General features: G+C 74.2%; 98 protein-coding genes and 2 pseudogenes. 62 read left to right on the top strand and 38 right to left on the bottom strand.

The window, feature by feature from the left end:
- Both ABZ312_RS22085 and ABZ312_RS22080 read left to right on the top strand, forming a co-directional pair.
- Window positions 1-392, top strand: a 392-nt coding sequence (locus tag ABZ312_RS22085) for an LLM class flavin-dependent oxidoreductase (protein ID WP_500438555.1), incomplete at its 5' end; no start/stop codon positions are given.
- A 69-nt stretch (window positions 393-461) separates the two neighbouring features.
- A complete protein-coding gene (locus tag ABZ312_RS22080) occupies window positions 462-1,994 on the top strand; it encodes an NCS1 family nucleobase:cation symporter-1 (RefSeq protein WP_500438553.1) in 1,533 nt (510 codons plus the stop codon).
- Window positions 1,995-2,031: 37 nt separating this feature from the next.
- Here ABZ312_RS22080 and ABZ312_RS22075 read toward each other — a convergent pair whose 3' ends face one another.
- The 6 genes from ABZ312_RS22075 to ABZ312_RS22050 form a co-directional block, all read right to left on the bottom strand.
- Window positions 2,032-3,675, bottom strand: coding sequence for a PucR family transcriptional regulator (locus ABZ312_RS22075; protein ID WP_500324315.1), 1,644 nt, complete (start codon window positions 3,673-3,675; stop codon window positions 2,032-2,034).
- A gap of 82 nt (window positions 3,676-3,757) precedes the next feature.
- Window positions 3,758-4,612: an amidohydrolase family protein gene (locus ABZ312_RS22070; protein ID WP_500359032.1), complete on the bottom strand. Its 855-nt coding sequence runs from the start codon at window positions 4,610-4,612 to the stop codon at window positions 3,758-3,760.
- Window positions 4,609-4,920, bottom strand: coding sequence for an L-rhamnose mutarotase (locus tag ABZ312_RS22065; protein ID WP_500324313.1), 312 nt, complete (start codon window positions 4,918-4,920; stop codon window positions 4,609-4,611). The genes ABZ312_RS22070 and ABZ312_RS22065 overlap by 4 nt, the downstream gene beginning before the upstream one ends.
- Window positions 4,917-5,909, bottom strand: a complete 993-nt coding sequence (locus ABZ312_RS22060) for an aldo/keto reductase (RefSeq protein WP_500324312.1) — start codon at window positions 5,907-5,909, stop codon at window positions 4,917-4,919. The genes ABZ312_RS22065 and ABZ312_RS22060 overlap by 4 nt, the downstream gene beginning before the upstream one ends.
- A 14-nt stretch (window positions 5,910-5,923) precedes the next feature.
- Complete coding sequence (locus ABZ312_RS22055) at window positions 5,924-6,691, bottom strand: SDR family NAD(P)-dependent oxidoreductase (protein ID WP_500324311.1); 768 nt, start codon at window positions 6,689-6,691, stop codon at window positions 5,924-5,926.
- Entirely contained in the window at window positions 6,688-8,028 is a 1,341-nt protein-coding gene (locus ABZ312_RS22050; RefSeq protein ID WP_500438551.1) for an enolase C-terminal domain-like protein, read from the bottom strand. Before ABZ312_RS22050 ends, ABZ312_RS22055 begins: the two co-directional genes overlap by 4 nt.
- A 232-nt stretch (window positions 8,029-8,260) precedes the next feature.
- On the opposite strand from ABZ312_RS22050, the gene ABZ312_RS22045 reads away from it, so the two are divergent.
- The 3 genes from ABZ312_RS22045 to ABZ312_RS22035 are packed head-to-tail and all read left to right on the top strand — an operon-like array spanning window position 8,261 to window position 11,968.
- Window positions 8,261-9,313: a sugar ABC transporter substrate-binding protein gene (locus tag ABZ312_RS22045; protein WP_499510657.1), complete on the top strand. Its 1,053-nt coding sequence runs from the start codon at window positions 8,261-8,263 to the stop codon at window positions 9,311-9,313.
- 34 nt (window positions 9,314-9,347) lie between these two features.
- Window positions 9,348-10,919 (top strand): sugar ABC transporter ATP-binding protein, encoded by a 1,572-nt coding sequence (locus ABZ312_RS22040; RefSeq protein WP_500438549.1) that lies wholly within the window; start codon window positions 9,348-9,350, stop codon window positions 10,917-10,919.
- A gap of 2 nt (window positions 10,920-10,921) precedes the next feature.
- The gene (locus ABZ312_RS22035; RefSeq protein WP_500324308.1) at window positions 10,922-11,968 is read left to right on the top strand and encodes an ABC transporter permease; all 1,047 of its coding nucleotides are present in this window, start codon (window positions 10,922-10,924) and stop codon (window positions 11,966-11,968) included.
- 25 nt (window positions 11,969-11,993) lie between these two features.
- Here the strand turns inward: ABZ312_RS22035 and ABZ312_RS22030 are convergent, their stop codons facing one another.
- Together ABZ312_RS22030 and ABZ312_RS22025 are read right to left on the bottom strand one after the other, a co-directional pair.
- Window positions 11,994-12,428 (bottom strand): nucleoside deaminase, encoded by a 435-nt coding sequence (locus ABZ312_RS22030; protein ID WP_499510654.1) that lies wholly within the window; start codon window positions 12,426-12,428, stop codon window positions 11,994-11,996.
- Between the two features lie 2 nt (window positions 12,429-12,430).
- Window positions 12,431-13,276 carry a TIGR03619 family F420-dependent LLM class oxidoreductase gene (locus tag ABZ312_RS22025; protein WP_500324307.1) on the bottom strand — a complete coding sequence of 282 codons (846 nt, stop codon included), beginning with the start codon at window positions 13,274-13,276 and terminating at the stop codon, window positions 12,431-12,433.
- Window positions 13,277-13,369: 93 nt separating this feature from the next.
- On the opposite strand from ABZ312_RS22025, the gene ABZ312_RS22020 reads away from it, so the two are divergent.
- Together ABZ312_RS22020 and ABZ312_RS22015 are read left to right on the top strand one after the other, a co-directional pair.
- Entirely contained in the window at window positions 13,370-13,831 is a 462-nt protein-coding gene (locus ABZ312_RS22020) for an Lrp/AsnC family transcriptional regulator (RefSeq protein ID WP_500324306.1), read from the top strand.
- A gap of 2 nt (window positions 13,832-13,833) precedes the next feature.
- Window positions 13,834-14,211 (top strand): nuclear transport factor 2 family protein, encoded by a 378-nt coding sequence (locus ABZ312_RS22015; RefSeq protein WP_500324305.1) that lies wholly within the window; start codon window positions 13,834-13,836, stop codon window positions 14,209-14,211.
- A 31-nt stretch (window positions 14,212-14,242) separates the two neighbouring features.
- On the opposite strand, the gene ABZ312_RS22010 is transcribed toward ABZ312_RS22015, so the two are convergent.
- The gene (locus ABZ312_RS22010) at window positions 14,243-16,300 is read right to left on the bottom strand and encodes a phosphocholine-specific phospholipase C (RefSeq protein WP_500359038.1); all 2,058 of its coding nucleotides are present in this window, start codon (window positions 16,298-16,300) and stop codon (window positions 14,243-14,245) included.
- 196 nt (window positions 16,301-16,496) lie between these two features.
- On the opposite strand from ABZ312_RS22010, the gene ABZ312_RS22005 reads away from it, so the two are divergent.
- From ABZ312_RS22005 to meaB, 4 genes are all read left to right on the top strand, one after another.
- Window positions 16,497-17,279, top strand: coding sequence for a potassium channel family protein (locus ABZ312_RS22005; protein ID WP_500324303.1), 783 nt, complete (start codon window positions 16,497-16,499; stop codon window positions 17,277-17,279).
- Between the two features lie 97 nt (window positions 17,280-17,376).
- Complete coding sequence (mutA, locus tag ABZ312_RS22000) at window positions 17,377-19,269, top strand: methylmalonyl-CoA mutase small subunit (RefSeq protein ID WP_500438547.1); 1,893 nt, start codon at window positions 17,377-17,379, stop codon at window positions 19,267-19,269.
- A complete protein-coding gene (gene scpA, locus ABZ312_RS21995; RefSeq protein ID WP_500438545.1) occupies window positions 19,269-21,470 on the top strand; it encodes a methylmalonyl-CoA mutase in 2,202 nt (733 codons plus the stop codon). Before mutA ends, scpA begins: the two co-directional genes overlap by 1 nt.
- Before the next feature lie 4 nt (window positions 21,471-21,474).
- The gene (gene meaB, locus ABZ312_RS21990; protein ID WP_500438543.1) at window positions 21,475-22,458 is read left to right on the top strand and encodes a methylmalonyl Co-A mutase-associated GTPase MeaB; all 984 of its coding nucleotides are present in this window, start codon (window positions 21,475-21,477) and stop codon (window positions 22,456-22,458) included.
- An 18-nt stretch (window positions 22,459-22,476) separates the two neighbouring features.
- Here the strand turns inward: meaB and ABZ312_RS21985 are convergent, their stop codons facing one another.
- Entirely contained in the window at window positions 22,477-22,764 is a 288-nt protein-coding gene (locus ABZ312_RS21985; RefSeq protein ID WP_500324299.1) for a hypothetical protein, read from the bottom strand.
- A 177-nt stretch (window positions 22,765-22,941) separates the two neighbouring features.
- Between ABZ312_RS21985 and ABZ312_RS21980 the strand changes: the two genes are divergently transcribed.
- On the top strand, window positions 22,942-23,397 hold the full coding sequence (locus tag ABZ312_RS21980) for a hypothetical protein (protein WP_500324298.1): 456 nt from the start codon (window positions 22,942-22,944) through the stop codon (window positions 23,395-23,397).
- 369 nt (window positions 23,398-23,766) lie between these two features.
- Here the strand turns inward: ABZ312_RS21980 and ABZ312_RS21975 are convergent, their stop codons facing one another.
- On the bottom strand, window positions 23,767-24,576 hold the full coding sequence (locus ABZ312_RS21975) for a DUF6597 domain-containing transcriptional factor (RefSeq protein WP_500324297.1): 810 nt from the start codon (window positions 24,574-24,576) through the stop codon (window positions 23,767-23,769).
- Window positions 24,577-24,651: 75 nt separating this feature from the next.
- On the opposite strand from ABZ312_RS21975, the gene ABZ312_RS21970 reads away from it, so the two are divergent.
- The 3 genes from ABZ312_RS21970 to ABZ312_RS21960 all read left to right on the top strand — a co-directional run bounded on the left by ABZ312_RS21970 (window position 24,652) and on the right by ABZ312_RS21960 (window position 27,942).
- Entirely contained in the window at window positions 24,652-25,236 is a 585-nt protein-coding gene (locus tag ABZ312_RS21970) for a TIGR03086 family metal-binding protein (RefSeq protein WP_500324296.1), read from the top strand.
- A gap of 115 nt (window positions 25,237-25,351) precedes the next feature.
- Window positions 25,352-27,373 (top strand): FAD-dependent oxidoreductase, encoded by a 2,022-nt coding sequence (locus ABZ312_RS21965; protein ID WP_500438541.1) that lies wholly within the window; start codon window positions 25,352-25,354, stop codon window positions 27,371-27,373.
- Between the two features lie 26 nt (window positions 27,374-27,399).
- Complete coding sequence (locus ABZ312_RS21960; RefSeq protein ID WP_499510640.1) at window positions 27,400-27,942, top strand: PadR family transcriptional regulator; 543 nt, start codon at window positions 27,400-27,402, stop codon at window positions 27,940-27,942.
- A 13-nt stretch (window positions 27,943-27,955) separates the two neighbouring features.
- On the opposite strand, the pseudogene ABZ312_RS21955 reads toward ABZ312_RS21960, so the two are convergent.
- Together ABZ312_RS21955 and ABZ312_RS21950 are read right to left on the bottom strand one after the other, a co-directional pair.
- Window positions 27,956-28,196: pseudogene (locus ABZ312_RS21955) on the bottom strand (FAD-binding protein); the annotation flags it as partial.
- 27 nt (window positions 28,197-28,223) lie between these two features.
- On the bottom strand, window positions 28,224-29,315 hold the full coding sequence (locus ABZ312_RS21950; protein WP_500438539.1) for a PP2C family protein-serine/threonine phosphatase: 1,092 nt from the start codon (window positions 29,313-29,315) through the stop codon (window positions 28,224-28,226).
- Between the two features lie 149 nt (window positions 29,316-29,464).
- Between ABZ312_RS21950 and rpmG the strand changes: the two genes are divergently transcribed.
- Together rpmG and ABZ312_RS21940 are read left to right on the top strand one after the other, a co-directional pair.
- The gene (rpmG, locus tag ABZ312_RS21945) at window positions 29,465-29,629 is read left to right on the top strand and encodes a 50S ribosomal protein L33 (RefSeq protein WP_500324293.1); all 165 of its coding nucleotides are present in this window, start codon (window positions 29,465-29,467) and stop codon (window positions 29,627-29,629) included.
- 50 nt (window positions 29,630-29,679) lie between these two features.
- Window positions 29,680-29,937, top strand: a complete 258-nt coding sequence (locus tag ABZ312_RS21940) for a 50S ribosomal protein L31 (RefSeq protein WP_499510636.1) — start codon at window positions 29,680-29,682, stop codon at window positions 29,935-29,937.
- A gap of 22 nt (window positions 29,938-29,959) precedes the next feature.
- Here ABZ312_RS21940 and ABZ312_RS21935 read toward each other — a convergent pair whose 3' ends face one another.
- The 4 genes from ABZ312_RS21935 to ABZ312_RS21920 all read right to left on the bottom strand — a co-directional run bounded on the left by ABZ312_RS21935 (window position 29,960) and on the right by ABZ312_RS21920 (window position 32,877).
- A complete protein-coding gene (locus ABZ312_RS21935; RefSeq protein WP_500324292.1) occupies window positions 29,960-30,358 on the bottom strand; it encodes a PTS sugar transporter subunit IIA domain-containing protein in 399 nt (132 codons plus the stop codon).
- On the bottom strand, window positions 30,355-31,026 hold the full coding sequence (dhaL, locus tag ABZ312_RS21930) for a dihydroxyacetone kinase subunit DhaL (RefSeq protein ID WP_500324291.1): 672 nt from the start codon (window positions 31,024-31,026) through the stop codon (window positions 30,355-30,357). Before dhaL ends, ABZ312_RS21935 begins: the two co-directional genes overlap by 4 nt.
- A 24-nt stretch (window positions 31,027-31,050) precedes the next feature.
- Window positions 31,051-32,043 (bottom strand): dihydroxyacetone kinase subunit DhaK, encoded by a 993-nt coding sequence (gene dhaK / locus ABZ312_RS21925; protein WP_500324290.1) that lies wholly within the window; start codon window positions 32,041-32,043, stop codon window positions 31,051-31,053.
- 123 nt (window positions 32,044-32,166) lie between these two features.
- Entirely contained in the window at window positions 32,167-32,877 is a 711-nt protein-coding gene (locus tag ABZ312_RS21920) for a GntR family transcriptional regulator (RefSeq protein ID WP_500438537.1), read from the bottom strand.
- A gap of 195 nt (window positions 32,878-33,072) precedes the next feature.
- Here ABZ312_RS21920 and ABZ312_RS21915 point away from each other — a divergent pair, with 195 nt between their 5' ends.
- The 5 genes from ABZ312_RS21915 (at window position 33,073) to ABZ312_RS21895 (ending at window position 37,099) form a co-directional block, all read left to right on the top strand.
- Window positions 33,073-33,837, top strand: a complete 765-nt coding sequence (locus ABZ312_RS21915) for a LamB/YcsF family protein (RefSeq protein WP_500324288.1) — start codon at window positions 33,073-33,075, stop codon at window positions 33,835-33,837.
- Window positions 33,834-34,463 carry a 5-oxoprolinase subunit B family protein gene (locus ABZ312_RS21910; RefSeq protein WP_500324287.1) on the top strand — a complete coding sequence of 210 codons (630 nt, stop codon included), beginning with the start codon at window positions 33,834-33,836 and terminating at the stop codon, window positions 34,461-34,463. The genes ABZ312_RS21915 and ABZ312_RS21910 overlap by 4 nt, the downstream gene beginning before the upstream one ends.
- Window positions 34,460-35,323 (top strand): 5-oxoprolinase subunit C family protein, encoded by an 864-nt coding sequence (locus ABZ312_RS21905; RefSeq protein ID WP_500357413.1) that lies wholly within the window; start codon window positions 34,460-34,462, stop codon window positions 35,321-35,323. The genes ABZ312_RS21910 and ABZ312_RS21905 overlap by 4 nt, the downstream gene beginning before the upstream one ends.
- Window positions 35,324-35,412: 89 nt before the next feature.
- Window positions 35,413-36,591 (top strand): acyl-CoA dehydrogenase family protein, encoded by a 1,179-nt coding sequence (locus tag ABZ312_RS21900; RefSeq protein WP_500324285.1) that lies wholly within the window; start codon window positions 35,413-35,415, stop codon window positions 36,589-36,591.
- A gap of 109 nt (window positions 36,592-36,700) precedes the next feature.
- Window positions 36,701-37,099 carry a VOC family protein gene (locus ABZ312_RS21895; RefSeq protein WP_500324284.1) on the top strand — a complete coding sequence of 133 codons (399 nt, stop codon included), beginning with the start codon at window positions 36,701-36,703 and terminating at the stop codon, window positions 37,097-37,099.
- Between the two features lie 5 nt (window positions 37,100-37,104).
- Here the strand turns inward: ABZ312_RS21895 and ABZ312_RS21890 are convergent, their stop codons facing one another.
- Window positions 37,105-37,596, bottom strand: a complete 492-nt coding sequence (locus ABZ312_RS21890) for a nucleotidyltransferase domain-containing protein (RefSeq protein WP_500324485.1) — start codon at window positions 37,594-37,596, stop codon at window positions 37,105-37,107.
- A 223-nt stretch (window positions 37,597-37,819) separates the two neighbouring features.
- On the opposite strand from ABZ312_RS21890, the gene ABZ312_RS21885 reads away from it, so the two are divergent.
- The 6 genes from ABZ312_RS21885 to ABZ312_RS21860 all read left to right on the top strand — a co-directional run bounded on the left by ABZ312_RS21885 (window position 37,820) and on the right by ABZ312_RS21860 (window position 42,781).
- Window positions 37,820-38,308, top strand: a complete 489-nt coding sequence (locus tag ABZ312_RS21885; protein WP_500324283.1) for a fluoride efflux transporter FluC — start codon at window positions 37,820-37,822, stop codon at window positions 38,306-38,308.
- Window positions 38,305-38,652, top strand: coding sequence for a DUF190 domain-containing protein (locus tag ABZ312_RS21880; protein ID WP_500324282.1), 348 nt, complete (start codon window positions 38,305-38,307; stop codon window positions 38,650-38,652). Before ABZ312_RS21885 ends, ABZ312_RS21880 begins: the two co-directional genes overlap by 4 nt.
- Window positions 38,649-39,023, top strand: a complete 375-nt coding sequence (gene crcB, locus ABZ312_RS21875) for a fluoride efflux transporter CrcB (RefSeq protein ID WP_500324281.1) — start codon at window positions 38,649-38,651, stop codon at window positions 39,021-39,023. The genes ABZ312_RS21880 and crcB overlap by 4 nt, the downstream gene beginning before the upstream one ends.
- A gap of 178 nt (window positions 39,024-39,201) precedes the next feature.
- Entirely contained in the window at window positions 39,202-39,657 is a 456-nt protein-coding gene (locus ABZ312_RS21870; protein WP_500324280.1) for an SPW repeat domain-containing protein, read from the top strand.
- A gap of 141 nt (window positions 39,658-39,798) precedes the next feature.
- Window positions 39,799-40,665 carry an oxygenase MpaB family protein gene (locus tag ABZ312_RS21865; RefSeq protein ID WP_500324279.1) on the top strand — a complete coding sequence of 289 codons (867 nt, stop codon included), beginning with the start codon at window positions 39,799-39,801 and terminating at the stop codon, window positions 40,663-40,665.
- A gap of 76 nt (window positions 40,666-40,741) precedes the next feature.
- Window positions 40,742-42,781, top strand: a complete 2,040-nt coding sequence (locus tag ABZ312_RS21860) for a serine/threonine-protein kinase (protein ID WP_500438535.1) — start codon at window positions 40,742-40,744, stop codon at window positions 42,779-42,781.
- Between the two features lie 491 nt (window positions 42,782-43,272).
- Here ABZ312_RS21860 and ABZ312_RS21855 read toward each other — a convergent pair whose 3' ends face one another.
- Entirely contained in the window at window positions 43,273-44,169 is an 897-nt protein-coding gene (locus tag ABZ312_RS21855; protein ID WP_500438533.1) for a LysR family transcriptional regulator, read from the bottom strand.
- Window positions 44,170-44,351: 182 nt separating this feature from the next.
- Here ABZ312_RS21855 and ABZ312_RS21850 point away from each other — a divergent pair, with 182 nt between their 5' ends.
- The 6 genes from ABZ312_RS21850 to ABZ312_RS21825 all read left to right on the top strand — a co-directional run bounded on the left by ABZ312_RS21850 (window position 44,352) and on the right by ABZ312_RS21825 (window position 50,395).
- Complete coding sequence (locus ABZ312_RS21850) at window positions 44,352-45,260, top strand: SDR family oxidoreductase (RefSeq protein WP_500438531.1); 909 nt, start codon at window positions 44,352-44,354, stop codon at window positions 45,258-45,260.
- A 33-nt stretch (window positions 45,261-45,293) separates the two neighbouring features.
- Entirely contained in the window at window positions 45,294-45,941 is a 648-nt protein-coding gene (locus tag ABZ312_RS21845) for a hypothetical protein (protein WP_500438530.1), read from the top strand.
- A gap of 54 nt (window positions 45,942-45,995) precedes the next feature.
- The gene (locus tag ABZ312_RS21840) at window positions 45,996-47,099 is read left to right on the top strand and encodes an NAD(P)H-dependent flavin oxidoreductase (protein ID WP_500324274.1); all 1,104 of its coding nucleotides are present in this window, start codon (window positions 45,996-45,998) and stop codon (window positions 47,097-47,099) included.
- 13 nt (window positions 47,100-47,112) lie between these two features.
- Entirely contained in the window at window positions 47,113-48,681 is a 1,569-nt protein-coding gene (locus ABZ312_RS21835) for an acyl-CoA synthetase (RefSeq protein ID WP_500438528.1), read from the top strand.
- A 100-nt stretch (window positions 48,682-48,781) separates the two neighbouring features.
- Window positions 48,782-49,603 carry a universal stress protein gene (locus ABZ312_RS21830; RefSeq protein ID WP_500324272.1) on the top strand — a complete coding sequence of 274 codons (822 nt, stop codon included), beginning with the start codon at window positions 48,782-48,784 and terminating at the stop codon, window positions 49,601-49,603.
- A 93-nt stretch (window positions 49,604-49,696) separates the two neighbouring features.
- Window positions 49,697-50,395, top strand: a complete 699-nt coding sequence (locus ABZ312_RS21825; RefSeq protein ID WP_500324271.1) for an alpha/beta fold hydrolase — start codon at window positions 49,697-49,699, stop codon at window positions 50,393-50,395.
- Here ABZ312_RS21825 and ABZ312_RS21820 read toward each other — a convergent pair.
- The 6 genes from ABZ312_RS21820 to ABZ312_RS21795 all read right to left on the bottom strand — a co-directional run bounded on the left by ABZ312_RS21820 (window position 50,364) and on the right by ABZ312_RS21795 (window position 55,069).
- Entirely contained in the window at window positions 50,364-50,786 is a 423-nt protein-coding gene (locus ABZ312_RS21820; protein ID WP_500324270.1) for a rhodanese-like domain-containing protein, read from the bottom strand. The two genes, ABZ312_RS21825 and ABZ312_RS21820, sit on opposite strands and share 32 nt — an antisense overlap.
- The gene (locus tag ABZ312_RS21815; protein WP_500438526.1) at window positions 50,783-51,370 is read right to left on the bottom strand and encodes a cysteine dioxygenase; all 588 of its coding nucleotides are present in this window, start codon (window positions 51,368-51,370) and stop codon (window positions 50,783-50,785) included. The genes ABZ312_RS21820 and ABZ312_RS21815 overlap by 4 nt, the downstream gene beginning before the upstream one ends.
- 221 nt (window positions 51,371-51,591) lie before the next feature.
- Complete coding sequence (gene cpt, locus ABZ312_RS21810) at window positions 51,592-52,140, bottom strand: chloramphenicol phosphotransferase CPT (protein WP_500357407.1); 549 nt, start codon at window positions 52,138-52,140, stop codon at window positions 51,592-51,594.
- Between the two features lie 37 nt (window positions 52,141-52,177).
- The gene (locus ABZ312_RS21805; RefSeq protein ID WP_500324267.1) at window positions 52,178-52,843 is read right to left on the bottom strand and encodes a phosphotransferase; all 666 of its coding nucleotides are present in this window, start codon (window positions 52,841-52,843) and stop codon (window positions 52,178-52,180) included.
- A complete protein-coding gene (locus ABZ312_RS21800; protein ID WP_500324266.1) occupies window positions 52,834-53,355 on the bottom strand; it encodes an isochorismatase family protein in 522 nt (173 codons plus the stop codon). Before ABZ312_RS21800 ends, ABZ312_RS21805 begins: the two co-directional genes overlap by 10 nt.
- 82 nt (window positions 53,356-53,437) lie before the next feature.
- Entirely contained in the window at window positions 53,438-55,069 is a 1,632-nt protein-coding gene (locus ABZ312_RS21795; RefSeq protein WP_500324265.1) for an acyl-CoA synthetase, read from the bottom strand.
- A 188-nt stretch (window positions 55,070-55,257) separates the two neighbouring features.
- Here ABZ312_RS21795 and ABZ312_RS21790 point away from each other — a divergent pair, with 188 nt between their 5' ends.
- The 7 genes from ABZ312_RS21790 to ABZ312_RS21760 all read left to right on the top strand — a co-directional run bounded on the left by ABZ312_RS21790 (window position 55,258) and on the right by ABZ312_RS21760 (window position 63,412).
- Window positions 55,258-56,061, top strand: a complete 804-nt coding sequence (locus tag ABZ312_RS21790; RefSeq protein WP_500324264.1) for a crotonase/enoyl-CoA hydratase family protein — start codon at window positions 55,258-55,260, stop codon at window positions 56,059-56,061.
- A 20-nt stretch (window positions 56,062-56,081) separates the two neighbouring features.
- Window positions 56,082-57,035, top strand: a complete 954-nt coding sequence (locus ABZ312_RS21785) for an OB-fold nucleic acid binding domain-containing protein (RefSeq protein ID WP_500324263.1) — start codon at window positions 56,082-56,084, stop codon at window positions 57,033-57,035.
- Window positions 57,032-58,105 (top strand): thiolase family protein, encoded by a 1,074-nt coding sequence (locus tag ABZ312_RS21780; RefSeq protein WP_500324262.1) that lies wholly within the window; start codon window positions 57,032-57,034, stop codon window positions 58,103-58,105. Before ABZ312_RS21785 ends, ABZ312_RS21780 begins: the two co-directional genes overlap by 4 nt.
- Window positions 58,102-59,280: a thiolase family protein gene (locus tag ABZ312_RS21775; RefSeq protein WP_500324261.1), complete on the top strand. Its 1,179-nt coding sequence runs from the start codon at window positions 58,102-58,104 to the stop codon at window positions 59,278-59,280. Before ABZ312_RS21780 ends, ABZ312_RS21775 begins: the two co-directional genes overlap by 4 nt.
- Before the next feature lie 108 nt (window positions 59,281-59,388).
- Window positions 59,389-59,628: a DUF397 domain-containing protein gene (locus tag ABZ312_RS21770; RefSeq protein WP_018561140.1), complete on the top strand. Its 240-nt coding sequence runs from the start codon at window positions 59,389-59,391 to the stop codon at window positions 59,626-59,628.
- Between the two features lie 381 nt (window positions 59,629-60,009).
- Entirely contained in the window at window positions 60,010-62,862 is a 2,853-nt protein-coding gene (locus ABZ312_RS21765) for an ATP-binding protein (protein WP_500438525.1), read from the top strand.
- Window positions 62,863-62,911: 49 nt separating this feature from the next.
- Window positions 62,912-63,412, top strand: coding sequence for a hypothetical protein (locus tag ABZ312_RS21760; protein WP_361791587.1), 501 nt, complete (start codon window positions 62,912-62,914; stop codon window positions 63,410-63,412).
- Here ABZ312_RS21760 and ABZ312_RS21755 read toward each other — a convergent pair.
- Both ABZ312_RS21755 and ABZ312_RS21750 read right to left on the bottom strand, forming a co-directional pair.
- A complete protein-coding gene (locus ABZ312_RS21755; protein ID WP_500357403.1) occupies window positions 63,375-65,384 on the bottom strand; it encodes an N-acetylmuramoyl-L-alanine amidase in 2,010 nt (669 codons plus the stop codon). The two genes, ABZ312_RS21760 and ABZ312_RS21755, sit on opposite strands and share 38 nt — an antisense overlap.
- Before the next feature lie 318 nt (window positions 65,385-65,702).
- The gene (locus ABZ312_RS21750) at window positions 65,703-66,797 is read right to left on the bottom strand and encodes an aminoglycoside phosphotransferase family protein (protein WP_500324259.1); all 1,095 of its coding nucleotides are present in this window, start codon (window positions 66,795-66,797) and stop codon (window positions 65,703-65,705) included.
- Window positions 66,798-67,192: 395 nt separating this feature from the next.
- Between ABZ312_RS21750 and ABZ312_RS21745 the strand changes: the two genes are divergently transcribed.
- Window positions 67,193-68,668: a DNA-binding protein NsdB gene (locus ABZ312_RS21745; RefSeq protein WP_500324258.1), complete on the top strand. Its 1,476-nt coding sequence runs from the start codon at window positions 67,193-67,195 to the stop codon at window positions 68,666-68,668.
- Between the two features lie 161 nt (window positions 68,669-68,829).
- Here ABZ312_RS21745 and ABZ312_RS21740 read toward each other — a convergent pair whose 3' ends face one another.
- Window positions 68,830-70,317: a PP2C family protein-serine/threonine phosphatase gene (locus ABZ312_RS21740; protein ID WP_500324257.1), complete on the bottom strand. Its 1,488-nt coding sequence runs from the start codon at window positions 70,315-70,317 to the stop codon at window positions 68,830-68,832.
- A gap of 347 nt (window positions 70,318-70,664) precedes the next feature.
- Here ABZ312_RS21740 and ABZ312_RS21735 point away from each other — a divergent pair, with 347 nt between their 5' ends.
- The 8 genes from ABZ312_RS21735 (at window position 70,665) to ABZ312_RS21700 (ending at window position 86,998) form a co-directional block, all read left to right on the top strand.
- Window positions 70,665-72,089, top strand: a complete 1,425-nt coding sequence (locus ABZ312_RS21735) for a HEAT repeat domain-containing protein (RefSeq protein ID WP_500438523.1) — start codon at window positions 70,665-70,667, stop codon at window positions 72,087-72,089.
- Between the two features lie 683 nt (window positions 72,090-72,772).
- Entirely contained in the window at window positions 72,773-73,894 is a 1,122-nt protein-coding gene (locus ABZ312_RS21730; protein WP_500324255.1) for a glycosyltransferase family 4 protein, read from the top strand.
- Entirely contained in the window at window positions 73,891-75,045 is a 1,155-nt protein-coding gene (locus ABZ312_RS21725; protein ID WP_500324254.1) for a glycosyltransferase, read from the top strand. Before ABZ312_RS21730 ends, ABZ312_RS21725 begins: the two co-directional genes overlap by 4 nt.
- Entirely contained in the window at window positions 75,042-76,067 is a 1,026-nt protein-coding gene (locus tag ABZ312_RS21720) for an SGNH/GDSL hydrolase family protein (RefSeq protein ID WP_500324253.1), read from the top strand. Before ABZ312_RS21725 ends, ABZ312_RS21720 begins: the two co-directional genes overlap by 4 nt.
- Before the next feature lie 4 nt (window positions 76,068-76,071).
- Window positions 76,072-79,674, top strand: coding sequence for a hydantoinase B/oxoprolinase family protein (locus ABZ312_RS21715; protein WP_500324252.1), 3,603 nt, complete (start codon window positions 76,072-76,074; stop codon window positions 79,672-79,674).
- Window positions 79,675-79,718: 44 nt separating this feature from the next.
- Window positions 79,719-81,269, top strand: coding sequence for a hypothetical protein (locus tag ABZ312_RS21710; RefSeq protein WP_500324483.1), 1,551 nt, complete (start codon window positions 79,719-79,721; stop codon window positions 81,267-81,269).
- 40 nt (window positions 81,270-81,309) lie between these two features.
- A complete protein-coding gene (locus ABZ312_RS21705; RefSeq protein WP_500438521.1) occupies window positions 81,310-82,191 on the top strand; it encodes a hypothetical protein in 882 nt (293 codons plus the stop codon).
- A gap of 85 nt (window positions 82,192-82,276) precedes the next feature.
- Window positions 82,277-86,998 carry a hypothetical protein gene (locus tag ABZ312_RS21700; RefSeq protein ID WP_500438519.1) on the top strand — a complete coding sequence of 1,574 codons (4,722 nt, stop codon included), beginning with the start codon at window positions 82,277-82,279 and terminating at the stop codon, window positions 86,996-86,998.
- A 55-nt stretch (window positions 86,999-87,053) separates the two neighbouring features.
- Here ABZ312_RS21700 and ABZ312_RS21695 read toward each other — a convergent pair whose 3' ends face one another.
- Complete coding sequence (locus tag ABZ312_RS21695) at window positions 87,054-87,494, bottom strand: hypothetical protein (protein ID WP_500332192.1); 441 nt, start codon at window positions 87,492-87,494, stop codon at window positions 87,054-87,056.
- A gap of 324 nt (window positions 87,495-87,818) precedes the next feature.
- Here ABZ312_RS21695 and ABZ312_RS21690 point away from each other — a divergent pair, with 324 nt between their 5' ends.
- From ABZ312_RS21690 to ABZ312_RS21675, 4 genes are all read left to right on the top strand, one after another.
- On the top strand, window positions 87,819-90,407 hold the full coding sequence (locus ABZ312_RS21690; protein ID WP_500332191.1) for a sensor histidine kinase: 2,589 nt from the start codon (window positions 87,819-87,821) through the stop codon (window positions 90,405-90,407).
- Complete coding sequence (locus ABZ312_RS21685) at window positions 90,404-90,829, top strand: roadblock/LC7 domain-containing protein (RefSeq protein WP_500359627.1); 426 nt, start codon at window positions 90,404-90,406, stop codon at window positions 90,827-90,829. The genes ABZ312_RS21690 and ABZ312_RS21685 overlap by 4 nt, the downstream gene beginning before the upstream one ends.
- 10 nt (window positions 90,830-90,839) lie before the next feature.
- Window positions 90,840-91,232, top strand: coding sequence for a DUF742 domain-containing protein (locus tag ABZ312_RS21680; RefSeq protein WP_499510588.1), 393 nt, complete (start codon window positions 90,840-90,842; stop codon window positions 91,230-91,232).
- A gap of 251 nt (window positions 91,233-91,483) precedes the next feature.
- On the top strand, window positions 91,484-92,089 hold the full coding sequence (locus tag ABZ312_RS21675) for a GTP-binding protein (protein WP_499510587.1): 606 nt from the start codon (window positions 91,484-91,486) through the stop codon (window positions 92,087-92,089).
- A gap of 33 nt (window positions 92,090-92,122) precedes the next feature.
- Here the strand turns inward: ABZ312_RS21675 and glpK are convergent, their stop codons facing one another.
- The 4 genes from glpK to ABZ312_RS21655 all read right to left on the bottom strand — a co-directional run bounded on the left by glpK (window position 92,123) and on the right by ABZ312_RS21655 (window position 96,226).
- A complete protein-coding gene (gene glpK, locus ABZ312_RS21670; protein ID WP_500332188.1) occupies window positions 92,123-93,679 on the bottom strand; it encodes a glycerol kinase GlpK in 1,557 nt (518 codons plus the stop codon).
- Window positions 93,680-93,686: 7 nt separating this feature from the next.
- A complete protein-coding gene (locus tag ABZ312_RS21665) occupies window positions 93,687-94,418 on the bottom strand; it encodes an MIP/aquaporin family protein (protein WP_500332187.1) in 732 nt (243 codons plus the stop codon).
- 153 nt (window positions 94,419-94,571) lie between these two features.
- Complete coding sequence (locus tag ABZ312_RS21660; RefSeq protein ID WP_500359624.1) at window positions 94,572-95,768, bottom strand: lipid-transfer protein; 1,197 nt, start codon at window positions 95,766-95,768, stop codon at window positions 94,572-94,574.
- The gene (locus ABZ312_RS21655; RefSeq protein ID WP_500332185.1) at window positions 95,765-96,226 is read right to left on the bottom strand and encodes a Zn-ribbon domain-containing OB-fold protein; all 462 of its coding nucleotides are present in this window, start codon (window positions 96,224-96,226) and stop codon (window positions 95,765-95,767) included. Before ABZ312_RS21655 ends, ABZ312_RS21660 begins: the two co-directional genes overlap by 4 nt.
- 157 nt (window positions 96,227-96,383) lie before the next feature.
- On the opposite strand from ABZ312_RS21655, the gene ABZ312_RS21650 reads away from it, so the two are divergent.
- The 4 genes from ABZ312_RS21650 to ABZ312_RS21635 are packed head-to-tail and all read left to right on the top strand — an operon-like array spanning window position 96,384 to window position 100,664.
- A complete protein-coding gene (locus ABZ312_RS21650) occupies window positions 96,384-97,262 on the top strand; it encodes an NUDIX hydrolase (protein WP_500332184.1) in 879 nt (292 codons plus the stop codon).
- Window positions 97,259-98,284 (top strand): molecular chaperone DnaJ, encoded by a 1,026-nt coding sequence (locus ABZ312_RS21645; RefSeq protein ID WP_500438517.1) that lies wholly within the window; start codon window positions 97,259-97,261, stop codon window positions 98,282-98,284. The genes ABZ312_RS21650 and ABZ312_RS21645 overlap by 4 nt, the downstream gene beginning before the upstream one ends.
- 38 nt (window positions 98,285-98,322) lie before the next feature.
- A complete protein-coding gene (locus ABZ312_RS21640; RefSeq protein WP_500332182.1) occupies window positions 98,323-99,327 on the top strand; it encodes a hypothetical protein in 1,005 nt (334 codons plus the stop codon).
- 29 nt (window positions 99,328-99,356) lie between these two features.
- Window positions 99,357-100,664, top strand: coding sequence for an adenylosuccinate synthetase (locus ABZ312_RS21635; RefSeq protein ID WP_500332181.1), 1,308 nt, complete (start codon window positions 99,357-99,359; stop codon window positions 100,662-100,664).
- Here the strand turns inward: ABZ312_RS21635 and ABZ312_RS21630 are convergent.
- Window positions 100,595-102,031: a VWA domain-containing protein gene (locus tag ABZ312_RS21630; protein WP_500438515.1), complete on the bottom strand. Its 1,437-nt coding sequence runs from the start codon at window positions 102,029-102,031 to the stop codon at window positions 100,595-100,597. The genes ABZ312_RS21635 and ABZ312_RS21630 overlap by 70 nt on opposite strands.
- 118 nt (window positions 102,032-102,149) lie before the next feature.
- On the opposite strand from ABZ312_RS21630, the gene ABZ312_RS21625 reads away from it, so the two are divergent.
- Window positions 102,150-102,659, top strand: coding sequence for an NUDIX domain-containing protein (locus tag ABZ312_RS21625; protein ID WP_500332179.1), 510 nt, complete (start codon window positions 102,150-102,152; stop codon window positions 102,657-102,659).
- Window positions 102,660-102,680: 21 nt separating this feature from the next.
- Here the strand turns inward: ABZ312_RS21625 and ABZ312_RS21620 are convergent, their stop codons facing one another.
- Entirely contained in the window at window positions 102,681-105,035 is a 2,355-nt protein-coding gene (locus ABZ312_RS21620) for a glycoside hydrolase family 31 protein (RefSeq protein ID WP_500438513.1), read from the bottom strand.
- Between the two features lie 220 nt (window positions 105,036-105,255).
- Between ABZ312_RS21620 and ABZ312_RS21615 the strand changes: the two genes are divergently transcribed.
- The gene (locus tag ABZ312_RS21615) at window positions 105,256-107,271 is read left to right on the top strand and encodes an acetoacetate--CoA ligase (RefSeq protein ID WP_500332177.1); all 2,016 of its coding nucleotides are present in this window, start codon (window positions 105,256-105,258) and stop codon (window positions 107,269-107,271) included.
- A 35-nt stretch (window positions 107,272-107,306) separates the two neighbouring features.
- Here ABZ312_RS21615 and ABZ312_RS21610 read toward each other — a convergent pair whose 3' ends face one another.
- On the bottom strand, window positions 107,307-108,626 hold the full coding sequence (locus ABZ312_RS21610; RefSeq protein WP_500332176.1) for an aminotransferase class I/II-fold pyridoxal phosphate-dependent enzyme: 1,320 nt from the start codon (window positions 108,624-108,626) through the stop codon (window positions 107,307-107,309).
- A 47-nt stretch (window positions 108,627-108,673) separates the two neighbouring features.
- Between ABZ312_RS21610 and ABZ312_RS21605 the strand changes: the two genes are divergently transcribed.
- Both ABZ312_RS21605 and ABZ312_RS21600 read left to right on the top strand, forming a co-directional pair.
- Entirely contained in the window at window positions 108,674-110,023 is a 1,350-nt protein-coding gene (locus ABZ312_RS21605) for an MFS transporter (protein ID WP_500332175.1), read from the top strand.
- 31 nt (window positions 110,024-110,054) lie between these two features.
- A pseudogene (locus ABZ312_RS21600) lies at window positions 110,055-110,985 on the top strand (DUF8829 domain-containing protein).
- A 73-nt stretch (window positions 110,986-111,058) separates the two neighbouring features.
- Here ABZ312_RS21600 and ptsP read toward each other — a convergent pair.
- On the bottom strand, window positions 111,059-112,729 hold the full coding sequence (gene ptsP, locus ABZ312_RS21595) for a phosphoenolpyruvate--protein phosphotransferase (protein ID WP_500332173.1): 1,671 nt from the start codon (window positions 112,727-112,729) through the stop codon (window positions 111,059-111,061).
- A gap of 80 nt (window positions 112,730-112,809) precedes the next feature.
- Window positions 112,810-113,259, bottom strand: a complete 450-nt coding sequence (locus ABZ312_RS21590) for a PTS sugar transporter subunit IIA (RefSeq protein WP_500438511.1) — start codon at window positions 113,257-113,259, stop codon at window positions 112,810-112,812.
- Between the last annotated feature and the right edge of the window lie 388 nt (window positions 113,260-113,647).

Here is a 113,647-nt window from a genome sequence, read left to right as displayed (position 1 = left end):
TCACCGAGGACGACTCCCCGCAGGCGCTGGCCCACGCCCGCGAGCAGTGCCGCTGGTTCGGCGGCATGGTCGGCAACCACGTCGCCGACCTGGTGACCCGGTACGGCGAGGTGTCGAGCGCGGTCCCCCAGGAGCTCACGGATTACATCAAGGCCCGTGAGGGGTACGACTACTCGCACCACGGCCGCACCGGCAACCCCGACACCGCGTTCGTCCCCGACGAGATCGTCGACCGCTTCTGCCTCATCGGCACCGCCGAGCAGCACATCGAGAAGCTGCGCGCCCTGAAGGCCCTCGGTGTCGACCAGTTCGCCCTGTACGACATGCAGGACGCCAAGGAGTCCACCATCGACGTCTACGGCTCCACCGTCATCCCCGCGCTCCGCGGCTGATCCCGGGCCCGCCATCCCCCCGCACGGCACGTTCGATCCCCGTTCCCCGCCTCGAACGAAGGGGCTGCCATGACAGCCACCGCTCCACCCCCTGCCGGAAGAACCGGGGCCGACGGCCGCGTCGAGCTCCCGCCCGACGCCGTCCCGTCCGGCCCCTACGCCAACGAGGACCTGCTCCCCGTTCCGCTCGCCAAGCGGAAGTGGACCACGTACAACTTCACCGCGCTGTGGATCGGGATGGCGCACAACGTCGCCTCCTGGACCCTCGCCTCGGGCCTGGTCGCCCTCGGCATGGACTGGAAGCAGGCGGTGCTCACCATCGCCCTCGCCAACCTCATCGTGCTCGTGCCGATGCTGCTCACCGGCCACGCCGGTCCCAAGTACGGCATCCCGTTCCCGGTCTTCGCCCGCGCGTCGTTCGGGGTGCGCGGGGCCAACCTGCCCGCCCTGGTCCGGGCGGCGGTCGCCTGCGTGTGGTTCGGCATCCAGACCTGGATCGGCGGCTCCGGCATCTTCCTGCTCGCGGGGAAGCTCTTCGGCGACTCCTGGGCGACCGCCGGGACGATCGGCGGCTACCCGTGGACGCAGTGGCTCTCCTTCGTCGTCTTCTGGACCATCCAGGTCGCGATCATCGTGCGCGGCATGGAGATGGTGCGGCGGTTCGAGAACTGGGCGGCCCCCTTCGTCATCGTCGGCGCGATCGCGCTGCTGATCTGGATGAGCGTGAAGGCCGGCGGCTTCGGCCCGCTGCTCGACCAGCCCTCCGCCCTCGGCTGGGGCGGTGACTTCTGGAAGGTCTTCTTCCCCGCCCTCATGGGCATGATCGGCTTCTGGTCGACCCTCTCCCTCAACATCCCCGACTTCACCCGCTACGCCGCCGGCCAGCGCGCCCAGCTGTGGGGCCAGTCCCTCGGACTGCCCACCACGATGACGCTGTTCGCGCTGCTGTCGGTGCTGGTGACCTCCGGCTCGCAGGCGGTGTACGGCGAGCCGATCTGGGACCCGGTGGCGCTGGCCGCCAAGCTCGACAACTGGGCCGCGGTGCTCTTCGCGTTGATCACGGTCCTGGTGGCCACCCTGTCGGTGAACATAGCGGCCAACGTGGTCTCGCCCGCCTTCGACCTCTCGAACATCGCGCCGCGCAGGATCAGCTTCCGCACCGGTGCGCTGATCACCGCGGTCGTGGGCGTCGTCATCTTCCCCTGGAAGCTGCTGGCCAGCCCGCAGGCGTACATCTTCACCTGGCTCGGCACCGTCGGCGGTCTGCTCGGCACGGTGGCCGGCATCCTCATCGCCGACTACTGGATCCTGCGCCGCACCCGGCTGGAGCTGGCCGACCTGTACCGGACGGAGGGCCGCTACTGGTACGACGGCGGGTGGAACTGGCGGGCGCTGGCGGCGTTCGCGGTCGGCGGTGTCCTGGCCATCGGCGGCTCGCACTCCGGGCTCGACGCCAAGGGCGTCAAGCAGGGGCCGTTCCCCGTCGACGGGATGATCCCCTTCCTGAAGCCGCTCGCGGACTACGGGTGGGCCGTCGGCCTCGCCGCCTCCCTCCTCGTCTACCTCCTGCTCAGCCGTCTCGCGCCCGACCACAGGAGCTGACCCCGCCGGTTCGTACAGGGGCCCGGGTCCGGTCCGCTCAGCGGCCGGACCCGGGCCCCGCGGCGCGCTGCGCCTCGTGCGCGAGCAGCGCCACGTACAGCGAGGTGAGCTGCTCCCAGTCGTCCAGGTCGATGCCGAGCAGCGACTCGATGCTCTGCAGCCGCCGATACAGGGCGGGCCGGCTGACGTGGTGCACCTGGGCGGCCGCCGACTTGTTGCGGCCCGTGGCCAGGTAGGTGCGCAGCACCTCCAGCAGCGCCGGGTTCCCCAGCAGGGGCCCCAGCTCCCGCCCGATGAAGGCCTGCAGCTCCGGCTCGTCGCGCAGCAGGCGGACCAGGCCGCGCAACCGCACGTCGCGCAGCCGGGCCACCGGTGCCCCGGGCGGGCCGGCGACCGCCGCGTCCGCCACGTGCACCGCCTCGACGAAGGAACGGCGGACCTCGTCCAGCTCCCGGCAGCCGAAACCCGCGCCGGCCACCGCGGTACGGTGCCGCCCGGCGAGCTCCTCGTGCACCCGCACCGCCACCTTGTGCACGGCGGCATCGGCGTCCTGACCGTACGGGATGCTCAGCAGGACCGCCGTGCCGGCGGAGCCGATCCGCGCCACCAGCCCGGCGACGCCGGGGTGTTCGGCCAGTACGTGCTCGATCAGCTCCGGCATGTCGTCCCGGCCCTCCGGCACCGCCCCGAGGGGGCGGACGACGACGGGCACGAAGGTGCGCCGGTTGACCGGGAGCCCCGCGGCGCGCACCCGGGTGACCAGCTGCTCGGGGCGGGCCGTGCCCGTCGCCAGGTCGTGCAGCAGCGACTCGGCGGCCTGGTCCTCCCAGCCCCGGTCCTGGTCACCGAGGAGGCGGTGCATGGCGAGCGCCTCGGAGGCACGGGCGCCCAGCACCCGGCCGAACTCCTCCGGGCCGTGGTAGCCGAAGAGCACCAGGCGCCCCCACTGCCGGCCCCGTGCCTCCAGCGGGGCGACGACCCAGCCGTCCGGGCCGACCGTCACCGCGCCGCTGCCGGCCAGTTCGGCGACCTGACCGGAGACCCGCTCCCAGTCGCGCAGCAGGTCGTTGAGCGAGCCCTTGTCCCCGGCCGAGGCCAGCACGCGCTGCGCGAGGTTGACGACGACGGCCGGGCAGCCGCTGTGCGCCGCTATCTCGTCCAGGACCTGCTGGAGGCTGGCGCCGGAGAGGTTGAGCGCGGTCAGCGAGGAGCGGACCCGGTCGGAGAGGTCGAGCGCGGCGAACCGGCCGTGCACCAGCCGCGCGTGCACCTCCTCGGTGAGCCGCGCGAACGGTGCCGGCCGGTGCAGCACGATCAGCGGCACCCCGCAGCGCTCGGCGGCCCGGCGCATCGGCTCGGGCGTGGTGCGGAACGCCCGGCCGAGGCCCAGGACGACCGCCGCGACGTCGGCGCGCTGCATCGACTCGACGTACTCGCGCTGCGCCCGCTCGTCGCCCGCCAGCAGCAGTCCGGTGGTCAGCACCATCTCCCCGCCGCTGAGCATGACCCCGACGTCCAGCGCCTCGGCCACGTGCAGCCAGCGCACCGCGCGGTGCAGATGGGCGGAACCGGCCACGACCTCCGGCACCCAGGGCGTCACGAGGTCGAGGTCGAGGACGTCGCGCACGGTGAGCCGCCCCGCCGCGCCCGCCGGGGGTGTGTCCGGTCTGCCGTCGCTCACGCGCCCACGCCCGTCCCTCGTGCTGCCAGGGGTGGGAGTCTAGTCACCCGCACCCCGCCCGGGGCCGGTCCGCGCGGGGGGATCAGAGGCCGTAGACGCGCCGGGCCGTGCCGGAGAAGACCTCCCGCCGCTCGCCGTCGTCCAGTCCGCCGGTCAGGGCGCGGGCGGCGTCGACCACCTCGGCGTAGGAGGCGGCGAGCCGGCACACCGGCCAGTCGGAGCCGAACATCAGGCGGCCGGGCCCGAAGGCGTCGAGGACGGTGGCGGCGTAGGGGGCGAGGTCGGCCGTGGTCCAGGTGTCCCAGTCGGCCTCGGTGACCATGCCGGAGAGCTTGCACACGGTGTTGGGCCGTGCGGCCAGCGACCGCAGGTCGTCGCTCCAGGGCCGCGTCCCGCCCTCGGAGATGGGCGGCTTGCCCAGGTGGTCGAGGACGAACACCAGCTCGGGCACGAGGCCGGCGGCGCGGGTCGCCGCCGGGAGCTGGCGGGCGAGCACCACCAGGTCGTAGACGAGCCCCGCGTCGGCCACCGCGCGCAGTCCGCGCAGCACGTCGGGACGGAGCAGCCACTCGGGGTCGGCTTCGCCCTGCACCTGGTGGCGGATCCCCACCAGGTGCTCGCCGCCCGGCAGTTCGCGCAGGGCCGCGAGCCGGTCCGCGACCGCGGGGTCCGTCAGGTCGGTCCAGCCGACCACCCCGGCCACCAGGTCGCTGCCCGCGGCCAGCGCCAGGAACTCCGGGGTCTCCGCGGCCACCGTGACGGTCTGGACGAGGACGGTCGCGGTGACCCCGGCGGCCTTCGCCTCCGGTTCCAGGTCGGCGAGGGAGAAGTCGCGGCGCAGCGGGGCCAGCCGCTCCCCGGTGATCCAGTCCTGGTCGCGCACCGACAGGTCCCACAGGTGGTGGTGCGCGTCGATGATGCCTTCCACCGCGGTCACAGCTGCCACACCACCGGCAGCGGCGCCCCGGCGCCCTCGGCGGAGTAGTCGTGGGCGACCTCCTGCAGCTCCGCCATCCGCGCCTGCCAGGCGATGTTGACGGGCAGCCGTTCCAGCGCGGCGAGCATCGCCGGGTAGTCGCCGACGTCCAGCAGGTGGAAGAGGTCGCCGCCGCTGCGCCAGATCGTCCACTCGCGCACGCCCGCGCCGCGGATGGCGGCGGTCAGCTCAGCGGGCACCTCTCGGTGCGCCGCCTCGTAGGCGGCGATCCGGTCCGCTCGCACCTTCGTGTGCAGGGCGACCCTCATGACACCTCCTCGTCCGGTACGGGTACGTCCGCGCGGAGCAGGCCCTCGGCGCGCAGGTCGGCCCACATCGGGGCCGGGAGCGGCAGCCGCAGCATCGCCGCGGTGTCCCGCGCCTCGTCGGCGGAGCGCAGCCCCACCAGCGTGCTCGCCACGGCGGGATGGGCCGCGGGGAAGCGCAGGGCGGCCGCGCGCAGCGGCACGCCGTGCCGGCCGGTCACCGACCGCAGGCGGCGGGCGCGGGCGAGCACGGGCCCGGGGGCGGGGGCGTAGTCGTACGTGGCGTCCTCGCCCGGGTCGATCAGCAGGCCCGAGTTGAAGGCGCCGCCCACGACCACGCTCGCGCCGCGGGCCGCGGCCAGCGGCAGCACCTCGGCCAGGCCCTCCTGCTCCAGCAGTGTGTAGCGGCCGGCCATCAGCACCACGTCGACGTCGGTGTCCCGCAGGAAGCGGGCGAGCATGGCGGTCTGGTTCATGCCCGCGCCGATCGCCCCGACCACGCCCTGCGCGCGCAGTTCCTCCAGCGCCGGGTACGCCTGGCCGAAGGCCTCCTCGGCGTGGTCGTCGGGGTCGTGGAGGTACACCACGTCGACGCGGTCCAGGCCGAGGCGCTCCAGACTCGCCTCGACGCAGCGCCGTACGCCGTCGGCGCTGAAGTCCCAGACGCGGCGCAGCCCGGCGGGCACGGCGAAGCCGTTCGCCAGGTCGTCCCCGCCCGGTCCGCCGGGCTCCAGCAGCCGCCCGACCTTGGTGGAGACGGTGTACTCGGCCCGCGGCCGGTCGCGCAGGGCGGCGCCGAGCCGGCGTTCGGACAGGCCGAGCCCGTAGTGGGGCGCGGTGTCGAAGTAGCGGACGCCTGCGTCCCAGGCGGCGTCCACGGCCGCGCGGGCGGCGTCGTCGGCGACCGGGGTGAAGAGGTTGCCGATCGGGGCGGCGCCGAAGCCCACCTCGGTGACGGCGACTTGGCTGCGGCCCAGGGTGGTGGTGCGCATCGCGGTCCGGGCCCTCACTTCCCGGCCGGGCGCAGCCGCAGCCCGGCCATGCCGCCGTCCACGGCGAGCGCGGTGCCGGTGACGGAGGCCGCGGCGGGGCTCGCCAGGTAGACGATGGCGGCGGCGACCTCGTCGGCGGTCACCAGGCGGCCCATCGGCTGCCGGGCGTCGAGGGCGGCGCGTTCCGCCTCGGGGTCGTCGGCGGCGTCCAGCAGCCGGGCCACCCACGGGGTGTCGGCGGTACCGGGGTTGACGCAGTTGACCCGGATGCCCTCGCGGACGTGGTCGGCGGCCATCGCCAGGGTCAGCGAGAGCACGGCGCCCTTGCTGGCGCTGTACAGCGCGCGCTGCGGCAGCCCGGCGGTGGCGGCGATGGAGCAGGTGTTGACGATCGCGGGACGGGCCGAGCGCCGCAGGTGCGGGAGCGCGGCGCGGGTGGTGCGCACGATTCCGAGCACGTTGACGTCGAGCACGCGGTGCCACTGCTCGTCGGGGTTGTCCTCGACGGTGCCCGCCGCCCCGATGCCCGCGTTGTTGACGAGGACGTCGAGGCCGCCGAGGGCTTCCGCCGCGCAGTCCACGGCGGCGCGGGTGGAGGCGTCGTCGCTGACGTCGGCCTTGAAACCCGTCAGGTGCGCCGGCAGTCCGTCCGGCGCCAGGTCCAGTACGGCGACGCGGGCGCCGCGCGCGGCCAGCAGCCGCGCGGTCGCCAGCCCGATCCCGGAGGCGCCGCCCGTGACCAGGGCCCCGAGGCCCTCCAGGTCGCGCAACTCCTCGCTCATGCCGTCCCACCTTCCTGCCGTGCCCGGTCGGCCACCCAGAACGTACCGTCGGGGTAGCGGTACGCGTCGATCGATTCCGGCCTCATCTGCGCGGAGAAGCCGGGCGCCACCGGAGCGGTGTAGTGGCCGCGGCGCATGACGACCGGCGTGGTGAAGTGTTCGTGGAGGTGGTCCACGTACTCGATGGAGCGGTCCTCGGTCGTGCCGGCCAGTGCCACGAAGTCGAACATCGACAGGTGCTGCACCAGTTCGCACAGTCCGACGCCGCCGGCGTGCGGGCACACCGGGACGCCGAAGGCGGCGGCCAGCAGCAGGATGGCCAGGTTCTCGTTGACCCCGCCGACCCGCGCCGCGTCGATCTGCAGCACGTCGATCGCGCCGGCCTGCAGCAGCTGCTTGAACACGATCCGGTTCTGCACGTGCTCGCCGGTGGCGACCCGGACCGGCGCGACCGCCTTGCGGATCGCGGCGTGGCCGAGGACGTCGTCGGGGGAGGTGGGTTCCTCGATCCAGTACGGGTCGAACTCGCCCAGCGCGGTGACCCATGCCACGGCCTCGGCGACGCCCCACCGCTGGTTGGCGTCGATCGCGATGCGCACGTCCGGGCCCACGGCGGCGCGGGCCGTGCGCATGCGCCGTACGTCGTCGCCCAGGTCGGCGCCGACCTTCAGTTTGATCTGGGTGAAGCCGTCGGCCACGGCCTGCTCGGCGAGGCGGGTCAGCTTCTCGTCGGAGTAGCCGAGCCAGCCGGGCGAGGTGGTGTAGCCGGGGTAGCCGTGCTCCAGCAGTTCGGCGGTGCGCGCGGCGGCGCCCTTCCGGCCCGCGCGCAACAGTTCCAGCGCGCGTTCGGGGGTGAGGGCGTCGGCGATGTAGCGGAAGTCGACCTGGGAGACGAGCCATTCGGGCTCGGCCTCGGCCAGCAGCCGCCACAGCGGAAGGCCCCGGCGCTTGGCGGCCAGGTCCCACACGGCGTTGACGACGGCTCCGATCGCCATGTGCATCACGCCCTTCTCGGGCCCCAGCCAGCGCAGTTGGCTGTCGCCGGTCAGGTCGCGGGCCACGGAGCCGGGGTCGGCGCACAGCTCCTCGACCGGCCGGCCGACGAGATGGGGGCGGAGTGCCTCGATCGCCGCGACCTGGACGTCGTTGCCCCGGCCGATGGTGAAGACGAAGCCGTGTCCTTCGTGGCCGTCGTCGGCATCGGTCCGCAGCACCACGTACGCGGCGGAGTAGTCGGGGTCCGGATTCATCGCGTCCGAACCGTCGAGCTCCCGTGAGGTGGGGAAGCGGATGTCGTGGGTGTCGATCGCGGTGATGCGGGCGGAGGTTGCGGACAAGTGGCTGCCTTTCACGCTCGGCCTGGCCAAGACATCGGAGGTCTCGCGCCACGGTGACTCTAGGCCTCCGGGACGGGGCTGGCAATCCATTCCTCGGATGTCTCGCCCCTCGAACTCCATTCGATCGTGTCCGTATAAGGGGTTGTCAGGGTCGCGGGACGGACTTACCTTCCTTTCGTCCGGGATACCTCGGATGAATCGCCCCGGCTTACCCGGACAGGGAGAACACGGCATGAAGCCCGCCCGCACGCGCTCCACCGCCGCGATCGCCGCGGCCGTTCTCGTCACGGCCGCGCTCGCCACCGCCTGCAACCGCGGCAGCACCGGCACCGCCGCCGGCTCCGGCGACGACAAGCCCGCCATCGGCATCGACCTGCCGCGCTCGGACTCCGACTTCTGGAACTCCTACGCGCAGTACGTCGAGAAGGGCATCGAGGACGACGGCCTGAACGCGCTGCCGCGGAGCAACTCGCAGAACGACATCACCAAGCTCGTCGCCAACGTCCAGGTCTTCCAGAACACCGGGGCCAAGGCCGTCGTGATGGCGCCGCAGGACACCGGCGCCATCGCCTCCACCCTCGACACCCTCGCCGGCAAGAAGATCCCCGTGGTCAGCGTGGACACCCGCCCCGACAAGGGCGACGTCTACATGGTCGTCCGCGCCGACAACAAGGCGTACGGCACCAAGGCCTGCGAGTTCCTGGGCGAGCAACTGGGCGGCAAGGGCAAGGTGGCCGAGTTCCAGGGCGCCCTGGACTCCATCAACGGCCGCGACCGCTCCGAGGCGTTCGCGGCGTGCATGAAGGAGAAGTTCCCCGGCATCACGGTCTTCGAGCTGCCCACCGACTGGAAGGGCGACGTCGCCTCCGCCAAGCTGCAGAGCCTGCTCGCCCAGCACCCCGACCTGAACGGCATCTACATGCAGGCGGGCGGTGTCTTCCTGCAGCCGACGCTGGCCCTGCTCAAGCAGAAGGGCCTGCTCAAGCCGGCCGGGCAGAAGGGCCACATCAGCATCGTCTCCAACGACGGCATCCCGCAGGAGCTGGACGCCATCCGCAAGGGCGAGATCGACGCCACCGTCTCCCAGCCCGCCGACCTCTACGCCAAGTACGCGCTGTACTACGCCAAGGCCGCCGCGGAGGGGAAGACCTTCAAGGCGGGCCCCACCGACCACGACTCGACGATCATCAGCATCCCCAACGGCCTGGAGGACCAGCTCCCCGCGCCGCTGGTGACCAAGGAAAACGTCGACGACAAGGCCCTGTGGGGCAACAACATCGGCTGACCGTCCGTCCGCACCCGAAGAACGGAAGACCACCATGGCGGACCCCGCCACCGCGCCGCCGGCCGTGGCCGAGGCGACCGGGATCAGCAAGCGGTTCGGCGCCACCGTGGCGCTGCGCGACGCGGGCATCTCGGTCGCCCCGGGCGAGTCGCACGCCCTCGTGGGCCGCAACGGCGCCGGCAAGTCCACCCTCGTCGGCATCCTCACCGGCCTCCAGCAGCCCGACGACGGCACCCTGCGCTTCTCGGGCGAACCGGCGCCCTCCTTCGGCGACACCGACGCCTGGCGCTCCAGGGTCGCCTGCGTCTACCAGCGCTCCACCGTCATCGGCGACCTCTCCGTGGCCGAGAACCTCTTCCTCAACCGGCAGAGCCCCGGCGCGCTGCGCCCCATCCGGTGGACGGCACTGCGCCGCCGGGCGGCCGAACTGCTCGGCGAGTACGAGGTCGACATCGACCCCGCCGCACGCGCCCGCGACCTCACGGTCGAGCAGCGGCAGTTCGTGGAGATCGCACGCGCCCTGTCCTTCGGCGCCCGCTTCATCATCCTCGACGAGCCCACCGCCCGGCTCGACGCCCGCGGTATCACCCGGCTCTTCGACAAGCTCCGCGACCTGCAACGGCAGGGCGTGGCCTTCCTCTTCATCTCGCACCACCTGCAGGAGGTCTACGACCTCTGCACCACCGTCACCGTCTACCGGGACGCCCGGCACATCGTCACCGCCCCGGTGGCCGAACTGGACCACGACGCCCTGGTCGAGGCGATGACCGGGGAGAGGGCCGCCGCGCCCGCGGCCGGCGCCCCGGCGGGCGGCCGGGCGGCGGACACCGGCGGCGCGCCGCTGCTGGACGTGACCGGCCTGACCCTGCGCGGCGCCTACGCGGACGTCCGCCTGGAGGTCCGCGCCGGCGAGGTCGTCGGCCTCGCCGGGGCCACCGCCAGCGGAAACGTCCGGCTGGGGGAGACCCTCGCCGGACTGCACCGCGCCGACGCCGGGCGGATCACCGTCGCGGGCCGGGAGGTGCGCGGCTCCGGCGTCCCCGCCGCCCTGGCCGCGGGGGTGGGCCTGGTCCCCGAGGACCGCCACCACCAGGGCCTGGTCGGCACGCGCAGCGTGGCCGAGAACGCCACCCTCACGGTCACGGACCAGCTCGGGCCGTTCGGCACCGTACTGCCCTCGCGGACCCGCGAGTTCGCCGAGCGCATGATCAAGGACCTGGACATCAGGACGCCGGGCGCGGCGACCTCCGTCTCCGCGCTCTCCGGCGGCAACCAGCAGAAGGTCGTGGTCGCCCGCGCCCTGGCCACCGACCCCCATGTGCTGGTCGCGGTACGGCCCACCAACGGGGTGGACGTGCGGTCCAAGGAGTTCCTGCTGGGCAGGATCCGCAAGGTCGCCGACGACGGCCGGGCCGCGCTGGTCGTCTCCGACGAGCTGGACGACCTCAGGGCGTGCGACCGGATCGTGGCGATGTTCCACGGCCGGGTGGTCGCGGAGTTCGGCCGGGGCTGGCGTGACGAGGAACTGGTCGCCGCCATGGAGGGCGTGGCCGCACGTCCCGCGCAGGAGCGGGACACCGAGCAGGGAGAGGAAGAGGAAGGGTAGCCATGTCCACCACCACTGACGTCACCGAGCCGCCGGCGCCCACCGCCGAGGCGGCCGCGGCCGGGACGCCGCGCCGCGTACCGGGCGGGCTCGCCCGCTTCCGCGAACTGTCCCTCGTCCCCGCCATCCTGGTGCTGGGCGTCATCGGCTTCATCGTCTCGCCGGCGTTCCTCACCTCCGACAACCTCATCGGGGTCGCCCAGCAGTCCACCGAGCTCAGCCTGCTCGTGCTGGCCCAGGCGCTGATCCTCATCGCGGGCCGGATGGACCTGTCGCTGGAGTCCACCATCGGCGTCGCGCCGGTCATCGCCGTCTGGCTCGTCCTGCCCTCGGCGGGCGGCCGCTTCAACGGACTGGAACTGCTGCCGGTCTGGACGGCGATACCGGTGTGCCTGCTGGTCGGCGCGGTCATCGGTGCCGTCAACGGCTTCTTCATCCTCAAGCTGCGGCTGAACGGCTTCATCGTCACCCTCGGCGCGCTCACCATGCTGCGCGGGCTGCAGATCGCCATCTCCGAGGGCCGTTCCATCGTGGAGCTCCCCGGTTCCTTCACCTACCTCGGCCACGCCTCCTGGGCCGGGGTGCCCGCCGCGATCTGGGTCTGCGCCCTGCTCTTCGCGGTCGGCGGCTGCGCGCTCGCCTGGCTGCGGCACGGCCGGGCGCTGTACGCGATCGGCGGCAACCCCGAGGCCGCGCGCACCGCGGGCATCCGGGTGGACCGGATCACCTGGGTGGTGCTCATCGTGGGCGGCGTGCTCGCGGCCTTCGCGGGCGTGCTCTACAGCGGGCACTACGGCTCGATCTCCGCTGACCAGGGCAGCGGCTGGATCTTCCAGGTCTTCGCCGCGACCGTCATCGGCGGGGTCAGCCTCAACGGCGGCCGCGGCACGCTCTTCGGGGCGCTGACCGGTGTCCTCACCCTGCAGCTGGTCGTGAACGTGATGACCCTGGCGGGCGTGCCCCCGCTGTGGAACCAGTTCCTCAACGGGGCCATCATCATCGTCGCCCTGATCATCTCCCGCTTCGCCTCGGGCGAGAAGCAGGAGTGAGGCCGCGGGGCGGGGGCCGGCGGGATCAGTAGTAGCCCTCGACCGGGACCCGGGCCTCGTCGTACAGGGCCGGGCCGTCCTGCGGCACGTGCGGGAAACCGGCCTTGGCGGCGGGCGACTTGAGCCCGGTGAGCTGGTCGGTGGACAGGGCGTAGACGACCCGGCCCAGGCCCGAGCGCTCGATGGCGCCCGCGCACATCCCGCAGGGCTGGCAGCTGGTGTACAGGGTGGTGGCGGCCGCGGTGGCCGGATCGAGCTCCCGGGCCGCCCACCGCGCCAGCTTCAGCTCGGGGTGGGCGGTGATGTCGTCGTCGCTCAGGCTGCTGTTGCGGTCCTCGGCGAGCACGGCGCCGTCCGGCCCCGCCAGCAGCGAGCCGAAGGGCGGGTTGCCGGACGCACGGGCCTCCGCGGCCAGTTCGACCGCCCGGCGCAGCAGCCGGGTCGTCATCTCGTCGGTCATCGTCACTCCGTTCGTGAGCGGTGGGCGGCGACGGCCGCGAGCGCCTGCCACGCCGTCTGCGGGCGCAGGATCTCGTGGGGGTCGCCGTTGAAGGGGTCCAGGACGACGGTGTCCGCGCCGAGCGCCCGCAGTCCGTCGAGGTCGGCGGTGATCTGGTCGAGGGTGCCCTCGCCGGCGAGCCGGTCCGGCCCGGTCACCGGTCCCGGCGTGAGCCGCAGCGCGATGCGCGGCGCGAGTGCGGGTACGGGCCGTCCCTGCTCGCGGGCCTGAGAGGCGAGGTCGCCGACGGCCTCGCGCAGCCAGGGCAGGTTGAACCGCAGCGGATGCCACGCGTCGCCGACGCGGACCGCCCGCCGTCGTCCCGCCGTGCTGTTGCCCCCGATCCAGAGCGGCACGGGGCCGCCGGCGTAGTCCGCCTCGTCCTTCCAGGCCTCGCGCAGTGCCGCCAGGTACTCGTCCGTCAGCGCGCCGCGCCGCTCGTGGGGGACGCCGAGCGCCGCGAACTCCTGCCGCGCCCAGCCGACGCCCACGCCGAGCACCAGCCGCCCGCCGCTGAGCGCGTTGAGGTTCGCGGCCATCCGGGCGGTCAGCAGCGGATGCCGGTACGGCAGGATCAGCACCGTCGTCCCCAGCCGGATCTTGTCGGTGACGCCCGCGAGCCAGGACAGGGTGGTGAAGGGCTCGTAGAAGGGTGCCGGGTACTGCTCCGCCACGTCCGGCGTCACCACGACGTGGTCGGAGACCATCAGCAGGTCGAAGCCGAGACCCTCCACCGTCCGCGCCCAGTCGCGCAGCACGCCGGGGTCGGTTCCGGGCCCGAAATTGGGGACGTTCACACCGATTCGCACTCCGTCAGGCTATCCAGCCGGAGGTCCCGCCTGGAAGGCATTCCTCGCGGTGTGGGCGACGCCCGGCCGTGGATCCGCCGGTATCTTCGCCGCATGGCCGAGAATCTCGACGCGACCGACTGGACGATCCTCACCGAGCTGCAGCGCGACGGCCGGGTGCCCTTCACCGAACTGGCCCGCCGGGTGAGCCTCAGCGCCTCCGCGACCACCGAGCGGGTCCGCCGGCTGGAGAGCCTGGGCGTCATCACGGGCTACCGCGCGGAGGTCGACCTCGGCAAGGCCGGCTACCCGGTCCTCGCGGTCGTCCGCCTGAAGTACCCCGGCAGCCGGCACGAGCCCCTGCACCGGCTGCTCGCGGAGCGTGCGGAGATCCTGGAGTGCCTGCGCACCACCGGGGAGGAGTGCTACGTGCTGAAGGTCGCCGCCGCGTCCATGGGCCACCTGGAGGAAGTCATGGACGAGCTGGCGCAGTTCGGGAGCGCGACGACCAGCGTCGTCTATCGGCAGACCCTGCCGTACCGGGGTCCCGGCGGCGCTCCTTCGGGCATGCTGTGAGCGTGGAGTCTGCGAAGGTCGTCGAAGAGCTGTGGCAGCGGATCCAGGCGCGCGACTGGGCCGGTGCCGGTGAACTGATCGCCGAGGACGCCGTGGTGGAGTGGCCCGTGAGCGGCGAGCGCATCGTCGGCAGGGCCAACTTCCTCGCCGTCAACAGCGAGTACCCGGAAGGCTGGTCGATCCGCGTCCTGCGGGTCGTGGGCGACGGCGACCAGGCCGTCTCGGAGGTCGAGGTGCCGCACGTGGACCTCGGGCTCTTCCACGCGGCGTCGTTCTGGACCGTCCGCGACGGGCGGATCGTCGCCGGACGGGAGTACTGGACGAGCCCGGGCGCCGACCCCCGCCCGGAGTGGCGCGCCCGCTACGTCGAGCCGATGTAGCGGGCGCGCGCCCTCGTACCGTGCGGGACGGTCAGCCGCCGATCGCCGGGTCGCTGGTGCTCTCCCGGCCCGTCTCGACGTGGCCGGCCAGCCGGCGCCGGAAGGTGCCGTCGTGGTCGGAGGTCACCGACAGGTCGTACCAGCCGTGGCTGCGGTGCGTCTCGGCCACGTGCACGACACGGGCGCCCGGACGCAGCCGGTGGGACGCCGGCTTGTGCTCGCCGTAGCCGTCCTTGACCGTGAGTGTGACCGTCGAGTGGCCCTGGTTGGTCAGGACCAGGCGCACGGCGCCGCTCCCGCCGTCGTGGCGGGCGCCGACCTCGGCACCCGCCGCCGCGGCCCGGCCGGCGAACCGGCGCAGGAAGCCGTTGGGGCCGTGCACGGTGAGGTCGTAGTCGCCGTGGGCGCCCGCGGCGACGTTCCAGGCGCCGGTGAGCGAGTGCCCCGACCCGACGGTGTACGTCCACGGACCGGAGGCGTCCGTCGTGGAGGTGACCAGGAAACCGGCGCCGGCCTCGCCGTGGGAGGCGAACTCGATCCGCAGCGAGCCCGCGGCGCTGACCGCGCCGTCGGCGGCGAGGTCGTACGGGACGGGCCGTGCGGGGCGCAGACCGCGCTCCTGACGGGGCAGCGAGCCCTTCGCGGGAGGGACCGGGGAGTAGTCGGGGTGACGGTCGCCGTCCGGCGGGAGGTAGCCGTCGGTGTCGGGCAGCCGCGGGGTGCGGCTGTCCTTGTGCCGGAAGTCGAAGGCCGTCGTCAGATCGCCGCAGACGGCGCGGCGCCAGGGGGAGATGTTGGGCTCGGTCACGCCGAAGCGGCGCTCCATGAACCGGATGATGGAGGTGTGGTCGAAGGTCTGCGAGCAGACGTAGCCGCCCTTGCTCCAGGGGGAGACGACGAACATCGGGACGCGCTGACCCAGCCCGTACGGACCCGCCGGGTGCCCGCTGTCGCCGGCGTACACGTCGCGGGTGACGTCGACGGTGGACGCGCCCTGTGCGGACGAGCCGGCCGGGAACGGCGGCACGACGTGGTCGAAGAACCCGTCGTTCTCGTCGTAGGTGATGAACAGCGCGGTCCTGCTCCACACCTCCGGGTCGGAGGTGAGCGCGTCGAGGACCTGCGAGATGTACCAGGCGCCGTAGTTGGCGGGCCAGTTGGGGTGCTCGGTGAAGGCCTCGGGGGCCACGACCCAGGAGACCTCCGGCAGCTTCCCTGCCTTGACGTCGGCGCGCAGGAGGTCGAAGAAGCCCTCGCCCTTGCGGGCGTCGGTGCCGGTGCGGGCCTTGTCGTACAGCGGGTCGCCGGGCTTGGCGTTGCGGTACTGGTCGAAGTACAGCAGCGAGTTGTCGCCGTAGTTGCCGCGGTAGGCGTCCTCGATCCAGCCCCAGCCGCCGGCGGCGTCCAGGCCGTCGCCGACGTCCTGGTAGATCTTCCAGGAGACCCCGGCCTTCTCCAGCCGCTCGGGATAGGTCGTCCAGGAGTAGCCCAGTTCGTCGTTGCCGAGGACCGGGCCGCCGCCCTTGCCGTCGTTGCCGGTGTGGCCCGTCCACAGGTAGTAGCGGTTGGGGTCGGTGGATCCCATGAAGGAGCAGTGGTAGGCGTCGCAGATGGTGAAGGCGTCGGCGAGCGCGTGGTGGAACGGGATGTCCTCACGGGTCAGGTGCGCCATCGTCGTGGCGGACTTGGCCGGGATCCACTGGTCGTACCGGCCCTTGTTGAAGGCGGCCTGGGTGTCCTTCCACCCGTGCGGCAGGTCCTCAAGGAAGGCCAGACCGAGGTCGTCGGCGTCCGGGTGGAAGGGCAGCACCTCCTTCGTGCCGTCCGACTGGTGCCAGACCGGCTTGCCGCTCGGCAGCGTCACGGGGTGCGGGTCCCCGAACCCCCTGACGCCGCGCAAGGTGCCGAGGTAGTGGTCGAAGGAGCGGTTCTCCTGCATCAGGACCACGATGTGCTCGACGTCCTTGAGGGAACCGGTGGTCCTGTGCGCGGGTATCTCCGCCGCGCGGGCGATGCTGGTGGACAGCGCGGTCAGGGCGGCCGTACCGCCCGCCAGTTGCATGAACCTTCTGCGGTCAAGGGCGTTCATGAAGGGCCTGTCTCCCGGAAGATGCGATGGGCCGTCGATGTGTGGAGCCGTCAGCTTCCTCAACTTGTCCGAACAAGTGGGGGCCAGTACGCGAACCGTTCGGGAAACCTGCCCCAACCGGGCCACGGTCGGCGGCGCCGTGACCTGGCCTGCCGTGCCGCTGAGGGCGTGCGGGGAGAGCGTGCACACTGAGCCCATGAACCGTCTCGAACGCTGGGAGCAGCAGACCAGGGCGCCGCTGCTCGCCCTGGCCGTGGTGTTCGGCGCCGCCTACGCCCTGCCGATCCTGGTGCCGGCCGCCGACCCCTCGCTCATCACCACCGCGCACTGGACGGAGCGCACGGTCTGGGCCCTGTTCGCCGCCGACTACGTGGTCCGGCTGGGGCTGAGCGAGCGTCGCTGGGAGTTCGTCAAGCGCCAGCCGCTCAGCCTGGCGGTGGTCGTCCTCCCGCTGCTCCAGCCGCTGCGCCTGCTGCGGCTGGTCTCCGCGCTCTTCCTGGTCGGCCAGCGGGTGCGGATGGCGGCTCAGGTGCGCCTGACGACGTACGTCGTCGGTGCCGTGCTCGGGCTGCTGGCGTTCGGATCGGTCGCCGTCCTCGAGGTCGAGCGCAACTCCCCGCACGGCAACATCCGCACCATCGGCGACGCCCTGTGGTGGTCCTTCACCACGATGACGACCGTGGGCTACGGGGACCACGCCCCCACCACCGGCGTCGGCCGGCTGATCGCCGTCGGGCTGATGCTCTCGGGCATCGCCCTGCTCGGTGTGGTCACCGCCAACATCGCCGCCTGGTTCCTGGCCCGCTTCCAGGAGGACGAGGAGGAGAACCGGCGGGTCCAGGAGGTCACGGAGGAGCTGCTGCGGGAGGTCCGTGAGCTGCGCCGCCAGGTGGCCGACCTCACGCAGGCCACGGCCGCCGCCCGCGCCGGGGCGTCCGGGCACCTCGCGAACAGCGCGGTCGAACAGGGCGTCGAATAGGGCATCGCGTCCGAACGGATCAAGGGCGCACGGGAATGGGCTAGGTCACAGGTGTGCCCCCTGCTGCTCACCTGCTCACGGGCACTAACCTCTGAGCATGACGGTCCTGCCTGATGACGGGCTTTCTCTGGCCGCCGAATTCCCGGATGCGACCCACGAGCAGTGGCGGCGCCTCGTAGAGGGCGTCCTGCGCAAGGCGGGCAAGGACGTCTCGGGTCAGGCGGCGGAGGACGCTCTGTCCACCACCCTCGAAGACGGGCTGACCACGCGCCCGCTGTACACCGCGCCCGACGCGCCCGACGCCTTCGGCGACCGCGTCGGCCTCCCCGGCTTCGCGCCCTTCACCCGGGGCGGCGCCCCGGCGGGCGGCGTCCTCGGCGGCTGGGACGTGCGCCAGCGCCACGCCCGGCCCGACGCGGCCCGCGCGAACGAGGCGGTGCTCGCCGACCTGGAGAACGGCGTCACCTCCCTCTGGCTCGTGCTCGGCGACGCCGGGCTCCCGGTGTCCGCGCTCGGCGCGGCCCTGGACGGCGTCTACCTCGACCTCGCCCCGGTCGTGCTCGAGGCGGGTGCGGACTTCGAGGCCGCCGGGCAGGCGCTGCTCGCGCTGTACGACGAACGCGGCGTGGCCCGTCGGGCCGCGCGCGGCAACCTCGGCGCCGACCCCCTCGGCCACGTCGCCCGCACCGGTGACGCCGACGCGCTCGCCGCGCACACCGCCGCCGCCGCGGGGCTGGCCCGCCGGGCCCACGAGCAGTACCCGGGGCTGCGCGCGCTGACCGTGGACGCCCTGCCGTACCACGAGGCGGGCGGCTCGGCCGCCGAGGAACTCGGCGCCTCCCTGGCCACCGGTGTGGCCTACCTGCGGGCGCTCACCGAGGCCGGACTGCCGGTCGACGCGGCCTGCGGTCAGCTGGAGTTCCGCTACGCCGCCACCGCCGACCAGTTCCTGACGATCGCCAAGCTGCGCGCGGCGCGCCGGCTGTGGGCCCGCGTCGCGCAGGTGTGCGGCGCGACCGCGGCGGCGGGGCAGCGCCAGCACGTCGTCACCTCGCCGGTGATGATGACCCGCCGTGACCCGTGGGTGAACATGCTGCGCACCACCGTCGCCACGCTGGGCGCCGGTGTCGGCGGCGCGGACTCGGTCACGGTGCTGCCGTTCGACCACGCGCTGGGCCTGCCCGACGCCTTCGCGCGCCGCATCGCCCGCAACACCTCCACCATCCTCCTGGAGGAGTCCCACCTGGCCCGGGTCGTCGACCCCGCCGGCGGCTCCTGGTACGTGGAGCGCCTCACCGACGAGCTCGCCGGGGCCGCCTGGGCCTGGTTCCAGGAGCTGGAGCGCGCCGGCGGACAGGCCGCCGCCCTCGCCTCCGGCCTGGTCGCCGACCGCCTGGCCGCGACCTGGGCCAAGCGGGCCCAGGCGCTGGCGAAGCGCCGCGAACCGATCACCGGCGTCAGCGAGTTCCCGTTGCTGTCCGAGGCACCCGTCGAGCGCGACCCGGCCCCGGCCGCGCCCTCCGGAGGGCTGCCGAAGGTCCGCCGCGACGAGGCCTACGAGAACCTGCGCGCCCGCTCGGACGCCCACCTGGCCGCGACCGGGTCCCGCCCGAAGGTCTTCCTGGCCGCCCTCGGTCCCGCCGCCGCGCACACCGGCCGCGTCACCTTCGCCGCCAACCTCTTCCAGGCCGGCGGCGTCGAGCCCGTCCACGACCCGGTGACGGTCGACGCCGCGACCGTGGCCGAGGCCTTCGCCCGCAGTGGTGCGCAGATCGCGTGCCTGTGCTCCAGCGACGCGCTGTACGAGGAGCGTGCCGCGGACGTCGCCGCGGCGCTGAAGGCCGCGGGCGCGGGCCGGGTGTTCCTGGCCGGGCGTCCGGGCGGGCACGAACAGGCCTACACGGCGGCCGGCGTCGACGGCTTCGTCTTCGCGGGCGGCGACGCGGTCGCCGTCCTGACCTCCGTACTCGACCGGATGGGAGTGGCGTGATGCGGATCCCGGACTTCTCGGAGATCGAGCTGGGACCGGGCGCCGGGAACGGCGCCACCGAGGAGCAGTGGCGCGCCGCGGTCAAGGAGACCACCGGCCGCGGCGCCGAGGACCTGGTGTGGGAGACGCCCGAGGGCATCGGCGTCCAGCCGCTCTACACCGGTCGCGACCTGGAGGGCCTGGACTTCCTGGGCACCTACCCGGGCATCGCGCCGTACCTGCGCGGCCCGTACCCGACGATGTACGTCAACCAGCCCTGGACGATCCGGCAGTACGCGGGCTTCTCCACCGCCGAGGAGTCCAACGCCTTCTACCGGCGCAACCTCGCCGCCGGCCAGAAGGGCCTGTCGGTCGCCTTCGACCTGCCCACCCACCGCGGCTACGACAGCGACCACCCGCGCGTCACCGGCGACGTCGGCATGGCGGGCGTCGCCATCGACTCGATCTACGACATGCGGCAGCTCTTCGACGGCATTCCGCTGGACCGGATGACCGTGTCGATGACGATGAACGGCGCCGTGCTGCCGGTGCTGGCGCTCTACATCCTGGCCGCGGAGGAGCAGGGCGTACCGCCCGAGAAGCTGGCGGGGACCATCCAGAACGACATCCTCAAGGAGTTCATGGTCCGCAACACCTACATCTACCCGCCGAAGCCCTCGATGCGGATCATCTCCGACATCTTCGCGTACACCTCGCAGAAGATGCCGCGCTACAACTCGATCTCCATCTCCGGCTACCACATCCAGGAGGCCGGGGCCACGGCCGACCTGGAGCTCGCCTACACCCTCGCCGACGGCGTGGAGTACCTGCGCGCCGGGCTCGGCGCGGGCCTGGACGTCGACGCCTTCGCGCCGCGGCTGTCGTTCTTCTGGGCGATCGGCATGAACTTCTTCATGGAGGTCGCCAAGCTGCGCGCGGCCCGACTGCTGTGGGCCAAGCTGGTCAGGCAGTTCGAGCCGGCGAACGTGAAGTCCCTTTCGCTACGCACCCATTCGCAGACCTCCGGCTGGTCGCTGACGGCGCAGGACGTCTTCAACAACGTCACGCGCACCTGCGTGGAGGCGATGGCCGCCACCCAGGGCCACACCCAGTCGCTGCACACCAACGCCCTCGACGAGGCGCTGGCGCTGCCCACGGACTTCTCCGCGCGCATCGCCCGCAACACCCAGCTGCTGCTGCAGCAGGAGTCGGGCACCAACCGGGTCATCGACCCCTGGGGCGGCTCCGCGTACGTGGAGAAGCTGACGTACGACCTGGCGCGGCGCGCGTGGCAGCACATCCAGGAGGTCGAGGCCGCCGGCGGTATGGCGCAGGCCATCGACGCGGGCATCCCCAAGATGCGCGTCGAGGAGGCCGCGGCCCGCACCCAGGCGCGCATCGACTCCGGCCGGCAGCCCGTCATCGGCGTCAACAAGTACCGGGTGGACAGCGACGAGAAGATCGAGGTCCTCAAGGTCGACAACTCCTCCGTGCGCGCGCAGCAGATCGCCAAGCTGCGCCGGCTGCGCGAGGAGCGCGACGAGGCCGTCTGCCAGGACGCGCTCGCCGCGCTGACCACCGCCGCCGAGCGCGGCGCGGGTCAGGGTCTGGAGGGCAACCTGCTGGCGCTCGCGGTGGACGCGGCCCGCGCCAAGGCCACCGTGGGCGAGATCTCCGACGCCCTGGAGAAGGTGTACGGCCGGCACGCCGGGCAGATCCGTACGATCTCGGGTGTGTACCGGAACGAGGCAGGGGAGTCGCCGTCCGTGGACCGCACCCGCGCGCTGGTCGACCGCTTCGAGGAGGCGGAGGGCCGCCGTCCGCGCATCCTCGTCGCCAAGATGGGCCAGGACGGTCACGACCGCGGGCAGAAGGTGATCGCCACCGCCTTCGCCGACCTCGGCTTCACGGTGGACGTCGGGCCGCTCTTCCAGACCCCAGCCGAGGTCGCCCGGCAGGCGGTGGAGGCCGACGTGCACATCGTCGGTGTCTCCTCGCTCGCGGCCGGCCACCTCACGCTGGTGCCCGCGCTGCGCGAGGAACTGGCGGCCGAGGGCCGGGAGGACATCATGATCGTGGTCGGCGGCGTCATCCCGCCGCAGGACGTCCCCGAACTGCTCGGCATGGGCGCGGCCGCGGTCTTCCCGCCCGGCACCGTCATCCCCGACTCGGCGTACGACCTGGTCACGCGGCTGGCCGCCGCGCTCGGCCACGAACTGTGAGCCCATGCCTCCCCCCATCGACCTGGACGCGTACGTCAAAGGCGTGCTGGACGGCTCCCGGGCCTGGATCGCCCGCGGCATCACCCTGGTGGAGTCGTCGCGGCCCGACCACCGGGAGCTCGCCCAGCGGCTCCTGACCGAGCTGCTGCCGCACGCGGGCAAGGCCCGCAGGATCGGCGTCAGCGGGGTGCCGGGGGTGGGCAAGTCCACCTTCATCGACGCCTTCGGCACCCTGCTCACCGGGCTCGGCCACCGGGTCGCGGTGCTCGCCGTCGACCCGTCGTCCACGCTGACCGGCGGCTCCATCCTGGGCGACAAGACCCGGATGGAACGGCTCGCGGTGGACCGTTCGGCCTTCGTGCGGCCCTCGCCCTCGGCCGGGACGCTCGGCGGCGTGGCCAAGGCGACCCGGGAGTCCATGGTCGTGGTGGAGGCGGCCGGCTACGACGTGGTGCTCGTGGAGACCGTGGGTGTCGGACAGTCCGAGACCGCGGTCGCGGGCATGGTCGACACCTTCCTGCTGCTGACGCTGGCCCGGACCGGTGACCAGCTCCAGGGCATCAAGAAGGGCGTGCTGGAACTCGCCGACGTCATCACCGTCAACAAGGCCGACGGCCCGCACGAGCGCGACGCCCGCGCCGCCGCGCGTGAACTGTCCGGCGCCCTGCGGATGATGACCCCGGTGGACGCCGGCTGGACCCCGCCCGTGCTGACCTGCAGCGCCCGCGAGGGCACCGGCCTCGACACCCTGTGGGAGCGGCTGGAGCAGCACCGCACGCTGCTGGAGTCCACGGGCCGGCTGGCCGCCAAGCGGCGCGACCAGCAGATGGAGTGGGCCTGGAGCATGGTCCGCGAGGAACTGCTGGGCCGCCTGCGGGGCCACCCCGAGGTGCGCAGGCTGACCCCGGAGATCGAACGGCAGGTCCGGGAGGGCACGCTGACGCCCACCCTGGCCGCCGCGCGCATCCTCGACGCCTTCTCGGGCTGAGCCCGCAGACCCTTGGGCTCACGCCGCCCGGGCCTGGTCCCGGGGCACGGCGCACCGCCCCGCCGACCACAGCGCACCGGGCATGTTGCAGTCCGGGCCGACCTGGTGGCGGTCGACGTAGGCGAACAGCCGCCGCGCCTCCGCCATGTGGCCCGGGCACGCGAACGAGCCGTGCCCGGGGAGCCATTGGATGTGCCACCGTGCGGGCTCCCCGCACGGCTGCGTCGCGCCGGTCGCGACACGGCCGCACGGCGTCATGCCGTCGACGGGGATCGGGGTGAGCCGGGGCGTGATGGGACCGGTCATGGGGCAGGCCTCCTCTGCCGCGTGACGCGACGTGACCTGTGTGCGTGTGGGGGGATGAGCCGCTTGTGCGCACTCGATGTCGGTATGCCCCGTCGTGGCCGCCTCCGACGCATGTGCGAGGGTCAGGAGTTGGTAACCCTGCCGCCCCGGGGCGGGGGAGGCGGCCACCATGCGGGTATGGATGACCAGGGTGGGGCTCCGGTAGCGGTGTGGCGGGTGGGCGGGGCGGCTCGTGCGGCGGGCTTCCTGCTCCCGGCGGTCCTGGGCGTGAAGGCGCTCGTCGGCTGGGCCGGCTGGATCTCCTCGCCGGAAGCGGCGACGGCCCGGTCGGCCGGGCTGTCGTCGGGATTCGCCGTCGGCGTCTCGTTGTTCTTCTGGTGGTTCGTCCACAGGGTCCGGCTCGAGGTCGGCCCGGCCGGGATCGTGGCGGTCAATCCGTGGGGCACCCACCGCCTGGGGCTGGACGAGGTGGCTTGGGTGCGGCTCGGTGCCTGGGGTGCGGAGTTCCATCACGGGGACGGCTTCAAGACCACGGCGTACGCGCTCAGCGAGCTGGCCGCAGGCACGTCGCAGGTCCGGCGTTTCGCCGAGCTGCAGGCCGTTCTGGGAGCGGGCCCCGAGGCCGGGGACTGACCGGGCGGGCCGGGCGGGAGGCAGCGGCGCGGGTGCACTCCGGAGCGCCGGCCCGCTCCGGTGAGCGTTGCGCCGTCCGGCGTGCCAGGAGCCCCGGGGTGGGGCCGGGCCGGTCGTGCGGTGCCCGCGGGGTGCCGGGCACGGGTGGCGGCGGGTGCCGGACTGCTGCGCTGTGGCCCCGTGGGGAGCTGTGCCGTCGGGCTGGTCCCGGGCCCCGGGGCGGTTGAGCTGGTGCTGCGCCTGCGGGGCCGCTGCGCGGCGGTGTTCGGCGCGGCGGTGGTGGCCCTTCGCGGAGGAAGACGCCTGGCTCGGCTGGGCCCGCGGGTGGAATCGGGCCGGGCCGGTCGTGCGAGGCCCGTGGGGCGCCGGTCAGCTCGCGTAGGCGGTCGGCGGCACGCCCACGGTCGCAGTGAAGTCCCGCACCAGATGGGCCTGGTCGCTGTAGCCGAGCTCCGCGGCGAGGGCGGCCCAGTCGACGGACGCCTCGGACTCGGCGCGCTCCAGGGCCTCGTGGATGCGGTAGCGGAGGATGACCCACTTCGGGCTGACGCCGACGTACGCCGCGAACAGCCGCTGCAGCGAGCGGGCCGTCATGCCCTCGGCGCGGGCGAAGTCCTCGACCCGCAGGATGGACCGGTCGTGGCGGATGCGGTCGGCCAGCGCCGTCGCGAGGGCCGCCTGCGGGTCGGGGGCAGGGGAGAGGGACAGCAGGAAGGCGTCGAGGGCGGCCACGCGGGCGTCCTCGTCCTGCGGGCCGAGCACCGCGCCCGGCGCGGCCTCGTGGCCGGGCAGCGCCTCGTCCAGGAGGACGCGCCGGCCCGTCCAGTGCGACACCGGCACCGTGGGTGCGAACGGCCGGAAGCCGCCGGGCCGGAACTGGATGCCGCAGACGCGTCCGGTGGCCTCCAGCTTCTGCGTGAACAGCTCGAGCCCGATGCCCGCGACCTCGCCGAAGTCGGGGGTGGTGCCGTGGCGCTGGAAGACGATGTTGACCGAGGGATGCGGCACGACGTGCGAGGCGTACGGCTCGGCGAGGTCCCAGTCGATCAGCCAGTAGTGCTCCAGGTACGGCCGCAGTGCGGGCGCGGGCGCCCGGCGCCGGAAGCGGACGCGGGCGAAGAGTTCCGGGGCGTCGACGATGCCCCGGGTGTCGTGGCGCGGGCTGTCCGGACCTGCCATACCGGCGATCCTACGGGGCGCCCCTGTCGCATTTCTTCAAGCCGCCGGGGCCCGCCCCGCCCTAGCGTCGGCCCCATGACGACGAGGACCGGTGAACTGCTCGCCGCGGCCCGCGACCGGGCCCTGCCCCTGGTGCGTGCGCTGCCCGACGAGGCCCTGGACGCGCCCACGCCGTGCGCCGAGTACGACGTGCGGAGCCTGCTCAACCACCTCTTCCACGTGGTCGTGGGCTTCCAGGCCCTCGCGGCCCGTGGGGAGGCCGACTTCTCGGTCACCCCGGACCGTCTCTGCGCTTACGGCGAGGGCTGGCGGGCGCGCTTCGAGAAGGAGACGGAGTTGCTGGTCGAGGCCTGGGCGGCGCCGGGCGCCGACGAGGGCGTGGCCGGGTCGATGAACCTGCCGGCGCGCACCGTCGGTGCCATGGCCCTGCTCGACCTGACGGTGCACCCCTGGGACCTCGCCCGTGCCACCGGGCTGCCGTTCACGCCGCACGACGAGGGGCTGCGGGCGCTGGAGGAACTGGTGGCCGCGATGGGGCCGACCGCCCGGAAAATGGGGGTCTTCGGCGAGCCCGCGCCGGTGCCCGCCGGGGCCTCCGCCTTCGAGGCACTGCTGGCGGGGACGGGCCGCGATCCGCGCTGGAGCCGCCCGGCGGCATAGCGCCGCGCAGTGCGGCGTAGCGCGGAACACTTTTGCAACTGGTTGCATAATCGCCCTCGGGTGGTCTACAAAAGTCGCGAAGACACCGCGCGCCGCCGCCCGAGGAGACCCCGCGATGAGCCCGTACCCGCACCTGCTGAGCCCGCTCGACCTCGGCTTCACCACCCTGCCGAACCGGGTGCTCATGGGCTCGATGCACATCGGGCTTGAGGAGGCCGAGCGCGGCTTCGAGCGGATGGCCGCGTTCTACGCCGCCCGGGCCCGCGGCGGCGTCGGCCTCATCGTGACCGGCGGCATCGCCCCCAACGACCGGGGCCGTCCCTATCCGGGCGGGGCCCGGATGACCACCGAGGCCGAGGCGGCGCAGCACGCCGTCGTCACCGACGCCGTGCACCGCGCGGGCGGCCGCATCGCGATGCAGATCCTGCACTTCGGCCGGTACGCGTACCACCCCGACCTGGTCGCCCCGAGCGCACTGCAGGCACCGATCAGCCCCTACGTCCCGCACGCCCTCACCGACGAGGAGGTCGAGGAGACCGTCGAGGACTTCGTGCGGGCGGCCGCGCTCGCGCAACGGGCGGGGTACGACGGCGTCGAGATCATGGGCTCCGAGGGCTACCTGATCAACGAGTTCATCGCCTCCGCCACCAACCACCGCGACGACCGCTGGGGCGGCTCCTACGAGAACCGGACCCGCTTCCCGCTGGAGATCGTCCGCCGCACCCGTGAGCGGGTCGGACCCGACTTCATCATCGTCTACCGGTTGTCCATGCTGGACCTGGTGCCCGGCGGGTCCACCCTGGAGGAGGTCGTCTCCCTCGCCAAGGAGATCGAGGCGGCCGGCGCGACGATCATCAACACCGGCATCGGCTGGCACGAGGCCCGCATCCCCACCATCGCCACCTCCGTCCCGCGCGGCGCGTACACCTGGGTGACGAAGAAGCTGATGGGCGCGGTATCGGTGCCGCTGGTCACCAGCAACCGCATCAACACCCCCGAGGTGGCGGAGCGGTTGCTCGCCGAGGGCGCCGCCGACATGGTGTCGATGGCCCGCCCGATGCTCGCCGACCCGGACTTCGTCGCGAAGGCCCGCGAGGACCGCGCGGACGCCATCAACACGTGCATCGGCTGCAACCAGGCGTGCCTGGACCACACCTTCAGCGGCAAGCTCACCTCCTGCCTGGTCAACCCCCGGGCCTGCCACGAGACCGAACTCGTCCTCCTCCCCACCCGCCTGCGCAAGAACGTCGCCGTCGTCGGCGCCGGGCCCGCCGGGCTCGCCTGCGCCGTCGCGGCGGCCGAACGCGGCCACGCCGTCACCCTCTTCGACGCCGCCGACCGGATCGGCGGACAGCTCAACATCGCCCGCAAGGTGCCGGGCAAGGAGGAGTTCGACGAGACGCTGCGGTACTTCCGCACCCGGCTCGCCGAGGAGGACGTGCAGCTGCGTCTGGGCACCCACGTCACGGCGGAGTCCCTGGCGGACCAGGGCTTCGACGAGATCGTCCTGGCCACCGGCGTCACCCCGCGCACCCCGGAGATCCCCGGCGTCGACCACCCGAGCGTGCTGAGCTACCTCGACGTGCTGCGCGACGGCGCCCCGGTCGGCGAGCGGGTCGCCGTCGTCGGCGCGGGCGGCATCGGCTTCGACGTCGCGGAGTTCCTCACCGACGGCGGCGAGGGCGCGAGCCGGGACCCGGAGACGTACTTCCGCCAGTGGGGGGTCGACACCGACTACCGCGCGCCCGGCGGGCTGCGCGCGCCCGAGCGGCCGCGGCCGCCGCGCACCGTGCACCTGCTGCAGCGCAAGACCACCAAGGTCGGCGCGGGGCTGGGCAAGACCACCGGCTGGATCCACCGCACCGAGCTCAAGCACCGCGGCGTCACCATGGTCGCGGGCGCCGTCTACGAGCGCATCGACGACGAGGGCCTGCACATCACCGTCGACGGCGAGCGGCGGACCGTGCCGGTCGACACCGTCGTCCTGTGCGCCGGTCAGGAGCCGCGCCGCGACCTGTACGAGGCGCTGCGCGCGGCCGGGCACTCCGTGCACCTCATCGGCGGCGCCGACGTCGCGGCCGAGCTGGACGCCAAGCGCGCCATCCGCCAGGGCACCGAAGTGGCCGCGGCGCTGTGACCCCGGCCCGTCCGTAGGATGCGGGCATGTCGCTGCCGCACGCCATCCTGACCGCCCTGCTGGAGAAGCCGTCCTCGGGCCTTGAGCTGGCACGCCGCTTCGACCGCTCGATCCGCTACTTCTGGTCCGCGACGCACCAGCAGATCTACCGCGAACTGGGCCGGCTGGAGGAGGCGGGGCTGATCCGGGCCCTGCCCGCGGCGCAGCCCGCCCGCGGCCAGCGCAAGGAGTACGAAGTGCTGCCCGCGGGCCGCGCCGAACTCACCGCCTGGGTGGCGGCCACCGAGGACCCCAAACCCATCCGCGACCCGCTGCTGCTGCGGCTGCGCGCCGCGGCGGTGGTCGGGACCGACGGGCTCGCGGCCGAGTTGCGGCGCCATCTCGAGCTGCACGAGCGGCAGTTGGCGGAGTACGCCGAGATCGAGCGGCGCGACTTCCCGCCGGGGCGCGGCGCCGACGAGGACCGGCTGCGGCACCTGGTGCTGCGTGCGGGCATCGACCTGGAGACCTTCTGGTCGCGGTGGCTCGGCGAGGCGGTCGCCGAGGTCGAGCGGATGGGGCGGCCCTGATCTGCCGCCGGGTTCAGTGGTCGGCGATGTCGTTGGCCGCGACGTGGCCGAAGGTCATCGCGGGGCCGATGGTCGAGCCCGCCCCGGCGCAACTGTGCCCCGCGACGGCCGCGCTGACGTTGCCCGCGGCGTAAAGGCCCGCGATCGCCGTCCCGTCGGGAAGCAGCACAGGGGCGCGGGCGCCGGTGCGCATGCCGCCCTTGTTTCGGCAGCAGCGCGGAGTCGGTGCAGTGGTGGTCGTGGGCGCTGTCCCCCCCCGGAAGTGAAGACGCACGCGTCCGTCACCGTGTGCGGCGCACGGCCAGCAGTGCCGCGTCGTCGCCGAGGCCGCCGCCGCTCCAGGAGCGCAGATCGGCCAGCACCCGGTCGAGGAGGTCGTCCGGGTCCTGTTCCGTCATCTCCCGCACGCGGTCGGCGAGCGGGTAGAAGCGGCCCCGTCGGTCGCGGGCCTCGACCACACCGTCGGTGAAGAACAGCAGCAGGTCGCCGCGGTGGAAGGGGACCGTCCGCGGCCGGTAGCGGTCGCCGGTCAGGGCGAGGAGCCCGAGCGGCGGCGCCGCGGGCTCCGGCGTCAGCTCGGTCACCGCGCCGGCGCGCCGCAGCAGCGGCGCGGGATGGCCGCAGTTGACGAGCACGGCGGCGTCGCCGTCCTCCGGGACGGTCAGCAGCACGGCGGTGACGAAGTCCTCGCTACCGCCGCTGCGGGAGAGCGCGCCGTCCAGCCGGGCGGCCACCGCCTCCAGGTCCGGTTCGGAGCGGGCGGCCTCCCGGAAGACGCCGAGGACGTCGGCGGCGGTCTCCACAGCGGTCAGTCCCTTGCCGCGCACGTCGCCGAGCAGCACCCGCACCCCGTGGTCGGTCGGCACCACCTCGTACAGGTCCCCGCCGATACGGGCCTCCGCCTCCGCCGCCACGTACCGCACCGCGACGCGCAGCCGTCCGATCCGGGGCGGCGCGGGACGCAGCAGGGCGCTCTGCGCCGCCTCGGCGACCCCGCGGACCCGGGCCAGCTCCCGCTCCCGCCCGGTGATCAGGACGACGGCGCCGGTGCTGGTGAAGGTCACCGCGAGCACGGTGATCGCGGAGGCCACGTGGACCAGCGCCGGGACCCCGTGGTTCGCCGCCGCGAGCACGAAGACCAGGCCGATCGCGAGCGCCCCGGCCGCCAGCGGCCCGCGGGCGCGGCGGGAGTGCGCACCGGCGAGCACCGGAAGGGCCGCCAGCACGGGGGCCAGGGTGGTCTGCGGGCCGCTGGTCAGGTCCAGGACCACGCACGCGGCGATCAGCAGGTAGGCCATGGCCAGGAAGCACAGCGCCCCGCGGGACAGTGCGAGCGGGGCTGCCGCGGTGTGCTGGTGCGGGCCTCGGGCCATCGGTGCCGGCCCTCCTGTCGCCGTGCGGGACCCCCTGCCTCCATCTTCGCCGCACCGGGCGGGGAGCGGCGGGAATGGACGCGACGGCCCCCGTGTTGAGGAGCACGTCCGAAGAAAATGAAAACCATTATGGAAGACGAGGGCACCGCATGGCACGCAGCGAGCAGCGCCCGGTGGTCACGCTCCGGTCGAGCGCCGGCACCGGCACGACCTACGTGACCCGCAAGAACCGGCGCAACGACCCGGACCGCATGGTCCTGAGCAAGTACGACCCGGCCGTCGGCCGTCACGTGCCGTTCCGCGAGGAGCGCTGACACCGGCGAGGCCGACCGTCCCCCGTCCCTTCCCCAGACTGGAGCACACCGTGCAGCACACGATCCACCCCGTCTACCGTCCGGTCGTCTTCCGCGACCGCGCCGCGGACCACGCCTTCCTCACCCGCTCCACGATGACCAGCGAGAAGACCGTCGTCTGGGAGGACGGGAACACCTACCCGGTGGTCGACGTGGAGATCTCCTCCGCGAGCCACCCGTTCTACACCGGCAACGCCCGCGTCCTGGACACCGCCGGACGCGTCGAGCGGTTCGAGCGCCGGTACGGGGCCGGCGCCCGCCGGAGCTGACGACCGACGACGGCCGCGGCGCTCAGGTCTTGCGGAACGTGTAGGCGTCCTGGGCCGCCGCGGCCACGGCGTCCAGGTCGGCGCCCGCCGACGCGGTGACCACCGCGGCCACCGCGCCCTCGGCGAACGGCGCGTCGACCAGCCGGGTGCCGGGCGGCAGTTCGTCCTCGTCGGCGAGCAGCGTCTTCACCGTCAGGACCGCGCTGCCCAGGTCGGCGAGGACGGCGACGCCGTCGCCCTGGTCGACAGCGTGCGCGGCGGCGGCGATCTTCGCGGCGTCCGTGCCGAGTCCGCCGTCCGGCGCGCCGCCGGCGGCGGCCACCGGCACCCGGGCCCCGCCGCCGCTCAGGCCGGTCGCCATACGGGCGACCGACTCGGCGACCTCGGCGCTGTGCGACACCAGCACCACTGCGACCGTCATGACGCACCGCCCCGCGCGGTGCCGGCCAGGGCGCCCAGCAAGAGGGCCGAGGAGGTCGCCCCGGGATCCTGGTGGCCGATGCTGCGCTCCCCGAGGTAGCTCGCCCGCCCCTTGCGGGCCTGCAGCGGCACGGTCGCCAGCGCGCCCTCGTCCGCGGCGATCGCGGCCGCCGACAGCGCCTCCGCGAGCCCCGCACCCTTGTCGAGGGCGAACGACAGTGACTCCACGGCCGGCACCAGTGCGTCCAGCATCGTCTTGTCCCCCTGCGCCGCGCCGCCCAGCTGCGCCACGCCGTCGACCCCCTCCCGCAGCGCCTGTGCGAACTCCTCCGGCGCCACCTGGTGGGCGTCGCCCAGGGCCTTGCCCGCCTTGCGCAGCAGCGTCCCGTACAACGGCCCCGAGGCCCCGCCGACCGTACTGATCAGTTGCCGCCCGACCAGCACCAGGACACCGCCCGGGGTGTCCGGCGGCTCCTTCTCCACCGCGGTGCGCGCCGCGATGAAACCGCGCCGCATGTTCGCGCCGTGGTCGGCGTCGCCGATGGGGGAGTCCAGCTCCGTCAGCCGGTCCGCCTCGCGCTCGATCACCGAGGCCGCGGCGGTGAGCCAACGGCGGAGGAAAGCCGTGTCGATCACCTGGCCCGCTCCGGTGGACGATGCCTCGCTCATCTCTCCCGCTCTCCTTCTGCTCGCTCAGGCGCCCCAGCGCAGGCCCGGCGTGCTCACCGGCGCGTCCCACAGGCGCAGCAGCTCCTCGTCCACCTGGCACAGCGACACCGACGCGCCCGCCATGTCCAGCGACGTCACGTAGTTGCCGACCAGTGTGCGGGCCACCGTCACGCCGCGCGCCCCGAGCACGCGGTGCACCTCGGCGTTGAACCCGTACAGCTCCAGCAGCGGCGTCCCGCCCATGCCGTTCACCAGCAGCAGCACCGGACCGGTCGGGCGGAAGTCGTCCAGGACGGCGTCGACGGCGAACTCGGCGATCTCGCCCGAGGTCATCATCGCCCGCCGCTCCCGGCCAGGCTCGCCGTGGATGCCGATGCCCAGCTCCAGTTCGCCCGCCGGGAGGTCGAAGGTGGGCGCGCCCTTGGCGGGCGTGCTGACCGCGGTCAGTGCCACGCCGAAGCTCCGCGAGAGCTCGTTGACGCGCCGCGCGACCGCCTCGACGCGCTCCAGCGGCGCCCCCTCCTCGGCCAGCGCGCCCGCGATCTTCTCCACGAAGAGCGTGGCGCCGGTGCCGCGCCGTCCCGCCGTGTAGAGGCTGTCGGTCACCGCGACGTCGTCGTTGACCAGGACCTTGGCGACCACGATCCCCTCGTCCTCGGCCAGCTCGGCGGCCATGTCGAAGTTGAGCACGTCACCGGTGTAGTTCTTCACGATGAACAGCACCCCGGCCCCGCTGTCCACCGCCGCGGCGGCCCGGACCATCTGGTCCGGGACGGGGGAGGTGAACACCTCGCCCGGGCAGGCCGCGTCGAGCATCCCGCGTCCCACGAACCCGCCGTGCAGCGGTTCGTGCCCCGACCCGCCACCGGAGACCAGCCCGACCTTCCCCGCGACCGGCGCGTCCCGGCGCACGACCAACCGGTTCTCCACGTCCACGGTCAGCTCGGGATGCGCGGCCGCGAACCCCCGCAGCGCGTCGGCCACGACGGTCTCCGGGACATTGATCAGCATCTTCATCGAACGGCTCCGTCCAAAGGCTGGGTCTGGAGGTGCTGCGCTGTGACATCAGCCTACGGATCAGCCGCGCGCCGTGGGCAGTCCTGATGACGCACGAGTCTCGTGTGCACCGTGCACGAGGCTTCAGCCGCGCTGGTCCCCGCCCCCGGCCGGTCCGGAGCACCGGCGGACGAGCTGCGCCTCGGCGTCGTCGAGGTAGGACGCCAGCAGCAGTTCCGCCTTCGCGGGGTCGGCCGCCTCCAGGGCGGCGAGGATCTCCCGGTTGCCGCCCAGGTAGGGCGCGTGGAACTCGCGCGGGTCGTCCATCGCGTGGAAGGCCAGGCGCAGTTCGGCGAGCACGCCCGTCATGAGCGCGGTCAGCCGGGCGCTGCCCGCGAGGTCGACCAGCGCCTGGTGGAAGTGGATGTCGGCCGTGCCGAGCAGGCCCCACCGCTCCCCGGCCGCGGCCCGCTCGCCCTCCGTCACGGCCTCCGCCGCCCCGGTCAGGTCGTACGGCGGGGCCACGAGGCCGCGGATCACGGAGCACTCGACCAGGCGCCGCACCCGGTAGACGTCGACGACGTCCCGCACGGTCAGCACCCGGACGAAGACCCCGCGGTTGAGCTCGTGCACCAGCAGTCTCTCGTGCGTCAGCAGCCGGAAGGCCTCGCGGAGGGTGTTGCGGGAGACGCCCAGCGCCCCGGCGACGACGTCCTCGGCGAGCTTGGCGCCCGGCGGCAGGTGGCCCTCGGAGATCCGGCTGCGCAGCACGGCGGCGACGCGGTCGGCGGTGCTGGAGCGTGCCAGCAGCGCGCGGTCGCCCACGAGGACCGCCGGATCCACCTCGGCTGCCATCGTCCCCGCCCCTCTCCGCTCCGCCGCGGGCCCGCGGCGCGGGCCCAGTCAATCCGAGAGCGGGGGACAAGACAATTGTTCAACAAGAATCTACGGTGATCGAGCGCCGGGTACCCGTTCGCCACCGGCCCGCCGGAGACCGCAGCTCGCGTCGCCCGACCGGACGCGACCCTTCCCGAGGAGCTCGCCGCACCGATGACAGACCTCGTGATCGACCTCAACGCGGACCTGGGGGAGGGCTACGGGCGGTGGGTCCTCACCGACGACGACGCCCTGCTCTCCGTCGTGACCAGCGCCAACGTCGCCTGCGGCTTCCACGCCGGGGACCCCGGCATCATGCGCCGGGTGTGCGACACCGCGGCCGGGCGCGGGGTGCGCATCGGCGCCCAGGTCTCCTACCGCGACCTGGCGGGGTTCGGCCGGCGGGCGATGGAGGTGCCCGCCGACGAACTGGCCGACGAGATCACCTACCAGATCGGCGCGCTGGAGGTCTTCGCCCGCGCCGCCGGGGCCCAGGTGGCGTACGTGAAACCGCACGGGGCCCTCTACAACAGGGTCGTCGTCGACGACGAGCAGGCCGCCGCCGTCGCCGCGGGCACCCGGCGGGCCGACCCGGCCCTGCCGGTGCTCTGCCTGCCCGGCTCGGCCATGGAGCGCGCGGCCCGGCAGGCCGGGCTGGACGTGGTGGGGGAGGCCTTCGCCGACCGCGCCTACACCGCCGCCGGCACACTCGTCCCGCGCGGCACCTCGGGCGCGCTCCTCGCCGACCCCCACGACGTCACCCGGCAGGCGGTCGCCCTCGCCCGCGACGGCGTCACCACCGCCCTGACCGGCGAGCGGGTGACCGTACGGGCGCGGTCGCTGTGCCTGCACGGCGACTCCCCGGACGCGGTGGCCACGGCCCTGCGGGTGCGGGCCGCGCTCGAGGACGCGGGCGTGCGGCTGGAGGCGTTCGCGTGAGGGTCCTCACGGTCGGGGAGGACGCGCTCCTGATCGACCTCGCCACCGCCGAGGAGGCGCAGTCCTGGCACGCCGAGCTCCTGCGCCGCCGCGGCGATGGCAGCCTCGGGCCGGTGCGCGAGATCGTCCCCGGCGAGCGGACCGTGCTGCTGTACGGGGTGCCGGACACCGCCGCGCTCCGCGCCGAGCTGCGCGGCTGGACCGTCGCGGCCCGGGCCGCCGGGAGCGGGCCGCTCGTGGAGATCCCCGTGCGCTACGACGGGCCCGACCTGGCGGTCGTGGCCGAGCGGTGGGGCGTTGCGGAGGAGGACGTGGCCGGGCTGCACACCGGTGCCGAACACCGCGTCGCCTTCTGCGGGTTCGCCCCGGGCTTCGCCTACATGACCGGCCTCGGCGCACGGTACGGCGTGCCGCGCCGGGCCGAGCCGCGCACCTCGGTGCCCGCCGGCTCGGTGGCCGTCGCGGGCCCCTACACCGGCATCTACCCGAGGAGTTCGCCGGGCGGCTGGCAGCTGATCGGCACCACCTCCGTGCGCCTGTGGGACCTGGAACGCGAACCGGCCGCGCTGCTCGCGCCCGGCACGCGGGTGCGCTTCGTCCCCGTGCCCGCCGGGGCCGGCGCGTGAGCGGGGGCGAGCTGCGGGTCGTCAGGGCCGGCGCGCTGACCACCGTCCAGGACCTCGGGCGGTACGGCCACGCGGCCCTCGGCGTCGCCCGCTCCGGGGCCCTGGACCGTCCGGCGCACCGGCTCGCCAACCGACTGGTGGGCAACGCCGACGGCGCCGCGACCCTGGAGACCACGCTGACCGGGGTGACCGTGCGGGTCACCCGCCCCGCCGTCGTCGCGGTCACCGGAGCCCCGGCACCGGTCCTGCTCGACGGCCGTCCCGCCCCCTGGGGCACCCCCGTGCGGCTGCCGGCCGGGGCGGTGCTCGAGGTCGGGCCCGCCACGCGGGGCGTGCGCAGCTACCTCGCGGTCGGGGGCGGAGTGGCCGTGCCCGCGGTGCTCGGCAGCCGCTCCACCGACCTGCTGTCCGGGCTCGGGCCCGCCCCGCTCGGGGACGGTGACGTCCTGCCGCTGGGCCCGGGGGCCGGGCTGCCCGTCCACGCCGACCTGGCCCCGCACGCCGGTCCGCCGCGGGAGCTCGTGCTGCCGCTGCGGCTCGGTCCGCGCGACGACTGGTTCACGGCCGCGGCCGTACGGACCCTCGCGGCCGGCCGCTTCCGGGTGTCGGACCGCAGCAACCGCATCGGGCTGCGCACCACGGGGCCGGTGCTGGAGCGCGCCGTCCACCGGGAGCTGCCCAGCGAGGGCATGGTCGTGGGCGCGGTCCAAGTGCCGCCCGACGGCAGGCCGGTGGTCTTCCTCGCCGACTCGCCCACCACCGGCGGCTACCCGGTCGTCGGCGTGGTCCCCGAGCGCGGCCTGGCCGCGGCCGCGCAGGCCGTCCCGGGGCTGCCGGTGCGCTTCGTGCCCCGACGCTGAGGCCGGTCACGGCCCTTCCGGATTTCTGCAACGCGTTCTACTCTTGCGCCGTCGTCGCTCAGGGACGCGACCGGACCTCTGGAGGGGCCGTGCACCTGGACCACACCCCGGAGCAGCAGCGGCTGCGCGCCGAACTCAGGTCGTACTTCGCCGGACTGGTGCCCGACAACGCCTACGCCCGCCACTTCGACCGGGCCGCGGCCAAGCGCTTCTACCGCGACACCGTCCGCCGGCTCGGCGGCGACGGCTGGCTGGGCGTCGGCTGGCCCGAGGAGTACGGCGGCCGCGGCATGACCCCCATGGAGCAGTTCATCTTCTTCGACGAGGCCGCCCAGGCGGGCGTCCCGCTGCCGCTGATGGCGCTCAACACCGTCGGCCCCACGATCATGCAGTTCGGCACCGAGGAGCAGAAGGCCCACTTCCTGCCGCGCATCCTCGCCGGCGAGATCGACTTCGCCATCGGCTACTCGGAACCGGACGCCGGCACCGACCTGGCCGCGCTGCGCACCCGCGCCGTACGGGACGGCGACACGTATGTCGTCAACGGGCAGAAGATCTGGACCACCAACGGCGACACCGCCGACTGGATCTGGCTCGCCGTGCGCACCGACCCCGGCGCCCCGCCCCACAAGGGCATCTCGATCCTCCTGGTGCCGACCACGGATCCCGGCTACTCCTGCACGATCATCAACACCCTCGCCTCCCACGACACCACCGCCAGCTACTACGAGGACGTCCGCGTCCCCGTGGCCCGCCGCGTCGGCGAGGAGAACCAGGGCTGGCGGCTGATCACCACCCAGCTCAACCACGAGCGCGTCACCCTCGCCGCCCACGGCACGATGGCGATCCGCGCCTTCCACGACGTACGCCGCTGGGCCGCCGGCACCAAACTGGCCGACGGCCGCCGCGTCATCGACCTCGCCTGGGTCCGCGGCCGCCTCGCCCGCACCCACGCCCGCCTGGACGCCATGAAGCTGCTCAACTGGCAGATGGTCGACGCCCTCCAGCGCGGCACCCTCACCCCGCACGACGCCTCCGCCGTCAAGGTCTACGGCTCCGAGGCCCGTCGCGACGCGTACGCCTGGCTGATGGAGGTCACCGCCGCCCTCGGCCCCATGAAGGAGGGCTCCGCGGGCGCCCTCCTCCACGGCGAGCTGGAACGCGGCTACCGAAGCGCCGTCATCTTCACCTTCGGCGGCGGCAACAACGAGATCCAGCGCGAGATCATCTCCTGGATCGGGCTGGGCATGCCGCGCGTACGGCGGTGAGGCAGCCGGGCCGCGGCCAGGCCGCCGCCGGTCCTACGTCCACCGGCGCAGACGCGACGGGACCTCCGCTCGATGCCCGGCCGCCCGGAGCGGTTCTAGCGTGCGGTGCATGGAGATCCCCGAGCAGTACAAGTACGCCGTCATCCCGCACGCGTTGGTCGACGGGGCCGCCGAGGCGATCACGTTCTACGCCGCCGCGTTCGGAGCGACGGAGTCCTTCCGGCTCGAAGGCGACGACGGGCGGATCGTGCACGCCGAGATCAGGATCCACCGCTCCACCCTCATGCTCGGCGACGCCGAGGCCCCGGCCTCGCCCCCGTCCGCCGCGGCCGCGCCGTCCGTCGTCCTGCACGTCTACGTGCCGGACGTGGACGCCCTCACCGACCGGGCCGTGGCCGCCGGAGCCGAACTGCTCGCGGCCCCGGCCGACATGCCGTACGGCGCACGCCAGTCGATGCTGCGGGACCCCTTCGGCCACGTCTGGATCTTCCTGACGCCGCTGTCCTGATGACCTCAGAAGTGGGTGGCGATGCCGAAGGCCTCGCGGAGCCGGAGCATGTCGTGGCGGTCCCGGTCGGTCGGCTCGTACCCCTGGTGGAAGTACACCTGCTGCTCGGCCGACAGGCACGGGACGACGGTCCGTTCGACCTCGCCGGTGACGAAGCACGCGGCCGGGTAGACGAAGGGCCGCCCCGGCTCCGGCGACGCCTGTTGCGCGCTCCCGTCGGCGGCGAAGGACAGCGGGTGCAGGTCGATCTCACGGCCCCTGCCGTCGGTGACGACGAAGCGCACCGGCCGCCGGTCGAGGGACTGGGTGAAGCCGGCCGCGGCCAGCGCCGCGACGACGGTGTCCTCCTGCGCGTGGCGGTGCATGAGGTCCAGGTCCCGGTGGTCGCGGGTCTGCCTGCGCAGCAGGGCGTCGACGCCCCAGCCGCCGCCCACCCAGACCTCCGCGCCCGCGCTCCGCAGCAGGTGCAGGATCTCCACCACGTCCGGCCCGGTCATCATCGCCGCATCCCCCCTCGCCCGGTTCGAAGCCCCAGGGTGCCACCCCGGAGCGGATCACGGGGCCGGGCACCGCGGAGTATGGTGGAGGTGGCGGTGGTCCCTGGTGACCGCCGCGCGGCGGTGGGGCCCGCCGTAACCGAACCGCGGTGAGGATGCCGCCAACGGTCCCTACTTGTGACGGAACGCGCCCGCAGCAGGGCGCCTCACGAGTAGGAGACGCATGACCTCACCAGCCCCCTTCTCCCCGATGACCGAGCCCGTGTCCCCCGACGTCGAGCCGCAGCCGCCCCTGCCGCGATCCGCGCGGATACGGGAACAGGCGCCGGTCGTCGGCGTGGTCGCGGTCGGCGGAGCGCTGGGAGCGTGCGCGCGCTACGGCGCGGGCCTGCTGTGGCCCGGTGCGCCGGGCGCCTTCCCGTGGACCACCTTCGGTGTCAACGCGCTCGGCTGCGCCGTGATCGGCGTGTTCATGGTGGTCATCACCGAGATGTGGTCCGTGCACCGGCTCGTGCGTCCGTTCTTCGGCACCGGCGTGCTCGGGGGCTTCACCACCTTCTCCACATACGCCGTCGACATCCACGGCCTGGTGGAGGGCGGTCACGCCGGCGCCGGGCTGGCCTACCTCGCCGCCACGCCGCTGGTCGCCCTGGCCGCGGTGTGGGGCGCGGCGCACGCGACCCGTCGCCTGATCGTTCGGAGGCAGACATGACACGGCTGCACGGCACCGCGATACGGTTGACGATCCTCATCGGCGACAACGACACCTGGCACCACAAGCCGTTGTGCTCCGAGATCACCCGCCGCGCCCACGACGCCGGCCTGGCCGGCGCCAGCGTCTTCCACGGGGTGGAGGGCTTCGGCGCCTCCTCGCTGATCCACACCAGCAGGCTGCTCTCGCTGAGCGACAACCTGCCGGTGGCCGTCGTCATCGTCGACCACGAGGAGCGCGTCCGCGCGTTCCTGCCGCAGCTCGACGAGCTGGTCACCGAAGGGCTGGTCACCCTCGACGAGGTCGAGGTCATCCGTTACGTGGGACGGGGGAACCACGGGTGAACTGGGTGCTCGTCATCGCCGGGGCCGTGGTCGGGGCACCGCTGCGGTACCTCACGGACCGCGCCGTCCAGGCCCGGCACGACACCGTGTTCCCGTGGGGCACGTTCACGGTCAACGTCGTCGGCTGCCTCGTCCTGGGGCTGGTGGCAGGCGGGGTCACCTACGGGGCGGCCTCCCATTCGGTCCAGCTCCTGGTCGGCACGGGTTTCTGCGGGGCGCTGACCACCTACTCGACCTTCTCGTACGAGACCCTGCGGCTGGCGGAGACCGGGGCGCGGTTCTTCGCCGTCGCGAACGTCGTCGCCAGCGTGGTCGCCGGGATCGGCGCGGCCTTCACCGGGGCCGCCGTGGCCCAGGCGATCTGGGCCTGAACCGCGCCCGGCACCGGAAGGCCGCAGAACAGGACGTTCCCGGCGACCCGCCTAAAATGAGAGGAGTCCACACTCCGGCCCGTCGCCCGGAGCGGACGCGGGTGCGTTCCCCGCCGACAGGCGCCGCGAGGCGTGTGCCGCGTGCCGGGCGACGGGGCTCCCACCGCGGGAGGGCACCATGTCCCTGGCTCAGCGTTCCGCCACCCGGATCCAGACGGCGGGCCACACCCAGACCCCACCGGCCGACATACGCGACTCGCTGTTCACGGCACCCCTGCTGCTGATCGGCGGGTGGCTGTTCGCCGCCGGATGGGCGCTGGCGTATCCCGACACGCCCATCGGCAACAACGTGCGGATCGTCGACCTGGTCTTCTCGACCATCATCCTGCTCAACGCGATCGCACGGGCGGCCCGGACCCGGGGGCCCGGCAGCGACGTCATCACCATCGTGTGCGGTGCCTGCCTGGTCGCCTCGCCCTTCGTCTTCGGCTACTTCGACGACCCGGGCGCCGGTCTCGCGCCCCTCAACCAGATCGTGACGGGCGTGGGCCTGATCGTCCTGGGAGCGGTGAGCCTGGCCCTGATCGAGCGACGGCGCTCCCACCCGCCGGGTGACGCCGCGCCCGCCCGCTGACACGCCACCGAGGGAGGGCCGCACGGGGCAGACCCGGCGCCCCGCGCGGCCCTATGCTCGGCGCTGCGGGCACCAGGCCGGAGGCCGCCGCCCCGGTCGCGGGTGGGGCCGGCCGTGGTCGCACGGCGACAGGAGGCTGCGATGCGCGACGCCGACCCCGGGCTCTTCGGGCCCGCCTCGGTCACCTGGCAGATGCACGGCGACCCCATGATGTGGATCGCCGGCGTACGGGCGCTGTACCTGCAGGCGCTGCACCCGCGCGCGGTGCGCGGCGTCACGCAGAACTCGGACTTCCGCCGGGACGCGTGGGGCCGTCTGCTGCGCACCGCGGACTTCGTCGGCACGATCACCTACGGCACCACGCTGCAGGCCGAGCGGGCCGGGGCCAAGGTGCGCGGCATCCACCGCCGGCTGTCCGCGACGGACCCGGACAGCGGCGAGCGCTTCCCCGTCGACGATCCCGGACTGCTGCTGTGGGTGCACTGCGCCGAGATCGACTCCTACCTGGAGGTCGCGCGGCGCTCCGGCTTCCCCCTGTCCGACGCGCAGGCCGACGCCTACGTCGCCGAACAGCGCGAGGCCGCCCGGCTGGTGGGCCTGGACCCGGCGGAGGTCCCCGGCGACACCGAGTCGCTCGCCGCCTACTTCGAGAAGGTGCGGCCGGAGCTCGCCGCCACCCCCGAGGCCCTGGAGGTCTTCGCCTTCCTGCAGGGGCCGCCCGTGCCCTGGGCGCTGCTGCCCCTGCGGTTCGCCGTGTGGGGCCGGGCCACCGCACTGGCCTACGCCGCGCTGCCACCCTTCGCCCACGAGCTGTACGGGCGGCCCGCCCCGGCCGTCCCGGTCACCGGGCGGCGGCTGCGCGGCACGGGCCTGCTGCTGCGCACGGTCCCCTCCTACCTGCGCTGGCAACTGCCCCCCGGGCACATCCTCAAGGCGGTCGGACGCCTCGGCCCCGGCACGCACCCGTCCACCCACCGGCTGCGCGAACAGGCGCGTTCCCTGGGGTAACGGCGGGTCCCCAAGCGTGCCCCCCGCGGCCATACTGGGTACGGGGAGAGGCGGACGACCGGGGGCGGCGCACACCATGACGGCAGGTCGGTACGACGGGGGAACACTGCTGCGCGACCGCTACCGGCTGCGGGAGCGGATCGGGCGCGGCGGCATGGGCGAGGTCTGGAAGGCGCTGGACGAGTCGCTGGGCCGGGAGGTCGCGGTCAAGTGCCTGAAACCGACGAGCCCTTCACTGGACCCGTCCGTGCACCGGGTGCTGCGGGAGCGCTTCCGCCGCGAGGCACGGGTCGCGGCGGCGCTCCAGCACCGCGGCGTCACCGTCGTCCACGACTTCGGTGAGAGCGAGGGCGTGCTCTTCCTCGTCATGGAGCTGCTCGACGGCCGCAACCTGCGGCAGTTGCTCGGTGACAACGAGGGCCGTCCGCTGCCCGTCCCCGACGTCACCGACATCGCCGTGCAGATCGCGGCGGCCCTGGCGTACACCCACGCCCGGGGCATCGTGCACCGCGACCTGAAGCCGGCGAACGTCATGCGGCTCGCCGACGGCGACGTGAAGATCTGCGACTTCGGCATCGCCCGCCTCGGCCACGACATCGGCTTCACCTCGCGGCTGACCGGCACCGGGGTCGCCATGGGCACCCCGCACTACATGTCGCCGGAGCAGATCGGCGGCGAGGACGGGATCGACCACCGCAGCGACCTCTACTCGCTCGGCTGCGTCCTCTACGAGATCGCCACCGGCGCGCCGCCCTTCGATCTCGACGACACCTGGGCCGTCCTCGTCGGCCACCGCGACACTCCGCCCCGGCCGCCGCGCGAGCACCGGCCCGACCTGCCCGGGGAACTGGAGCAGCTCGTCCTCGACCTGCTCGCCAAGAACCCGGAGGACCGCCCGCAGAGCGCCGCCGACGTGGCCGGACGGCTCAAGACGCTCCGGGACGGCGGGCAGGGCGGGCAGGGCGGCACCCGCCCCGAGCCCGGGCTGCCCTCCTGGGCGCGCCGTCTGGAACTGCGGTCGGGGGCGCCCGGCATGCACGGCACCGCGGCCCTGGCGAGCCGGCACACCACGGCCGTCGGACTCGCCCGGCTGGGCCGCTGGTCCGAGGCCGAACGGTCGCACCGCGCCGTCGCCGAGGAGCGCGAACGGCTGCTCGGGGCCACCCATCCCGACACGCTCACCAGCCGCTACGAACTCGCCCTGTGCCTCAGCCGCGGCGGCCGCCACGCCGAGGCGCTGCGCGCGTACGAGGAGGTGGCCGCGGCCCGGGCGCAGGCCCTGGGCGCGGATCACCCCGCCGTGCTCGCCGCCCGGCAGGAGGCCGCCTATGCCCTCGGACGGCTCGGCCGCCACGAGGAGGCCCGCCAGGGGTACGCCGCGGTGCTCGCCGCCCGCGAGGGGCGGCAGGGCACCGACCATCCCGACACCCTGCACTGCCGGCACAACCTCGCCGTCACCCTCGGGCTGCTCGGCCGCACGCAGGAGGCGTACGCGCTGGCGGCGCAGGTCGCGGACTCCCGCACCCGCGTCCTGGGCCCCGCCCACGCCGACACGCTCACCACCCGCTGCGAGGTCGGCCATCTGCTCGGGCTCCTCGACCGCTGGCCGGAGGCCCGCGCCACCTACGCCCACGTCGCCGCGACCCGGGCCGCACTGCTGGGGGCCGACCATCCCGACACCCTGGCCACCCGCCACGAACTGGGCATCTGCCTGGGGCGGATGGGCCTCGGCGCCGAGGCCCACGAGCTCTACACCGACCTCGTCGCCCTCCGCACCCGCCTGTCGGGCCCCGCCCACCCCGACACCCTCCGCGCCCGGCACGGCCTCGGGGTCAGCCTCGGCCGTCTCGGCCGCTGGAGCGACGCCCTCGCCGAGGCCCGCGACGTCGCGGCGGTCCGCACCCGCGCGCTCGGCACGGACCACCCCGACACGCTCGTCAGCCGCCGCGAGATCGCCGTCGCCCTGGGCTGGCTGGGGGACTGGCGCGAGGCCCTGGCTCTCCACGAGGCCGTGGCGGAGGCCCGCGAGCGAACCCTCGGCCCGGAGCACCCCGACACGGTGGCCAGCCACGAGGACCGGGCCCGCTGCCGCGAACAACTGGGCCTGCCCTGCTGACCGGACGATCGGATGACCCGTGCGACTCCGGGGACGGAGGCGGCTGTCCGGGCGCGCGTTCCGTGTCCGTCGGCGGCCGATGAGAAGCCGCCGCGGAGCTCGCCGGGCCTGTCGAGGGCCGCTTCGGCGGTGGTCGCCGCACCGCCGCCGTCGAAGCGGCGTGCCGAGCAGTCGGTCGCGGCTTCCGGCTGCGGGTCCGGAGTCGCGGAGGACGGGTTCTGCCGGGCCTGCCTCCGACGAGCACGCGTAGGCCGTGTTCCCGGCGCCGTGGCCCTGGCGCGCCGAGTACCCGGTTGCGGCGGTCGGCCGCGGGTTCCGGGTTCAGGGGCGGCCGGTGGGAACCCGGCGCGGCGGACGCCGTGGCGCAGTCCGTCGTGCCTGTCGAGGTGGCTTCGGCGGTGGCGGCCGCACCACTTCGGCGGAAGCGCCTGCGGGCCCGCACGGGGCTGCGCTCCTGGCGCGCCCGGAACCCCGCGCGCGAGGTTCCGCGTTCAGGGGCGGCCGGTCAGGCGGGACTGCGCTGCCTTGCGGAAGGCCGCCACGAGGCGGTTGCCGTCGCCGGCGCGGGTCGCCAGGACGACGTGGCTCGGCTCGACGTCTTCGAGGGGGATCGCGGTGAGGTCGGGGCGCAGGCCGCCGCGGACGCCCGCCGAGATGGTCACGGCCTGCCCGGCGGCGACCACCTCGAACTTGTCCTCGACGGCGTCGATGAGGGGGCCGTCCGGCGCCGGGCTGCCGTCGGGGCGGGGGTCGATCCGCCAGAACGCGCTCCACGACGGGTCCGACTGCCGTACCCGGGGCAGGGGTTCGCCGGCGATGTCGTCGAGCGTGACGGACTCCTTGCCCGCGAGGCGGTGGTCCAGTGGCACCACCAGCACCCGGGGTTCGTCGTACAGCACGGTCACGTGCAGCCCGCCGGTGGGGAACGGCAGCCGCGTGACGAGCGCGTCCACCCGGTGGTCCAGCAGTGCCGCGCTCGCCTCGTTCCAGGGCACGTGCTGGGTGCGCACGTCGGCGTCGGGATGACGGTGGCGCAGTTCCCGCACCGCGGGGGTGACGATGAGGCCCGCGGTGTAGCCCACGGTGATCCGGCTGGGCCGGGCGGCGGCGCGGGTCTCGGCCGCGGCACTCGCGGCGGAGCGCAGCAGCGCCCTGGCGCGGGGCAGGAAGACCTCCCCGGCCTCGGTGAGGACGGTGCCCCGCGGGGTGCGGTCCAGCAGGCGCGCGCCCAGTTGCTGCTCGAGGCGGCGGACCTGCCGGCTCAGGGACGGCTGCGTGACGTGCAGCGCCTCGGCGGCCCGGCCGAAGTGCCGGTGCTCGGCGACGGCCGTGAAGTAGCGCACGAGCCGCAGGTCGAGATCCGGCGGCGCGGAGGAGGACTCGGACATGACGCCCAGCCTAGTCCGTCCCGTCCCCTTCCACCTGGGGTGATGCCCGGAACGCATTGCGCCGTGCAGAACGGGCCTTGGACCGCGGGTGGTCCCGGCCCGCACGATGGAGACCGCCCCGGACCGCGCCGCCGGCACCGCGCGAGGGGCGGCACCACACCACCTCATCGAAGGATCGCAGCATGCGTGTATTCGTCACCGGCGCCACCGGGCACATCGGGACCGCCGTCGTCGCCGAACTCCTCGGGGCCGGGCACGAGGTCGTCGGCCTCGCCCGCTCGGACCGTTCCGCCGCCGCCCTGACGACCGTGGGGGCCGGGGTCCACCGCGGCAGCCTGGAGGACCTCGACGGCCTGCGCCGCGGCGCCACGGAGGCCGACGGCGTCATCCACCTGGCCTTCGGCCACGACTTCTCCGACTACGCGGGCGCAGTCGCCACCGACCTGCGGGCCGTCGAGGCGATGGGGGACGCGCTCGAGGGCTCGGGACGCCCCTTCGTGATCACCTCCGGCACGCTGATGCTCGCCTCCGCCGTCGCGGGCCGCCCCGGGACGGAGGACGAGGCGGCGCCCCCGGCATCTCCCCGTGGCGAGGCGGAGAACGCGGCCGTCGCGCTCGCCGCGCGCGGGGTCCGGTCGTCGGTCGTCCGCCTCGCCCCGTCCGTGCACGGCCCGTCCGACCGGCACGGCTTCGTCCCGCGGCTGATCGGCATGGCGCGCGACAAGGGCGTCTCGGCGTACGTGGGGGACGGCGCCACCCGTTGGCCCGCTGTCCACACCCTGGACGCGGCGCGCCTGTTCCGCCTGGCCCTGGAAGCGGCGCCGGCCGGCTCGCGGCTGCACGGGGCCGGTGACGAGGGCATCCCGTTCCGGGAGATCGCCGAGGCGATCGGGCGCGGCCTGGACGTCCCGGTGAAGAGCGTGCCGCGCGAGGCGGCGGAGGAGCACCTCGGCTTCCTGTCCAGCTTCGTGACGCTGGACAACCCGACGTCGAACGCGCGCACCAGGGAGCTCCTGGGGTGGCGCCCGGAGCACCCCGCGCTGCTCCAGGACCTGGCGGAGGGCCACTACTTCGACCGGTCCGACGCCTGATCCGCGACGGCGGACGGCGGATAGCCTGCGGCCATGACCGGGCAGTCGTACGACGCTTCGCGCATCACCGTCCTGGACTTCGACGCGGGGGTGCGCGCCTGGCCGGGGAGGTACTTCCGGTTCGGGCAGGGCGATCCGCGGCTGCCGACCGCCGTGCTGTCCGCCGTCGCCGGGCACGTCATGCACCCGGCGGCCGCGGTCGCCCCGTCGCATTCGCTGAGCGGGCTCGTCGAGATCACCGCTGAGCTCTCCTTCACGGTGACCCTCGACGAGCCGCACTCCTGGGAAGGGCAGGAGGCTCCCGCCCCCGGGTACTTCGGCTCGCTGCTCGGCCCCGCGTGGCTCCTGCCGGCCGCCGCCGCGGCGCTGAGCACGCGCACGGTGGTGGAGATGTGGTGCGGCGGCCGCGGTTTCCGGCAGGAGTCGACGGGGCTCAGGCCCGTCTCGGCGCCGCTCGAGCGGGCGGCGCCAGCAGGGTGCGGGAGCCGGTGGGAATTCGCCCTGGACGGCGGGTACTTCGGGCCGGGCGCCGCCCTCTCCCCGGAGCCGGGACAACTCGATCCGTGCGAGCCCGCCTGTGCGGGGCCCGCGGGGCCCGCGGGGCCCGCGGGGCCCGGCCGGGTGGTCGTCCGGGACCTGCGCGACGGCGGGTGGGGAGAGGTGTGCTTCCCTAAAATCTGACGCTGCATCAGAAAATCTCTTCCCCCGGCCGGTCCGCTCGGGCATCCTGCCCCCATGGAGACGGAGCTGAGCAAGAGGCTGGGCATCGAGCACGCCATCTTCGGCTTCACGCCGTTCCCCGCCGTCGCGGCCGCGATCAGCAGGGCCGGGGGCATGGGAGTCCTCGGGGCGGTGCGCTACACCGCGCCCGACGAGCTGGCCCGGGGCCTGGAGTGGATGGAGGCGCACACCGGCGGCCGGCCGTACGGGCTGGACGTCGTCATGCCGGCCAAGAAGGTCGAAGGCGTCACCGAGGCGGACGTCGAGGCGATGATCCCGGAAGGGCACCGCCAGTACGTCCGGGAGGTGCTGGCCAAGCACGGCGTGCCCGAGCTGGAGCCGGGCGACCCCACCGGCTGGCGCATCACGGGCTGGATGGAGCAGGTGGCCCGCTCGCAGCTCGACGTCGCCTTCGACTTCCCGATCGGCCTGCTCGCCAACGCGCTGGGCTCCCCGCCCGCGGACGTCGTACGGCGCGCCCACGACCGGGGCGTCCCCGTCGCAGCCCTCGCCGGCAGCGCCCGGCACGCCCGGCACCACCAGGAGGCGGGCATCGACATCGTCGTCGCGCAGGGCTACGAGGCCGGCGGCCACACCGGCGAGATCGCCGGCATGGTGCTGGTGCCGGAGGTCGTCGGTGCCGTGGACCCGCTGCCCGTGCTCGCCGCCGGAGGCATCGGCACCGGTGAGCAGGTCGCCGCGGGACTGGCGCTGGGCGCCCAGGGCGTGTGGCTGGGCTCGGTGTGGCTGACCACCACGGAGGCAGAACTCCCCTCCTCCGCCCTGGTCCGCAAGCTCCTCGCGGCCGGCTCGGGGGACACCGTCCGCTCGCGCGCCCTGACCGGCAAACCGGCCCGCCAGCTGCGCACCGAGTGGACCGACGCCTGGGACGGCCCGGCCGGGCCCGGAGCGCTGCCGATGCCCCTGCAGGGCCTGCTGGTCGCCGACGCGATCACCCGGATCCAGAAGTACGAGGTGGCGCCGCTGCTCGGCACGCCGGTCGGCCAGATCGTGGGACAGATGCGTGAAGTACGCAGCGTCCAGGCGGTCTTCGACGACCTGACCCGCGGCTTCGAGCGGGCCGTCGACCGCATCAACCGCATCGCCGGACGCACCTGAGGAGGCGGCACCCATGACACCGACCACGGCGAACGCCCCCAACGGGTTCTGGGCCCAGGCCGCCGCCGACCCGGAACGGGTCGTGCTCACCTCTCCCGACGGCGACCGGTGGAGCGCCCGGCGGCTGCACGAGGAGTCCAACCGCCTCGTCCACGGACTGCGCGCCGCCGGCCTGCGGACCGGCGACGCCTTCGCGGTCGTGCTGCCGAACGGCGCCGTGTTCCTCACGGCGTACCTCGCCGCCTTCCAGGCCGGGTTCTACCTCGTCCCGGTCAACCACCACCTGGTGGGGCCCGAGATCGCCTGGATCGTCGCCGACTCCGGCGCGAAGGTGCTCGTCGCCCACGAGCGCTTCGGTGACCAGGCACGCGCCGCCGCCGACGAGGCGGGACTGCCCGGGACACGCCGGTACGCCGTCGGCGCCACGGGCATCGACGGCTTCCGCCCGTACGCGGACCTGCAGGCCGGCATGCCCGGCACCCCGCCGAGGGAGCGCACCACCGGCTGGGTCATGAACTACACCTCCGGCACCACCGGCCGCCCCCGCGGCATCCGGCGCGCCCTGTCCGGCAGGCCTCCCGAGGAGACCCACCTCGGCGGCTTCCTCGGCATCTTCGGCATCCGCCCCTTCGACGGGAACGTCCACCTCGTCTGTTCGCCGCTGTACCACACGGCGGTGCTGCAGTTCGCCGGCGCCGCGCTGCACATCGGCCACCCGGTCGTCCTGATGGACAAGTGGACGCCCGAGGAGATGCTGCGGCTGATCGACGTCCACCGCTGCACGCACACCCACATGGTGCCGACGCAGTTCCACCGGCTGCTGGCCCTCCCGGAAGAGGTCAGGAGCCGCCACGACGTCTCCTCGATGCGGCACGCCATCCACGGCGCCGCGCCCTGCCCCGAGCACATCAAGCGGGCCATGCTGGAGTGGTGGGGGCCGTGCGTCGAGGAGTACTACGCGGCCAGCGAGGGCGGCGGCACCTTCGCCTCCGCCGCCGAGTGGCTGAAGAAGCCCGGCACGGTCGGCAGGGCGTGGCCGATCAGCGAGATCGCCGTCCACGACGACGACGGCAACCGGCTGCCGCCCGGTGAACTCGGCACCGTCTACATCAGGATGAACACCCCCGGCTTCCGCTACCACAAGGACGAGGCCAAGACCCGGGCGAGCCGCATCGGCGACTTCTTCACCGTCGGGGACCTGGGCTACCTGGACGAGGACGGCTACCTCTACCTCCGCGACCGCAAGATCGACATGATCATCTCCGGTGGCGTCAACGTCTACCCCGCCGAGATCGAGGCCGCGCTCCTCAGCCACCCCGCGGTCGCCGACGCGGCCGCCTTCGGCATCCCCCACGACGACTGGGGCGAGCAGGTCAAGGCCGTCGTCGAGCCCGCCCCCGGCCACGAGCCCGGGCCGGAGCTGGCCGCCTCCGTCCTGGCCCACTGCGAGGAGCGCCTGGCGGGCTACAAGCGCCCCCGGTCGGTGGACTTCGTCGCCGAGATGCCGCGTGACCCCAACGGCAAGCTCTACAAGCGCCGGCTCCGCGACCCGTACTGGGAGGGCCGCGCACGGCCGCTGTGACCGCCCGGCCGCCCGGCCCCCGGACGGCCGGACGGCCGTGTCCGCCGGGGCGCCGGGCGGGGCGGCGGCGCCTACTGTGGAGGCGAGGGAGGCACATCCGATGACCCGACCCGTCACCGTGGGCCTGGACGGCTCGCCGGAAAGCCACGCCGCCATGCACTGGGCGGCGGGGGAGGCGCTGCGGAGATCGGTGCCGCTGCGCCTGGTGCACGCCGGGGGACACCCGTACGGCGACGCGGTGGTGCGCGAGGCCGCACAGGAGCTCGCCGAGCGCTATCCGGAGCTGCCCGTGACGACGGACGTGGCCGACGGCCCGCCGGCGGAGCTGCTGGTCGCGGAGGCGGGCCGCAGCGAGTTGCTCGCGCTCGGCTCGCAGGGGCTGAGCGGGCTCAGCGGCTTCCTCCTCGGGTCCGTGGGGCAGGCGACGCTGGCCCGCGCCGAGGGCCCCGTCGTGGTCGTCCGCACCGGCCAGGACGAGGGAGCCGGGGACGACCGGCGGCCCGTGGTGCTGGGCTTCAGCCTGCGGCAGGGCGCGGACGACGTGATCGCCTTCGCGGTGGAGCACGCGCGGCGGCGCGGGGTGCAGCTGCGGGTGGTCCACGCGTGGTCGTACCCGCCGACGTACGGATACGTCCCCGCGGCCATGGACCCCACCTGCGGCGCGGAGATCTCGGCGGCGGAGCGGCACGCGGTGCAGGCCGCCCTCGCGCCGTGGCGGGAGAAGGCGCCCGGTGTGGAGATCACGGAGGAGGTCGCCGCGGGCAACGCCGCGCAGCCCCTGGTGGACGCGGCGGCCGGCGCCTCGCTGCTGGTCGTCGGACGGTGCCGGAACCGGCACGGAGGCGCGGGCCCGCACCTGGGCCCCGTGGCGGCCGCGGTGCTGCACCACGCGGCCTGCCCGGTGGCCGTCGTCCCGCACTGACGCCCGCGGGAGCGGGCCTGTTCGCGGTGGGCGGACCGGAACGGGTGACGCCCGGACGAGTGACGTCTCCGGTCGGCGGGTAGCGTCGCCCGGGTGAGCGATCTCCACACCGTGCAGGTGAACGGCATCCGGATGGCCTACCGCAGCTGGGGCGAGGCGGACGCGCCGCCGCTCGTCCTGCTCCACGGACGCGGCTTGGACGGCGCCGACTGGCAGCCGGTCGCGCCCGCGCTGGCCTCGGCCCACCGGGTGTACGCGCCCGACCTGCGCGGCCACGGCGCCAGCGACTGGCCGGGCGAGTACGCCTTCGAGGCCATGCGCGACGACGTCGTGGCCTTCCTGGACACCCTCGGCCCGGAGCGGGTGGTGCTGGCCGGGCACTCGATGGGCGCGGTCGTCGCCTACCTGGTGGCGGCGAAGGTGTCGACCCGGCTGGCGGCCCTCGTCCTGGAGGAGCCCGTGCCGCCGGACCCGGAGGTGCCACCGCGGGCCGTGCCGTCCGGCCCCGAGGGGGACGAGACGTGCGACTGGCGGGTCATCGCGGCCGTCAACCGCTGGCGCAACGCCCCCGACCCGGGCTGGTGGGACCTGCTGGCGACGATCGACTGCCCCACCCTGGTCCTCGCCGGCGGGGCGGCCAGCCACGTCCCCCAGGACGGCATCGCGGCCGTCGCGGCCCGGGTGCCGGGGGCGCGGCTGGTGACGGTGGAGGCGGGGCACCTGGTCCACCAGGAGCGCCCGGCGGACTTCCTCGCCGAGGTCAGGGGGCTCCTTCCGGCGCCCCGCCCTTGACCGGCAGCCCGGCCCGCAGCCACGCCTGGAAACCGCCCTCGAGGTCGGTGGCCCGGGTCAGGCCGACGTCCAGCAGCGAGGCCGCCGCCAGGCTGGAGGTGTAGCCCTCGGAGCACGCCACGATCCAGCGCACGTCGGGGCCGGTGGCCTCGGGGACGCGGGCGTCGCTCAGCGGGTCCAGCCGCCATTCGAGGACGTTGCGCTCGATCACCAGGGCGTCCGGGAACTCACCCTCCAGGGCCCGCTGCGCGGCCGGGCGGATGTCGACCAGCAGTGCCTCACCCGCGGCGATCTCGGCCGCCGCGTCGTCGGGCCCGACCCGGTCCAGCCGGGCCCGGGCGCGGTCGAGCATCCGGTCGATGCCGGACCTGACGGTGGCGGACGGGTTCATCGGGCGGCCTCCGGAGCGGTCGTGGACGCGGACGCGGTCACGGCCAGGGCGCGTGACAGGGGGACGGCGCGGGGCACCGCGGAGGGCTCCGGCTCGTCCGTCAGCACGGTACGCGTGCGCCGCAGCGAGCGCGCGGCGTCGACCGCGTAGTACGACATCGCCGTCAGGGGCGGCGAGTAGGCGTGCACGCTCACCGCGGGCGCGGCGGAGACGTTGACGACGTCGTGGACGTGCCCGAGCGGGAAGGCCGCGCTGCCGCCCGCGGCGAGTTCGCGGGTCGCGATGCTGCCGTGGCCCCGCTCGTCGTGGAGCCAGCGGTGCTCGGTGAGCGTGCCGCCGACGACGGTCAGGGCACCGAGCGAGCCCGCGTGGTCGTGCAGTTCGGTGGACGTGTCGCACGGCCACGTGATCAGCCAGACGTCCACGTAGGGGTCCTGGTGCAGCCGGGTGTACCAGCGGCGGTCGGGCAGGTGGACGGGCAGGTGCACACCGGCCTCGACGGCGGCGGCGTAGCCGCGGACGAGCGCGCGCAGTTGGGGGAGGACGAGCGGGGTGGGACCGCTCGCCCGGTGGTGCAGGGCCATGGGAAGGGCTCCAGAGCGGGAACACGACGTGCCCCGCCTGGGCGGGGGGGGGGGCAGGTCATGGGGTGGTCGGGGCTACGGAGGTCAGCCCCGGCGACAGCTCTGGTCGAAGTGGTGCGCACGGCGTCCCGGCCACAGGGGGCCGAGGTTCCAGATGTTCGTGCGCATGGACCCATGCAAACACACGGACCGCCGGTCTGTCCCCTCCGGAGTCGGGTACGTCACACAGGTGACACATGGGCCGCGACGGCCCGCGCGCACTCCATGGACTCCATGCGTGTCGTGTCCACTTCGATGTCGTAGACGACTCCCCGGTGGACCGCCTCCGCCTGCGCCGCCGCCATGCCCGGTACCCGGTCGCCCCGGGCGATCTCCCGGCCCGCCGCCACCTCGGGGGCGCAGCGCACGCCGACCCACAGCACCTCCAGGCCGTCCAGGGCCCGCCGCCAGCGGTCCTGCGAGGCGGGGCCGCCGAGGAACACCTCGTCGACGACGACCCGGGCACCGGCCCGCGCCATGGCAGCGATACCGGCCGTCCAGGCCTCGTCCAGGGCCCGGAAGGCGGCGCCGACCGACACGCTCCCGTCGGCACCGAAGCCGATGCCCGCCCCGGCCCCGGAGCCCCGCAGCCCGGCGGGCAGGCCGTCGACGAGCGTGTCGGAGCCGAACGTCAGCCACGGGTCCGGCAGGAGCACCGCCTGCAGGCAGCGCGCGATGCCCGACTTGCCGGAGCTGGAGCCGCCGTTGAGCACGATCACCTGGTGGGCCATCGGGCCAGGCTAGGGGCGGTGCCGGAGGGTCCGCGAGTCAATTGACCTCCGGCGAGCGGCGGGCGAAGCGCCGGAGCCTTTGTTCCTCGGCGGGCAGCAGATTGGGGTTGGCGAGGCGCGCGGCGATCGCCTCGGCCATCCTCGGCGCCGGGTCGGCGGGGGCGGCGTGGAGGAATCCGGCGACGAAGACGCGCAGGCCGACGTCCCGGACGGGGCCCAGGCCGACGCCGCGCAGGATGGCGACGGTCAGCGCGGTGTCGGCGGCGGGGTCGCCCGCCGCGGCGTTGCTCCAGTCGATCAGCACCGGTCCCTCCGGGGTGAGGATCACGTTCTCCGGGTGCAGGTCCAGGTGGAGGACGCGGTCCCGGGCGGGATCCCCGGAGGTGAAGCGGCGGCCGAGCCAGCGGGGCGCCGGGACGGCATGGAGGGACGCCTGCAGCCCGGCCAGCAACCGTCCGTGGGCGTACGCCCGCCAGGGCCTGCGGGCCAGGTCCCGGGCCATGGTGGGGCCCGTCAGGCGGTCCATGACGAGGTCGGTGCCGTCCGCGTCGTGCACCCGGGGCACCGCGAACCCCACGCCGGCGAGGTGGGCCATCAGGCGGGCCTCCTCGTGGGCCGAACCGCCGTGCCGGTAGCGGCGCAGGACCCGCGTGCCGTCCAGGGCGTAGACGTCGGCGTCGCGGCCCGCGCCGATCAGCTCCACAGGGCCTTCGCCAGCTCCCCCGCCGGGGCCACGGTCCCGAAGCGCGGGAGGGCCAGCGTCACGGCGGCCTCGTGCTCCGCCGCGCTCAGCGCGGTCATCGCGTCCTCGGCGAAGTGGAGTGCGTACCCGTGGTCGGCCGCCGCGCGGGCCGTGGACTCGACGCCCATGTTCGTCGCGATGCCGGCGATCACGAGCGTGCCGACGCCGCGCTCCCGCAACTCCTCGTCCAGGCCGGTCCCGTGGAAGGCGCCCACGGTCCGCTTGACGATCACGAGGTCGCCCTCCCGCTCCAGCCCTTCGACGAGCTCGCTCCCCGGCGGCTGCTCGTCGACCCCGGGGCGCTCCACGCGCACCAGGACGACCGGCGCCCCCGCCTCCCGGAAGGCCGTCGCGAGTCCCAGCGACGCCAGCACGACCTCCTCGCCGGACCGCGGAGCCAACGGCAGCTCCACGATGCGTTCCATCAGGTCGATCAGGACAAGTGCGGTGCGTTGGGGCTCGAGACGCGTCATGGGCACACCTTAAGTACCCCCGCCGCGCGTGCGCAGGGGCTCGCGGCCATCGGGTGCCCCCGCGCTCGGCTCACCTCGGTGTTCAGCCGCAGGCAGCTCCCTGCGCGGCCGTCTCGCGGGCCCACCGGTAGTCGGCCTTGCCGCTGGGGGAGCGCTGGATGAGGGGGGTGATGACGAGGCTGCGCGGCACCTTGTAGCCGGCGAGACGGGCCCGGCAGTGGGTCTGGATCTCCTCCAGGGAGGGCGCCGGGGCGCCTTCGCGCAGCTGGACGACGGCCGAGACGTGGTGGCCCCACTTCGGGTCGGGGACACCGGCCACCAGGGCGTCGTACACGTCGGGGTGGGCCTTCAGCGCCTCCTCGACCTCCTCCGGGTAGACCTTCTCGCCGCCGGTGTTGATGCACTGCGAGCCGCGTCCGAGCACGGTGACGATGCCCTCGTCGTCGACGGTGGCCATGTCGCCGAGCAGCACCCAGCGCTCGCCGTCGCGCTCGAAGAAGGTCTGGGCGGTCTTGCCGGGGTCGTTGTAGTAGCCGAGCGGCACGTGGCCGCGCAGCGCGATGCGCCCCGGTTCACCTGGGGCCACGGGCCCCAGGGAGGCGGGGTCGACGACGGCGATGTGCGTGCTGACGCGCAGCCGGAAGCCCCTGCGCGGACCGGCGTCGTCCGTGGCGGTGCCGTTGAAGCCGGACTCGGACGAGCCGAAGTTGTTGAGGATCATGCAGTTCGGGGCGAGCGCCTGGAACTGCGCGCGCACGGTCTCGGAGAGGATCGCGCCGGAACTGGAGAGGCTGAACAGCGAGGAGACGTCGGTGTCCTTGAGCGGTCCGGCCAGGGCGTCGGCGAGGGGACGCAGCATGGCGTCGCCGACCAGCGAGACGCTGGTGACCTTCTCGCGCTCGATCGTGCGCAGCACCTCCACGGGTGCGTACTTGCTGTGGACGACGACCTTCTGGCCGTAGTGGAAGCCGATGAAGGCGGTCAGCGTGGAGGTGCCGTGCATGAGCGGCGCGGTGGGGAAGAAGACCAGGCCCTCACCGCCGGCCGCGACCCGTTCGGCGAGTTCCTCGGGGCGGGAGACGGGGACGCCGGTGGGGGCGCCGCCGCCCATGCCGGAGAAGAAGAGGTCCTCGTGGCGCCACATGACGCCCTTGGGCATGCCGGTCGTGCCGCCGGTGTAGATGATGAAGCGGTCGTCGGCGGAGCGGGCGGGGAAGTCGCGGGCGGGCGATCCGGAGGCCTCGGCGTCGGCGAAGCCGACCGGTGCGACGGCGGGTTCGGGCGCGTCCGGTGGCGCGTCGCCGACCCGTACCAGGTGGCGCAGCCGTTCGGTACGGGGCAGGGCCGCCGCGACGCGGCCGGTGAACCCGGCGTCGAAGACGAGCGCCGTGAGGTCGGCGTCGCGGTAGAGGTAGACGAGCTCGTCCGCCACGTAGCGGTAGTTGACGTTGACCGGGACGGCGCGGATCTTCATGCAGGCCAGCGCCGTCTGCAGGTACTCGACGCCGTTGAGGAGGTGCAGGCCCACGTGTTCGCCGGGGGCGACGCCGTGGTCCGCCAGGTGGTGCGCCAGGCGGTTGGCCGCCGCGTCGAGCTGCGCGTAGGTGAGCCGGCGCTCGGCCCCCGTGCCGGGGTGGTCGAGATGCACCAGTGCCTCGCGGCCGGGCACGGTGTCGGCGACCGACTCGAAGAGGTCGGCAAGGTTGTACTCCACGGCTCCTCCTCACCGGGGCCGGGGGACCGGGTGCGCGTCCGGCTCCCAGCCGGTCATCAGAGCACCCCGCAGGGGGGCTGTGAAGGGGTCCCGCGGCAAGAATCTGACTGACAGTCAGAAAAGTATTGAACTCGACCTGCACCTACTGCAACCTGTTCTAGGTCCGGTACCAGAGGCGGGAGGACGCGATGGGCGGCACCGAACACCTCACGGTGGAGCGCGTCGGCGCGACACTCGTACTGACCCTCAACCGGCCGGAGGCGCGCAACGCGCTCTCCCTGCCGATGCTCGTGGGCCTCCACGACGGCTGGCTGGAGGCCGACCAGGACGACGCGATCCGCTCCGTGGTCCTCACCGGCGCCGGCGGAGCCTTCTGCTCCGGCATGGACCTCAAGGCGCTCGCCGCGAACGGAGGCATGGCGGGGCAGCAGTACCGGGAGCGCCTCACCGCCGACCCCGACCTGCACTGGAAGGCGATGCTGCGCCACCACCGCCCCCGCAAGCCGGTGATCGCCGCCGTCGAGGGGCCCTGCGTGGCCGGCGGGACCGAGATCCTCCAGGGCACCGACATCCGCGTCGCGGGCGAGAGCGCGGTCTTCGGCCTGTTCGAGGTGCGCCGCGGCCTCTTCCCCATCGGCGGCTCCACCGTCCGCCTCGCCCGCCAGATACCACGTACGCACGCCCTGGAGATGCTGCTCACCGGCCGCCCCTACACCGCCGCCGAGGCCGAGCGGATCGGGCTGATCGGCCACGTGGTCCCCGACGGCACCGCCCTGGACGAGGCGCTGGAGATCGCCGCACTGGTCAACGCCAACGGCCCGCTGGCCGTCGAGGCCGTCAAGGCCTCGGTCTACGAGACCGCGGAGATGACCGAGGCCGAGGGACTGAGGTCCGAACTGGAGCGCGGCGGGCCAGTCTTCGCCACCGCCGACGCCAAGGAGGGCGCCAGGGCCTTCGGCGAGAAGCGCCCGCCCGTCTACCGCCGCGCCTGACACGGGAGGTCATCACCGCCATGCCCGAACCGCTCACCGCGCCCCTCGTCGTCGAGTTCCCCTTCACCCGCTCCCTCAGCCCGGTGCAGAGCGCCTTCCTCACCGGGTTGCGCGAGCGGACCGTCCTCGGCGTGCGCACCGGGGACGGGCGGGTGCTCGTGCCGCCCGTCGAGTACGACCCGGTCACCGCCGAGGAACTGCGCGACCTCGTCGAGGTCGGCACCACCGGCACGGTCACGACCTGGGCCTGGAACCCGTCGCCGCGGCCGCAGCAGCCGCTGACCACCCCCTTCGCCTGGGTCCTGGTCCGCCTCGACGGCGCCGACACCGCGCTGCTGCACGTCCTGGACGCACCCGGCCCGGAGGCGGTGCGCACCGGCATGCGCGTCCGCGTCCGCTGGGCCGGACGGCGCACCGGCGCCGTCACCGACATCGCGTGCTTCGAACCCGCCGCGGACGACGACGCCGCCGGGGCGGCCGCGGCGACCGCGCACACCGGCGCGTTCGCCGAACCCGTCACCGGCATCACCGTGCCCGCCCGGCTGGAGTACACCTACGCCCCGGGCCGGGCCCAGAGCCGCTACCTCGCCGCCCTCGCCGGGCACCGCACTGTCGGCGAGCGGTGCCCTTCCTGCCGCAAGGTCTACGTCCCGCCCCGGGGCGCGTGCCCCACCTGCGGCGTCGCCACCGACGAACAGGTCGAGGTCGGCCCGCGCGGCACGGTCACCACCTTCTGCATCGTCAACATCAAGGCCAAGGGCGTCGCCATCGAGGTGCCCTACGTCTACGCCCACATCGCCCTCGACGGCGCCGGCCTCGCCCTGCACGGACGCATCGGCGGCATCCCGTACGACCAGGTGCGCATGGGCCTGCGCGTGGAGCCCGTATGGACCGGCGACGGACGCTACCCCGACCACTACCGGCCCACCGGCGAGCCCGACGCCGACTACGACACCTACAAGGAGCTGCTGTGACCACGGCGACCACTGCGCAGGCGCGCCGGGACGTGGCCATCGTGGCCTTCGCCCAGACCCGGCACGTGCGCGACAGCGCGACCCTCTCCGAGGTCGAGATGCTGATGCCGGTGCTGCACGAGGTGCTGGGCCGGGTAGGCCTCACCGCGGGCGAGATCGGCTTCACCTGCTCGGGCTCCTGCGACTACCTGGCGGGGCGTGCCTTTTCCTTCACCATGGCGCTCGACGGGGTCGGGGCCTGGCCGCCGATCTCCGAGTCGCACGTGGAGACCGACGGGGCCTGGGCGCTGTACGAGGCCTGGGTCAAGCTCCTCACCGGCGAGGCCGACACCGCCCTGGTCTACTCCTACGGCAAGTCCTCGCCGGGGCGGCTGCGGGACGTGCTGACCCGCCAGCTCGACCCCTACTACCTGGCACCGCTGTGGCCCGACTCCGTCGCCCTGGCCGCGCTCCAGGCCCAGGCGCTGATCGACGCGGGCGACACGGACGAAGGCGCGCTCGCCGCCGTCGCCGGCCGCAGCCGGACCGCCGCCGGGAGCAATCCGTACGCCCAGGAGTCCGGCGACCGGCCGCAGGGCGAGTACGTGGTGCGGCCGCTGCGCCGGGGCGACTGCCCGCCGGTCGGCGACGGCGCGGCCGCGGTGGTGCTGGCCGCCGGGGACACCGCCCGGCGGCTGTGCGAGCGCCCCGCCTGGATCCGCGGCATGGACCACCGCATCGAGGCCCATGCGCTCGGCGTCCGAGACCTCACCGACTCACCCTCCGCCCGGCTGGCCGCGCAACGCGCCGGGGCCTTCGACGCACCCGTCGACACCGCGGAACTGCACGCCCCCTTCACCTCCCAGGAAGTTGTGCTCCGCAAGGCACTCGGCCTGGGGGACGACGTCACGGTCAACCCCTCGGGCGGCCCGCTCGCCGCGAACCCCGTGATGGCCGCCGGCCTGATCCGGCTCGGCGAGGCCGCCGCCCGCATCCATCGCGGCGAGTCCCGCCGCGCGCTCGCCCACGCCACGTCCGGGCCCTGCCTGCAGCAGAACCTGGTCGCCGTCCTGGAAGGAGAGGACCGATGAGCGCGGTGACCGGCAAGGAACCCGTCGCGGTCGTCGGCGTCGGCCAGACCCACCACACCTCGGCGCGGCGCGACGTGTCCATCGCGGGACTCGTCCGCGAGGCGGCGCAGCGTGCCCTGGTGGACGCGTCGATGACCTGGGCGGACGTGGACGCGGTCGTCATCGGCAAGGCCCCGGACTTCTTCGAGGGCGTGATGATGCCCGAGCTGTACCTCGCCGACGCCCTCGGCGCGGTCGGCAAGCCCATGATGCGGGTGCACACCGCGGGCTCCGTGGGCGGCTCCACCGCGCTCGTCGCGACCAGCCTGGTCGCCGCGCGGGTGCACCGCACCGTCCTGACGCTCGCCTTCGAGAAGCAGTCCGAGTCCAACGCGATGTGGGGGCTGTCGCTGCCCGTCCCCTTCCAGCAGCCCCTGCTGGCCGGGGCGGGCGGGTTCTTCGCGCCGCACGTGCGCGCCTACATGCGGCGCACCGGCGCGCCCGACACCGTCGGCGTCCTCGTCGCGTACAAGGACCGGCGCAACGCGCTGAGGAACCCGTACGCCCATCTGCACGAACAGGACATCACCCTGGAGAAGGTGCGTTCCTCGCCCATGCTCTGGGACCCGATCCGCTACTCCGAGACGTGCCCGTCCTCCGACGGCGCCTGCGCGATGGTGCTCACCGACGGGGCCGGCGGGCGCCGCGCCCCCGGACCGGTGGCGTGGGTGCACGGCGGGGCGATGCGCAGCGAGCCCACGATGTTCGCGGGCAAGGACTTCGTCAGCCCCCGGGCCGGACGCGACTGCGCGGCCGACGTCTACCGGCAGGCGGGCATCACCGATCCGCGGCGGCAGATCGACGCCGTGGAGATGTACGTGCCCTTCTCCTGGTACGAGCCGATGTGGCTGGAGAACCTCGGCTTCGCCCAGGAGGGCGAGGGCTGGAAGCTGACCGAGTCGGGGGTGACGGAGCTCGACGGCGACCTGCCCGTCAACCCTTCGGGTGGTGTGCTGTCCACCAACCCGATCGGTGCCTCGGGGATGATCCGCTTCGCCGAGGCGGCCCTCCAGGTGCGCGGCACGGCGGGCGGCCACCAGGTGGACGGCGCACGCCTGGCGCTGGGTCACGCGTACGGCGGGGGTTCGCAGTTCTTCGCCATGTGGGTGGTCGGATCCGGGCACCCCGGAGAGTGAAGCGGGCATGAACCGGTACCGGGTCCGGGCAGGTTCTTCCATGACCTGTCCGGGCCCCGGCACGGTCGCTAGGCTGGCCCGGACGACGGAGTCGGGAGGAGAGCGGACGTGGCCGAGAGCACGATCGGATCGCCGTTGGCCAACGGGAAGAAGCCGCAGCTTGATCTGGCCAACGCAACATGGCAGTCGAGCAGCCAGGGCACAGGAGACGTCCAGATCGCCTTCGTCGAGGGCTACATCGCCATGAGGGACGGCCGGAGCCCCGAGGGGCCCTCGCTGATCTTCACCCCGGCGGAATGGCGGGCCTTCGTCCTCGGGGCCCGCGACGGCGAGTTCGACCTCACCTGACGGAAGCTCACGGGCGCGCCGGGCAGCCCGCCCCGTCCACGACGACGGGCTGCCGGCGCACCCGGCCGGGCGCGCCCCGGAGGCCTTGGTGCCCCCGGTTCCCGCGCCCGCGGCGTCCCCGGGGAATGCACCTGACAGGCCGTCGTACCGCTGCCGTTCCGGCATGTGCCGGGGGCATCACGGTGATGCGTTCCCGCACGTGGGCGCACCTGATCGAGCACGGTCGATCATTCCGCGGACGATTGTGAACAGCCGTCACCACTTCACATTTATGTACTCACGCAGGGTCCCTGGTGGCGTACGCTGAGGTGCCACCGGACAGGCGTCCGAGCATCACCGGCGCGCCCCGGCGCGCGCCGGATCAGGGGCAGGGGGTGCACTATGGCGCGGCGCACACCGAAGTCCCGGCGACCGCTCCTCGAACGCGAGGCCGAGCTCGTGGCCGTCGACGAGGCGCTGGCCGAACTCACGGGCATACGGGCCGAGGGGGACCACCCCCGCGCCGGCACACGGCGCGGCGGCGTGCTCGCCTTCGCGGCCCCCGCGGGCCTCGGCAAGACGACCCTGCTCGCGGAGACCCGGCGCCGGGCCTCCGCCCTCGGCTGCACCGTCCTGTACGCCCGCGGCGGCGACCAGGAACAGGGCGTCGCCTTCCACGTCGCACGCCAGCTGCTCCAGCCCCAGCTCGCCGGAGCCGGTGACGGGGTGCTCCGCACCACCCTCGGCAGCTGGTACGGCATCGTCGGCCCCGCCCTGGGGCTGTGCACCGACGGCGAGGGCGCGCCCCCGGACCCGCAGGGCCTCGCGGACGGACTCGACTGGGTCCTCACCCACATCGCCGTCCGGCGTGCCCCCGTGGTCCTCGTGCTCGACGACGCCCACTGGGCCGACCCCGAGTCCCTGGGCTGGCTGGCCGCCTTCGCACCGCGCGCCGAGGAACTCCCCATGCTCGTCGTCGTGGCCTACCGCCCCGACGAACTCCCCGCCCACGCCGAGGCGTTCCGCGGCCTCCCCGACCGCTCCGGCACCCGCCCGCTCGGTCTGGAACCGCTCAGCGCCGCCGCCATCGGCCGGCTCATCCGCGACGCCGTGGGCGACCACGCCGACGACGCGTTCTGCCGCGAGGCCTGGGCCGTCACCGCCGGCAACCCCTTCGAGGCCGTGGAGCTCACCGCCAAGGTCCTCGACCGGGCGCTGCGCCCCGACGAGTCCAGCGCGCACCTCCTGCGCGACCTCGCCGCCGCCGCCAAGGGCAGCGGACTCATCGCCCGCCTGGAACGCCTGGGCACCTCCACCGTCCGCATGGCGTGGGCCGCGGCCGTCCTCGGCACGTCCATCTCGCCGGCGATCGCCGCGAGCGTGGCGGGCCTGGGCGGCGAGGAGGCCGCCGACGCCGCTGACCGGCTCCGCAAGGCCCGCATCCTCACCGGCAGCGACGTCCTGGAGTTCGTCCACCCCCTCATCGCCACCGCCGTGTACCGGGCCATCCCCGACGCCGTCCGGGTCGCCCTGCACGGCCAGGCCGCCTGGTCCGTCGTGGACGCCGGGCTCGGCCCCTCCGCCGCCGCCCGCCACCTGCTGGAGACCCACCCCGAGGGCGACCCCTGGGTCGTCGGCCAGCTGCGCCAGGCCGCCCGGGACACCGCCCGGGCCGGCGCCCCCGACGCGGCCCGCCGCTACCTGGCGCGGGCCCTGCGCGAGCCGCCCCCGTTCGAGGACCGGGCGGCCGTGCTGTTCGAGCTCGGCTGCTCCTCCCTGCTCACCGAGCCGGCGACCACCGTCAACCACCTGCGCGCCGCGCTCGAGGAGCCCGTCGTCGACCCGGCGCTGCGCGACGCGATCACCTACCGGCTCTCCCAGGCGCTGGCCCACTCCGACCGGCTCGGCGAGGCCGCGGACACCGTCGGACAGGCCGCCCGGACCGCCACCAACGCGCGGGCCCGGCTGCGGATGCAGGAAGAGCAGTTCATGTGGGACGCCTTCCGCTCCGACGAACCCGACTCCCCGGCCCGTTCCCGCCGGCTGGCCCGCCTGGCCGACCGGCTGACCGGACGCGACCTGACCGAGCGCTACATCATCGGCCTGCGCGCCTGGGACGCCACCCTGCGCGGCGAGCCCGCCGAGACCGCGCTGCGGCACTCCGACCGCGCCCTGGACGGCGGACTGCCCTGGGCCAGCGAGGACTTCGGCTTCGAGGTCCCGGTCCTCGTCGCGATGACGTACATGTACGCCGACCGGCCCGGCCGCGCCGAGGAGCTCTTCGCCGCCGGCATCGGCGACTACGAGCGCCAGGGATGGCGCGGCGCCCACCTCGCCTTCGGCTACTCCCTGCTCGGGTACGTGCGTTACCGCCGCGGGCGCCTCGCCGAGGCCGAGGACTTCGCCCGCGACGGCCTGCGGCTCGCCGACCGCGTCGGCCGCGGCACCCCGGTCGTCTGGTACACCGTGGCGATCCTCGTCGAGATCCTGCTCGCCCGGGGCCGGCTGCGCGAGGCCGCGGCCCTCGCCGACGAGTACGACTTCTGCGAGCCCTTCCCGGCGGCCGTCACCTTCCCCGACGCCCAGACCGTCTACGGCGAACTGCTGCTCGCCCGGGGCATGGTCAACGAGGCCATCGCCCAGCTCGAGGCGTGCGGCCGCCGGCTCGACCCCCGGGGCATGCGCAATCCCGCCTGGTCCCCGTGGAAGCTCCACCTCGCGCTCGCCGAGGCCCGGGACACCCCGGAGCGGGCCCGTGCCACCGCAGCCGACGCCGTCGAACGCGCCCGCCAGTACGGCACCGCGTCCTCGATCGGCCAGGCGCTGCGGGTCTGCGCCGAGGTGGCCGCGGAACCCGACCGGCTCAAGCTGCTGCAGGAGGCGGTCACGCACCTGGAGCGCTCACCGGCCGGCTACGAGCTGGCCCGGGCCCTGGTCGACCACGGTGCCGCCCTGCGCCGCGAGGCCCGGCTCCACGAGGCGGCCGAGCAGCTCTACCGGGGTCTGGAGACCGCCGTCCACTGCGGTGCCGACCAACTGGCCGAGCGCGCCCGCGACGAACTCGCCGCCGCCGGACTGCGCCCGCGCAGGCTCCGTACGACGGAGACCGACGCCCTCACCGCCCGGGGTGAGGACGACGAGCAGATCGCCGCAGGTCTGGACACCGACGTGGAGGGCGTCACCCGTCTGCTCTCCGCCGTCTACCGCAAGATCGGCACCGACCGGGCGGGCCTGTCCCGGGCGCTCGCCCCGTAGCGACGCGACCCCGGGCACACGGGCGGCCCGGGGACCGTACGATGGGCGCATGTCGTTCCTCCGCCGCCGCAGCGCCGCAACGCCCACAGGGCCGGAATTCGACGTCCTGGCCATGGACCCGGGCGACTGGCCGGGCGAACTCGGCGCCGGGCTGCTGCCCGGGGAGGACGGCAGTTGCCAGGGCATCTTCCTGCGCTACGACCTCTTCGGCGGGCGCGGTCCCGCCATGCTGATCGGCAACCTCCCCGAGGGCTCGCCCGCCCGCGACCTCGAAGAGGGCCAGATCCCCTTCGAGGTCGCCCAGCTGCTGCTGGCCCTCGGCAACGACGAGCCGGTCGAGGTCGTCGGCACCGAGGACACCCCGGTCATGCACGGTGACAACCTGCTGATCGTGCGCAAGGTGAAGCTCTCCGAGGGGCGCATCGCCTGCACGCAGTTCGATCGCAGCGACGGCGTCCTGGTCACCATCGCGACCTGGGACCGCCCGATCACCGACGACCTCTACCAGTTGCTCAAGCCCCTCCCCGCGGAGATGTTCCAGCAGGGCTGAGCGGGGCCCAGGAGGGCCGCAGGGTCACGTCCTCGGCCTTGACCCAGGCCACCCGGTGGCCGAACTGGATCTCGTAGTAGAGCTGCTCCCCCCGCACCACCACGTGCTGGGAGGCGTCGAAGGTGACCGCCCGGTAGTACTCGCCGTGCGTCGCCTGGCCCACCGCGTAGCTCTGGCCCGCGAGGAGCCGGTACGGCAGCGGGGCCTCCGGCTGCACCGGGACCCCCGCCGGGTAGGCGGACGCCTCCGGGTAGGCGCGCCCGTACACCGGGACCTCGCCGCGGCCCTCCTTCGGGCTGACCAGCAGGCCCGTGGCCGGCAGGGCGGTGCGGTGCCCCCTGGGGTCGTGGAACCAGGCCTTCTGGCCCAGGTACCAGATCGCCGTCCAGTCCCCGCGTCGCTCGGCCACCGCGAACTGCTGGCCGGTCGAGGCACGGGCGCCGGTGTCGTTCACCCCGGTCGTGGAGGGGGCCTCCCCGTGCAGACCGACGTCCTTGACGAGTGGGGCGTCCTCGCGTGGCTCGGTGTACAGCCGGACGGCCGTGGAACCGCGGGACGGGCAGGTGTCACCGGCGCTCGCGCACCCGGTGTAGACGGGCCGGTTGGAGCCGTAGTCCGGGTCGATCGTCACCAGGGCGCTGCCCGGCCCGGCGGTCTGCCGGAAGGGCGCTCCCAGGAGCTGGAAGTAGTGCGCCCAGTCCCAGTACGGGCCGGGGTCGGTGTGCATCCCCGGGATGTTCGCGGGGGTCGGTCCCGGGACGTTGTCGTGGCCCAGGACGTGCTGCCGGTCCAGCGGGATGCCGTAACGCCCGGCCAGGTAGCGGACCAGCCGGGCCGACGCCCGGTACATGGCTTCGGTGTACCAGGCGCCGGGATCGGTGAGGAAGCCCTCGTGCTCGATGCCGACGGACTTGGCGTTGACGTACCAGTTGCCCGCGTGCCAGCCGACGTCCTTGGTCCTCACGTGCTGGTCGACGTGGCCGTCCGCGGAGCGGATCGAGTAGTGCCACGCGAGGTAGTCCGGCTTCTGCACCAGCTGGAGGGTGGTGTCCCAGGTGGCCTCGGTGTCGTGGACGACGATGTAGTCGATCTTCTGGTCGTGCGGGCGGTCGGCGAGGTCGTGGTTGCCGTAGTCGCCCGTGCCGTACTCCTCGTACGGCGCCGGGAGCCATTCGCACGCGATCGTGCGCGGGCACTCCGTCCCGTCCGCGGCAACCGTGCGCAGACCCAGGGAGCGGAGCTGGGCGGTCTCCGGCGCGAGCCCGGGGTGCGCGGCGAGGGTGAGGCTCTCCCCGTCGTCCGTGGTGCGCGTGACTCCCTCACGGATGACCTGGAAGACGTCGTCGGCGAAGACCGACGCCGTGGCGGTGTCGTCGGCGCCCGAGTAGCGCGCCACCGCGCCGTACCAGCGGGCCGGGTCCGAACTCAGCGGTGTGCCCAGCGACTTCTGGGCCCGGGCCAGCAGCGCCGCGCCCCCCTCGACGTTGGCCGCCGGGTCCTCGCGCAGCTCCTCGGCGCTCAGCCCGGTCAGCCCGGCGGCGCGGTCCAGCGTGGTGAGGGTCGAGGGCAGCGCGCGGGTGTCCACGGCGGGCAGCCCCACGTCGGCCAGGGGACGGCCCGCGTCTCCGCGCGGGTCGTCACCGCCATCTCCCCGTCGGGGCTTGTCGGTGAGCGCCGTCCGGGCGTCCGTGAGGTGCATGGGGCCGTATCCGGCGGTGACACTGGGCAGTCCGCGGTGGGTGTCCCAGCGCGACTCCAGGTAGGCCACGCCCATCAGCACGCTCTCCGGGACGTGATGACGTTCCGCGGCGTCCTGGAAGGCCTGCCGGAGAGGTGCGTCCCGCTCCTGCGGGGTCACGCCGGCCGCGGGCAGCGGCGGCAGGGCGGAGAGCAGGGCGCCGACGGCCACGGTGACCGTTGCGGCGGTGACGACCTTGCGCGGGCGTCTCGCGTTGTGGGGGGTTCCTCGCACTGCAGCCTCCTGTGGTGACGCACGGGGCCGTTCGGCACCACAGAGGTATCCGTTGGTCGACGATCCGTCAACTAGGCGCTGTGAAAGCTGTTTACGCATGTCAGCGCCCGTGCGGGGAGCTTTCCCCACACGGGTGCCATGGCCTGCGGTGCGTCAGTGGACTGGACCACCGGCGGTGCCGTCCCGGCCGTGAGGCCGCCCGGGCGGCACCGCGACGGCACCGGAGGACCCTCCCCTGGCCCCGGGTCCGCGACCGCGGTGCTCCGCCGTCCACCACGCACCGGTTCCTCCTCTTCCGTCCGGGGACCGGCCGGAAGGTCACCTCGTGCCGACGGCGGCCCTGACGGCCCGCCGGGCGAGGCCCGCGTCGTCGTGCAGACGGCGCAGCAGCAGGCGCTGCTCCTCGCCGGCCTCGGCCGCGCCCGGACCCACCGGGACGGTGCTGCGCATCGTGCGCTGCACGGCCGTCTCGTAGGTGCGGATCTCGCGGGTGACCACCAGCATCAGGTTGACCAGGAAGGCGTCACGCGCGATCGGTCCGGCGGCCTGCGCCATCTGGCTGATCTGCCGCCGGGTGACCGGGTCGTCGCCCAGGATCATCCAGAGCACCGCCAGGTCGTAGCCGGGCAGGTACCAGCCGGCGTGCTCCCAGTCGACCAGCACCGGGCCGGCCGGGGAGAGCAGGATGTTGGAGAGCAGGGCGTCGCCGTGGTTGAACTGGCCCTGTGCGTGCGCCAGTCCGTGCAGCAGCTTCTGCAGGTCGCCCATGTCCCGGTCGGTGAGCAGTCCCAGCTCGTGATAACGGGACAGCCGTGACGCGTAGTCGACGGGGGCGTCGAAGATCCCGGCCGGCGGACGCCACATGTTGACCCGGGAGATCGCGCTGAGCGCCATCCGCACGTCGGCCCGCGGCGGAGCCTCCGAGGGGTGCCGCTGCAGGGCCGCGACCCGTCCGGGCATGCGCTCCAGCACGAGCGTGCAGCTCTCGGGGTCGGCGGCGATCAGCCGCGGCGCCCTGACCGGAGGCCGGTGCCGTACGAAGGCCCGGTACGCGCCGATCTCGTGCCGGTACCGCTCCACCCAGGCGGGGGAGTGGTCCAGCAGGCACTTGGCGACCGCGGGGGCACGGCCGGAGGTGCCGACCAGCAGCACCGAGCGGCCGCTGCGCCGCAGCATCTGGACCGGCGTGAACTCGGGGCAGATGCGCTGCACCGAGGCGATGGCCGAGCGCAACTGCGCGCCTTGGGGACCGGTCAAGTCGAGCCTCCCGCTGAGCGGGTGGGAGGTTCCCGGCGCGCCCCTGCGCGGAGCGGGCAGCACCGGACGAGGCCGTAGGGCGGTCCCTGTCCCGGTGAAGCCCGGGAGCTGGGTCGGCCGGGGCGGTGCGGACACGGAGGACGATGCTGAATACATATGGGGAGACAGATCCCTTCGTGTGCCAACGAGCTCTTGACGAGGTGGCGGGGCCGGCGCGTGGACGGATCCGGAGCCGGAGTCGGCGTCCGGTCCCGCACCCTGGGGAATGCGGGTCCGGGCCGGCGGTCCGAACTGTCCACGCGCCGTACGCCCCTCGCGTACCAGTACGCACATGTCTCTCGAGTTGTTCAACGCTGATCGGCGTTTTTCGAAAGTTGTTCATATGCGACCGTTCGCGAGCCGGCGGTTGCCGGGCCGGGTGGCGCGTTCCTACCTGACCACCGCATGCGGGTGGCAGACCATCTGGCGCACCCTGGCGAACCATGGCGAATGCTCGCGGCGGCGCTGACCGGCCGTTAGTGTCAACAGTGCCGAGGAACCTGGGGGCTTGGATGGACAAGGAAGCCAACTCACGGCTAGCGGACCTGTTCGCACTCACCGGATGGTCCAAGGGAGAGCTCGCGAGACTCGTCAACCGGCAGGCGGCGGCCATGGGCCACCCGCAGCTGGCGACGGACACCTCGCGGGTGCGCCGCTGGATCGAGACCGGGGAATCCCCCCGCGAACCCGTCCCCACCGTGCTGGCCGCCCTGTTCACCGAGCGTCTCGGCCGTGTCGTAACCATCGAGGATCTCGGGTTCGGCCGGCATCGGCGTACGGGAAGGAAGCAGTCCGTCAGCGCCGACGGACTGCCCTGGCCACCGGAGCGAACAGCCGCGGTCCTCACCGAATTCACGGGAATGGACCTCATGCTCAACCGACGCGGTCTGGTGGGCGCGGGAGCCGCGCTTGCCGCGGGTTCCGCACTCAGCAGCGCCATGTACGACTGGCTGCGCACCGATCCGGCGCTCGCGGCCGACGCCCCCACCACCAACGACCCCTTCGACGCCGACGCCGTCTCCTACGACCGCTACGAGGCGGCCCCGGTCGGCTCCCATGAGATCGAGGCGCTGGAGCGCTCGGTCGAGGTGTTCCGCGCCTGGGACGCCTCCCGCGGCGGCGGACTGCAGCGCAAGGCGGTCGTCGGACAGCTCAACGAGGTGGGCGGCATGCTCGCCTACCACCACCCCGACCACCTCAAGCGCAGGCTCTGGGGCGTGGCCGCCAACCTCGCCGTCCTGGCGGGCTGGATGTCCCACGACGTGGGCCTGGAGCCCACCGCCCAGAAGTACTTCGTCATCGCGGCGCACGCCGCGCGTGAGGGCGGGGACCGGCCCAGGGCCGGCGAGGCGCTCTCCCGCGCCGCCCGGCAGATGGTCCACCTGGGACGGCCGGACGACGCACTGGACCTGATGAAATTGGCGCAGTCCGGCTCCGGGCAGGAGACCCTGCCGCGCACCCGCGCCATGCTGTGCACCATCGAGGCCTGGGCACAGGCCTCCATGGGCCACGGCCAGGCGATGCGCCGCACCCTGGGCAAGGCCGAGGACCTCTTCGCCACCGACCGCGGCGACGTCCCGCCGCCGAGCTGGATGCAGATGTTCGACGAGGCCGATCTGCACGGGATGCAGGCGCTGGCGTACCGCACCCTCGCCGAGTACGAGCCGCTGGCGGCGCGGACGGCGCAGCAGCACGCCAAGCACGCGCTGGAGCTGCGCGGCAAGGGCCGCGACCGGTCCAACATCTTCGACTACATCTCGCTGGCCTCGGCCTGCTTCATCGCCGACGACCCCGAGCAGGCGGACCGCTACGCGCGACTGGCGCTGCTGACCATAAGGCAGAACTCGTCGCTGCGGACCTGGGACCGGCTGCGGGAGATGTACCGGCTGACGGCCCGCTACTCCGACTTCACCAGGATCCAGGACCTGCGTGAGGAGATCGAGATCGCGCTGCCGAGCGGCCCCAAGCGCAGGGGCCCCGCGATCTGAGCGGAGACCCACGCGGAGGACGTGGACATCGATGAGCGGGACCAGCCGACTCGACGCCGAATGAGCCGGCTCTCCCGGATGCCGTCCTGATGTCGACACATCGACATGGGAACACGTCGACCGTGGACCGACAGGGCCGTGGACCAGTGCGCCCGTGGACCTCAGTGGAACTTGGCGATGAGCACGCAGGCGTCGTCCTCGCGCTCGGGGGCGCCGAGTTCCTCCACCACGATGCGCACGCACTCCTGCGGGGTACGGGCCTGGGCGAACCTCGGGCCGAGCTCCAGCAGGCGTCGCACGGCGGTGGCCGAGTCCGAGGCCGCCATGGAACCGGAGCGGCGCGGCAGCAGGCCGTCGGTGTGCAGCACCAGCAGGTCGCCGGGGAGCAACCGCTCGGTGGCCTGGCCGTACTGGGCGCCCGAGGTGGCGCCCAGCAGTACGCCCTCGGGTGCGTCGAGCGGTCGCCCCGTCCCGTCGCGGAACAACAGCGGGGCGGGGTGTCCGGCCTGCGCCCAGACCAAAGAGCGGTCCTCGGGGCGGTAGCGGCAGCACAGGGCGCTGCCCAGGGCGGGCTGCGCGGAGCTGTCCAGCAACTGGTTGAGCCCGCCCAGCAGCGGGGCCGGGTCCAGCCCCGTCATCGCCATGCCGCGCAGCGCGCCGAGCAGCATGGCCATGCCGGAGGTGGCGGAGACCCCGTGCCCGGTGAGGTCGCCCACGGTGAGCAGCGCGGAGCCGTCGGGCAGGTGCAGCGCGTCGTACCAGTCGCCGCCGACGAACGCGCCGGTGGAGGACGGGAGGTAGTGGGCGGCGAGGTCGACCGTGGTGGGGCCGCCGTCCTGCGGGAACCGCAGGGAGCCGCGCCACGGCGGCAGTACGGCCTCCTGCAGCTCGACCGCCAGCCGGCGCTCGGTCTGCGCGATCTGCTGCTCGCGCTGCAACGAGTCACGGGTCTCGCGCAGCGTCCGCTGGCTGCGGCGCAGTTCGCTGACGTCGCGGAGCACCGCCCACATGGAGGCGGTGGCGCCGGCGGCGTCGAGCACCGGCTCGCCCACCATGTGCACCGTACGCACGGCACCGTCCGGGCGGACGATGCGGAACTCGCAGTCGATCGGCCGGGTGTCCACCAGGCAGCCGGTCACGGCCGCGGTGAGGGTCTGCTGGTCCTCGGCGAACAGCCAGGAGGGCAGCTCGTCCAGGGTCAGCGGCCCGTCCTCGCGGGTGCGCCCGAAGATGCGGTAGAGCTCCTCCGACCACTGGACACCGTCCGTGAGCAGGTCCCACTCCGCGCTACCGGCCCGCCCCAGGGCCTGCACGGCGCCGGCGACCGGCGCGGGGACGGGGACCTCCCGGGCGGACCGGCCCGCGTAGGCGGCGCCGCCGGGCTCGGTGCCCGTCTCCGGGTCGCCGAGGGCGGGGATGCCGTCCCGCAGTTGCCCGAGGTGCGCACCCAGGTCGTCGAGCTGGTGGACAGCGAGGTCGCACAGCGCGCGCTGCCAGCGCAGCTGCGGGTCCTCCTCGTCCTCGGCGGCGGCGTCACGACGAACGGCGTCGACCTTGCCGCGCAGCTGGCGGGTCTGGGAGATGAGCGCGTCCACGGTGCCGGGCTCAGGCTTCGCGGTGGCGCGGTCCTCATGCAAATGGGGCGGCATGACGCTCTCCGAACATGTCTCCGAACCGGGCGCCGGCCTCAACGGGGCCGTACGGATGGGCCAGTCACGACTCTTGCACAAGGAGTGATGGCCCGTAAGGGTTTCTGCAATACCCGATCCGGTGGTGCTACCGGCATATGTCAGGAGCCTGGAGGGCCGCCACGCTCGGAGAACTCGGCGGAATGCCTCGGTCCGGGTAAGCTGCGGGACTCCGGCCGCGAGCGTGCCCGCGAGCCGCCCGGGTGCCGCGCAAAGGGTTTGAACCCGGGACGATCTGCGAAGATACCTCGCAGCCGGTAACGGGAAATCCCGTTGCCAACCAACTCCCCGCACCGGATGCTGACCTCATGTTCGACCCCGACATAGCGCCCAGCGGTACCCTTCTCGGCCTCCTCCAGAGAGGACGCGGAGACGGGACCCTGCACGCCCTCGCAGCGCAGCGAGCCGACGCGCTCGCGGCGCTGGAGCAGTGCGTCCTGCGCGACCCCCGCCACGACTGGCGCGTGGAGTCCCGCTCCCTCTATTACGCGCGCCTCTACTCGGAGCTCGAGGGCTCGCTCGACGGGATCGAACAGCACCTCTTCCACCCCGACGACATCATCAGCCCCGACGAGCACCGCTGCGGCCTGGCGCTGTCCGTCCTCGGTCACCTCGCCGGTTACGGCCGCCGGGACGCCGCCCTGCTGCTGCGCCGCTACGCAGCCACCGGCGGCAACTGGGAGTGGGCCCTGGACGAGCTCGCCGTACGTGACGAGGACGGCGCGCTGCGTGCCCTCGGCCCGGCCGTGCTCGCCCGCTTCCCGCTCACCACGGAGGGTGACGCCCAGCTCGCCACCGCGCTCCGCGAGGCGTACGAGCCGCGGCCCTGGCGGTTGTGGGCCGAGGATCCGGACCCCGCCGTCTCCGAACGGGTGCGCAAGGCAGCGGAACAGACCGCCTTCGACCGCTGGCAGCGCCAGATGCGGCCCGCCGGGCCGACCCCGGGCTGGAGCGTGGGCGCCGTCCTCGAATGGGCCCAGGAAGGCCTGGCCGCCCACCCACCGCAGCACCGCGACGCCCCCGCCGCCCGCTGCCTCGCCGCCGTCGCCGGCCCCGAGGACCGCGAGGAGCTCGTCCGGGCGGCCCGCGGCGGTCCCGAGGCGGCCCGCGCGGCCGCACTCCGCCACCTCTCCGACCGCCAGGACCGCGAGGCCCTCGACCTCATCGAGGCCGCCGCCCTCAGCGAGTCCGAGCTCGTCGCCCGCGCCGCCGTCGAGTCCTTCGAGCGGATGCGCAGCATCGCCGCCCTCGCCCGGGCCCGCGCCTGGTCACGCCGTGAGGACGTGCTCGGCGCGACCGCCGCCCGCATGCTCGCCTGCCGCGGCGGCGAACAGGACGCCGACCGCGTCCTCGGCGCCCTGCGCCGCCTCGTCCAGCGCGAGGGCGCCGACGCCGAGGGCCTCGCCGTGCTCGTGGAAGGGGCCGGCCGGCTCTCCATCGAGTGCGCCGCCCCCGTCCTGCGCCACGTCTACCGCGAGACGAGCTCCTCACAGCTGCGCGGCGTCGCCGCCCACGCGCTCGCCCGCACCGACCCCTGCTTCGGCGCCGGCCTCGCCGTCGAGTGCCTGTGGGACTGCGAGGAGACCACCCGCGAACTCGCCGCCCGCACGGCCACCACCTCGGACGTCCGGGTCCTGGCCCGCCTGCGCAGCCTCGCCGCCGATCCCGCGGAGGAGGCCGAGGTCCAGACCGCGGTCCGCGGCCGCCTCAGCTCCGGCGATCCCGCGCGGTAGGCCCCGGCCCCCCGGCCGCGGGTGGGGCCGGACCGGATGGACGGGTGCGACCTGCCGCTGCCGAGTCCGGCCTTCGCCCACGGCATCCCGCCGCGGGCAATCCCGGAGCGGATGGGCGTGGACGGCCGTCCGGCCCTGCTCGGCCAGGACGAACTCGCCGGCGCGTTCGGCGACCTGCTGTACGCCGACGGCGGGTGCGTCGACGGCGCCGGCCGCTCCGGGGAGTGGGCCCGGGCCTGGGAGCACGGCAGTTGGAGCTGCGTCGAGGGCGAGCGGCTGGTCCTCGACGTACCGGCGGGGACGCGGGCGCTGGTGCTGCACGCCGACGACATCAACATGCTGCCGGGCCTCCACCCGGACCACTGCCCCGGCCGCGATCCCCATCGGTTCACCCCCGGACCACGGCCCCCTGGGTCCGCGCGGCCTGTTCCACCGCCTCGCCGAAGGACTCGGCGTCGGCCTCCCGCACGCCGACCCGACCGCCCGCCGGTCCCGTGCTCGTCGCCGAACCCCTGCCCGGACCGGCGACCGGCGCCCGATGCCTCCCGGCGCGGCGTCCGGGGGAGACCGAGGGGCGCCGGCGCGGCCGGAAGGCCCGATCCGGAGCCAACGCTCACGGCACGTTCCCCAAGGTGAAAGATCCACGTGACCCGGACAACGCCCGGGGAGCCGACAACGTCCGTATGCGAGTAGCCATCGTCACAGAGTCCTTCCCACCCGACGTCAACGGAGTGGCCCACTGCGCGCTGCGCACGGCCGAACATCTGGTCCGCAGGGGCCACGAGCCGCTGGTGATCGCGCCGGCCGGCCCGCAGGAGTCCGCGCCGGGGGACGAACCGTGCCCCGTCGTGCGTGTGCCGTCGCTGCCGCTGCCCGGCTACCCGCAGGTCAGGGTGGCGCTCCCCGGCCGCAGGACCGCGGCGACGATCGCCGCGCACCGCGCCGAACTCGTCCACCTGGCCAGCCCGTTCATCCTCGGGGTGCGCGGCATGGCCGCGGCCACCCGCCAGCACATCCCCGCGGTCGCCGTGTACCAGACCGACCTCGCGGGGTACGCCCGCACCTACCTGAGCCGTGGCGAGAGCACCGCGTGGCGCCGCATCCGCGCCGTGCACACGGCCGCCGACCGCACGCTCGCCCCGTCCAGCGCCTCCCAGCGCGACCTGGAGGCGCACGGCGTCCCGCGCGTGCACCTGTGGCCGCGCGGCGTGGACTCCGTGCGCTTCGACGCGGCCCACCGCGACGAGGCGCTGCGCCGTGAACTCGCCCCGAACGGTGAGGTCCTGGTGGGCTACATCGGCCGCCTCGCTCCGGAGAAGCACGTGGAGCTGCTGGCCGGCGCGGGCCGGCTGTCCGGGGTGAAGGTGGTCGTCGTCGGGGACGGCCCGAGCGCCGCCGGGCTGCGCGAGGCGCTGCCGGACGCGGTGTTCCTCGGCCGCCGCACCGGCCACGACCTGGCGCGGATCTACGCCTCCCTCGACGTCTTCGTCCACACCGGGCCGTTCGAGACGTTCTGCCAGACCGTCCAGGAGGCGATGGCCAGCGGGCTGCCCGTGGTCGCCCCCGCCGCCGGCGGTCCGCTCGACCTCGTCGACCACGGCCGCACCGGGCTGCTCGTGCCGCCCGGCGACGTGGACGCCGTCACCGGCGCCGTACGGCTGCTGGCCGGTGCCCCGGCCATGCGCGACCAATTCGGCGCCGAGGGGCGCGCCGACGTGGCCGCGCGCACCTGGGAGGCCGTCGGGGACCTGCTCCTGGAGCACTACGCGCAGGTGCTCGACGCCCGCACGGCGGTGGCGGCATGACCGGCCCGCTGCGCATCGTCAGGCTGGCGAACTTCGTCACGCCCACCTCCGGCGGCCTGCGCACCGCGCTGCGCCACCTCGGCGAGGGCTACCTCGCGGCCGGCCACGACCCGGTCCTGGTCGTCCCCGGCCCGGCCGCCAAGGACGAGACCACCTCCCAGGGCCGGGTCATCACCCTTCCCGGCCCCCTGGTCGCCGGTACCGGCGGCTACCGCGTCCTGACCGGCCGGGCCCGGCTGGAGGCGGTGCTGGACGGCCTCCGCCCCGACCGGCTGGAGGTCTCCGACCGCACGACGCTGCGCTGGACCGGGGAGTGGGCGCGCCGCCGCCGGGTGCCGTCCGTGATGGTGTCCCACGAGAGCGTCGACGGGGTGCTGCGCACCTGGGGTGTGCCCAGCGGCCTCGCCCAGGGCGCCGCCGACCGGCTCAACCGCCGCAGCGCGCACGTGTACTCGCGTATCGTTTGCACGACGGCCTGGGCGGCGGCGGAGTTCGAGCGGATCGGGGCCCGCAACGTCGTACGGGCGCCGCTCGGCGTCGACCTGGAGGCATGCCACCCGGCGCACCACGACCCGGAGTTGCGCGCCCGGTACGCCGGCAACGCCGAGGTGCTGCTGGTGATGTGCTCCCGCCTGTCGCCCGAGAAGCGGCCGGGACGCGCCCTGGAGGCCCTCGCCCACATGCGTCGCCAGGGGGTGGACGCCGTCCTCGTCGTCGCGGGGGACGGGCCGATGCGCGCCCGCCTGGAGGCCCGGGCCCGGGAGGCCCGGCTGCCGGTCACCTTCGTCGGGCACGTCCCCGTCCGTCGCGCCCTGTCCGCCCTCCAGGCCACCGCCGACGTGGTCCTGGCCCCGGGCCCGGTGGAGACGTTCGGCCTGTCCGCCCTGGAGGCCCTCGCCTGCGGTACCCCGGTCGTCGCCAGCGCGCTGTCCGCGCTGCCCGACATCCTCGGCCCGGCCGGTGCCGCCGCCACCGACGACGGCCCGGCCTTCGCCGACGCCGTCGGCCACCTGCTGGCCCGCCCGGAGCCCATGCGCCGCGCCATCGCCCGCGCCCAGGCCGAGCGCTACGGCTGGCCGACCGCCGTGAACGCCTTCCTCGCCGCCCACGACGCCGCGCCCCGGCTCACCGTCCCGGAGGTCACGCCATGACGACGGGCACGCAGACGCCCACCGTCCCCGGACGTGCCAGACCCGCGGCCCACGCGCCCACCGTCGCGGTACCCGTCCAGGCCCAGGTCACCGCCCGGATGCCCGCCCCTGCTCCCGTCCCCGCCCCGGCCACCACCCCGGCGTCGGTCCAGGCCACCACCGTGTCCGCCGGCACAAAGGAGATACGTTTCGCCGCCCTCGGCGACTCGCTCACCGAGGGCCTCGGCGACCCCGTCGCCGGCGGATGGCGCGGCTGGGCGCCGCTCCTGGCGCACGGGCTGTCCGCCGAACCCTCGGCCGTGCGCCTGCTCAACTGCTCCCGCAGCGGCGCCCTCACCAAGGACGTCGTCGAGGAGCAGCTGCCGCGCGCCCTGGACCACCGGCCGCACCTGGCCTCCGTGGTGATCGGCGCCAATGACACGCTCCGCGGCAGCTTCGACATCGAGACCGTCGCCCGCCGCCTGGACACCGTCCTGGCCCAACTGCGCGCCGAAGGCGCCGAGGTGCTCACCGCCTGCCTGCCCGACCCCGGCCGCATGCTGGGGCTGCCGTGGCCGCTCGCCCGCCCGCTGGGCCGCCGGATGGCCGCGCTGAACCAGGTCGTGCACGTGCTGTCCGAGCGGTACGAGGCCGTGCACCTGCACGCCGCCCGCCATGCGTGGGCGACCGACCGCGCCTCGTGGAGCGCGGACCGGCTGCACCCCAGCGAACTCGGCCACCGGCTGCTGGCCCGGGAGTTCCACGACCTCCTGGTCTCGCGCGGCCTGTCGGACGGCGAACCGCCGTCCACGACCCCCGGCGGCCCGGGACCGGGCGCCGCGGCGAGCGTCTGGTGGATGGCGACCAAGGGTACCCGCTGGGTCGCCGACCGCTGCACCGATCTGCTGCCCGATCTGCTGCGGCTCGCCGGCCGGGAGGCCCGGCACCGGCTGGCCGGCACCGACGGGCTGCTGGACCTGCGCTCCCGCGACGCCACCGCCGGTGCGCTGGCCCGCCTGGAAGGGACGTCCCTGGGACAATGAGGGGGTGACCGGACGCTGGGAGTTCTGGATCGACCGGGGCGGCACCTTCACCGACGTCGTCGCCAGACGGCCGGACGGCGGCCTGGAGACGTGCAAGCTGCTCTCCCACGACCCCGGGCGCTACCGGGACGCCCCCGTCGAGGGCATCCGGCGCATGCTGGGCCTGGACCCGGGCGAACCCGTGCCCGCCGACCGGATCTCCGCCGTCAAGATGGGTACCACGGTCGCCACCAACGCCCTCCTGGAACGCAAGGGGGAGCCGACCGTCCTCGTCGTCACCGAGGGCTTCCGTGACGCGCTGCGCATCGCGTACCAGAACCGGCCGCGGCTCTTCGACCGCCGGATCGTCCTCCCCGAGGCGCTCTACGAGCGCGTCATCGAGGTCCCCGAACGCATCGGCGCGCACGGCGAGGTCGTCCGCCCCCTCGACCCGGCCGCCACCGCAGCTGCCCTGCGTCAGGCGCGCCGGGACGGCCTGACGAGCGTCGCCGTCGTCCTGCTGCACGGCTACCGCCATCCCGCCCACGAGCAGGCCGTCGCGCGGGCGGCCCGCGAGGCCGGGTTCGACCAGATCAGCTGCTCCCACGAGGTGAGCCCGCTGATCAAGCTGGTCCCGCGCGGCGACACCACCGTGGTGGACGCCTACCTGTCGCCGATCCTGCGCCGTTACGTGGACGAGGTGGCCGCCGAACTGCGCGGCGTCCGGCTGATGTTCATGCAGTCCAACGGCGGGCTCCGCGAGGCCGGTCACTTCCGCGGCAAGGACGCCGTGCTGTCCGGCCCGGCCGGGGGAGTGGTCGGCATGGCCCGTACGTCCCGGCAGGCCGGGTTCGACCGGGTCGTCGGCTTCGACATGGGCGGAACCTCCACCGACGTCTCCCACTGGGCGGGCGAGCTGGAACGCGTCCTCGGCACCCAGGTGGCGGGCGTACGGATGCGGGCGCCCATGATGGACATCCACACGGTGGCGGCGGGCGGCGGCTCCGTCCTCCACTTCGACGGGCAGCGCTACCGCGTCGGCCCCGACTCCGCAGGTGCCGACCCGGGCCCCGCCTGCTACCGCCGCGGCGGCCCGCTGACCGTGACCGACGCCAATGTGATGCTCGGCCGTGTCCAGGCGGCGCACTTCCCGGCCGTGTTCGGCCCGGACGGCGACCAGCCGCTGGACACCGAGGCCGTCCGCGCGGGCTTCGCGCGGCTCGCCGAGGAGTCCGGGGCCGCGACCGGCGACCGCCGCACCCCGGAGGAGGTCGCCGCGGGCTTCCTGGAGATCGCCGTCCTGAACATGGCCAACGCCGTCAAGAAGATCTCCGTGCAGCGCGGCCACGACATCACGCGCTACGCCCTCACCAGCTTCGGCGGAGCCGGCGGCCAGCACGCCTGCGCGGTCGCCGACGCCCTGTCCGTCGACACGGTCGTCGTGCCCCCGCTGGCCGGTGTGCTGTCCGCGTACGGGATCGGCCTGGCCGACGCCACCGCCATGCGCGAGCGCTCCGTGGAGACCGGACTCGGCGAGGACGGGCTGCCCGCGCTGCGCAAGGCCCGCGACGAGCTCGACGGCCTGGCCCGCGCGCAACTGCGCGAGGACGGGGTGCCCGACGACACCGTCGAGACCGTCACCCGCGTCCACGTCCGCTACGCGGGCACCGACGCGGCGCTCCCGGTGCCGATGGGCACGGTCGACGCCATGCGCGAGGCGTTCACCGCCGACCACCGCGCCCGGTACGCCTTCACCATGGACAAGCCCCTGGTCGTCGAGGCGGTCTCGGTCGAGGCCGTCGGCTCCGCGGGCCCGCCCGGACGGCACCACGTGGAGCCGCCGGCCCGCGAGGGCCCCCTGCGACCGGCCGCCGAGGTGTCGCTGTACACGGAGGGCCGGCGGCAGGGCAGCCCCCTGTTCCGCCGGGACGCAATGCGCCCGGGCGACACCGTGGACGGGCCCGCCGTGATCGCCGAGGCCGACGCGACGACCGTCGTCGACCCCGGCTGGCGGGCCGCGGTGGGCGAGCACGGCCACCTCCTGCTGACCCGGGTGCGGCCGCGGCCCGGCCGGGTGGCGGTCGGCACCGAGGTCGACCCGGTGATGCTGGAGATCTTCAACAACCTCTTCATGTCGATCGCCGAGCAGATGGGGGTGCGCCTGGAGAACACCGCCCACTCCGTCAACATCAAGGAACGCCTGGACTTCTCCTGCGCCCTGTTCGACCCCGAGGGCAACCTGATCGCCAACGCCCCCCACATCCCCGTCCACCTCGGCTCCATGGGCGAGTCCATCAAGGAGGTGCTGCGCCGGAACGAGGGCACCATGCGCCCGGGCGACGCCTACGCCGTCAACGACCCGTACCACGGGGGCACCCACCTGCCCGACGTCACCGTCGTCACCCCCGTCTTCGACGACGAGGGCCGGTCCCCGCTCTTCCTCGTCGCCTCACGCGGCCACCACGCCGAGATCGGCGGCCTCACCCCCGGCTCCATGCCCGCCTTCAGCCGCACCGTGCACGAGGAGGGCGTCCTCTTCGACAACTGGCTCCTGGTGCGCGACGGCCGCCTGCGCGAGGAGGAGACCCGCGCCCTGCTGGCGGACGCCCCGTACCCCTCGCGCGACCCGGACACCAACATCGCCGACCTGCGCGCCCAGATCGCCGCGAACGAGAAGGGCATCGCCGAGCTGCGGCGCATGACCGCGCAGTTCGGCCTCGACGTCGTGCACGCCTACATGCGGCACGTGCAGGACAACGCCGAGGAGTCCGTGCGGCGCATCGTCGCCGGCCTGGACGACGGCGACTGCGCGTACGAGACCGACAACGGCGCGGTCGTCCGCGTCGCCGTCCGCGTCGACCGCGCGACCCGCTCCGCCGTCCTGGACTTCACCGGCACCGCGCCGCAGCAGGAGGGCAACTTCAACGCGCCGCGGTCCGTGGTCATGGCCGCCGTGCTCTACGTCTTCCGCACCCTCGTCGCCGACGACATCCCGCTCAACAGCGGCTGCCTGAAGCCGCTGGACGTCCGCGTCCCCGAGGGCTCGATGCTGGCCCCGGAATACCCCGCGGCCACCGTCGCCGGCAACGTGGAGACCTCCCAGGCCGTCACGGGGGCCCTGTACGCCGCGCTCGGCGTGCAGGCCGAGGGCTCCGGCACGATGAACAACGTCACCTTCGGCAACGACCGGGTGCAGTACTACGAGACCGTCGCCAGCGGTTCCGGGGCGGGCGAGGGCTTCGACGGCGCCGACGCCGTACAGACCCACATGACCAACTCCCGGCTCACCGACCCCGAGATCCTCGAGTGGCGCTACCCCGTCCGCGTCGAGGGCTTCGCCCTGCGCGACGGCAGCGGTGGCGACGGCCGGTGGCACGGGGGCCGCGGGGCCGTCCGCCGCATCCGCTTCCTGGAACCCATGACGGTCGCCCTGCTCTCCGGCCACCGGCGGGTCGCCCCGTACGGCCTGGCCGGCGGCGGGCCCGGCGCCCTGGGCGAGAACCGGATCGAGCGCGCCGACGGCTCCGTCACCCCGCTCGGCGGCGTCGACTCCGCCGACGTCGGGCCCGGTGACGTCCTGGTCGTCGCGACGCCCGGCGGGGGCGGCTACGGGGCCGCAGGCGGCTGAGGGGGCCCGGGCGCGGGGCCGCCCGGACCGTGCCGTTTGGGATGATGTCGGTCCGAGCGCCTAGTCTGTGCGTCGTGACCACGACCGTTCCGCACCAGCTCAGCGGCGGTGTCCGGCCCGCGCCGGGGCCGGCCGCGGACGAGGGCCTGGCCCGCCGGCTCAAGGCCCTGGCCTGCACCGCGCCGCTGCACGACCTCGACGTGCGCAAGGCCAACCTCGCGGGCGAGTACTCGGTGTACGCGATGGCGGAGGTGGCCCTGGCCGTCATCGACCTGGTCACGCTCAACATGGACTTCGACACCGGTGCCGACCACGACCAGATAATCTCCCGTCTGCTGCCGCGCATCGCCGCCCAGGCCCCCGGCCGTCCCGCCGCCGAGCACGAGCGGGTGGGCCGCTGGGTCCTGGAGAACCTGATCAACGTCGGCAGCGTCGACCGCGGCTTCCGCGCCGTCTACGGCACCTTCGGCCCCGACGGGGCGTACGTCCGCCGTGACTACGACTTCAAGCTGATCGAGGAGGTACCGGGCCGCGACGGCACCGTCTACCTGCGCACCACCGACGAGGCCGTCAACGTGCTCGTCGGTGCCCTCGACACCGACGTGACCAGCGCCCAGATCGCCGCCGAGGTCAAGCTCGAGGTGCTGATCAACCGGGGCCGCCTCGCCGACGCCCAGCTCGCCGCGGAACAGGCCCGCTACCGCACGGTGCAGTACGCCGAGACGCTGCGCCGCGCCCTGGACGCCACCCGCCGCAACGTCCGGGCGGTCGACTGGATCCGCACCGTCCCCGACATGATCGACGAGGCGCTCGACCACGTCGCCGACCGCTACCGGCACGAGAACGCCATCCTGACCAACATCCGCAAGGCCAGGGACGAGTCGGAGGACCCGGAGCACAAGCGCCGTGCCGCCGAGCTCGTCGACATCGTCAAGGACTGCATCCGCCGCCACACCCAGCTGCAGTCCCGGCTGCTGGAGGCCGGGCCGATCTTCCGCGCCGAGCAGGACCGGCAGGCCTTCGCCGCACCGCGCGGCGGCGCCCTCGTCGGCATGCTCGACCTGTACGGGCAGCTGGTCGCGCCGGTCCTGCCGCTCCCGGTGGAGCAGGCCACCCGGGTCACCGACGCCTGGTTCGCCCGCGGCACGGGCCTGCGCACCCCCGCCTCGGTACGCGTCACGGACCTCGTGGACGCCCTGCTCACCCCGCCGCTGGAGCGCGAGCACCTCGGTGCCGAGATGCCCGAGCCCGACCTCGTCGCCACGCCGGACGACAGCCGGTTCAGCGAGGAGCAGCTCGAGACCGCCCTGGAACTCCTCGACCTGCCGCACGACGCCCCCCGCCGGCTCTCCGGGCTGCTCGCCGAGGCCCGCCGCCTCGATCCCGAACTGCCCTACCTGGTGGCCCTGCTGGCGGTACACGCCGCCAGCCCGCCGGTCGGCACCGCCTACCGCCAGGGCGAGGAGCGGCTGCTGTTCGCCGTGGACGACGGCACCGGGCTGGACGACCCCGAGTTCGGCGGCGCCGACCTGATCGTGGGCACGGCCCGGCTGGACGCCGCCGGGATGGCCGCCGAGCGGTCCGAGGTGGCGTGACGATGAGCGAACCGACCATCCGTACCGAGGAGACGACCCCGTGAGCGACCACCGCGACGGCGAGAGCACGCAGCCGCCCGCAGCGGCCCCCGTCCCGGCGGCCGTCACGCCGGGCGACGCCGCGGACGCCGCCCGTCTCGTCTCCTTCGGTCTCCAGCCGAAGCTGCTGCCCGGGCGCGACGTCGAGTACGCCGAGCTGATCCGGCGCTACCGCGAGGACCCGCTGTTCTCGCGCCTGGCCGACGCCGTGGCCGCCGGGCTCGGCCTGGTCGTGCTGGAGGTCTCGCCCCGGGCCGGCATGGCGCTGGCCGCCGGCGAGGACTCGGTCTTCGCCGTCCGCATGGGCGACTACTCACGCCGCGCCGCGTCCGACGCGGGCGACCGCTTCCTGCACGGCCTCGCCCACCTCGCCGCCGCCGCCATGGCCTTCCCCCGCCCGGAGGACCTCGCCGACGACGCGTACATCGGCCGGGTCACCGTCAACGGCATCGACGGCTTCCTGCGCCAGGCCTGCCGCAGGCTGGAGGAACGGGCCGAGGAGCAGGGCGAGAACACCGACCCGGCCAGCGACGCCCCCGGCCTGGAGGCCGCCTGGCGGGTCTACGTGCGCCGCAGCTCCACCGGCGCCACCAAGGACGCCCGGCGCCTGGCGGGCTCCACCACCGGCATCGTCGGCAAGGCCGTCTCCTTCCTCGTCGACTCGGGGTTCCTGCAGCGCACGGGTGACGAGTCGGGCGGCACCTACCGCACCACCGCCCGCTACCAGCTCCAGGTGCGCGACATGGCGGGCAGCGCCGCCATGGCCGAGCTCCTCGACCTCGGGATCGTGCCCCGGGCCGGTGACTCGGCGGCCCTGATGCCGGCCGCGGACGGCGACGACCTCGACCTCGTCACCGGAGCCGGCCTGCCCTTCCACTCCTGAAGCGGCGCCCCGCCCCCGCACCCGCCTCCCGGATCCTGCCGATCCACCCGAACCCGCCGACCACAGACCACCACGAGAGCCCCCCATGTACGAGCTGTCCCGGGTCCGCCTCTACTCCATCGGGCCCGCCGGTGCGCGCTACGCCGACACCGTGCTGGACCTGCGCGGAGTCGGCGAGCCCGTGCCGCACCCCGCCCCCGCCCAGGCGGAGTTCTTCGAGGACGAGCCGACCGGCCCGCCGCGCCGTCCGGCACCGGCGGGGGTGCTGTTCCTGGAGAACGGCGGCGGCAAGTCCGTCCTGCTCAAGCTGATCTTCTCGGTCATGCTGCCCGGTCACCGCAACACCCTGGGCGGCGCCAGCTCCGGAGTGCTCCGCAAGTTCCTGCTGGCCGACGACTGCGGCCACGTCGCCCTGGAGTGGCAGCACACGGTCACCGGCGAGCTGGTCGTCGTCGGCAAGGTCAGCGAGTGGCGCGGACGCCAGGTCTCCTCCGACCCGCGCAAGTTCGCCGAGGCCTGGTACTCCTTCCGGCCCGGTCCGGGGCTCAGCCTGGACTCGCTGCCCGTCGCCGAGTCCACCGCGGTGCGGACGCCCGTCGAGGGCGCCTCGGGTGCCCGCGGGCGCCGCCGCACCATGAAGGGCTTCCGCGACGCCGTGACCGACGCCGCACGCTACTACCCGCACCTGGAAGTGGTGTGGGAGGAGATCCACGACCGGTGGAACGAGCACCTGGGCGAGCTCGGTCTGGACCCCGAACTCTTCCGCTACCAGCGGGAGATGAACGCCGACGAGGGCGAGGCGGCCGGCCTGTTCGCGGTGAAGAAGGACTCCGACTTCACCGACCTCCTGCTGCGCGCGGTCACCGACACCCGGGACACCGACGGCCTCGCCGACCTCGTGCACGGCTTCGCGGGCAAGCTGGGCCGCCGGGCCGAACTCACCGCGGAACGCGACTTCACGGCGGGCTCCCTCGAACTGCTCGGCCGCATCGTCGACACCACCGCCGCCCGCGACCAGGCACGCGGCGTCCACGCCCAGTCCGAGCGCCGCAGCCGCGCCCTGGCCCGCAGGCTGTCCGCGCGCGCCCGCGAGGAGCGGGGCCGCGCCGCCGAGCTGGCACAGGAGACGGCCCGTGCCGCGCACACCGTCACCGACGCCGAGGCCGCCCGCGGCCGCAGCGCCCTGGTCGCCGCCGAACTCGCCTACCGGCACGCCTCGCTGGCCCTGGCGTCCGGCGAGAAGAGCGCCACCGCGCTGCGCCGCGAACTCAACGACGCCCGGACGCTGCAGTCCGCCTGGCAGGCCGCGGAGATCGTGCTGCGGCACCGGGCCGCAGCCGACCGCATGACCCGGGTCACCACCGCCATCCGCGAGGCGGAACGGGACGCCGCGCCCGCACTCGCTGCCCGTGCGAAGGCCGCGGGCGATCTCGTCCGCGTGCTGCGGGCCGCCGCGGACACCGCCGACGAGCGGGCGGACGCGGAGGAGGAGCGGTCCGCGGGTCTCCAGGCGCAGTCCGAGGCGGCGCACCGCGACGCCACCGCCGCCGCGACGGAGGCACAGCGCGCGCGCAGCGAGTCCGGGCACCTGGTGCAGCGGCTGGCGGAGGTCGAGCAGGAGACCGCCGAGGCGGTCCGGACGGGCTGGCTGGACGACTCCGCCCCCGACGCCGACCCGGCCCGCGCCGCCCTGGAGGCCTCGGACGCGGAGAAGGCCGCCGCGACCGCCGCGGAGGCCGCGCGTGACGCCGCCCGCCGGGCCGGCGACCGGGCCCGCGAGGCCGCCGCCGCCGACGCGCGCGCCGAACTGTCCGCCGCCCGCGCGGCGGACGCCCTCGCCGCGGCCGAGGCCGCCCACTCCGCCGAGTCACGCGTCGCGGACGCCCTCGCGGCCGAGCCGCGCCTGGCCGAACTGCTCAGCCTGCCGCCCGCGGGGGCCCCCGGCACCGTCCCGGCGGCCGGCACCGCGGGGGACACCGCCGCGGACCGCGGCCCCGCCGCCATCCCCGCGCAGACCTCCGCGGCCCGGCGCACTGCGCCCGGGGCCGGACGGCGTCCCGCCGAGCAGGGCCCGCTGACCGCGGCCGAACTCGACACCTTCGCGGAGCCGCTGCAGGAGATGCTGGACGGCGCGGTGGCCTCCGCCGAGCGGCAGTTGTTCGACCTGCGCACCGCCGCCGCCGACGACGCCCGCATCCTGGCCGCGCTCGGCGACGGCGGGCTGCTGCCGCCGGGCCCCGACGTCCTCGCCACCGTCGAGTACCTGGGCGAGCACGGCATCCCCGCGCTCCCCGGCTGGCGGTACCTGGCCCAGGCCGTCGACCCGGCCGACCACGCCGCCGTGCTCGCCGCGCGCCCGGAACTGGTGGACGGCGTGATCGTCACCGACCCCCAGAGCTACCTGCGGGCCCGCGAGGTGCTGGCGCAGGCGGCCCTGCTGCCGCGGTCGACCGTCACGGTCGGCACAGCGGCGGCGCTGCTCGCCCCGCCGCCCCCGGCGGGCACCGAGCCCGAGCTCTTCCTCGTCCCGCCCAACCCGGCCATGCACGACGAACTGGCCGCCGACGGCGAGCGCCAGGCGTTGCGCGGCCGCGCGACCGCCCGCGAGGAGGACATCCGCGGCCTCGCCGCCCGCCTGGCCGAGGACCGCACGATGGCCGCCCGCCTCTCCTCGTGGCGTGCGGGCTGCCCGAGCGGCCGGCTTGCCGAACTCGCCGCAGCCGTGGAGACCGCCCGGGAGACCGCGGGGGCCGCCCGCGAGGAGCTCGCCGAGGCACGCTCCGTGCGGGTGGAGGCCGACGAGGCCGCCGCCGAGGCGACCGCCCTGCGCGACGAGCGCCAGGAGGTGGCGCAGCAGGCCCGGCGGGCCGCCGACGCGCTCGCCGGTCTCGCCTTCCGGCTGCGGGAGCGGGCCAACTGGCAGCGCAGGACGCGCGAGCTGGCCGAGGACGCCGTCGAGGCCGAGACGCGCGCCGAGGCCTGCCTGACCCTGGCGCGCGCCGCCGACGAGGACCGCCGTGCCGCCCAGCGCGCCGCGGACGACGCGCGGCGTACCGCGCGCGTGCTCCGCGCCGAGCGCTCGGAGATCACCGGCGCCCCCGACGAGGCCCTGGAGGACGAGGACGGCGCCGGGCAGCCGGCCGGCTCGCTGCCCGCCCTGCGCGAGGCCTACCGCGCGGCCTCCCAGGTGTACGAGAAGGTGGGCGTCGGCGCCGACCTGCGGGCCGAACAGGCCCGCGCCGAGAGCACCGAGCAGTCCGCGCTCGCCGAACTGGAGCGCCTCACCAACAAGGTGCGCACCCGCGCCGCGCAGCTGCTGGAGGGCCCGGACGGCGCCGACGGCCCGTCGCGGCAGGCCGCGGCCGCCCGCGCGGAACAGCTGGTGGCCACCCTGGACTCCCGCGCCGCCGCCGCGAGCGAGCAGCTCGGCCGGCTGCGCGGCGAGGCCGAGCGGCACGCCCCGGCGGACGGCGGGACGCACACCGAGCTCCCCGGGGAACTGCTGCCCCGCGACGCCGAGCACGCCCAGGAGCTGCTGCGCGGTGCCAACGGCGAACTGGCCACCCGCACCGATGCGCTGGCCCACGCCCGGGACGGCCACGGCGACCTGGTGCGCGCGCACCGCGCCGCCGAGGACGCCGCGAGCGGCTTCGACGAACTCGCCGCACTGCTGCGGGACCTGCTCCGCGACGGCGACCGGCAGTCCGAGGACGGCGAGGAGGAGCCGGAGCCGTACTCCGGCTCCCTGGAGGAGGCCAGGACCGCCGTCGCCGAGACCCGCCGCGGCCTGCGCGGCTGTGCCGCCGACCTGTCGGCGGCCGAGTCGCAGTTGCGCGAGGCCTGCGACGTCCTCGTACGGCACGCCAACGCCGCCCGCTACGAGCAGGTGCGCACCCCGGCCCGCCAGCAGATCCGCGAACTGCCCGCGTCCGCACTCCCCGAGCACGCGGCGGCCTGGCACGCCGCCTTCGAGCCGCGGCTGCGCGTCCTGACCGACGAGCTGGAACAGCTGGAGCGCAACCGCGACAGCATCGTGGACCGGCTGCGCGGCATGGTGGAGTCCTCGCTGACCACCTTGCGGTCGGCGCAGCGGCTGTCCCGCCTGCCGGAGGGGCTGGGGGAGTGGTCGGGGCAGGAGTTCCTGCGGATCCGCTTCGACGACCCGGACCACGCGGCGCTCGACGAGCGGCTCGGCGCCGTGATCGACGAGGCGACCCGGGCGGCCGTCCGCAAGAACTCCGACCTGCGCCGGGACGGCATGTCGCTGCTGCTGCGCGGGGTCGCGGCCGCCCTCGAACCCAGGGGGGTGGCCGTCGAGATCCTCAAGCCGGACGCCGTGCTGCGCGCCGAGCGCGTCCCCGTCGGGCAGATGGGAGACGTCTTCTCCGGCGGCCAGCTGCTCACCGCGGCCATCGCCCTGTACTGCACGATGGCCGCGCTGCGCAGCAACGACCGCGGCAGGGACCGGCACCGGCACGCGGGCACGCTCTTCCTCGACAACCCGATCGGCCGCGCCAACGCCACCTATCTGCTGGAGCTGCAGCGCGCGGTCGCCGACGCGCTGGGCGTCCAGCTGATCTACACCACGGGTCTGTTCGACACCACGGCGCTCGCCGAGTTCCCGCTGGTCGTACGGCTGCGCAATGACGCGGACCTGCGCGCGGGCCTGAAGTACATCAGCGTCGAGGAGCACCTGCGGCCCGGACTGCCCGCGACGGACCCGGAGTCCGAGCCGGTGCACGGCGAGATCACGGCGACGCGGATGTTCCGCCGCCCGGCGGACCAGCCGGCCCCGCAGGGCGGCTGACCTCCGGGCGGCCCGTCCCGAAGGCCGTCCGGGCCCACGGGAGGGTGCGCCTCCCTCAGGCGGTACGCGCGCCGGTACCGGGCAGTTGCCGGCGCCGTGCGGCGGCGCGGGCCCCGGCCCGGGCCCGGCGCCGTTCCCGTCGGCGCTCGCGGCGCAGCCTGCGGGCCGCGCTGCTCGGGCTGGACACCACGCCGTTGCGCTGGTTCCAGACCTGGCGGGTGATCCACACGTCCAGCACCGCCCAGGTGGCGACGACGGTGAAGGCTATGGCGGTGAGCATCGCCGGCGCCGCTAGCCAGGACTCACCGGCCGCCCCCAGCATGGCGATCACCGCGGCGATCAGGGTCAGTGCGACGACGAGCACGGCCCGCACGGCCGCCCGGCGCACCGGGTCGGGCATGCGTGGCCGCCCGACGGGCTCATCGACCCACAACGGCCGCCGGGTCTTCCGCGGCGGAATGTCGCGATCCAGTGCGTCCTCGACGAGGTCGTCCATGAAATCTGCTCCCCTGCGGGATACCGGTGATGCGGTGCCGGATCCCCGATGTCCGACTCCAGAGTGGCTGCCCGGTTTCCGCCGATGAATGCCCTCCGCATTCCGGAGCACCCCTCCCCTCCTGTCATACGACGGAATGGCACCGCGGGTTCCCTGTGCGGTGCATTTCGGCCAGCCGTGCCGGCCGTTCATCCGTACGAATCGGGTCGTCCCGGGGCAAGAGCGGAAGCAGGGCTTTCGGATTGCTCATCCGGCAGTAGTAGGCTCGCGCCGTTTGCAGTCGGAACACGACAGCCCTTGACCGGGTTTGACGTTGGGGAGGCCATGCGCTTTCGCGGTACGACGATCCGGCGGAAGATCGTGGCACTGCTGCTCATTCCGCTGGTGTCCCTCACGGCCATCTGGGCCTTCGCCGCAACTCTGACGGGACGTCAGGTCTGGGGCCTCTTCGGCGTCGAGCAGACCGTCAACGCACTCGGTTACCCGGTCGAGGACAGCATCCAGGCGCTCCAGCAGGAACGCCGTTCCGCCATGCTCTACTTGGCCGATCCTCGACGTTCCGACGCCCGCGGCACCCTGCTCGCCCGCGAGCGCGAGACGGACAAGGTGATCGCCCGGCTGCGCGGCAACGCGGCCTCCGGCGCCAACCGGGAGCGGCTGGCCCCCGACGCGCTGCGCCGGCTCGACCTGGTCGTCCGCGAGTTCGGCGGCCTGGAGACGCTGCGCGACAAGGTCGGCAAGGGCACCATCGGCCGCAACGACGCCTTCGCCGCGTACAGCGGCCTCTTCGACCCGGCCTATGCGTTCCTGGACTCGCTGAACCCGCTCAACAACGTCGCCATCGACAAGCAGGGCCGCGCCCTCATCCAGGTCACCCGGGCCCGCGAGGCGATCAGCCAGGAGGACGCCCTCATGGTGGCGGCCATCGCGGCGGGCCGCATGAGCGCCGCCGAGATGCGCTCCTTCACCTTCGCCGTCGCCGAGCAGCGCGCCTACTACGCCGACAACCTCCACCTGCTGACCGCCGACGAGCGCGCCCTTTACGACGCCTACTGGGCGGGGCCCTCCGGCCGCGCCCTGCGTGCCGCCGAGGACGCGGTCATCTCCGCGGGCGCGTCCGGCGCGCCCCAGGCCGCCGACCGCGCGTCCTGGCAGACCACGGCCACCACCGCGCTGACCGACCTGGACCGCCTGGGCGTCGAGGCGGGCGACCTGCACAAGAAGCGTGCCGAACCGATCGGCATGCGGCTGGTCGCCATCGCCGCGGTCGCCGGTGGCCTCGGCCTGATCGCGGTCGTCGCCTCCGTCTTCGTCTCCATACGCGTCGGCCGCAGCCTGATCCGCGACCTGTCCCGGCTCCGGAAGGAGGCCCAGGAGGTCTCCGGCGCCCGGCTGCCGCGCGTCATGCGCCGTCTCGCCGCGGGCGAGGAGGTCGACGTCGAGACCGAGGCGCCGCGGCTGGACTACCCCGACGACGAGGTCGGCCAGGTCGGCAAGGCCGTCAACACCCTGCAACGGGCGGCTGTCGAAGCCGCCGTGCGCCAGTCCGAGATGCGTCGCGGCGTCTCCGAGGTCTTCGTCAACCTCGCCCGTCGCAGCCAGGTGCTGCTGCACCGCCAGCTCACCCTGCTGGACGCCATGGAGCGGCGCACCGAGGACCCGCAGGAACTCGCCGACCTCTTCCGCCTCGACCACATGACCACCCGCATGCGCCGCCACGCCGAGGGCCTGGTGATCCTCTCCGGCGCGGTGCCGTCCCGGCAGTGGCGCAAGCCGGTGCAGCTGATGGACGTGGTGCGGGCGGCCGTCGCCGAGGTCGAGGACTACGAGAGGGTCGACGTGCGCCGGCTGCCGCGGCTCGCCGTCACCGGCCACGGCGTCGCCGACCTCACCCACCTCATCGCCGAGCTCATCGAGAACGCCACCGTGTTCTCGCCGCCGCACACCAGCGTCCAGGTACACGGCGAGTCCGTCGCCAACGGCTTCGTCCTGGAGATCGACGACCGCGGCCTCGGGCTCACCCCCGACGCCATGCTGGAGGCGAACCTCCGCCTCGCCGAGACCCCCGAGTTCGAGCTCTCCGACACCGACCGGCTCGGGCTGTTCGTCGTCAGCCGGCTGGCCCAGCGCCAGGGCGTCCGCGTCTCGCTGCGCCAGTCCCCGTACGGCGGCACCACGGCCGTGGTGTTCGTCCCGGCGTCGCTCCTCACCGAGTCCGGCGAGGACCAGCCGGACAAGCCCCTGGACGAGACCCTCGACGGGCCCCGCGACGAGACCGCCGTTGCGGCCGTCGTGGAGGCCCGGGCGCCGGCCGAACCGGACGAGCCCCGGGTCGCACCGATGTCGGCCGCCACCGAGCACAGCTTCCGTCAGTGGGGCCTGGTCCCGGAGCCGGACGACGAGCCGCGCGAGCACCGGCCGCACGTGCCGGAGACCGTGGGGACACCGGCGCTGACGGCCGCACCCGACGCGGTGCCGGCGGACGCGCCCACGGTCCTGCCGCGTCGCCGCCGGACCCCGGTCCTGGTCGCCGAGAACGGCCGGCCGGTCGGCGAGGCGCCGCGGCCCGCCGACCCCGCACCGCAGGAGGAGCCCGCCGGCGCGGGACTGCCCCGCCGGGTCCGCCAGGCCAGCCTCGCCCCGCAGCTGCGCAGCGACTCCACCACCCAGACCCGTAGCGCCGCCACCGGCGGCGCGGACGACGACGGCGGGCACGAGCGCTCGCCCGAGGAGGTGCGCGACCGCATGGCCTCACTGCAGCGAGGATGGCTGCGTGGCCGCGCGGACACCGCCGACGACCTCGGCACCGACGGCACCGACGACGTCCGCCCCACCGACCGCCCGGGAACCACCCCGGCGGAGCGAGGGGGCGACAGCGCAACCAGATCCACCACGGAGGGGAACGGTCCATGACCGCACCATCGAGCCCGACCCGCGAGCTCAGCTGGCTTCTCGACGAACTCGTCGGCCGCGTGGCCAGCATCCGCAAGGCGCTGGTGCTCTCCAGCGACGGCCTGGCCACCGGCGCGTCCGAGGGCCTGACCCGTGAGGACGCCGAGCACCTCGCCGCCGTCGCCTCCGGCTTCCACAGCCTCGCCAAGGGCGTCGGCCGGCACTTCGAGGCCGGCAAGGTCCGGCAGACCCTCGTGGAGCTGGACGAGGCCTTCCTGTTCGTCACCGCCGCGGGTGACGGCAGCTGCCTGGCCGTGCTCGCCGACGCCGACTCCGACGTCGGACAGGTCGCCTACGAGATGGCGCTGCTGGTGAAGCGGGTCGGCGTGCACCTCGCGACCGCCCCGCGGACCGACGACGACGACGCGGCGCGGGCGGTGTGACGAGGACGTCATGACTTCCGAAGCGGACCGCTGGTACGACGACGACGCCGGGCCCGTGGTGCGGCCGTACGCCATGACACGCGGCCGTACCAGCCACGCCGCGGAAGCCCGGCTCGACCTGATCGCCCTGGTGGTCGCCGAGTCGCGCAGCGCGGACGACGACGCCGACGTCGACCGCACCCTGTCGCCCGAGCACCTCGACATCGTCGAACTGTGCCGGGAGCAGCCGATGTCGGTCGCCGAGCTGGCGGCCGACCTCGACCTGCCCGTGGGCGTCGTCCGGGTGCTCATCGGCGACGTCCTGGAGTCCGGGCTGGTCCACGTCAGCCGGCCCGTCCCACCGGCGGAGCTGCCCGACGCGGGGCTGCTGCGCGACGTGATCGACCGCCTGCGCGCGCTGTGAACCCGCCCGGGGGCGCCGCGGCGGGGACCTCACCCGGCCCGCGACGCCCCCGGTGCACGGCCTGAGGGTCCGCCACGCGGGGTCCCGCGGCCGCCGGGTGGGCCCGCGGGCGGGCAACGGCCTGCGGACCGCTGGTAGTTGTCCGGTCGGATCGTAGTAATGTTCCACTGCCACAGCTGATCGCCCGACGCAGTCCCTAGGACCCAGGATGCCGCTGACCTGTGTAAACGGCACGACCGGAGGAGTGAGCCATGGCTTTCGGACGCTCTGAACGCCGTCCCTCCCCCGTCGAGCCCGTCACGCTGAAGATCCTGGTGGCGGGCGGCTTCGGCGTGGGCAAGACCACGCTCGTCGGCGCGGTCAGCGAGATCCGCCCGCTGCGCACCGAGGAGACGCTCAGCGAGGTGGGCCGGCCCGTCGACGACACCGCGGGCGTCGAGGCCAAGCGCACCACCACCGTGGCCATGGACTTCGGCCGGATCACCCTCCGCGACGACCTCGTGCTCTACCTGTTCGGCACGCCGGGCCAGGACCGCTTCTGGTTCCTGTGGGACGAGCTGGCGCAGGGCGCCCTGGGGGCGGTCGTCCTCGCGGACACCCGGCGCCTGGAGGACTGCTTCTCCGCGATCGACTACTTCGAGCGCCGTGGCATCCCCTTCGCCGTGGCCGTCAACGTCTTCGACGGGGCCGAGCGGCATCCTGCCGAGACGGTGCGCGACGCACTCGACCTCGACCCCGAGGTGCCGCTGGTGACGTGCGACGCGCGGGACCGCGCCTCGGCGAAGAAGGTGCTCATCACCGTGGTCGAGCACGCGGCCCAGGTGGCCGGCGACCGCCGGGCGGCCGCCGCCAACTGAGCCGCGCGCCGCGGCTGCGGGCGGGCGGGCCGGTCAGCCCCCGGCCGCCGGTACGGGGCCGTCGTCCTCGTCCTCGTCCTGCCAGCCGAAGCTCCGCTCGACCGCCTTCTTCCAGCGGCGGTACTCCTTCTCACGGGTCTTCTCGTCCATCCGCGGCTGCCACTCGGCGTCCTTCTGCCAGTGCGCCTTGAGCGTGTCCAGCCCGTCCCACACGCCGGTGGCGAGCCCCGCGGCGTAGGCCGCGCCCAGCGCCGTGGTCTCCGAGATCCGCGGCCGCACCACCGGGACGCCCAGCACGTCCGCCTGGTGCTGCATCAGCAGGTTGTTGGACGTCATGCCGCCGTCGACCTTGAGCCCGGTGATGTGCACGCCGGAGTCCTGGTACATCGCGTCGACGACCTCGCGGGTCTGCCAGCTGGTCGCCTCCAGCACCGCACGCGCCAGGTGCGCCTTGGTGACGTACCGGGTCAGGCCGGTGACCACGCCGCGCGCGTCGGAGCGCCAGTACGGGGCGAAGAGCCCGGAGAAGGCGGGGACGATGTACGCGCCCCCGTTGTCCGGCACGCTCGCCGCGAGCGCCTCGATCTCGTCCGCCGCGGTGATGATGCCGAGGCTGTCGCGGAACCACTGCACCAGGGCGCCGGTGATGGCGATCGACCCCTCCAGGCAGTAGACCGGCGCCTCCCCGCCCAGCCGGTAGCCCATCGTGGTGAGCAGTCCGTTCTTCGACGGCACGGGCCGGTTCCCGGTGTTGAGCAGCAGGAAGCTGCCCGTCCCGTAGGTGTTCTTGGCGTCGCCCGTCCCGTAGCAGGCCTGGCCGAAGATCGCGGCCTGCTGGTCGCCGAGGGCCGAGGCCACGGGTACGCCGCCCAGCTGGCCGACCGCCGTGCCGTACACCTCGGAGGAGGAGCGGATCTCCGGGAGGACGGCCTCGGGGACGTTCATCGCGGCGAGGATCGCCGGGTCCCACTCCATCGACTCCAGGTTCATCAGCATCGTGCGGCTCGCGTTGGTGACGTCCGTGACGTGGACGCCGCCCTCCGTGCCGCCCGTCAGGTTCCAGATCAGCCAGGAGTCGATGGTGCCGAAAGCGATCTCGCCGTTCTCCGCGCGGCGGCGCAGCCCCGGCACGTTGTCCAGCAGCCAGGCCGCCTTGGGACCGGAGAAGTAGCTGGCGAGCGGCAGTCCGGTGGACTCGCGGAAGCGGTCCTGGCCGTCCTGGCCGCCGAGCCGGTCGCACAGCGCGGCGGTGCGGGTGTCCTGCCACACGATCGCGTTGTGCACCGGGCGGCCGGTGGTGCGGTCCCACAGCACGGTGGTCTCGCGCTGGTTGGTGATGCCGAGCGCGCTGAGCTGGTCCGCGCGCAGCCGGGCCTTGGCGAGCGCACCGGCCACCACGGCCTGGACCTTGGACCAGATCTCGGTGGCGTCGTGCTCCACCCAGCCCGGCTTGGGGAAGATCTGGCGGTGCTCGCGCTGGTCGAGCGCCACGATCGACCCGCCGGAGTCGAAGACGATGCAGCGGCTGGAGGTCGTTCCCTGGTCGATGGCGGCCACGTATCGGATCGCCTGGTCGGAGGTTTCGGTCATGACCGCCTCACTTGAACGCGACGTTGTAGATGAGACCGGACAGTGCACCGCCGATCAGCGGGCCGGCCACCGGGATCCAGGCGTACGCCCAGTCGGAGGTGCCCTTGAACGGGATCGGCAGGACGGAGTGGACGATGCGCGGCCCGAGGTCGCGGGCCGGGTTGATGGCGTAGCCGGTGGGACCGCCCAGGGAGAGCCCGATGCCGGTCACGAGCAGCGCCACGATCAGGGTGCCGGTACCGGTCTCGCCGAGTCCCTTGCTGAGGCCGAAGGCCAGGATCGGCAGGACGAGACCCATGGTGGCGATCGCCTCCGTCATCAGGTTCTGCCACCAGACGCGGATCTCGGGGACGGTGGAGAAGACGGCGAGCGTGGGCTGACGGGTCTCCTCGGCACGGTTCGCCGCGAACTGGCCGTAGTACACCAGCCAGCACAGGACGGCGCCCAGCATCGCGCCGACGAGCTGCCCGGCGAGGTAGACCGGCACCTGGCTCCACTTGCCCGAGCTGATGGCGACGCCGAAGGTCACGGCGGGGTTCAGCTGCCCGCCGGACAGCGGGCCTGCGGTGTACGCGCCGGCCAGGACCGCGAGGCCCCAGCCGAACGAGATGACGATCCACCCGGATGCCCGGGCCTTCGAGTGGTGGAGGAGCACCCCGGCCACCACGCCGGCGCCGAACAGGATCAGGATCGCCGTTCCGATGATCTCGCCGACAAAGACGTCTCCGTTGGAATACATGACGGCTCCTTCGTGCAGGCGCACGTGTCGGGCATGCGCCGCCAGAGAATGGCGCACGGAGACCCGGGTACGGAGGGTCCCGCCTCCCGCCCGGCCTCCGCGCCACCCGGAAGTGTTGTCGCGGGGTGATGGAGCGTCAAGGTATCGGACAGATCACCTGATTACGACCACCGACGAGCCGTGCCCGAACAGGCCTTGGTTCGCCGTCACCCCCACGCGGGCCCCGGTGACCTGCCGGGGCCCGGACCGGTCGCGCAACTGCCAGGTCAGCTCGCACACCTGCGCGAGCGCCTGGGCGGGCACGGCCTCCCCGAAGGAGGCCAGGCCGCCGCTGGGATTGACCGGAATCCGCCCCCCGAGCGACGTGGCCCCGTCGCGCAGCAGCTTCACCGCCCCGCCCGGCGGGCACAGGCCGAGGTCCTCGTACCAGTCCAGCTCCAGCGCCGTCGACAGGTCGTACACCTCCGCCAGGTCCAGGTCCTCGGGACCGATGCCGGCCTCCTCGTACGCGGCGCGGGCGACGGACGCCCGGAAACCGGTGGCCGGCTCCCGGGGCGCGACGGCGAGGGAGGAGTCGGTGGCGATGTCGGGGAGGTCGGGCACCGTGCGCGGATAGACCGGGGTGACGGTGGAGACCGCGCGGATCCGCACCGGATCCGCCGTCGCGCGGCGCCGGGCGAAGTCCAGGCTGGACAGGACGACGGCGGCGCCCCCGTCGGAGGTGGCGCAGATGTCGAGCAGCCGCAGCGGGTCGGCCACGACGGGGGAGACCGCCACCTCGGCGGCCGTGACCGGCGTCCGGTAGCGGGCGAGCGGGTTGGCGGCGCCGGCGGCCGCGTTCTTCACCTTGACCCGGGCGAAGTCCTCGGGAGTGTCGCCGTGCAGGGCCATGCGGCGGCGCGCGTACAGCCCGAAGTAGGTGGGGTTGGTGGCCCCGAGCACGCGGAAGCGCAGCCAGTCCGGGTCGTCGGGCCGGTCGCCCCCGGCGGGCGCGAAGAAGCCCTTGGGGGCCGCGTCCGCGCCGACGACCAGGGCGGTGTCCACCAGGCCGGCGAGGATGTGGGCCCGGGCGGTGTCGAGGGCCTGGGCCCCGGAGGCGCAGGCGGCGTAGACGCTGGCCACGCGGGCGCCCTGCCAGCCCAGCGCCTGGGCGAAGGCCGCCCCGGCCACGTAGCCGGGGTAGCCGCCGCGCACCGTGTCCGCGCCGACGACCAGTCCGACGTCCCGCCAGTCCAGCCCGGCGTCGGCGAGCGCGGCGCGCGCCGCCGCGACCCCGTACCGGGTGAAGGGGCGGCCCCACTTGCCCCAGGGGTGCATGCCGACGCCGAGCACGGCCACGTCATGGCTCATCGCCCGCCTCCCACGGGGCGCCAGTGCCAGGTGGTCCAGGTGTGCTCCGCGTCCTCGTACAGCACGCCGGGCACCAGCTCGACCTCCATGCCGACGGCCAGATCGGCCACGCCCGTCCCGGGCGCGGCCTGTCCGAGCACGATCATCCGTTCCGCCGTCAGTTCCACCGCCACCAGGACGCGGGGTTCCCAGGGGCGTGAGGGGTCGCAGGGGTACGGGGCGGGCGGTCGGTAGCGGGCGTCGGTGTACGACCAGACCCGGCCCCGCCGCGACAGCGGTACCTCCTCCAGGTCCCCTTCGGCGCCGTCGCAGGCCGGGTTGCGGCAGGCGTGGTCCTCACGGGGGAAGAACACCGCGCCGCAGCCGCGGCACCGGGTGCCGAGCAGCCGGAAGCCGTCCTCGTCCGTCGTGTCGTGTGTGAACCAGCCCGTCACCACGGGTTTCCGCGACCGTGCCACGTCCGGATCCTCCCCTGCTGAACTGACGGTTCGTCAGAAGTGTGCCACGGGCGGGCCGCACGGCGGAACGGGGTGGACGGTGTCGGTGCCCGGTGCTAAGTTCTTCTCGAAGCGAGAAATACTCGAAGTGAGAACAACCGGCGAGAGGTGGCGCACGATGGCGGACCGGCAGGGTGAGGACGCGTTCCTCGCCTCCTATGACCCGCGAGCCTTCGAGCCCATCGCCGTGACCGTCGACGTCGTCGCCCTGACGCTGCGTCAAGGGGCCCTGCACGTGCTGCTGGTGCGCCGCGGCGGCCCGCCGTACGAAGGTGCCTGGGCGCTGCCCGGGGGATTCGTCCAGGCCGGACGCGAGTCCCTGGACGAGGCCGCGGCCCGTGAACTGGCCGAGGAGACCGGGCTCGACGCGGCACGCGGCCTCGGCCGCGTCCACCTCGAACAGCTCGGCTCCTACGGCCGCCCCGACCGCGACCCGCGCATGCACGTCGTCTCCGTCGCCTACCTCGCCTTCGCCCCGGACCTCCCCGAGGCACGGGCCGGCAGCGACGCGGCGGCGGCCGAGTGGGTCCCGGTCGAGGCACTCGCACCGCAGGTGAAACCGGACGCCGCCACCGCGCGTCCCAAGGAGCAGGACCGGCCGGCCGGGATCCACGGGGGTGGTTCCGGCCGCCGGTCCGGCCAGGTACAAGGCCTCGCCGCCGACCTCGCCTTCGACCACGGCACGATCCTCGCCGAAGGCCTCGACCGGGCCCGCGCCAAGATCGAGTACACCCCGCTGGCCACCGCCTTCCTCGGCGAGGAGTTCACCGTCACCGAGCTCCGCTCGGTCTACGAGGCGGTCTGGGGCCGCACCCTGCATGCAGGGAACTTCCACCGCAAGGTCCTGTCGGTGCCCGGCTTCGTCGAGTCCACCGGCACCACCGCCGGCCGCGGCGGCTCCAAGGGCGGCCCCCGGGCCCGCCTCTACCGCGCCGGCGACGCCCGCCTCCTGCACCCCGCACTGCTCCGCCCTGACCGTGAGGACAGTGTCCGATGACCGCCACGACGCGTTCCGCGTCCGCACATCGCGTCCGCACCTTCGACGACGCCCTGGCCGCCCTCGGCCGGCCCTTCCCGGCCGACGCCGGTGAGGCCGCCCGGCACCACCGCCGGCTCGCCCGGCTGCTCCACCCCGACACGGCCCCGCCCGGCCGCGCTGACGAGGCCGAGGCCGCCTTCGTCCGCCTCACCGCCGTGTGGCGGCGGCACACCGGCGACGGCCCGGCCCTCACCACCGCCCGCGGCGTGTACCCGCTGGGGCCCGTCCTGGCCGAGGGCGACCTCGCGGTGCTGCGGGCCGCCGGGCCCGGCACCGCCTTGAAGATCCCCCGGCGGCCCGCCGACAACGACCTGATGGAGCGGGAGGCCGGCGCCCTCACCCGGCTGCACGGCGTCGCCGACGCCCGGCACCGCGCCTACGCACCCCGCCTGGCCGAGTCCTTCCGCCATCGCGGCCCCGACGGCACCGAACGCCGCGTCAACGCGCTCCAGCGGCTGCACGGCTTCCACACCCTCGCCGAGGTCCGCGCCCTCCACCCAGGCGGCCTCCACCCTCGCGACGCCGCCTGGATGTGGCGCCGGCTGCTGGTCGCCCTCGGCTGGGCGCACCGGGCCGGTGTCGTCCACGGCGCTGTCCTGCCCGAGCACGTCCTCATCCACCCCGCACAGCACGGCCTCGTGCTGGTCGACTGGTGCTACTCCACCGAACGCGGCGCGACCGTCCCCGCCCTCGTCGAGCGCCACCGCGCCCTCTACCCGCCCGAGGTCCCCAGCCGGCGCCCCGCCACCGAGGCCACCGACATCCACCTCGCCTCGCGCTGCGTCGAGCAGCTGATGGGAGACCGCGCGCCGCGACCGCTGCGCGCCTTCCTGCGCGGCTGCACGCTCCCTGCGCAGGCCCGCCGCCCGCACGACGCGTGGCGGCTGCTCGCGGAGCTCGACGACGTCCTGGAGGGTCTCTACGGCCCGCGCACCTTCCGCCCGTTCACCATGCCGGGCGGCGGGACCCGGGACGCCTGACACACCTGACACACCTGACACACCAAGGGGGAACCACCATGGGCAGCGGAAGCTGGTCCACCAACGTCTACGACGCCGCCGCGCGCTACCGCGCCGCCAGCGGCGCCGGCGCCTTCGCCTACAGCGACCGCGTCACCTCGTCCGCACCGCGCAGTTCCTGGACCGCGCACCCCTCGCTCGACCCGAAGGACATCGGCGTCCGCGAGAGCCGCGACTCCGACGAGCACCCCACCTCGCTCGCCATCGCCGTGCTGTTCGACGTCACCGGATCCATGCGCACCGTCCCGCAGGTCCTGCAGACCAAGCTCCCCGAGCTCTTCGGCCTGCTCCTGCGCAAGGGCTACACCGAGCACCCGCAGATCCTCTTCGGCGCGGTAGGCGACGCCACCTGCGACCGGGTCCCGCTCCAGCTGGGGCAGTTCGAGTCGGACAACCGCATGGACGACGACCTCGGCAACATCCTGCTGGAGGGCGGGGGCGGCGGCCAGATGACCGAGTCCTACGAGCTCGCCATGTACGCGATGGCCCGGCACACCTCGATCGACTGCCACGACAAGCGCGGCCGCCGCGGCTACCTCTTCCTGATCGGCGACGAGCTGCCCTACGGCAAGGTCAAGGCCCGCGAGGTGCGCGACGTCCTCGGCGACGAGCTCGCCGAGGACATCCCGGTCACGCGGATCGTCGCCGAGCTGCGGCGGAAGTTCGACGTCTACTACATCCTCCCGGCGGGCTCCTCCTACGTCGGCAACACCGAGGTCCTCGGCACCTGGCGGGGGCTCCTCGGCCAGAACGTCATCGAGCTCGACGACCTCGACGCCGTCTGCGAGACCATCGCCCTCACCATCGGGCTCGGCGAGGAGGCCATCGACCTCGCCGAGGGCCTCGAAGACCTCGCCGACCTGGGCTCCGCCGCCACCGGCTCCGTCGGCAAGGCCCTCGCCGCCCTCGACCGCGACCGCGCGGCCGTCGCGGTGACGGACACGCCCCTGATCGACGTCACTGGCGACGGCGATGGCACTGCCACCGGCACCACCCGCCTGTAGGCCCCTCCCGGAGGACCCTGGAGGACCCCGTGCACACCATCGTCGTCGACCTCGGCTACGGCGACGCCGGCAAGGGCACCGTCGTGGACCGGCTCTGCGCGAGCGGGCCGGTCCGCGCGGTCGTCCGCTTCAACGGCGGAGCCCAAGCGGCGCACAACGTCGTCACCACCGACGGACGCCACCACACCTTCGCGCAATTCGGCTCCGGCACCCTCCAGGGCGTTCCCACCCACCTGTCCCGCTTCATGCTGGTGGACCCCCTCGCGCTGGCCGCCGAGGCCGACCACCTCGCCGCCCTCGGCGTCCCCGCGCCGTACGCCCTGCTCAGCGTCGACCGCGCGGCCCGCCTCACCACCCCGTACCACGCCGCCGCCAACCGGCTGCGGGAGCAGGCCCGCGGCGCGGCCCGTCACGGTTCGTGCGGCATGGGCATCGGCGAGACCGCCGCCTACGCCCTCGCCCACCCGCAGGACGCCCCCACCGCGGGGGACTGCGCCTCACGCCCCCGTCTGCTGCGCAAGCTGCGCCTGCTGCGCGACCGCCTGGCCGACGAGTTCGGCCGCCGGCTGCCCGCCCCGCCGCCCGAGGACTGCGCCGACGCCTTCACCGCCTTCGCCCGCGCCGTCACCCTCACCGGCGACGGCCACCTCGCCCGCGTCCTGCGCGAGGGCGCGGTCGTCCTCGAGGGTGCCCAGGGCGTGCTCCTGGACGAGTGGCACGGTTTCCACCCCTACACCACCTGGTCCACGACCACGTTCGCGGGCGCCGAGGCCCTGCTGGCGGAAGCCGGTCAGGAGGCCCGCCGGCTCGGCGTCGTACGGACGTACACCACCCGCCACGGCCCCGGACCGCACGTCACCGAGGACCCCGAACTCGCCCCGCTGCTGCCCGAACCGCACAACGGCCACGGCCCCTGGCAGGGCGCCTTCCGCACCGGCCACTTCGACGCCGTCGCCCACCGCTACGCCGTCGAGGTCTGCGGCGGTGTGGACGCCCTCGCCGTCACCCACCTCGACGCGCCCCGCCGCTGCCCGCAGCTGCGGCTGGTCCGCGCGTACGACACCGGGCAGACGCGGCTGCCCACCGCCCCGGCCGGGGACCTCGGCCGTCAGGCCGCCCTCACCGAGCGGCTGCTGACGGCGCGTCCGGCACGCTGGGACATGCCCGGCCCCGACCCGGCCGCCTGGTCGGAGGCGGTGGGGGAGGCGCTCGGCGCGCCGGTCGTCCTGGAGTCCCACGGCCCGACGGCCGCCGACAAACGGGAGGTTCAGCGCAGGATCCCGGCCTGCCGCGCGGCCGTCATCCAGGAGGGGAACTCCGAGAGGAGCCGGTCGTAGAGCTCCGCGTCCGGCACGGTGGCGATGTCGTCCACTGCGAAGAACCCGACGTTGTCCACACGCCGGCCCGGCAGGGTGTCGAAACGCTCCAGCACCCCGTAGTTGGCCCGGCCCAGGCCGACGAACTGCCAGAACACCGGCTCCTCCACCGCCTCCCGCAACTGCTGCTCGATCTGGGCGTTGCGGTAGACACCCCCGTCGGAGAAGAACAGCACGAGCGTCGGCGCCGCCGTCGGGTACGCCCGCACGAACGCCCGGACCTCGGCGATGACCTTCTGCTCCTCGTTCTGGATGCCGACGAACCGCATGTCGACCTGGCCCGGCTGCAGTCCGTGCCGGGGCTTCTTGGGCCGGCCGAACAGGCTCAGCTCGCCCACCCGGACGTGCAGCCGCAGCCACAGCGGCAGTTCCGCGATCCGCAGGTCCGGCAGCCGCGCCGGGTGCGAGGCGAAGGTCCACGCCTGCATCTCGCCGTCGTCGTCCAGTTGCGCCGCGACCGCCGCCATGCGCTCGACCACGTCGGCGACGACCCCGCGCGCGTACAGGCCGGCCATCGAGCCCGAGGCGTCCAGCACGAGGATCACCCGTGCCACGACGCCCACCGCGCCGTGCTTGCGCAGGCTGACGGCCACCTGCTCCTTGCGCAGGCTCAGCCGCTTGCGCATGTCGGGAGGAAGGTGCTCCTCGCCCTTGGTGAGCCGGACGGCCGGCGGCGGGGGAGCGGCCCCGGCAGGGAAGGGCGGCGGCGGGGGCACCGTCACGGGCAGCGGGGGCCGCGGGTACTGCGGCGGTGGCGGCGCGGCGGCCGGTGCGACCGGCGCCTCGGGCGTCTGCGGCGTGTCCACGGAGATGCCGAAGTCCGTGGCGAGCCCGGCCAGCCCCGAGGCGTAGCCCTGCCCGACGGCCCGGAACTTCCACACCCCGCCGCGCCGGTACAGCTCGCCGCCGAGGAAGGCCGTCTCGGTCGTCGCCAGCATGTCGAACCGCGCGATCTCGGCCCCGTTGCGGGCGTCGAGCAGCCGCAGCCGCAGCCCCGGGACCTGTCCGAAGGTCCCGCCGTCCGCGGAGGCGCACAGCACGATCCGCTCGACCGCCGGCTCCACGCGGGCCAGGTCCACGTCGAGCGCGTCCGAGGCCGGTCCGGGACCCGCCTGCTTACCGGCGTGCCGCACGGCGCCGGAGGCGTGCGCGGGCTGGTTGTAGAACACGAAGTCGGCGTCCGAGCGCACGCGCCCGTCGCCGTTCAGCAGCAGCGCCGATGCGTCGACGTCGGGCACGCCGGGACCCGCGGTCCAGTCGAGCACGGCCCGCACGGCGGGCACGGGAACCGGCAGATTGGCGCCTTTTCCGAGGGATTCGGGTGTCACGGACGTCAGTGTGCCCTCTCACCCGCCACCACGGACAGGGCTCCGCACACGACACCCGTGCCCGGGCAGCCGTACGGAACCGTCCGGTCCCCCGGACGCGGTCCGCTACAGTCCGCGCGTGACCACTCGTCAGAAGGACAGCCACTGCTCCTACTGCGGTACGGAGTTCGCCCCCGGCGCGGGCTGGCCGCGCACCTGCGCGGCCTGCGGCGGCATCACGTACCGCAATCCGCTCCCGGTCGCCGTCGCCCTGGTGCCCGTGCGCACCGCCGAGGGCACCGGTCTGCTCCTCGTGCGCCGGGCGATCGAGCCGCGGCGCGGACTGCTCGCCCTTCCCGGCGGCTTCGTGGACCTCGGCGAGACGTGGCAGGAGGCCGTCGTCCGCGAACTCGACGAGGAGACCGGCATCAAGGCGGCCGCGGGCGAGGTACGGCTCGCCGACGCCCTCAGCGGCGACACCGGGCACCTGCTGGTCTTCGGCCTCCTGCCCGAGCGTGCCGCCGAGGACCTCCCGCCCGCCGTCGTCACCGACGAGACCGACGGCCGGGAACTCCTCCTCGCCCCCGCGGAACTGGCCTTCCCGTTGCACACCGAGGCGGTGCGCAACTGGTTCGACGGCCGCTACTGAACCGCCGCCACCGAACGGCGGCTACTGCACCGCCGTGCCGCGCACCCGCACCCGGTACCCCACCTCGTCGTGCTCCTCACGCTCCACGACGACCCCGCCGTCCGCCACCCGCGAGCCGAAGCGCTCCACCCGCGGGTCGGCCCATCCGTCCCCGGCGTCGGTGATCAGCATGCCGCCCCCGGTGCGCCCGGGCGCGGGCGTCCACACCTCCAGCGTCACGGTGCCGTCCTCCTCCGCCACCGGCACCACGGCACCGGCCCTGGCCAGCACCGGGATGCGCTCCGGCGGCGCGGGCAACAGCACCTGCCCGGGCCCCTGGTACGCCTCCCCGGTCGCGGTGTCGTACCACAGGCCCCGCGGCAGCCGCACCGCCCGTTCCGTCGCCCCCTGCTCCAGTACCGGCGCCACCAGCAGCGCGTCCCCCAGCAGGAAGGCGTCCCCGCAGGCACGCAGCTTGCGGTCCTCCGGATCGCCCCACCACACCGGCCGCACATAGGGTGCGCCCGAACGCCGCGCGGTGTGCGCCAGCGTGTACAGGTACGGCATCAGCCGCTCCCGCCCGCGCATGGCCGCCCCGGCCGCCTCCAGCACCTGCGGCCCGAAGCCCCACGGCTCGCGGTGACCGGCGTGGATCGCCGAGTGCGTGCGGAAGAACGGGAAGTACGCGGCCATCTGGAACCAGCGCAGGTACAGCTCCGGCGACGGGCTCCCGGTGAACCCGCCCACGTCCGGACCCGAGTACGGCACCCCGCACAGGCCGAGCCCCAGCACCAGCGACAACGAGGAACGCAGCCCGGGCCACCCCGTCGACACGTCGCCCGACCACGTGCCGCCGTACCGCTGCATGCCCGCCCAGCCGGAGCGCGAGAACAGGAACGGCCGGGAGCCGGGGCGCAGTTCACGCAGCCCCTCGTGTCCGGCGCGCGCCATGGTCAGCCCGTACACGTTGTGCGCCTCGCGGTGGTCGCCGCCGCGGCCCTCCAGGGCGTGCCGGGCGGAGCGGGGGAGGGTGGTGTCGCCGAACGCGGCGAAGGACACCGGTTCGTTCATGTCGTGCCACACCCCGGCGAAGCCCTGGGCGAGCCGCTCCGCGTAGAGCCCGCCCCACCACTTGCGCACCCGCGGGTCGGTGAAGTCGGGGAAGACGGCGTCGCCCGGCCACACCACGCCGCGCACCGGACGCCCCTGCGCGTCGCGCACGAAGGCGTCGCCCGCCGCCCCGCTGTCGTGGACCGGGTTGCCCGGCTCCAGCTTGACCGCGGGGTCCACGATCGACACCAGGCGCACCCCGTGCCCGCGCAACTCCTCGGCGAGCGCGGGCAGGTCGGGGAAGTGCTCGCGGTCGACGGTGAAGACCCGGTGGCCGTCGTAGTGGTCGATGTCCAGGTGCAGCGCGGACAGCGGCAGTTCGCGGTCGCGGTAACCCGCCGCGACCCGCCGTACCTCCGCCGCCGTGCCGAAGCCCCACCGCGCGTGCTGGTACCCCAGCGCCCAGCGCGGCGGCAGCGCGGGCCGGCCGGTCAGCGCGGTCCAGGAGGCCAGGATCCGCGCGGGAGTGCCGGGGATCACCCAGTAGCGCAGCGGGCCGCCGTCCATCCGCGTCTCGCAGCCGCCGGGGCGGTCGTGGCCCGATCCCGCGCCCTCCTCGCCGTCACGCAGGGTCACCCGGCCGTCCCAGGTGTTGTCGTGGAAGACCAGGTGGCTGCCCGCGTCCGCGACGACCAGCTGCAGCGGCATGGTGATGTACAGCGGATCGGTCTCCGGCTCGAAGGCGCCGCCGGGGTCGGTGTTCCACAGCCGGTACGCGCCCTCGCCCAGCCGCGGCCCCGAAGCCCGCCCGCCGAGCCCGAACACGTCCGCGTCCGCCGGCGTCTCCGAGCGCTGCACCCAGCGCGGTTCCGTGCCCTCCGCCGCGTTCACCGGGTCCCACCAGCGCGGCGGCAGGTCACGACGCAGCAGCAGACCTCCCGGCGTGCGGAACTCCACCGCCCCGTGCCGGGAGACCAGCACCGTGATGCGCTCCGACACCACCCGCCAGCCGTCCTTGTCGGGCTCGATGACCGCCCGGGTGTCGGCGTCGGGGCAGCCGCCGTCCAGCGCGTACGACGGCTCCGGCTCGGCACCGTCCCAGCCGCAGAACACCGCGCCGCCCGCCGCGACCCGCACCCGCAGGGTCGACCGGGCGAAGCGGACCACCCCTCCGCCCGGCAGCGGATCCGCGCCCTCGGCGGACCCCGGCACCCGCGCCCGCTCCGGCCCCCGCCGCGGGAGGTCCCGCGCGTCGGTGCGTTGCCGGCGCCACGCCGCGCGCACCGCCCTCAGCCCGTTCGCCGATCCGACCTGCCGTACCTGTCGCACCAGGTCCCGAGCATCCATAAGGCCCACCCTTTCACCGTTCCCGCCCGCCCCGCCGCCGGTCGGCCACCTTCCACCTGGCGGCCCGGCACATGCTTCCACCCCCGAATGTGTGGGGGGTGCCCTGGCGCCGGAGACGATCACGTGGCATCGTCCTGCCCAGCCGCGACCGGGGACATTCCGCCCGGCCGGGGTCCAGCCGCACATCACGCAGCGTCGCGTACCGTCCGGGAGCCGCCCCATGAGCACCACACCTGAGCCCACCGCCGACCCGGCGACCGAGCAGCCGCTGTGGCAGCCCGGCCCGGACCGAGTCTCCGGTGCCCAGGTGACGCGCTTCCAGGCCTGGGCCGCCGAGCACCACGGCGCGCCCGCCCCGGACGCCGCGGACCCCGTCGCCGGCTACCACGCGCTGCATGCCTGGTCGGTGCGCGAGCCCGGGACCTTCTGGCGGTCCGTCGTCGAGTGGTTCGACGTGCGCTTCTCCTCCCCGTACGAGACCGTCCTCGCCGACGCCGCCATGCCCGGCGCGAAGTGGTTCCCCGGGGCCACGCTCAACTACGCCGAACACGCCCTGCGTCCCGCCGGCGACGCCGCCCGGGCCGGTGAGCCCGCCCTGCTCCACCTCGACGAGCGGCACGAGATCGGCTCCACCAGCTGGGCCGAGCTGCGCCGCCAGGTCGCCTCCCTCGCCCACGAGCTGCGCGCCCTTGGCGTCCGCCCCGGCGACCGGGTCAGCGGCTACCTGCCCAACGTCCCCCAGGCCGTCGTCGCCCTGCTCGCCACCGCCGCCGTCGGCGGTGTGTGGACCTCCTGCGCCCCGGACTTCGGCGCCCGCAGCGTGCTGGACCGCTTCCAGCAGGTCGAGCCCGTCGTCCTGTTCACCGTCGACGGCTACCGCTACGGCGGCAAGGAGCACGACCGCACCGGCGTCGTCGCCGAGCTGCGCGCCGAGCTGCCCTCGCTGCGCGCCGTCGTGCACATCCCGCTGCTGGGCACGCCCACCCCGGAGGGCGCCCTGGAGTGGGAGTCCCTGGTCTCCGGCGACCCCGAGCCGGCGTACGAGCAGGTCCCCTTCGACCACCCGCTGTGGGTGCTCTACTCCTCCGGCACCACCGGCCTGCCCAAGGCCATCGTCCAGTCCCAGGGCGGCATCCTGCTGGAGCACCTCAAGCAGACCGGCCTGCACCTCGACCTCGGGCCGCGGGACCGGTTCTTCTGGTACACCTCCACCGGCTGGATGATGTGGAACTTCCTCGTCGGCGGCCTGCTCGCGGGCTCCACGATCGTCCTGTACGACGGCAGCCCCGGCTTTCCCGACACCGGCGCCCAGTGGGGCGTGGCCGAGCGCACCGGCACCACCGTCTTCGGCACCTCCGCCGCGTACGTCATCGCCTGCCGCAAGGCCGGCGTCCACCCCGGCCGCGACCACGACCTGTCGGCCGTCACGTGCGTGGCCACCACCGGCTCCCCGCTCCCGCCGGACGGATTCCGCTGGCTCCACGACGAGGTCAAGGAGGACCTGTGGATCGCCTCCGTCAGCGGCGGCACCGACGTGTGCAGCTGCTTCGCGGGCGGCGTCCCGACCCTGCCGGTGTACATCGGTGAGCTGCAGGCCCCCTGCCTCGGCACCGACCTGCAGGCCTGGGACCCGTACGGCAAGCCGGTCACCGACGAGGTCGGCGAGCTGGTCGTCACCAACCCCATGCCGTCGATGCCCATCCACTTCTGGAACGACCCCGACGGCAGCCGCTACCACGACAGTTACTTCGAGATGTTCCCGGGCGTCTGGCGGCACGGCGACTGGATCACCCTGACCTCGCGCGGCACGGTGGTCATCCACGGCCGTTCCGACTCCACCCTCAACCGCCAGGGCGTCCGCATGGGATCCGCGGACATCTACGAGGCCGTCGAACGGCTCCCGGAGATCCGCGAGTCGCTCGTCATCGGCGTCGAGCAGCCCGACGGCGGTTACTGGATGCCGCTGTTCGTCCAGCTCGCCGAGGGCGCCGTGCTCGACGACGCCCTCCGCGACAAGGTCAAGCGCACCATCCGCGAGCAGCTCTCCCCCCGCCACGTCCCCGACGAGATCATCCCGGTCCCCGGCATCCCGCACACCCTCACCGGCAAGCGCATCGAGGTCCCGGTGAAGAAGCTGCTGCAGGGCACGCCGCTGGACAAGGCCGTCAACCCGGGCTCCGTCGACGACCTGGGGCTGCTCACGTTCTACGCGGACCTGGCCCGCACCCGCAGCTGAGCGCCCGCGGGGGTGAGGCGGCCCCGGCCCCCCCCTCACCCCCCGTACGTCGCGCCGAACTCCCCGAGCACGCCGGCGAAGTCGGCGGCCAGAGCCCGCGCGTCCGCGGGCCGCAGCTCCGCGGTCGTGATGCGCACGCCGGGCCCGGCCGCCAGCCGGAACCTCGCCCCCGCGGCCACCCACCACCCGCGCGACCGCAGCCCGTTCACCACCGCCGCCTCGTCGCGCACCGGCACCCACACATTCAGCCCGCTCGCCCCGTGCGCCGCGATCCCGAGCCGCCCCAGCTCGCCGACGAGTGCCTCCCGCCGCTCCGCGTACGCGTCCCGGGCGGCCTCCACCAGCAGCCGCGCCGCCGCGTCCGTCATCAGCCGCGCGGCCATCCCCTGCAGCACATGGCTGATCCACCCCGAGGTCAGCAGCAGCCGTCCGTCGTGCCGCGCCAGCGTCGTCGGGTCGCAGGCGAGGGCCGCCCACCGCAGGTCCGTGCCCAGGTACTTGGTGACCGTGCGCACCTGCGCCCAGCGCGGCAGCCCCCCCGAGGTCAGGCTGTGCAGCGGCACGCCCGCGATCTCCGCGGCGTGGTCGTTCTCGACCACGAGGACGTCGGGCGCCTCCCGCACCACGCCGAGCAGCGCGTCCCGCCGCTCCGGCGAGAAGCACCCGCCGTACGGGTTCTGGGAGCGCGGACTGCACACCACCGCCCGCGCCCCGGCCCGCAGCGCGTCGCGCAGCGCCTCGGGCCGCATGCCCTCGTCGTCGACCGCGACCGGCAGCATGCGCAGTCCCAGCGCGGGCACCAGGTCGAGCAGATGGTGGTAGCCCGGATCCTCCATCGCCACCGCGTCGCCGGGCCGCAGTTCGACGGAGAGCAGCCGCCCGAGGCAGTCGAGCGCGCTGTGCGCGAACGTCACGTCGTCCGCCGGCACGCCGTCGCGGTCGAACCACGCGCGGGTCAGCTCCTCCAGCTCGGGAAGGCGCGGAGCCGACCGGTGCGAGCGCGCCCCGGGCGTCACCTGCACCGACGGCGGCAGTTCCGGCAGGAACGCCGGGTCCGGGTGGCCGCCCGCCAGGTCCCGCAGTCCGGCGGGCACCTTCGGCGGCCTCCTGGACGCCACGGCCGGCGCCTGTGCGACGACGGTGCCGCCGCGTCCGCGCGTGACGACGATCCCGCGCTGCCGGAGCTCCTTGTAGGCGGTCGCCACCGTGCCGGGACTGACTCCCAGGCGATCGGCCAGCGTCCGTACCGGCGGGAGCGCCGCCCCGGGGGACAACGCCCCGTCGGCCACGCCCCGTTCGACGGACGCGGCAATGCCCTTGGCGTTCGTACCGCTGATCGCATATTGTGCTGCCACATTCACAAGTATGTATCAATACAAATTTCGGGTCAAGGGGGCAGTGCATGCGATTCCCTCGCAGCCGCAGCGACATCGAGGACCTCGTACCGGGCGGCCGCGACGGCCGCCGCATGCTCTGGGTGAGCCTCACCGACAAGGCCGGATCCGGTCTCTGGTACGGCACTTCGGCTCTCTACTACACCTACGTCGCCGGACTCGCCCCGCACGAGATCGGCCTCCTGCTCGGCGTCGCCGGTGCCGTCGGCATGGCGGGCACGCCCGTCGCGGGCCGGGTCGCGGACCGCGTGCCGCTCACCCGGCTGCTCCCGGCCGTCCACGCCCTGCGTGCCGCGGCCGCCCTCGGCATCCTGCTCACCGGCACCCTCTGGCTCCTGCTGCCCATCGCCGCGCTCGGCAGCCTCGGCGACCGCGCCGCCTCGGTCCTCACCAAGCTGTACGCCGCACGCGTCGCCGGCCCGGACCGCGTCCGCTACCAGGCCCTCCAGCGCACCGTGGTCAACATCGGCTTCGGCATCGGCGGTCTCGCCGCCGCCGTCGCCCTGGCCATCGGCACCGACACCGCCTACCGCACCATGCTCATCGGGGACGCCCTCTCCTTCGTCGGCGCCGCCCTGCTCGTCCTGCGCTGCGCAGAACCGCCGTCCCCCGTGCGCGTGGTGGCCGGCGCGCCCGCCGCCGCCGGCGGGGAACCGCCCCGGACGAAGACCCCGGCCACCAGCCCATGGCGCGACCGCGGATACCTCGCCTACACCGCCACCGAGACCCTGCTGTTCCTCGACGACACGGCGCTCAACATCGGCCTGCCCCTGTGGATCGCCACCGCGACCGTCGCCCCGCACAGCCTCGTCGCCCTGCTCTTCGTGCTCAACAACGTCCTCGTCGTGCTCTTCCAGGTCCGCCTCAGCCGCCTCGGGGACGAGCCCCGCAGGGCCGCCGCCTCGCTGCCGCTGCTCGGCGTCGCCTTCCTCGTCGCGGGCGGCGCCATGGCCGTCTCGGCCGTGGACTCGACGGGGACCGCGGTCGTCGCCCTCGTCGTCGCCGCCACGGCCTTCACCGCAGCGGAGATCGTCCACGCCGCGATCTCCTGGGAGTTGTCCCTCGCCCTCGCTCCCGGCCGGTCCCAGGGTGCGTACCTCGGCGTCCACGGACTCGCACAGTCGGCCCAGCGCTCGGCGGGCCCGGTCCTGCTCACCTCCGCCGTCATGGCCGCGGGCCCGCTCGGCTGGCTCGGCCTCGGCGCCGGCCTCGCCGCCGTCTCCGTCGGCCAGCGCACCCTCGTGCGCCGCCGCCTGGACCGGCTGGACGCCGCCGAACGCCTTGGGCCGGCGGCCGCGAAGACCCACACCGTCCCCGGCGGGACGGTCACTGTCAGTGGCGGCGATTACGGTGAGTGACAGTTGACCGCCGTACCGAGGGGGAGCCGTCATGGCACATACCAAGCACCGTAAGCAGAGCAGCCGCCCCGCCCGCCGCACCGCGAGGACCGGCCGCCGCACGCTGCGCCGCGAGTCACCGACCACCGTCGCCGTCCTCACCGACCCCGCCGACTTCGCCGCCATGCGCGGCTACCGCAGTTTCACCTTCGACGACCACGCGAGCTACCTGCGGCAGATCGAGGGCCTGCTGCGGTCGCTCGCCTCCCGTGGCATCCACGTCCGCGTCGGGCCCTTCGACCCGGCCGAGTACGCCGAGTACTGCGCCGACACCGGCCACGACCCCGACAGCTCACGCTCCCGCACGCGGTACGCCGCCGACGTCACCACGGCCGGCCCCACCGTCCCCTACGGGACAGCCCCTGGAACACCTCGTCACCGAGCTCGAGTACGAGGCGGGCCGCCAGGCCACCTGGGAACGGGCCTCCGGCATCCTGGCCCGCGCCGGGGACTGCGCCGGCTGCGGCGACGACCTCGCCCGCACCTCCTTCGACCGCGCCTCCCAGGCCCTGATGCGCCTCCTCGAAGCCGCGGGGCCCGGCCACCACCACCTCGTGTGCAGCGTGCCCGCCGAGGGCACCACACTGCTCGCCGCCCTGCACGCCCGCTGCGACGAGCAGGGCATGGTCCACCTCGTCGAGGCCGAGGCACTGGTCTGCTGCACCGTCATCGCCGCCGGGCTCGCCGAGGACAGCCCCGGCGGTCTCGTCCTGCGCAGCGGCGCGGGCACCGGCCAGCCCCCACCCGACCGCCCGGACGAAGTCCGCGGCTGGACGCTGCGCGACGGCTGGCTCCAACCCCTCAGCGAGGCACAGGTCTTCAACGCCTACTGCACCGACGCCGAGTCCGGAGACCCCGTGCCCCCCGAGCCCGGTGTCGTCCACCGCCCGGGATTCGTCCTCCCGCCGCCGGAGGACGACTGAGCACGGCGGAGCCCGCGAACGCCGAGGGGCGCCCCACCACCGGTGGGACGCCCCTCGGGAGGACGGGAAGCGATCACTCCCCGGACAGCACCGCCTGCGCCGCGCGCCGCGCCTCGTCGGCCGTGTCGGTCGCCCGGGCGGCCGCCGCCGCCCGCTCGCACTGCGCCAGGGTGTACTTCGCCAGCGTCGCCCGCACGTAGGGGATCGACGCCGCGCCCATCGACAGGCTCGTCACGCCCAGACCCGTCAGCACGCACGCCAGCAGCGGATCGGAGGCCGCCTCACCGCACACACCGCAGCTCTTGCCCTCGGCCCGCGCGGCCTCGGCCGCCGCGGACACCAGGTCCAGCAGCGCCGGCTGCCACGGATCCTGCAGCCGCGAGACCGAACCGACCTGCCGGTCCGCCGCGAAGGTGTACTGCGCCAGGTCGTTCGTCCCCAGCGAGAGGAACTCGACCTCCTGCAGGATCGACCGTGCCCGCAGGGCAGCCGACGGGATCTCCACCATCGCGCCGAACTTCGCGTGCAGCCCGGCCTCCCGGCACGCGTCCGCGAACGCCTTGGCGTCGATGCGGTCCGCCACCATCGGTGCCATGACCTCGAGGTACACCGGCAGGCCCTCGGCGGCCCTGGCGAGCGCCCGCAGCTGCGTGTGCAGCACATCGGGGTGGGCGAGCAGCGTCCGCAGGCCCCGCACGCCCAGCGCCGGGTTCGGCTCGTCCGCGGGCGTCAGGAACTCCAGCGGCTTGTCGGCACCCGCGTCCAGCACCCGGACCACGACCCGGCCCTCGGGGAAGGCCTCCAGCACCTGCCGGTACGCCTCGACCTGCTTCTCCTCCGACGGCGCGCTGCGGGAGTCGTCCAGGAAGAGGAACTCCGTGCGGAACAGACCCACGCCCTCCGCGCCGGCCTTCACGGCCGCCTCGACGTCCGCGGGACCGCCGACGTTCGCCAGCAGAGGCACCTTGTGCCCGTCCGACGTGGCACCCGGCCCCGAGGTCGCGGCGAGCGCCGCCCTGCGTTCCTCCGCGGCCTTCGCCAGCTCGGCCCGCCGGTCCTTGTCCGGGTCGACGTAGATGTCGCCGGTGCTGCCGTCCACGGCGATGACCGTGCCCTCGGCCAGCTCCGTGGCACCCGGCAGCGCCACCACGGCCGGCACCCCCAGCGCACGCGCGAGGATCGCGCTGTGGCTGGTCGGCCCGCCCTCCTCGGTCACGAAGCCGAGCACCAGCGACGGGTCCAGCAACGCGGTGTCGGCCGGCGCCAGGTCCCGCGCGATCAGCACGTACGGCTCGTCGCTGTCCGGGACACCGGGCATCGGCACCCCGAGCAGCCGCGCCACGATCCGGTTGCGGACGTCGTCGAGGTCCGCGACGCGCCCCGCCAGGTACTCGCCCGCGTTGGCGAGCAGCGCACGGTAGGAGGCGAACGCGTCGTACACCGCGCGCTCCGCCGAGCTGCCCACCGCGATACGGCGCTCCACGTCGGCCATCAGCTCGGGGTCCTGCGCCATCAGCGCCTGGGCCTCCAGCACCGCCTGCGCCTCGCCGCCGGCCAGGTTGCCGCGCGCGATCAGGTCGTTGGCCACCGCCTCGACCGCCTGACGTGCCCGGGCCTGCTCCCGCGGGGCCTCGTCAGCCGGAATCTGCTTGGCCGGAGGCTCGAGGACCGCGGTCCCCATGTGCCGTACCTCGCCGATCGCCACGCCGTGGCTGACACCGACGCCTCGCAGCGTTGTCTCCATCTCACCCGTCTCCGGTCGTCGCGGACGCTCGCGACCGCGTTGCCTGTGTTTATGCGTCGGGAGTGGCCTTGCCGAAAAGGCTACGTCCAACAGAAGAGCGTGGCCCCGGCGGTCACCTCTCCGTCCTCGACGAGACCGGTCAGCGCCTCGGCCGCCGCCTCAAGCGCCACCACCGGGCACACCGGGGACTTGCCAGCGGCCTCGACCGCCGCGGGGTCCCAGCGCACCATCTCCTGGCCGCGCACCACGGTGTCGCCCTTGTTGACGAGCACCTCGAAGCCCTCGCCGTTCAGCTGCACCGTGTCGATGCCGAGATGGGTCAGCACCCCGTGCCCGTCCGCGTCCACCACGACGAACGCGTGCGCGTGCAGGGACACGACCACACCGTCCACCGGGGACACGGCCACCGACGGCTCGCGCACGGGGTCGATCGCCGTGCCGGGCCCCACCATGGCACCGGAGAACACGGGGTCGGGCACCGCGGCCAGACCGATGACGCGCCCGGTCAGGGGCGACGAGACAGTCGTCATGAGGAAGCCTCCAAGCAAGTGGTCCAGACCACTCAAGTCTGCCACCCCCTTGAGGCCCGGCACACCACGCCACCGCACGCCACCCTCGATTTGCTCCGACCGGGCGCCTCCAGTACGTTGGGTCAACCCCCGCGACGAGAACGCCACGGAGACGTGCGTGCTCACAGCGGTGCGGTAAATCCGACGGAAAGCATCTGCTAAAGTCGGGGAGCGCGAAAGCCGAAAGGCAGAAACGCAAAAGCAGGAAATCCCCGCCGGCGGGAATCGGGCCCGAAAGAGTCTGATAAGCTGGTGACAACGAAGGGAAAGCCCGGAGGGGCCGGTGAAACGGTCTCGAAGGAAGCTTCCGTTCCTTGAGAACTCAACAGCGTGCCAAAAGTCAACGCCA

It is taken from the genome of Streptomyces sp. NPDC006207 (genome assembly GCF_040613835.1).
GTDB lineage: Bacteria > Actinomycetota > Actinomycetes > Streptomycetales > Streptomycetaceae > Actinacidiphila.
The sequence above is the reverse complement of the archived record's forward strand: the minus strand, read 5'-3'. Positions and strand labels throughout refer to the sequence as shown.

Coding starts and splice junctions, on each gene's coding strand:
- ABZ312_RS21710 (WP_500324483.1), top strand. CDS start 79,719: ATGTCGGTCCGAGCGCCTAGTCTGTGCGTCGTGACCACGACCGTTCCG.
- ABZ312_RS22005 (WP_500324303.1), top strand. CDS start 16,497: ATGAACCGTCTCGAACGCTGGGAGCAGCAGACCAGGGCGCCGCTGCTC.
- ABZ312_RS21650 (WP_500332184.1), top strand. CDS start 96,384: ATGGCGGACCGGCAGGGTGAGGACGCGTTCCTCGCCTCCTATGACCCG.
- ABZ312_RS22065 (WP_500324313.1), bottom strand. CDS start 4,920: ATGAGGGTCGCCCTGCACACGAAGGTGCGAGCGGACCGGATCGCCGCC.
- ABZ312_RS21850 (WP_500438531.1), top strand. CDS start 44,352: ATGCGTGTATTCGTCACCGGCGCCACCGGGCACATCGGGACCGCCGTC.
- ABZ312_RS21785 (WP_500324263.1), top strand. CDS start 56,082: ATGCCCGAACCGCTCACCGCGCCCCTCGTCGTCGAGTTCCCCTTCACC.
- ABZ312_RS21895 (WP_500324284.1), top strand. CDS start 36,701: ATGGAGATCCCCGAGCAGTACAAGTACGCCGTCATCCCGCACGCGTTG.
- ABZ312_RS21800 (WP_500324266.1), bottom strand. CDS start 53,355: ATGACGCGTCTCGAGCCCCAACGCACCGCACTTGTCCTGATCGACCTG.
- ABZ312_RS21865 (WP_500324279.1), top strand. CDS start 39,799: ATGCGCGACGCCGACCCCGGGCTCTTCGGGCCCGCCTCGGTCACCTGG.
- ABZ312_RS21960 (WP_499510640.1), top strand. CDS start 27,400: ATGTCGCTGCCGCACGCCATCCTGACCGCCCTGCTGGAGAAGCCGTCC.
- ABZ312_RS21935 (WP_500324292.1), bottom strand. CDS start 30,358: ATGACGGTCGCAGTGGTGCTGGTGTCGCACAGCGCCGAGGTCGCCGAG.
- ABZ312_RS21790 (WP_500324264.1), top strand. CDS start 55,258: ATGGGCGGCACCGAACACCTCACGGTGGAGCGCGTCGGCGCGACACTC.
- ABZ312_RS21660 (WP_500359624.1), bottom strand. CDS start 95,768: ATGAGCCATGACGTGGCCGTGCTCGGCGTCGGCATGCACCCCTGGGGC.
- ABZ312_RS22035 (WP_500324308.1), top strand. CDS start 10,922: ATGTCCACCACCACTGACGTCACCGAGCCGCCGGCGCCCACCGCCGAG.
- ABZ312_RS22080 (WP_500438553.1), top strand. CDS start 462: ATGACAGCCACCGCTCCACCCCCTGCCGGAAGAACCGGGGCCGACGGC.
- ABZ312_RS21740 (WP_500324257.1), bottom strand. CDS start 70,317: ATGCCGCCCCATTTGCATGAGGACCGCGCCACCGCGAAGCCTGAGCCC.
- ABZ312_RS22020 (WP_500324306.1), top strand. CDS start 13,370: ATGGCCGAGAATCTCGACGCGACCGACTGGACGATCCTCACCGAGCTG.
- ABZ312_RS21700 (WP_500438519.1), top strand. CDS start 82,277: ATGTACGAGCTGTCCCGGGTCCGCCTCTACTCCATCGGGCCCGCCGGT.
- ABZ312_RS22040 (WP_500438549.1), top strand. CDS start 9,348: ATGGCGGACCCCGCCACCGCGCCGCCGGCCGTGGCCGAGGCGACCGGG.
- ABZ312_RS21920 (WP_500438537.1), bottom strand. CDS start 32,877: ATGGCAGCCGAGGTGGATCCGGCGGTCCTCGTGGGCGACCGCGCGCTG.
- ABZ312_RS21845 (WP_500438530.1), top strand. CDS start 45,294: ATGACCGGGCAGTCGTACGACGCTTCGCGCATCACCGTCCTGGACTTC.
- ABZ312_RS21730 (WP_500324255.1), top strand. CDS start 72,773: ATGCGAGTAGCCATCGTCACAGAGTCCTTCCCACCCGACGTCAACGGA.
- ABZ312_RS21640 (WP_500332182.1), top strand. CDS start 98,323: ATGGGCAGCGGAAGCTGGTCCACCAACGTCTACGACGCCGCCGCGCGC.
- ABZ312_RS21735 (WP_500438523.1), top strand. CDS start 70,665: ATGTTCGACCCCGACATAGCGCCCAGCGGTACCCTTCTCGGCCTCCTC.
- ABZ312_RS21620 (WP_500438513.1), bottom strand. CDS start 105,035: ATGGATGCTCGGGACCTGGTGCGACAGGTACGGCAGGTCGGATCGGCG.
- ABZ312_RS21750 (WP_500324259.1), bottom strand. CDS start 66,797: ATGTATTCAGCATCGTCCTCCGTGTCCGCACCGCCCCGGCCGACCCAG.
- dhaL (WP_500324291.1), bottom strand. CDS start 31,026: ATGAGCGAGGCATCGTCCACCGGAGCGGGCCAGGTGATCGACACGGCT.
- ABZ312_RS21695 (WP_500332192.1), bottom strand. CDS start 87,494: ATGGACGACCTCGTCGAGGACGCACTGGATCGCGACATTCCGCCGCGG.
- ABZ312_RS22055 (WP_500324311.1), bottom strand. CDS start 6,691: ATGAGCGAGGAGTTGCGCGACCTGGAGGGCCTCGGGGCCCTGGTCACG.
- ABZ312_RS21775 (WP_500324261.1), top strand. CDS start 58,102: ATGAGCGCGGTGACCGGCAAGGAACCCGTCGCGGTCGTCGGCGTCGGC.
- ABZ312_RS22060 (WP_500324312.1), bottom strand. CDS start 5,909: ATGCGCACCACCACCCTGGGCCGCAGCCAAGTCGCCGTCACCGAGGTG.
- ABZ312_RS21840 (WP_500324274.1), top strand. CDS start 45,996: ATGGAGACGGAGCTGAGCAAGAGGCTGGGCATCGAGCACGCCATCTTC.
- rpmG (WP_500324293.1), top strand. CDS start 29,465: ATGGCACGCAGCGAGCAGCGCCCGGTGGTCACGCTCCGGTCGAGCGCC.
- cpt (WP_500357407.1), bottom strand. CDS start 52,140: ATGGCCCACCAGGTGATCGTGCTCAACGGCGGCTCCAGCTCCGGCAAG.
- ABZ312_RS21675 (WP_499510587.1), top strand. CDS start 91,484: ATGGCTTTCGGACGCTCTGAACGCCGTCCCTCCCCCGTCGAGCCCGTC.
- ABZ312_RS21605 (WP_500332175.1), top strand. CDS start 108,674: ATGCGATTCCCTCGCAGCCGCAGCGACATCGAGGACCTCGTACCGGGC.
- ABZ312_RS21765 (WP_500438525.1), top strand. CDS start 60,010: ATGGCGCGGCGCACACCGAAGTCCCGGCGACCGCTCCTCGAACGCGAG.
- ABZ312_RS21720 (WP_500324253.1), top strand. CDS start 75,042: ATGACGACGGGCACGCAGACGCCCACCGTCCCCGGACGTGCCAGACCC.
- ABZ312_RS21855 (WP_500438533.1), bottom strand. CDS start 44,169: ATGTCCGAGTCCTCCTCCGCGCCGCCGGATCTCGACCTGCGGCTCGTG.
- ABZ312_RS21860 (WP_500438535.1), top strand. CDS start 40,742: ATGACGGCAGGTCGGTACGACGGGGGAACACTGCTGCGCGACCGCTAC.
- ABZ312_RS21815 (WP_500438526.1), bottom strand. CDS start 51,370: ATGGCCCTGCACCACCGGGCGAGCGGTCCCACCCCGCTCGTCCTCCCC.
- ABZ312_RS21680 (WP_499510588.1), top strand. CDS start 90,840: ATGACTTCCGAAGCGGACCGCTGGTACGACGACGACGCCGGGCCCGTG.
- ABZ312_RS21870 (WP_500324280.1), top strand. CDS start 39,202: ATGTCCCTGGCTCAGCGTTCCGCCACCCGGATCCAGACGGCGGGCCAC.
- ABZ312_RS21890 (WP_500324485.1), bottom strand. CDS start 37,596: ATGACCGGGCCGGACGTGGTGGAGATCCTGCACCTGCTGCGGAGCGCG.
- ABZ312_RS21975 (WP_500324297.1), bottom strand. CDS start 24,576: ATGGCAGGTCCGGACAGCCCGCGCCACGACACCCGGGGCATCGTCGAC.
- ABZ312_RS21980 (WP_500324298.1), top strand. CDS start 22,942: ATGGATGACCAGGGTGGGGCTCCGGTAGCGGTGTGGCGGGTGGGCGGG.
- ABZ312_RS21970 (WP_500324296.1), top strand. CDS start 24,652: ATGACGACGAGGACCGGTGAACTGCTCGCCGCGGCCCGCGACCGGGCC.
- ABZ312_RS21830 (WP_500324272.1), top strand. CDS start 48,782: ATGACCCGACCCGTCACCGTGGGCCTGGACGGCTCGCCGGAAAGCCAC.
- ABZ312_RS21690 (WP_500332191.1), top strand. CDS start 87,819: ATGCGCTTTCGCGGTACGACGATCCGGCGGAAGATCGTGGCACTGCTG.
- ABZ312_RS21685 (WP_500359627.1), top strand. CDS start 90,404: ATGACCGCACCATCGAGCCCGACCCGCGAGCTCAGCTGGCTTCTCGAC.
- ABZ312_RS21645 (WP_500438517.1), top strand. CDS start 97,259: ATGACCGCCACGACGCGTTCCGCGTCCGCACATCGCGTCCGCACCTTC.
- ptsP (WP_500332173.1), bottom strand. CDS start 112,729: ATGGAGACAACGCTGCGAGGCGTCGGTGTCAGCCACGGCGTGGCGATC.
- ABZ312_RS21760 (WP_361791587.1), top strand. CDS start 62,912: ATGTCGTTCCTCCGCCGCCGCAGCGCCGCAACGCCCACAGGGCCGGAA.
- ABZ312_RS21590 (WP_500438511.1), bottom strand. CDS start 113,259: ATGACGACTGTCTCGTCGCCCCTGACCGGGCGCGTCATCGGTCTGGCC.
- scpA (WP_500438545.1), top strand. CDS start 19,269: ATGCGGATCCCGGACTTCTCGGAGATCGAGCTGGGACCGGGCGCCGGG.
- ABZ312_RS21950 (WP_500438539.1), bottom strand. CDS start 29,315: ATGGCCCGAGGCCCGCACCAGCACACCGCGGCAGCCCCGCTCGCACTG.
- ABZ312_RS21885 (WP_500324283.1), top strand. CDS start 37,820: ATGACCTCACCAGCCCCCTTCTCCCCGATGACCGAGCCCGTGTCCCCC.
- ABZ312_RS22010 (WP_500359038.1), bottom strand. CDS start 16,300: ATGAACGCCCTTGACCGCAGAAGGTTCATGCAACTGGCGGGCGGTACG.
- ABZ312_RS21820 (WP_500324270.1), bottom strand. CDS start 50,786: ATGAACCCGTCCGCCACCGTCAGGTCCGGCATCGACCGGATGCTCGAC.
- dhaK (WP_500324290.1), bottom strand. CDS start 32,043: ATGAAGATGCTGATCAATGTCCCGGAGACCGTCGTGGCCGACGCGCTG.
- ABZ312_RS21665 (WP_500332187.1), bottom strand. CDS start 94,418: ATGTATTCCAACGGAGACGTCTTTGTCGGCGAGATCATCGGAACGGCG.
- ABZ312_RS21985 (WP_500324299.1), bottom strand. CDS start 22,764: ATGACCGGTCCCATCACGCCCCGGCTCACCCCGATCCCCGTCGACGGC.
- meaB (WP_500438543.1), top strand. CDS start 21,475: ATGCCTCCCCCCATCGACCTGGACGCGTACGTCAAAGGCGTGCTGGAC.
- mutA (WP_500438547.1), top strand. CDS start 17,377: ATGACGGTCCTGCCTGATGACGGGCTTTCTCTGGCCGCCGAATTCCCG.
- ABZ312_RS21835 (WP_500438528.1), top strand. CDS start 47,113: ATGACACCGACCACGGCGAACGCCCCCAACGGGTTCTGGGCCCAGGCC.
- ABZ312_RS21725 (WP_500324254.1), top strand. CDS start 73,891: ATGACCGGCCCGCTGCGCATCGTCAGGCTGGCGAACTTCGTCACGCCC.
- ABZ312_RS21615 (WP_500332177.1), top strand. CDS start 105,256: ATGAGCACCACACCTGAGCCCACCGCCGACCCGGCGACCGAGCAGCCG.
- ABZ312_RS22030 (WP_499510654.1), bottom strand. CDS start 12,428: ATGACCGACGAGATGACGACCCGGCTGCTGCGCCGGGCGGTCGAACTG.
- glpK (WP_500332188.1), bottom strand. CDS start 93,679: ATGACCGAAACCTCCGACCAGGCGATCCGATACGTGGCCGCCATCGAC.
- ABZ312_RS21965 (WP_500438541.1), top strand. CDS start 25,352: ATGAGCCCGTACCCGCACCTGCTGAGCCCGCTCGACCTCGGCTTCACC.
- ABZ312_RS21915 (WP_500324288.1), top strand. CDS start 33,073: ATGACAGACCTCGTGATCGACCTCAACGCGGACCTGGGGGAGGGCTAC.
- ABZ312_RS22045 (WP_499510657.1), top strand. CDS start 8,261: ATGAAGCCCGCCCGCACGCGCTCCACCGCCGCGATCGCCGCGGCCGTT.
- ABZ312_RS21880 (WP_500324282.1), top strand. CDS start 38,305: ATGACACGGCTGCACGGCACCGCGATACGGTTGACGATCCTCATCGGC.
- ABZ312_RS21745 (WP_500324258.1), top strand. CDS start 67,193: ATGGACAAGGAAGCCAACTCACGGCTAGCGGACCTGTTCGCACTCACC.